Source organism: Anabaena sp. WFMT (assembly GCF_051781005.1).
Lineage (GTDB): Bacteria > Cyanobacteriota > Cyanobacteriia > Cyanobacteriales > Nostocaceae > Anabaena.
In genome coordinates this window covers 550,343-665,685 of the sequence record NZ_JBPWOA010000002.1, presented here as the reverse complement: position 1 = coordinate 665,685, position 115,343 = coordinate 550,343, and the positions used below count along the sequence as shown (strand labels likewise).

Sequence of the window (115,343 nt, the reverse complement as noted above, 5' to 3'; positions counted from 1 at the left end):
TTCACTACAAAAATACTAAAAAGCAAGACTATTATAGATAAATTTTGATAAAAATACTCACTGCTACTATGAATACCCTGATAATAACACGGTAAGTATAAGCATTTTATTCTCCCATCATAACTCCTGAAATGTCTAATTCATTAGCATTATGCATATTTTCACAGGTTCTTCATATTCAAACACCTAAGTAAACAGTATTTTCCGCATTTCCATATTTACTGGATAATACTGTTGTCTACCTTGAAACCCACATCAATAAACGAAATAATTCATGTTTTGTGGTCGCAATTGACTTAAAAAAAATATACCAGCATATTTTCGGGTTACAAATTCTCAGTTTTCCGAGATAGTTGGAGTTAATTGCCAATAAAAAGCAAAAAAACGCCAACTTATATAAATCTGGGAAAATTTGATGAAAATTAAAAGTGCATTTATCTCTATAAGTTTGCTTTTCGGTGCTGTGTTATCCGGTGCTAACTCCGCTGAAGCTGCAACTTTTACCAGCAATGTTACCAAGACAAATGCTAAAAATGATGTGATCTTAAACTCCATTACTCAAAATGGAAAAACATTTAATAACTTCTCTTACGTCAACAAGGCTGTTATTAAATACAATACACCCAAAAACACTACAAACTCTAACAGTGGTGCAGCTAGTACCGATAAAGGTGATAATGCAACCTCACCATTAGCAACAGCCGAAGACCCTACAGGTAATTCTATTGCAGCTTTTTTGGGTAATAACAACTTAAATAACATCATTGATACAGAAGATGACGGTTCTTTCACTATTGATGTTTTCTTTGACAGCAAAATTTTCAAAGATAATTCAGGGTTGGATAACCTGTTCTTTTGGGAACGTGGTCAGAATAGTACATTAGGTATTCAAGCATTGGATATTTCTGGAAATTTAATCGGTAGTTTCAAACAACTTACAGAAACAAAAAAATCCACTAACTATGCTGGCTTCCAAATTGACACCAAAGAAATTGGGGGCGCTCAAAATGTAGGTTCTTGGGGTATTAGTCTCCAAGATTTAGGAGTGACTGAATTAAGTGGTTTGAGATTAACATCTAAAGCAAGCTATAGTGGCCCTGATTTTAAGGTAATAGCTAGAACCTCTGTACCTGAACCAACAACTATACTTGGGTTAGGTGCAGTTGCTGGACTCGCTTTATTACGCCGTCGTCAGTTGAAACAGAATTCTATTTAATTACTGTTAAAGTAAATTTTCGCCACGTTGGTATATCTCCCGTGCATAATCAGTCCAAGCACCTTGTCCCCAATATCGAAAACAACTTGTTTGCAGTAACAGGTTATGTAATAAAACTTGGCGATAGTGAAGTTGTCTAGTTACAGGTTCATCTGAGTTATTAGACAACAGTTGATCAAATTTCTGATGAAATGAACTACTTAATTCATACATGGGAGATAAAACATTTTCGTATCCTTGAACCCAACTAATATGATTAGTCCATGATGCCCCATCAATATGAAAATTGGGGTTATTTTTTTTGATTTCTTGAATGGCATTTTCTACAGCATCTGGTTGAGAATTATTTGGTGCAATCTGCTGCCAAATTTGATGCTGTCCTACTGGCTGACATTGGGGAAAATCTTCAGGTTGACAACCAGCATTTTCTAATAGTTCCAAATATTCTGTACCACAGACACCGACTACTCCAGTTTTTCCTCCTCCATTCTGCACCATATCTCCCCAAGCTTGTTTAAAACCGCTAGGAAATTCATTCATCATCACACCACCATTTTCACCATCACCAATTTGGCTAACAATAGGTGGTACTAAAACATTACCTAATTGTTGTTTAGATAAAGTTTTGGCTTCATAATATGGCTGCATTTGAGCAACTAATTTTGTATCTGAACCTTGGGTTTTAATTAAGGCTGTAATACTAATGGTTTCTCCTTGGGAATTGCGAGCAATTAAACGATGTGGTAAATGTTTTTGAGTGATGGATTCACCGCTAATTGTTTCTATGGTGTGTTCTTGTACTAGTAACCAACGATATCCACATTCTTTGAGGGCTTTGATGAATGCAAAGAGGGTATCGGGGTGATTTGGGAGGTGCATTTCTGGTGGTGAAAATCCCTTGACTCGCGCTAGTGCTTCCCAACCAAAAATTGCGGCAAAATGTTGTTGCCAAGCGATGATGTGCAGTTTAATATCTGATATGGGTGTGGAAGGAATGACGGCGTGACTCCACATTGTTCCCAACCATTCTACATAAGGCTGATAGGTGCGATCGCACGTGATACGTTTAAGATTGTCGAGGATATCGCTTCTTCCCATTTGTCTGAGTCCCCACAAGAGATTACCGGAGTAATCCAACATGACACGGGGGTTGCAACCTTGATTGACTAATTCAGGGATAAAGTCACCTATACGGCTGTAACAATACGCAAAGGGGGCTGCGTTGTGGTTGTCTCCCTCCTGCTGATGTTCAAACATATATTGCAGATTGCTGATGAGTGAACCATTCTGTCCAGCTGGTATAGTGGGCTGGTGCATATGGAGTGCGATCGCAAATACTGCATTTACATCTGCTAATTTAATATTAGTTGTTGGTAAAAATACAGGCTGATTATGGTTGACTACAGAAAGAACTTCTGTTTCCCAACCAGATATATTTGGTAAATCATCAATGATTTCGGGCAAATTGGGCAGATTAGTAGGTAATTGAAACATTTCTGGTTGCTCCGAAACAATGTATAACTATAAATCTTGCACCGATATCTGGCTATGAATACCCCCAGTCACGCAATTCTCAATCTAGTGATTTTTAATCAACAATTACGAACTCAGGCTAGTCCAGCGATTATTATCGGTGCAGTCCTTCCAGATATTCCCATCTTTGTGTTCTACTTCTTGATGAAGTTTGTTTACCGTTTACCAGAACGTCAAATTTGGTCTGAGGTTTATTATCAACCTTTTTGGCAATTTATTGTCAGTACGTTTCATTCGATCCCCTTAGCGTTGCTGGGTTTATTAATTGCCCATATCGGGAATTGGCAAGTAATTGAGGTGGTTTTTATAAGTATGGTGTTGCCTTCTTTGTTAGATTTACCAGTTCATAACAATGATGCTCATCGTCACTTTTTCCCTTTCAGTAATTATCGTTTTATTAGTCCTATTTCTTATTGGGATGTGAAGCATTATGGACGCATTGCGGCTTTGCTAGAAATTCTATTGGTTTTAGGGGCAACAATTTATTTATTTTCCAGTATTCAAGCTTATTTGGGTGCAGGTTTGTTAGTTGCAGTTAATGTATTTTCTTGGTTTGGGTATTTTCGGTTTTATGTGAGAAAGAAAATTAATTGATTGCAGACTAAAATATTTATTATTTCAACGAGTTATTAAAGTTTTTGGAGGTACAGTTTAATGTTAACCTTGGACGTGCAATCAATTTTAAGCTCAATTACCAATGAAGTGGCTTGGGAAAATATCATACAATTTGAAAAATTGGATGAACGGGTAGATACAGCTAATATGTTATGTTCTAATCTGATTGGGGTAAATGAAGGTTATATTGAATTGTGTCCTAATTCTGAACCACCTAGTCGTTTAGAAATTTTAATTTGGTGGTGGGTTATTCGTCCAGATTTGGGTGCAGCTATAGCTATTGAAGCACCTGATGAATTGAAAAAAGTTATTAGTAAATATATTTTAGAAAATGAGTGATTTCGAGACATTCCGCAAGCAATATTTTTCAGTTAGGCTCAAAATAATGAAATTACGTAGGTTGGGTTGAACAAAGTGAAACCCAACATTTACAAGGATCTGTTGGGTTTCGTTCCTCAACCCAACCTACAAAAATTATAATTAATTGCAAATTCAAGATTGAAACAGATATTTTTTATGGGTTATTAAAGATAATGATCATGGTTAGTTGCACCATCTTTTACATCACATTCCACAGGGTTTGAACCTAAATTCCAAATAGACGATGTTTGTTGGATGCTAGTAATAACAGGTGTCGGAACAGAATTTTGTGATCTTCGTGCAGTCATTAATTGAGGTGTACCTACTCTAGTAGATGTAGGATCAAAATATTGATCAACAATTTCTTCTCCTGCTGCAATTTTTTGTTCTAATTCATCCGTAGAAATATTGTTCATAAATTTATCATTCCATTCAATATCAAATACATCTATAAGCCAAATTGACTTTCGACATACGCCTGTAAAGTCCCTGAATCGCCAATTCTTAATAAAAATTTCTTAAGCTTTTGCCTAGCTGTTAATCGCCCTGAATTTGATGCACTTTTATCAGCTAATTCATACACTGCGGAAGTCAATTCAGCCGATTTATTATTCCCATGCTTCTGTATTAACTCTAAGAGCTTGCTGATGTTTTCATTAAAGGATATGTCACCAGTGATTTCTTGAGCAACAATACCTTCAACCTTATTGAAGATTTGAGGATTAATATTAACTGTTAAAGGTGAAGTTATCTGTGGAAACGACTGGTAAATTCCCAATACAGAACTAATTCCATCCAACCGTGGAATTACAGAATCTACCAACATATTAACTACCTGCCAATCAAAATTAGGAGGCACAATATCAGCAAGCTCTGATTCTAGCCTATGCTGAACGCCAAGAAGCTTTCTTTCTCTTTCCTGCTTTATATCTACAATAAGGCGTTTTGCTTCTTTGGAGTATCGCTCAACTATCTCATATATCGCTCTAGGACTTAAATCCTTATTTTGTAGCAAAACTTCTGCACTGTTAGGGTTAGATATACAGATATCTAAAAACTTTGAAAAATCATCAAACTCTTTCGATATATTTGCACTATAAATGTTTTCATCACCATGAAACTCAAAAATAGTTCCTTGATTTGTACGATATTGATCTAATGATATATTTAGGTTACTAACCTTCGATAAATAGTCCCTAAAAAGTTGAAGTAGCTTGTCAGTTTCTAAAGACCATATTCTGTTAGAAGGAACATAGATGCGGAATAACAAATTTTGTTCAATTTGTTCTATAAAAGTCAGTGCTAAAATGGTCAATTCTGCATTCTTTTTATATACAATAATATTTAGGTTATTACTTTCAAGTATTTCATTTACAAATAACCTAGTTATGGGTTCAGGAGATTTTGAGTCTATATAGAATTGGGACTTATTATTTTGGCTTTCAAAACTAGATTCTTTAATGCCAGAAAAAAGAAATTCATACACAAAAACAATATTTGGAAATTCAGAAATTTTATCAAATAACTTTTCAGCTACACCTCTATAAGACTCTGAGTTTATTAATTCATAAGTATAAGGAGTTAATTTAATAAGGATTTGACTAATAGAAAATTCATCAAACAACTTCAGTATTGATTTCCAATTATCAACACTTGAATTCAATAACTTTTTCTTGTACTGTCCTCCTGTAGATGTAATCTTACTTGTAACCCCTTCATGATCAATATCTCCGAGAAGTAATATTAATGGCTTATGAGAATCTAACATTTTACCTCAATTATATGAATTTCAACTTATTCTATTTATGAATCATCTTGAGATTGAATTGCTCGAAGTCGATTATAATACTCAGTAATTGAACTTTTTATAGATTTATCCAATTTTCCATGATCCCTAATGGATTCAAGCATCTTATAAGCGATTCTAATATTTTTGTTAAAATCATCAATCTCATTTTGCTGCATATGAGGGTTGTCTAACATAAATAAATTTTCTAAACCAATAAATGTTCCAACAATATGCACAATAATTTCACGTTCAATATAAAAGCTTAATTTGTCAGCTAATTCAGCTATTTTAAAACCAACTTTAAAGGCAATTTCTTGTTTATCTTCAACCGTTAATTCTTCTGTATTGAACAGTTTGCTAATCACACCAGACACTTTCTGAACTTCAGAAAAAAGGATATGACAAGCCTCTAGCCGCTTATGAAATAAATCGTTTGAAGTATTAAAGGTAAGTGGTAATTTAGTATGACTATGACCACTCTCAATTTCATTAATTGCTAATTCTTCTGCCGTTTTTTTCCATTCATATAAGAAATTAACAGAATATCTAATAACATCAGTGTCTATAAGCTTGGAACATTTTTGGCATAACCATATTCCATTGTGTGCTGAACTCCTCTCCGCAGGAGATAAAGAAGCATCATAACGAGGACCTCCAAGTGATGCTGCCGTAATATGTGCAGCAACACCAACATTAACTGTCTTTGTAACGTCCTTATGAGGTCCACTTGTTAGTTGAAGACAGGAAGGATTTGAACAACGATAGCCTACTCGCTTTGCGAGTAATTCTTTTGTCGCAGAGGGGAAATCATCACGCATAGCTAAACTATATTAGCAAGAAGTAATAGACCAAATGCTGCTCTGTTGGAAAGATAGCGAATACACTACAAAACAGGCAACCTATGGAATTGCTTTTTTAATTCTTTAATTATACAAGAACTTACAGAATATACAGTTATCGAACGCTCTCACAAAGAAGCCAAGACTATTGACAAAAATTTATCATCTTAAAACCTTGCCTACTAAGGCTTGTATCTTAGCAGACAAGGAATTTAGGAGTTGTGTATATCCGTAGAGAGAGGGATTTTACAACTTCGTCGAACTCGCGTTAAACAAAGTCTCTACATTCTTCATTTCCTACTTACGGGCTGAACCGAAAGCCAGCCTATTTCTAGAGAACAACGAATTGCTAAAATGCTGGATTTTTGTTACCAAACTCTTGATTAAATTGGTTTGGGGTTGTTTTCTTGGTGCTGCTAGTCTTAAAACTATTTCTAGCAACCAAGGGGCAAGATTCTGACACAAAACTGCTAAATGAGATTGCCATCCGACTAAGATTTCTGATGAATCTTTTTCCAGTCCTCTGGTGAGTGCTTGGGCTACTTGTTGGGGTGTCATGGGGGTGACTCCACGAAATAGTTTTAAGTCGCGCACCATGTCTGTGTCGGTGAGGGTGGGAAGTAAAGCCACAACGCGGATGTTGTGTTCTGCTAGTTCCCGACGGAGGGCTTGGGTAAATCCGAGAATTGCAAACTTGGTGGCTGAATAGGTGGCCATTGTCGGGGCTGCAACTTTCCCCATGAGGCTGGAAACATTGACGATTGTTCCCTCTTTTTGACTGGCCATACGTCGGGCTATCAGACTCGTGAGGTTGTACATTCCTAACAAGTTGATGGAGATTTCTTCTTGGACTTGGGGGAGTTTTGATTGCAGAAATGAGTTCTGATATGCGACTCCTGCACAGTTAACTAAAAGGTGTATAGGGCCATCTGTGCGCCATAGTTGAGCGATCGCTATATTAACTTTGACTGATTCAGTTAAATCTAAGTCCATGATTATGATTTCGGTGCCGAAAGCTTCGATTTCTTGCGCTACTTCGGCTAATTTCTGGCGATCGCGTGCTACCAATATCAGCCGCTTTACGCCTTGTTGGGCTAATTCTAGTGCGATCGCTTTGCCAATTCCACGGGAAGCACCCGTAATGAGAGCAACTTTGCCTTGAATCTTCATCGGTTTTCACCTCCAAATTTTTCGCCTTACCTCTTGCTTCTTTGCAATCCAAAGGTCAGACGATTGATGATTGGTAATAGATTGATGATTGGTAATACTAGTCGAACGAGAATCTCTAGCTAATCTGCAATACCCCTCTATTGCTTATACGAAGCATAAATTTCTCGTTGGTAGGATAGTCAAAACTGAAGTCTATTGGCGTGGATACAGCGCATCGGTTTTACCTCTCTTTAATCCGAGCATTCACTAGTATGTTGCCACTACACACGTTAGCAACTAAATCAAGAGATTGCAATCTTTTTTAATAAGAATTGCTTAACATTTGTTTACGAAGCATATATATAAAATTATTTTCTTTGATAAGTTTTTATGAATACTGGGTGATCCCCGTATTGATACCTTGACAATTGAGGGAACAGGAGGCCAAAAAGTTGGAGATATGAGAACAGACAGTCATCTCAAACCCATACATAAAAGGACTATTAAATATGTTCCCTGTTTCCGGCAATCAAACGGACTCTATTCTCATGATTAATGTTCATTTTTCAATTTCCGACTAGAAACCCTAAAATGAGAGCAGCAAAAGACTATTCCGAACACAAGCACACTCCATGCGTATTTCTCTAAATTGGCTGCGGGAACTAGTAGAAATAAAACTTAGCCCAGAAGAATTGGCGGAAACCCTGACAATAGCTGGGTTTGAAGTAGAAGACATTGAAGATCGCCGGACTTGGGCAAATGGCGTAGTTGTGGGGAAAGTGCTTGAGCGTCAACCCCATCCCAACGCTGATAAACTGAGTGTATGTACAGTAGATATTGGGGCAGATGAAACTTTAAATATTGTTTGTGGTGCGGCTAATGTCCGTGCGGATATTTATGTCCCAGTTGCCACTACAGGTACTTATTTACCAAATATCGACTTAAAAATTAAACCTGCAAAACTACGCGGTGTGCCATCCAATGGGATGATTTGTTCTTTAAAAGAACTAGGTCTACCTACAGATATAGATGGAATTCATATTTTCACCCAAGAAAATTTAGCCTTGGGTAGCGACGTGCGTCCCTTGTTGGGTTTAGAGGATGTAATTTTAGATGTTGCTACTACTGCTAACCGTGCTGATGCTTTGAGTATGGTGGGTATAGCTAGGGAAGTGGCAGCTTTAACTGGTGGAAAATTATCTATTCCCGCACCTGGTGAAGTGACAATTACCAAAGGTACAAGTAACTTAGGTTTAAAAATTTCTGAACCCGAAGCTTGCCCTGCTTATATTGGTACAGTAATTGAACAGATAAAAATTGCGTCCTCTCCAGAATGGTTAAAACAGCGTTTACTTGCTGCTGGGGTACGACCAATTAATAATGTGGTAGACATCACCAACTTTGTATTGTTGGAACGGGGACAACCTCTACACGCTTTTGATAGCGATCGCTTAAAATCTGTAGCTGGGGGCGAAAATTTAACCGTTGGTGTCCGCTTTGCTGATGCTGGAGAAACCCTCAAAACCTTAGATGGCCAAACCCGCACCCTCTCAACTCAAAATTTATTAATTACTGCTAACAACAAAGCTGTAGCTTTAGCAGGAGTAATGGGTGGCGAAGAAACTGAAGTTCATGAAGGTACACAAAGCCTCGTTTTAGAAGCGGCTTTATTTGATTCTGTTGCTATTCGTCGTTCTTCTCGCAGTGCAGGGTTAAGAAGTGAAGCTTCCGGTAGATATGAAAGAGGAGTTAACCGCGCTGAATTAGAAACAGCTTGTAACCGGGCTTTATCATTAATTAGCGAATTAGCAGCGGGTGTAATTGTTCAGCAAGAAATTTCTGATCATCGTCCTAACCCTTCCACCTGGTCACATTCCATAGCACTGCGTTTAGATAGAGTTAATGAAGTCCTAGGACCAATTGAATTGGGAGAAGAAACGGGAGTACTAGAAGCAGAAGATGTAGAAAAAATCTTAACTGCATTAGGGTGTGAATTAGTTGGTAGTGGAGAACGCACATGGACAGTTACCGTCCCTCCCTATCGTTACCGCGACTTAGAACGGGAAATTGATTTAATTGAAGAAATAGCCCGTCTTTACGGTTATGACAAATTCTGCGACACCTTACCAGAAAAGTCGGAAGCTGGCTATCTACCCTTAGATCAAGAATTAATTCGCAAATTACGCGCTTATTTACGGGCTGAAGGTTTAACAGAATTAATTCATTATTCTTTAGTTAAGCCAGGGGAAAATCAGCAAGTAGTCTTAACAAATCCTTTATTTGCAGAATATTCGGCATTGCGGACTGATTTGATTGCTGGGTTAATTGATGCCTGTCAATATAATATTGAGCAGGGAAATGGGGTACTGAATGGTTTTGAAATTGGGCGCATTTTCTGGCGAGAAGAAGAAGGTTTAGAAGAAGCTGAAATGTTGGCGGGGATCATCGGTGGTGATTCAACTCTGGGTAAATGGTCACGAGGTGGTCGTGAACAACCGATTACTTGGTTTGAAGCTAAAGGCATTTTAGAAAGTGTATTTAAGCAATTTAGCTTATTAGTAGAATTTCAGCCTGAAAATCGAGATTCTCGTTTACATCCAGGACGCACTGCTTCTTTGTGGGTACGGGGTAATAGGTTAGGGACTTTTGGACAAGTTCACCCCCAATTACGAAAAGAAAAAGGTTTGCCAGAAGCCGTTTATGTGTTCCAATTAAGTTTGGATGTGCTGTTAAATGCGTTGGATGATGATGAGTTGTTGGTTCCCAAATTCCAATCTTATTCTACCTATCCAGCCAGTGACAGAGATATTGCCTTTTTTGCACCTGTCAAAGTCACGGTTTCAGAAATTGAAAAGGTGATTACCAAAGCGGGTAAAGGTTTGCTCGATTCTGTGGAATTGTTTGATGAGTATCGTGGTGAACACGTTCCAGAAGGACAGCGGAGTTTAGCGTTTCGTCTAGTCTATCGTTCAAGCGATCGCACTCTCACCGAAAATGAAGTTGAACCAGTTCATAATAAAGTCCGCACCGCTTTAGTAGAAAAATTTGGTGTTAGTTTGAGAAGTTAGGATTTGGTAATTGGTAATTGGTAAGAGTTTTTTCCAATTCCCAATTATTATTACCATGAACGCCTAAAATCTCAAATAGATTTCTTTGATCCCACGCTTCTTAGAGAATGTTTGATAGCTTGCGTGGCGTAGCCATAAACTTTGTCGTGTGGGATCTAACACTTGTAGATCCCCCTAAATCCCCCTTGGAAAGGGGGACTTTGAAGAATTTAGCCCCCCTTTTTAAGGGGTTGGGGGGATCTCAATCAATTCTGATACTTTTCAAACATCATCTTAATCAAACATAAAATTTATGATCTAATCAAGCATTAAAAAAATTATGATTGCTTTTTATTATCTGTATTTTCTCTAATTTTAATGGTTATATATAGCTATTTCCTAGAGGATAATTAATATCCTTAATTACAGAAAATACCTATTATAAAACTATGCTTACTTTTAAATCTTTATATTTCTCATTTAAACTTTACTACTTCTTGATGAAAATTTTGTAAGTTTCTTTATAAGATAGTGGAAGCACACTACTCGTGTCACTATAAAGGCACTTTAGTGAATCAGTAAATTCTCTGTGTACATAATAATGACAACAGCAGCAGACTCAACAAACTGGCTGCAAGGAAGCCGTTATAGTAATCGGGGAAGCGTTTATTTGTTTGCTCCGATGGTTAACTTCAATGTAATGGCTGAAGTTGGAGATACTCCCCCTTAATTTAACGTACTTGTACTTGCTTAGAAAATTTATGAGGAATTCAACAATTACATCTTGATAGCAGTGAGAAAATTACATTCTCACCTTGGAAGAGCATAAACAGATGTAATTTGAATTAGAATCACTATTTTGATATTTGATAACAGAATATCTGAATTATACTAGCTTGGCAAATTGCTAAATATTACACATCAAGAGTTAGATGTTGAGTGTTGTGTTTAAGCATTAAGCTTCAGTATTAATCAGTTTGGAATATCAAAAAATATTTTCTCTAATTTCTAACTAATACAAGTACTAAATATTATAGCAGAACTCAGACACTTGCAAACTACTGTAATTACAGAATTTGCTTGTAAACATATACAGCATTTTTTGCATAGCTATGTCTAACAATTAAATAACATCTGTATTCAATAGCTTCTACCTTTACCAAATTGCTTTGGGTTTTTCAAATACTTGAAAAACCTGATATTAGTCATCTTCTTTTTTAGAAATCTGCAATTTCAAAATGCAAGTCTAAAAATATAGATGATACATAAAAAGACTTAAATACAGGATGTCTTTAGTTAGGAATTTCACAATTCGACAAATCTCCAATTTCAAAATTTAGCCGGAAATAATAGAGCCATGAATGAATTAAACAAATTTTCAAAATGGAAGCGATTTCAACAACTTTTATTAACCACTCTTATAGGCGATATTCCGACAATTTTTGGGGGTGTAAAGTTACGTAATTTACTATATCGCACTATTTTTGCTCAGATAGGTAGCTCAGTTTATATTCAAGATGGTGTTGAATTTATCAGTACTGATGCTATTGAAATTGGCGATAGAGTGTATATTTTTAAAGGTGTTCGTATAGATGGAGAAGGACATGAAAACAATATAATTCATCTAGAAAATGGAGTTATCCTAGAGCGTAACGTTCTGATAGGAGCATTAAACAAAACTTATATCGAAATTGGTGAAGATACTTTTATTGGACCCAGCGTTTGTATTGCTGGCCCTGGAAATATCAAAATTGGTAAACAGTGTTTAATTGCAGCCCACACGGGAATATATGCCAATAATCACAATTTTACAGATCCAATAAAGCCAATCAAATACCAAGGTATTACTCGCAAGGGAATTGTGATTGAAGATGATTGTTGGCTAGGACATGGAGTGAAAGTATTAGACGGTGTGACCATTGGTAAAGGCAGTGTTATTGGTGCTGGCGCTGTTGTGACTAAAGATATTCCCCCATTTTCGGTAGCTGTGGGTATACCTGCACGAGTAATTAAAAGTCGTAATGGGAAAGAAATTGTTAAGTTGAAATCTACAGAACTCTCCCACTCATAACACACTTTAATTAAACAGAAATTCTGCTGTTAATCAGAGGATAAAGTAGGGACTATTTCACCTTTACAATTATAGCTGGAGATTCTTTGACGCTTCACTCAGAATGACAGCGGTGTTTTTACGAAAATGAGATGCTCCCGATACAGTATCTATTATTCAAAACATAATAGGAGATTAATTGAATGACAATAATTACAGAAAAATCTACTGAAAAGAGAGTTCATCTCCCTTATTTAGATGGATTAAGGGGATTGGCATCTTTGTATGTTGTACTTGTTCACGTTGAACCAGGAATCGGAGATCAATTGCCTCTACACTGGTTCTTTTTTGCCAGGGTTATGAAATATGGTGCATTTAGTGTGATCAGTTTTATTGTGCTTTCTGGTTATGTTTTGATGTTGCCAGTAGCTCGTTCTGAAAATGGTCATTTACCGGGAAGTTTGATTAATTATATCAAGAGACGTTCGCGGAGAATTTTACCTCCATATTACATAGCTTTATTCATTTGTTTATTAATAGGAGCAGTTGTTTTCATATTAGAGCAATATACAAGTTTTAGATGGAATGAAGTAGCTGGTTTCGGCTCATTTTCACCTAAATTTTCTTTGATGGATGTTGTAACTCACCTGCTATTAGTCCACAATTTGAGTGAGCATACGTACATAAGTATTAACTCACCTATGTGGAGTATCCCAACGGAATGGCAAATGTATTTTTTGTTTCCACTATTATTACTGCCTATATGGCGGCGTGTTGGATTAACATCAGTTGTTATCATCGCTTTTGTAATTGGTATCACACCGCTTTACTTATTAAATGGGTTTCTTGAACAAGCAAATCCTTGGCTTTTGGGTATATTTTCTTTAGGAATGGCGGCGGCTGATATTGGATTTTCTCGAAAACCCAAGCTAGTAGCGATCAGAAATTCTCTACCTTGGGGTCGGTTGGCTATTATCTTTACTGGTATTGCTTTTATAACTGAATGGCGACCACTAGGATTGCATATATGGATTAATCAGAGTTTTGCTGGTCTTGCATTTGCCTGTTTATTTATTTCCTTAACTAAGTCAATTACTGAAGGGAAAAAACCACCATTAGCACTACGGATCTTACAACATCCTTGGGCGATCGCACTGGGGACATTTTCATATAGCCTATATCTTATTCATGGGCCAGTTTTGGTGTTTGTGCGTTACTTCCTGTTTTACCTGCCCATCTCACCAAATATGTTTGCAGCAGCATCCTATTTGCTAGGCACGGCAATGTCACTCATCATTGCTTATTGGTTTTACTTATTCTTTGAGCGGCCATTCATGTCCAGTTTCTTAAAAAAGCGGAAAATAAAAGATGTAGTAATTTAGAAAAACCTATGCAGAATTAATAATGAGACATCTCCGGTAAAGATTGTAAAGCCGAGAATCCCTACCCATGGAACGTCTCTCCAGGGGTTTCAGGTCACGCATATTTAAGTAGGTGGGCAGAATAAAACCCTTTTTCTCCCTGCCCCCTGCCTGATCCCAACGGCAATTTTTAACCAATTTTGGGGGTTTAATTCCTCTGCCTCTACAGGTAGCAAGTTTTGTGTCGAGGTCTAAATCCCCTTTGCAAAACTTAATTACGAATTACGAATTACGAATTACGAATTATTTTAACGCCAACCTACTTAGCTACGCCATCGAAGTATCTTTTCTCTAATTGGGTTAACAAAAGAATAGCCCTGTATTTGAGATCGAGCAAATTCTGCCTTCAATCTATAATACCAACGTGCTTGAGCATCGGCATCTCCAACTAAAGTTAAGGGTGGATTATGTTTCAAGCCAATTTGTTGTTTAAGCAAAATTTTTCGATCTTGATTGAGAAAACTACGGGTAAACCATAGTAACAATGGTTGGAGAATGGGGAACCACGGTAAAGTTGTGTAAAACAGGGTTGTTTCCTCTGTTTCAGTTTCGGAAATAGGAGTAATTGCTGTTAAATTATAGACCATATTTTTATCAGTAGATACCCCCTCAATCCGAATCCCAGGTAAACGGAATGAGATTTCTATCTGTGGATTACGTCCAATCAAGCGATAGAAAAAGGTTTGTTGCTCTAGTGGATGCTTTCGCATGGTAAAGCCGTACAGAGATGGGTCAAAGGTTTTGACTACCTCATTTAATGTTTCTGGGGAACGCCACCACCATGCCTGGTGAACGAAAGCAATATGAGCAGGATCGATTAGTCCTACTACGGCATGATCAACATCACAGGGAAGGCGGATAGATTCAAAAGCTTGGTGGGATTGGTCGCCAAAATCAGGGATTCTAGGGATGTCTTCTAGTATTAAAGAAGTCTCATCATTGGACATATAAATCCAAATATTTCCTTGTGCCTCTTGTATTGGATAACTTTTCGTTTCACTAAGCTTGGCAAAAACTTTGCCTGAGCTATCCCGACTAAAAACAATTAGCTCGTTCAGGAGAGTTTTTGAAAGTGTTTGTCCAGGTTTTAGCTGCTTACTTGGTAATGCATAGTACCAAATATTTCTTAAAAACAAAGGTATTTTAGCCATTTTAGAATTTAGGTTTAAAGGAATTGTTTGATCACAATTTATGCGTTTATTTGCAATTAATTCAGGATATACAGCAGTTCTCGGTCGAATGTAATACAATCGAGGGCGGGGAAACCCCACCCCTACAGGCTTGGCGATGAAAAACTGTACCTCATAACATCAGGAAGTGCTGTATGTTACCTAACTGCATACATGGAGCGATTTTTTTCACACTTTATCAAGGGAAGCGATCGCTCACATTGCCAAAATCAAGGATGTATCTAGACAAGAGAGATGAGTTTCCACTTGAAGATGATTAATTCTGAAAACCATTTATAACACTCAGGATGCAGACCTCTGCTGCCTACACTGAAGCACTCAGGGGGGAGTGGTTTGATTTATTGGAATTGGGAATACCCACAACAGCCATTTAGAGGCGGTGGAAAGTACCCCGCAAGGCATTTTTGCCATCATTTTTGGGGTGTCTCACAAAGGTTATCATCCTTATGATAAGCGATCGCGGTAATTATGCCTTGATTCCAGAGGATTGGTATTTGTGGTGAATAAGGAGATCGCTTGCGGGGAGGGGGTTGGGGGTGAGGTTCTTGTATCTCACTCAACCGAGAACCGCTATAGATAAGTAGCTCTACCAAGAAAACCCCATAAAAAATAGGTAATCAGTTTTCACAAATTACCTATTACCAATCAATAACCTTAATTGCTAACAGCTTTAAGTACCCGATTTAAAATTACCTTACCATTAGGTCTAATCACCTCAACACGAATAAAATTCGGATCACTTGGTCGCCAGGTAACTTGATATTTCAATCCATTATTATTCCATGTATAAACTTGACGTTGTTTATTTCCAGAAGCAACAGCACCAGATAAATTGATATTAGAATTATTATTACGGTTCTCTCCATAATAGTAATAAACATTATTGCTAAAAGATAAATTTACTATCCAATCCTTATCTCTAAATTCACCTGCTGGATAATCAAATCTTTTCACAGCCACAGCCTGATTAGGAATAGCCATATCAATAATTGCAGGTGTAGAAATTCCTAAAATTGTAGCTAATGTAATGGCTTTGTAGTTCATAAAACTCTCTTTGGTGACAGTAAATTGTATGGTTGTGTATTTAATCGTGGACAAACTTATAGCGGTTCTCGGTTGAGTGAGATACAGGAACCCCACCCCCAACCCCCTCCCCGCAAGCGATGAGGGGGCTATGGTGTATTTCATTCAAATGCATACCGCTATATTGCTGTTATGCTGTAGTTTTTTCTTCCTGAATATTTCTGGAAATCAATAGTTTAGGAAACAGCAAACCAGAACGTTCTTTGTATTCCTCAAAATCAGGATATCGAGACAGAGATTTATCTTTTTTGTTCATGTTGGGAACAAATATCATAGCTATAAATAACCCAAGTATTAAGAAAGGTAGCCAATGCTGAGTTAACATAGCAAATGCCAGATAAATCAATACTTCTCCCAGGTAATTAGTATTACGACATTTAGCAAAAAAACCTTCTGTAATTAATCCAGTTTTATACTTGAGTGTATAGTATTTCTGGGCATCACTGGTAAAATGTAAAAACACACCTACAATATTCAAAACAATAGCAGCAGCTACTAATGGTAAAGGTGGAACAGTACCACTACTAATGAGAATAAATGGTGCTATCCAGTATAATCCAAGTATAAAAAAGGTAATAATTCCTTGGACAGTGGGAATTTCTTGCTCCCATTGTTTATCTGGAAATATAGTATCTTTTATTAACCAAAGAAAACCATAAGTACTATGAAGAGCAAGATAAACCCAAGCTCCAATAGTAAAATTATCATATAAAACCATTAGTCCCAACACAATGAGGAAAGTTAGACCTTTGTGAAAATTAATGGGATAATTTATTTTCATATTCTGGCTTTTGGTGAGATTTTTTAAGTTAGTAAAAAATAGAGAGATAGGCAAATCTAACCTACCTCTCCACAATAATTATTTCTTCGCAATAATCCAAACTGCGTGGATAATACCAGGAAAATAGCCGAGTAACGTCAAGACAACATTAATCCAAAAGTCTGCACCGAAACCTACTTGCAAAAATACTCCTAAAGGTGGCAGAAAAATCGCGCATAAAATCCGTACTAAATCCATTTCAGCCTCCTATTAATATTCGACATCTCTACAGTTAACATCATTTTCTGTAAATACGATTCCTGAAATGATACGGTAAACCGTACTCATTAACCACCGCTGATTTTAGCTTTGTAACCAAGCTTAATTAAAATCTCCAAAATCTTCTGCTTATGATCGCCCTGAATCTCAATTTCGTTTTCTTTGACAGTACCACCTGTACCACATTGGGCTTTTAACTGTTTCAGCAAAGCTGCTAAGGTTTCTGGTTTGGTTTGAAAACCAGTAATTACTGTCACAGTTTTACCTTTTCTTCCAGCGCGAGTGGCTTGTATTCTCACATTTTGCTGGTTTGGGGGTAAATCTTGGATTCCGCGTTCTACAGCGCGTTCTAGTGCAGGTGAGCTACCGTTACCAAATTCTTGGTAGACAAAGCGTTTGTCAGATTTGGGATTGGAAGAAGACATAAAATTTAATTCAGGGAAAATAAACGTTTGGTGAAGTAGTCAGCGTTACAGGATGGTACTGAGTTATAGCATTTCAATAGACTCTGTTCTGTCATTTTAGCCAATCAATCGCCCACCTTATGCAGATGTAACCAGCATTCTGATAAATCTATGTGAATACATTAATTTTTTTGACGATGAGAGGTTTAGAGTAATATAAATTACCGAAAAGACTAATTTGAGATATAATTATGTTCAAAATTGCATTATCAACATCCCCTAATTCCGAGAAATCACCCATCTCTAGACAGTATCGTCTTCTGGGTGGTATCGCTGCTTTAATCTTAATTAGTCTACTGAGTTCATCCGGTGGAGCGCCAGTTCAGCATACCATTTCCAACTGTTGGGAAGGGTTTATTTGGGGGATAGCAGATCCAGTCATTGGCTTAGATCGTCTAGCTGGTATAGTAGCTATCGGTTTACTCTCTGCCAGATTTGCAAGTGGTACTTGGATAATTGTATCTTTTGTACTAGCTGCCTTCTGTGGACAATTGATTCATCTGTCTCAACTAAATTTACCAGGTGCAGAAATAGTACTGGCTATTTGCACTATTATCTTTGGTGTAATCTTAGTCCTACGTAATCAAGTCAGTTGGTTAGTTTGTGCCATACTTGCTGCGATAGCTGGTTTATCTCAGGGTTACGTTGATAGTCAAGCGATCCTAAGTGCAGAAACGGTAACTCTAGTACTTTATGTTATTGGTGTTACTTTAACCCAAGCCGTGATTGTCATGAGTGCTAGAAAAATAGGCGTAATTATCAGCAAGGCCGCAATTAACCAGATGTTCCCGAAAATAATTCGCTGGATTGGGTTAACTTTTTGTGCAATTGGTATCATATTTTTGGGTAACGCAGTAATCTAAAGATCAAGAAAATACTTCTAACGTAGTTTTTGCGACTTCGATAATCACTAGGTTGGTAATTGTCTGTAAAAAAAATGTTTAAACAATTACCCACTTAGGATTATTTTTCAACATCCCAACTACTTGTGAAAAAACGTCAGTATTTTTACCCGACAACCACAAATTACAGGATTTAGTAATCCTTAATCATTCGTAGGTTTATAAATCAAATAGCATGGCTATAAATACTATCTCTGTTTGATTTTCAAATCTCGATTAACACAATTTAGTACTGATTATGAAATTATTTGATGAATATTAACCATATTACTATGATGATTTCTCAAAATTGGGGTGGACAGGAAATGATTTCAACAGCAGTCGAAGCTAAAATAAGTAGATTAGAATCTATTGTTGAGCAAATCGGTGAAGCAGTACTCTCTACTACTGAAACAATTGAACGTCTTGCTCAAAGAGTAGATGCTCTGGGTTTGCAAGTGGAAGCTCAAGGAAAACAGGTGCAGCAGCAAGGTTATCAAATTTTTGCTTTGTGTGATGCTGTACAAAGTCTGGCTGAATCTCAGAAAGATTCAATACAAGAAATTAGTCAATTGACACAAACTGTAAACAAAATTGTGTCTTTGCTACAAAGTGTAGATGAAGAAACATGAACTTTTAAATCAAACTCTTAACTGAGTAATCGCAATATTTCCAGAAAAACATACATCCACATCACTACCTAAAGTGCGACTTCGTTTACCATATTCCCCAACATAATAAAAATTATCACCTTCTATCCGGTAGTTAACAGGTAAAGGTTTGGTACAAGGTTGACAAAATACCACTTCCGGATCTGGACTTTCTGGTAAAAGATGGGGTAAATTTACATTCCAGAAACTACCAGGTTCTAAAGGACGTGGGAGTAAATCTGCCAAAATTGCTGATGTCCATTTAGCAGCTAAATCCCAATCATAATTAAGCTTGGCTTTGCGATATTGAGAAATAGCGATTCCGGGAATACCGTGCATTGCTGCTTCTCTGACAGCAGCGACAGTACCAGAAATGTAAGCATCAACTCCCAAATTTCCTCCAGCATTAATACCTGAGAGGACATATTTGACATTTTTATCTATTTGTGTTATGGCAATTCTCACGCAATCAGCGGGAGTTCCTGCGATCGCATATTCAACTTCAGAACGACGTTGTAGGTTAATAGGACTAGTAGTTGTAACTTGATGCCCACAACCTGACTGATGTTCTTGCGGTGCAGCAATAATTACGTTTTTACCGTTGACAGCTTTGAGTAAGGCTTGGATACCAGGTGCGTCGATGCCGTCGTCGTTAGTTAAGATTATGGTCATTATTGTATTTTTTAACGCAGATAAACGCGGAGATACGCAGATATTTTTGTCTGTGGACTCAAGCAGCCTAGAATTAATTATCCACAGATAAGATGCTTTTGGTATAGGTTCTGTAGTATTTTGATTGCAATACTGTCTTAGGATTCATCCAATGAAACAGCTATTCAAGCAATTATTTAGTATGCAAAAATACTTTATCCGCCTCATTTTACCCTTAATGGTGATGATGGTGAGTTCTCTTTTTGCTGTACCAGCTTTCGCTACAGGTGTGTATCAAATACCCAACCTGGCATCAGATACCTGGATTGTCGATCAAGGTGAAGTTATTAGCCGTTTCAATGAAGGTCAAATCAGTGGTGCTTTCAAAGAATTGGCACAAGACACTGGTAATGAAGTCAGAATAGTCACTGTTCACCGTCTTGACTATGGGGAAACACCAGAAAGTTTTGCTAAAGGACTATTTGAAAAATGGTTTCCCACTCCTGAAGCGCAAGCAAATCAATCTTTGTTGGTGATTGATACTGTTACGAATAATGCGGCTATTATTAGCGGGGATCAAGTTAAGTCTACTCTGACTGACTCTATAGCTTATAGTGTGGCTGAGGAAACCTTGGGTGTTCCATTACGAAATGGTAATAAATATAACCAAGCCTTTGTTGACGTGAGTGATCGCTTGGTTGCTGTCATCTCTGGTCAACCAGATCCTGGCCCTCCAAAAGTAGTAGAAACTATACAGGTAGAAGGTACATTTACAAAAGCTGAAGATACTGATCAAGGTAATGCTACTGCTTGGGTAGTTGGATTATTAATTGCTGCCACTGTCATCCCAATGGCAACTTACTACATCTACCAAATCAATCAGCCATCAAATGAGGCATAGGTGATTGGGGATTGGGGATTGGGGATTGGGTTCAAACTATAACCAATTGTCCCTAAACCTCAATCTCCAGTTCCTAATCCTGTACGTATTCCTTACCCGTCACTAAAGCAAATTCAGCGCGGACAAATTCCCGTCCCAGATAAGCTGCATGGTTTAACATAGTTACCGGACAGGGTTGAGTTTCTTCAAAAATCTTCACACACAATTCTTTTGCTGTCCGCGCACAATATACCGTGGTGTGAATTCTCTCCACTTTTCCCCGTGCTGGAATTACCTGACCTGTTTCAGGATCTACTGCTAAACCACGTTCATCAATCACATTTGTAAAATGCTTGGCATAAATTAACCTCGCATTTTCATCCACATAAATAATGAAATATCCAGCGGGATCAAGGTCAATATGACGCTGAGAAAGTTTATTATCAATTGCCGCTAAATCATCAACTATTAAATCCATACCAATTCTAAAAAGAGAAATTATTTCAACAGTTTTTTACATTACATTTCCAGTGTAATTCTTAAGCTACCTTTTCCTTAAAAATTACAAGCTGGAACTATATTTTTATTCTGGACTCTTGGCAGCAAAAGGTAACTCTGCATTCATTGCCTTCATTTCCTCCTCTTCCATTTGATTCACCTCCAAGATATAGGGGCGCAGTATTTGCCCTAAACGATTGTTGTAAAAGCGGTGGAGACTATAATTGGGTTTAGCCGGAAAACCGCGCCGTTTCTTGTGTCTACCCCCTGCACCAGGGTCAAAAGATTGGATACCATGAGCGATCGCCCATTCAATCGGTGCATAATAACAAGCATCAAAATGTAAGCAATCTATGTCTTGAAAACTCCCCCAATATCGCCCATATAGTTTATCATCCTTAAATAAACAAAAGGACATCCCCACAGGTTGGCGATCATCTTGTTCACTGTAGGCGGCAAAAAACGCCACCCGATGGCGATAATTAGTATATAACTGCTCAAAAAACCTCTTTGTGAGATACTTGCTACCCCACCAACCGAACTTATCGCAGGTATCAGCATAAAAATCATACATCAACGGAAACAGCGACTTCGGAATTTCTTCACCAGTCAACGCTTGCAGACGTAAACCTGCTTTATCTACAGCTTTGCGTTCCCGCTTAATATTCCGCCTTTGATTAGCATTGAACACTCCCAAATAATCATCAAAAGTTTTAAATTCAGAATTTTCCCAAATATAGCTATGGTGCAACCAAGCCGTAAAACCTTGACGTTCTAACACAGGTCGCCATTGGGGATCAACATAGAGAAAATGACAGCCAGAAATGCCATTTCTCAGGCAAAAAGAGTCAATTTCATGCAACATCATTGCTGTTATTTCCTCTTCATCCTCCCCAGGTGCAATTAAAAAGCGATAGCCTTCCGCAGGGGTAAAGGGTGCCATTCCCAAAAGTTTCGGATAATATTCTACCCCAATGCGAGAAGCTAACTCAGCCCACTGATGATCAAAGACAAATTCGCCCTGACTATGCCCTTTCAGGTAAAGTGGAGCAGCAGCAACTAAGCTTCTATCTCGCCACAATGTCAGGTGATTTGGCAACCAACCTGCATTTGCTGTAGCACTGTGGGAGGTTTCCATATTATTCAGCCACTCCCACTCTAAAAAAGGGGTTTGCAGTGGCATAGCCAAATCATCCCAGGCTGCTTGGGGAACCTCGGCCATTTTGTTAGTCCAAACGACAGAATAGTTAGGTTTGAGTTGTTTTACCATCGTGTGGGTTTAAATATCTACTTTGAACTAAGGAGTTAGCAAAAGCTTTTTTTAGCGTAATCCATCACACTGATTGTTGCAGCCGATCATGCCAAAATACTTATTGATGAACTCTAAACTTCTCGCAGTTTGTAACTAACCAGCATTTAACAAACTGGTTGTGGAAAGAATTTAACCGGATTGCGGTTTCCAGAACCCGAAAACACTATATGAACTGGCTGAGGAGATTTATTTTTTTTCTCTGTTGCAGCAGTATTGGACGTAATACTGCAAGTGTTGTACCGTAGGCATGAAGCGTAACAACACCAAATAGAACGGCATCAGAGACAGCAATTTGTTTTTCCAGGTGTGTTTTGTCAGTCCCTGAGCTAAACCAAGCAGGTGATTTCGCCTCAAATCAACTATCTTGCCATCTTTACTCATGGCCACAACTACTCTGGTATGAGGAAAATATTGCACCATTGAGTTGGTTTGATAGTTTTGATATTTCTCTTGTCAGTGTGTTGATTTTAGAAAAATCCATGCACACAAGAAAATATTGCTTAATTTCATACCTAAATGGATATACCACACAAATCATTATTAAATCAAATTTACTTAATCATAGTTTTGGTATATCAAGTTTCTTTTTAGCAAATCACAGTTTGATATTTTCTAAAAGTTACAATAAAGTTTTCATAAATTAATACAATGTCTCATTTAGCCGATCTAATTACATATCTTTGTTGTTGTGGTTTACAGATGCGAAGTGAGACACTCGATGGCTAAGTTTCAATCGTCCTTCCGGCGAATTTTAGTAACCAAAATATTGCTGCTATTTGTCCCGGTTTTATTAATTGGGGAGATGGCTGCATTAAATAAAGCACGTTCTAGCCTCTTGAATACTGCTCGGCAAAATTTAACAGAGAGTGCTATCCATAAAGGGGAAAAAATTACTGATGCGATCGCAGCACTAAAAACTAATTTACTGAGTGCTAGTCAAACAAGAGTGATTCAGTCTGGTTCATCAACTCAAGCCCAAAAATTTCTCACTCAGTTAGCGCAACAACTACCAACCCAAATTGATTGTATTCAACTCAAAAATATCCAAAGAGCCAAAATTATCGCTAGTAGTTGTGGCGATAAAACAATTGACAAATTGCCATTATCTTTTACTAATGATCAAGTCAAAATCACAGCCATTTTACCACCCAAACCAGGAACAACTGGTAAGCGAAACAACCAAAATCAACTGCAATTAGTTTTATCAGCCCCAGTCTATAATCAACGAGGAAATTTAGCTTACGCCTTAATTCTTCAGACCACATTACACCAACAAATTGAAAATAAGACAGGCTCACTAATAGGTTCTTTAGTAGTCATTACTGAAGATGGTACTATTTTAGCACACCCATCTTCAGAAAGAGTGGGAACTAATATTAAAAATTACTCAGATGCTGAAGAACTACAAAACTTGGTCAAAAATGCCATTAAGGGAAATAATGATTCAATCAAGTTGAATTTACCAAAAGATAAAGAATCAATTGCTGGCTATACAGCGATTCCTAATCCCCTGACGCAACAGCAGCAACAAAAATGGATTATTTTAGCTGTCGCTAGTGTCCAAGATGCATTGTATGGATTAGAAGAAATCAAACTTATCCTCATTGTCTTAACAGTTGGTTTAATTGGCACTACTTTATTGGCATCTTTTTATTTAGCTCCTTATTTAGCGGGGCCTGTAGAAGAACTCAGAGACTATGCTTTAAATATTCACAGTCACCACGCAGCACAACCAATTCCCCGTAACTTTAAAATCCGGGAGTTTAATCAACTAGCTCAAGCTTTAGATCAAATGGTTGAACGACTCAAAGCTTGGGCTGAAGAATTAGAAATAGCCTGGAAAGAAGCCAAATCAGCCAATCAAGTTAAAAGTCAATTTTTAGCGACAACTTCCCATGAATTGAGAAACCCGCTGCATATTATTATTAACTGTGTTCGCTTAGTTAGAGATGATTTGTGTGATAGTCGCGAAGAAGAATTAGAATTTCTCAAACGAGCTGATGACACGGCAATTCATTTATTAGGTATTATTAACGATTTACTGGATATTTCTAAAATTGAAGCAGGTAAGCTTTCAGTTGTGACAGCACCTCTGGAATTGCGGCAATTATTACTAGAGGTGATTAATTTACAATCGCTTAATGTGCAGCAAAAGGGATTACAATTAAAATGCGAGCTAGGTGATGAACTGTTACCAGTTAAGGCAGATAAAGGAAAACTCAAACAAGTTCTCATTAATATTATTGGTAATGCTACTAAATTCACAGACCAAGGTAGCATCATAATTAGTACTGACATTCGGCAGATTAATGGCAGCTTTCATGTCATAGTTTCCGTGAAAGATACAGGTATAGGTATTGATCCTGAACAGCAACATAAACTATTCCGTCCCTTTGTGATGGTAGGTGGCACAAGCGCACGCAAGTTTGAAGGTACTGGATTAGGATTGGCGATTTCTCGGAATTTAATCGAATTGATGGGAGGAAAAATTACTCTGGAAAGTTTGGGTTCTCTCCAAGGTACAACTGTACAAATTATATTACCTTTAATTGATATATCTCTATTACCGACTTCCGATAAAAAGGGAGATTTGGGTAATAATGAAGTGAAAGTCAGAAGTTATTCTAACTTGCAGCAAGATCAACCTTCAGATATTTATGCTTCTTCAAAGGAAGAAATGAATGCAACACCAGATATACAGCGTGTTGCTGGTAAATGAGGCAGAAAATAAGGGTGAAAAAGTCATGATATCGGTTGTTGGGGTTTATAGCGGTTCTCGATTGAGTGAAATACAAGAACCCCACCCCCAACCCCCTCATCGCTTGCGGGGAGGGGGCTATGATGTATTTCATTCAAGTGCATACCGCTATAATTAGGAATTAGGAATTATTTTGATAATTTTGCCGCCTTGATTCAGAGATTTTGTCAAAGCGGTGAGAATTTCTACTAACTCTCTACCGACCCAACCAGAGGAAACCAGTGAAGGTGTATTGTGGAAAATAGAGGTAATAAAGCGATCGCACACTCGTCCCAACGGTTCACCCTTTTCTAGTTCCAGCACTTCCTGGTATTGATTCACTGGCATAAATTGATTCCCCTGTTGCTCAAACTCCCCATGTATCAAGGTTAAAGGTGATGAAGGAGACATTTCATCAAAAATCAAGCTTCCCTTGCTACCGACAATTCCTAACCGTCTCTGTTTATCAGGATTTAGCCAGCAGAGGTGAATATATGCCTGAAAATTATGTGCATAAGTCAGCGTTACCCACACCAAATCAGCTAAACCTTGAGTTTCAGATGATGTAGTGTTTCCTGCTATTTCCCTACTCCCCTGTAGCCACACAGTCCCCGTTGCTTGCACTTTCACAGGTAATTCGCCTAACCAAGTGTTAAAGATGGCAATATCATGAATAGCTAAATCCCACAGTGCATCAACATCTTGCCGAACTGGCCCCAAATGAGTGCGGGTAGCATAGCCATAGCGTAAAGTCCCTAATTGACCTCCCTGAACTACAGATTGACCTCGTTCAACTGCTGGGTGAAATAAATAAGTATGGTCAACCATGAGTATCAATTGCTGATGTTCAGCTAATTGACAAAGTTCCCGGCATTCTTCTGGGTCAAGAGTGAGGGGTTTTTCGGCTAAAACATGATATCCCTGTTGGAGAGAGTCTTTAATTAAGGCATAGTGAGTATTAGCTGGAGTTGCGATCGCAACTGCTGTTAGTCCAGATACCTCCTTCACTTGCTGCCAGTTGGTTGTTAATAATATATTTTCATCTAAATTAAACTGTTCTTTTATAACCATCAATCGTTCTAAATGCGGGTCTACAACCGCTACGACACTCACTTGGGGATGTGCCAGAAAATTTCTGAGCAAATGCACTCCCCAACGTCCAACACCGATAACTGCAAGTTTAATTTTAGTCATTAGTTATTAGTTATTAGTTATTAGTTATTAGTTATTAGTCATTATTCATTAGTCACCTCTTGCGTAACTGCTAAATAAGCTATTTTAGCAGCAGCCTGTTCAGCGGCTTTAATTGAGCGTCCCTTGCCTTGTCCTAACATTTTTTCATGTAACCAAACCTCAGCGACAAAACGCTCATGAGTGCGGTGGGGTTGATTAACTTCCACAACTCTATATTCTGGCAAAACTTTAAATTGAGCTTGAGTCCATTCTTGTAGAGCCGCTTTATAATTAAGTCGAGCTGGGTCAAGGCGAATTTCTGTCGTTAGTTCTTGGAAGTGGGGATCTAACCAAGGACGAATGAGGTCAAGATTGTGAGTGCTGAGATAAAGCGCCCCCAGAACTGCTTCAAAAGCATCTGCGAGACGTGATTCTTGACCCACATGGTCAGCGGTAGCACTACCAGCAACAAGCAAGTATAATTCTAAACCATATCCTCTTGCTAATTGGGCGAGAATGCGATCGCTCACCAACACCGAACGAATAGCCGCAAAATCACCCACAGAGCAATCAGGGTAATGTTCCCATAACACCACAGCAGCTACCAGCCGCACTACAGCATCACCCACAAACTCCAACTGTTCATAATTTTCTGAATCAGACACAGTGGCATGAGTTAACGCCAAATCCAGCAATGGCCACTTTATCGGACTATCTTTCGACAAACCTAACTTTTGGACTAAACTTTCAAGTTGCCGTTGACGGCGAGGATAAACGCGGGACATTCAGTAAGTGTAGAAAAAAGAGCTAATAAATCCTAACTTAGCATTAAAATAAAGTATAAATACAAGTCAGTTAAATTTTTTGTAGGGGTTTAGCAATGCTAAACCCCTAGCTAGTTATATTGGCAATTAATTGGTTTTTTTGCTCTTTTCTTTTTCTTTGGTTTGAGTAAAGGAGCATTCAAAGCTTCATATAGACCAAACAAAAACTTAATTCGATTCAATTCATTTACAAATGGTTGCGGACGGTAACACAGTCTACAGCTTTATCTAAAGTTTGATGGGCTTTTACTAAGTCGGGCGGCATAGTTTGCGGATCATATAAATCGGCTAAACTACTATCGGGATATTTTGACCTTGTGTCTAAAACTGCTGGCGCGGCTGTTTCTATTTTCTGTGTTTCTACTTTCTGTTTTTGCTTATCATTTAGGTTTTCAGGAAACGGATAATTGTTGTAAACTATGTCTTTAGAATAGCTGTAATCACTTTTTAATCTTCCACAGACATACTTCATTTTCTTTGATTTTTAATGCCCGTAATGCCATTCTAAATGTTTTAGCTGGTTGTTAAAAGTCAAAATAGATATAAGGTAAGCTACCTTCAGGGGCTAGTAACCAAACAGCGTAAAAGCATAAAGGGACAAAAACAAGTTTGATAGGCCAGCTAAATTCTAATTTCATTCCTCGCTTAAAGGCATAGGTTATACTCATCAGAATAGCTATAACTATCAATAAATAAGAGAGTTGGTACTGGCTGAGATTAAGGGCTTCCACATAGACTTTTTCAGCAAATTGTTCATCAGCAGGATGACCCCAAAGGTGTTGGATGACAAAAGCAGAGTCTTGAACGTTGGGAAGACGGAACCAAATCCAGGATGTGAAAACCATCAGCTGTGTTAAAAACCAAGCAAAAACTATACCTATAGGGTTTTCCCAAAATAGGTTTAAAATTTTAAAGCGATCGCTCATCGCATCTGTGAGACGATGAACTGCTAAGGCTAGACCATGCAATGCTCCCCAAATTATAAAACCCCAGGCGGAACCGTGCCAAATACCAGCTATTATCATCACTATTAATAAGTTTCCGCAGGTGCGAAGTAACCCCCGACGAGAACCACCCAAAGGAAAATATAGGTAATTACGCAACCAATCACCTAAAGTTATATGCCAGCGTCGCCAGAAGTCTGCAATACTATTACTGAAGTAAGGAAAATCAAAGTTTTCAGGCAAAACTAACCCAAAAAGTAAAGCACTCCCACGAGCAATATCTACATAACCATTGAAATCTAAATATAACTGTAAACCATAGGCAAAGGTAGCTAACCATAAATCAGCGCTACCGGCTCTTTGCAAGTTACCAAAACATAAATCAACAAAAATCCCCAGATTATCTGCCAGAATACCTTTTTTAACTGCACCTCTAGCAATTAACCACAGTCCCTCGGCTAATCTATCAGCAGTGGGAAATCTTACTGTATCGAATTGAATTGCTAAGTTATGGTAACGAGTAATAGGCCCAGAAATTAATTTAGCAAAAAATAATTTGTAGGTAGCAAAGTTCAGAAATTGGTCAGTAGCTGGCGCACCACGATAGACATCTATTAAATAAGCAATGCACTCAAATGTAAAAAAAGAAATTCCCAAAGGTGTAGTTAATTTAAAAGCTGCCTCTGGTGAGTTTATAGATAAATCAAATAACCACTTTAATAAAATAGGCAAATATTTAAAACTTAGTAAAAGCCCTATATTTAAAATCACACCAAACCACAAAATTTTCAGTCTGGTAAGATTCCAGTCAGCTTGAGCAATTTGCCAATCTTCGTTAGAAATTTTCCAGTTTTGAGAATGTTGTCCTGGTGAGGTATTTTTGCCAATTTCTAACCCTAGTCGAAAGTTAATAAAAGTCAAGACTAGTAGTAATGGCAAATATTGAATATGCCAAGATGAATAAAATACAATACTAGCTATGAGCAGAGTCCACAAGCGTAATTTTTGATTGGCTACAGTCCAGTAAATTCCCAGAATACTCAGCAGAAAAAGTCCGTAAAAAACTGATATAAACTTCATTTTTTAGTCATTGGTCATTGGTCATTAGTCATTAAGTTATTGGGAAGAGGCTATAGATAATTCTTACCCTGCGCCTACCTCCCCACCTTCTTATTTAAAAATCCAGGGAATCATGGGGTCAACAGCCAGCTTTTTGGAGACCTCATAAGCACCGTAGCGGTTCAGGTGGCTGGGGTCAGAAAAATATTCATTTGCTTTGAGCCAGATTTGGCTTAAATCTCTGTAAATAAAGTTTGTATTAGTAGTAGAAACATTTAACATATATTGTTGAAACTCTTGTTCATATTTTGTTCTGACTGGGTCTAAATAGTCGGCTGTGAGGGGAGTATTTACAAAAACTAAGGAGATTTTTTGAGATTTTGTAAACTCTAATAATGATTGTAAAGCTGCGTCTTGATTACCTTTTAATTGAAAGGACTTATAGTCGTTATCGTAACTTCCCGATACTCTGGCATATTTTTGATAATATGTGGCAGGATTAAAACGAATAGATAAAGGTAAGAAACCATCAAAATCAACTGCTTGCAAAGAATTATCTTCTTCTAAATCGTTTGTTAACTGAACTGTGACTTGCTGATTGTTATTGCTAAAAGGTAAATGGCTGAGTTGTTTTTGTAATAGTGTTTTAATTTGGTCACGATGTTGATAACTAGCAGATATACCAATTACAGCTTGATTTAACCAATCATTAGCAACTTGATAGCTATTCAAATCTAATGTTTCATTTTTGATTTTTGCCTTTTGAGCAGAATTTATCTGTTGTTGAGGTGGTTGATCACTAATGACAGGTTTCGTGGCTCTTTGTAAAACTTGTTGATAACCTTTTGATGCAGCAATGGCGTTAAAAGTTATATCTTCTCTGCCACTATTAAAAGCCCTAGAACCATCTGCCCAAATAATCAGTTTTGGTAGTTCTGAGGGTTCTAAAACTTGACGAATGATCAAGTCTACAACTTGGGCTGTGGCACCATTAACACCAAAGTTAAATATATCAACTTGGCGATAACCTTGAGTTGTCAAAGCTTTAGAAAGGGCAACGGGATCAACGCCTCTCAAGGCACGAGAAGATCCAATAATCAGGATATCTGGTGGTTTTCCATTTGTGGCTAAACGCTGTTTATAAAGTGCAAATTGCTCATCTAATTGCCTAGCATTAAAACTGGGCATTTGAGATCGTGCTGCTAAAAGAATAGCAGTAGCGCTGGCTTTTGCTTTCAATGGTGCAGCTGGTAACTTTTCTGATGAAGCGACATCATTTTGGGTAAAACCAGAGGCATTAAATCCCGAATTACGCCCCTGAGTAGATTTTATGTTGTTGTTGCTAGTAAAAAATGCTGTTGTTCTCTGATTTGGATCTTCACCTGATGTCAAAGATGCCTGTGAGGATAAAGCACTATTACGTTTGAGTGAATTTGAGACAGTACGAGTCAGGACATAACCTAACATCCAATCACTTTGAATTGTGAGTATTAATCCCAATGCTACCCAAACTAGACTAGCCAAAAATCCTTGTTCATCAGGGTTCTGATCGATGGAGTGGTTGGGTTCTGCAAATAATTGAGTTCCCACAAGTAATTTTTTAACTTTTTTGTGGGCAGTTTCTATCCAATCTTGTGCTACTTCGGTGACGAAACTTTGAACTTCCTGGGTTGTTAAATCAGGACGTAGAATTGGCTCGTCAGTTTCATTTGTGACTAGTTCACTGAAATATTCAGCGGTTGCGGCAAATTCTGGTGTGGCTTCTGGTACTAATCTGTGACGTTGTGCAAAATCAAAGCCGTGATGCCACACAGGTTGATTATCACCGGCACGACGACCGTAAACTCTGACACCAAAAAGATCAGGGATATTTAGTTGACGAACAAATTGAGTGACTTTGCTGGCGACTTGTTGGCGTGTGGGACAATTAGGCGCATCACACATCACGTGTAGTAAGTCACCTTTGCGAAGCAGGAGGACGCGAATACCACCAGTTTTTAAGCGCCAATCCATGTCAGGATTGAGTAGGCGTTCTAGTAAAAAAACAATGGCTGGTTCATCACCTGTAGAACCTAAGGCTAGTGTAGATGTTGCTAAAGCGGGATGTTTGGCGGATGGTAAAGACAACCAATCTACCCAAGCGGGTTGTTGTTCGCCTGTTTTTTGTCCATAGATAGCTGCTGCCAGAATACCTTGAGGGGCGATCGCTTCTAACTGAGAGAGAATAATTTGTAAACACAGTTCCTTCTCTGGTGCAGGAGCGGTTTTTGCAGGATCAACTGCTGGGGTACAAAAGATATGTAGGGTAAATTCTTTGAGAGAAGCTTGAACAGCGATTTTTAAATCTGATAACACCTCAGTTAACAATCGAGCGATCGCTTGCACATCTCCCCACCGCGCCCATTCTTTCAGCATCGTTTCCGGTGGAGTCAAATCCACCCGCAGCCGCCAATCAGGGTCTATTTCTCCCCTCACTTGAGAGACAATGATTGCGTCTTCATAACCAGCCAGTTTCAAATGCCTTAATTTTTGGGCTACTGGTTCGGCTAACAAAGTGGCATCTGGGCTATAACTCGATTGACAGAATATCCAGAGACGATTAACTATTTTTTGAGATTTGGACTTGGCATTATGGGGTAGACTTTTGACTTGTACTGCCACACCCAAACTGCTCAGATTTTCACTCAAATAGCGAGCGATCGCATCTGGATTTCCTTGGCGTGCCAAACTTTCATTAGAGACAATCAGCGCCCCACCAGGTAGTTGTGTTTTTTCCGCTTCTACTAACATGGCTTGCTGTACCTGCTCTAGATGCCGATCTAATTGATTTAAATAAACCCGGTGACACCATTGAGGATGGTGTGAGCCTTTTTTTCGACCGTAGACCAATACTTGGTATATTGGGGATTGTTCCTCACTGGTTAAGCTATCCAAATCTGTTTGCTGTAGTGCTTGCAACAAATCAGACAGAGTGTGCCAACGTTGCGGGCAGTCTGTACCTTCACAAAGTATGTGCAGGTCATTTCCCAGCAACCGGACTTTCACCCCGAAAGTGCTGATTCCTGTGGCTTGGCTTACCCATTGCACTAAGGTTTGTTGGCGATCAAGTGATACTGTTTTCATGGGAAGTTAACTTTAACAGGAAGCGAGTATTAGGGGATTTTGCCTGTACTTGTAAACTAGAAACATACATTTAGCACATTTTGCAGTTTTTTTTTAACAATTTTGTTACCTTTAGAGCTAGAAAAATGGGCAAAGATAGTCTTATAAGGTTACAAGTCTTATCAAGATTGAGTTTTGCATTTATTTTACTCATCTGCCAAAAAACAAGAATTAGCAATGTCACCTGTAACCCAAAACCCCTCACCGACCAGCGGATTTAATCCGACTTTCTTGAACATTCCCCAATCTTGTCTCCTCCAAATAGGCATAGCGTCTATACTACTGCTGCTAATAGCAGATAAAGCCACTGGTAAAGCACTAGAAGCCTTAGGGGAAGCCAGTGAAGAAGTATTTCGGGGCGATCGCTTGCCCATTCTTAATTTCCCAAATGAACAGGAATTAAACCAAAGCTAACAATATATATATAAGCATTTATTGGCTACGGTTATTCCTAATCCAGTACAAACAAAAAAACTAGAATTATGAAGAATGCTGAGTTAAAAGTGCTATTAGCGGTAGCGGGGCGTTTAGCCCGTACTGAATTAAAAGACCACTTACAAAGGGTCGAGCATTTACTGTTTGCGAAAGTAGCAAGTATTCTTCTTACTCAGCACTCAGTACTCAGCACTCAGCACTGTAAATAGTAATTGGCTTTACCAGAACGGAGAATATGGGTTCCCTTTTATACTCTTCATCGCCAGCAGCGAATACATACCCCATGTCGGAATTATTCTTGCGTCATCGTCTACAGGTAGTAGAGGAATTGTGGGAGTCGGTTCTTCGGCAAGAATGCGGACAAAAAATGGTAGATCTATTGCGTCAATTACGCAATTTGTGTTCACCAGAAGGACAAGCTACCCATAACCAAGCCGCCTCCGCAGTCGAATTGATTGAACAACTAAATATCAACGAAGCCATTCGTGCTGCTCGTGCCTTTGCTCTGTATTTTCAGTTGATTAACATCATTGAGCAGGAATACGAACAAAAGCAGCAACTGACTCGCTATTCTGATACAAACAGCGCAGATCAGGTAAATCTCGCCAATATTATTTATTCGACCAACCAAAGAGAAGATGACCTACCAGTTACCAAGTCATTAGGATCAGACTCATCTCAAAGTTGGACAGACACCACGCCAAGTCAACAAAAGGGTACATTTGCCGCTTTATTTCCCCTGTTATTCAAACTGAATGTCCCACCCCAGCAAATTCAACGCCTCATTTCTCAACTAGATATCCGCTTAGTCTTCACTGCACACCCCACGGAAATTGTCCGTCATACTATTCGCGATAAACAGCGACAGGTAGTAGACCTTTTACAACACCTAGATAGCTTAGAAAATCGCTCTGGTGGCTATCCTTGGGAGGCGGCAGAGGTGAAAGAGCGATTGATGGAAGAAATTCGCCTGTGGTGGCGGACAGATGAGCTACATCAATTTAAGCCCACGGTTTTAGATGAAGTCGATTATGCTCTGCACTACTTCCAAGAAGTGTTATTTGATGGCATTCCTCAGTTGTATAAACGCCTCAAATATTCTCTAGCACAAACATTTCCTTGGCTGGAACCACCAAGTACAAATTTCTGCTCCTTTGGTTCTTGGGTAGGTTCAGACCGAGATGGAAATCCGTCGGTGACACCGGAAGTTACTTGGAAAACCGCTTGTTATCAGCGGAAGATGGTCTTAGAGCGATATATTCAGTCGGTGACGCAACTGATTGAGTTATTGAGTGTTTCCATGCACTGGAGTGATGTATTGCCAGATTTGCTGGAATCTCTAGAGTTAGATCAATCGACGATGAGTGATGTCTATGATGCTCTAGCTCTACGTTATCGCCAAGAACCTTATCGGTTGAAACTGGCTTATGTGTTGAGACGGCTAGAAAATACACGCGATCGCAATTTGGCTTTATATAAACGGGAAACGCCAACTAATGAAGATGCGCCAATGTACCGTTCCGGGGCAGAGTTTTTAGCTGAATTGCGATTAGTTCACCACAATTTGACTGAAACGGGTTTAGGCTGTCGAGCTTTAGAAACCCTGATTTGTCAAGTGGAAATTTTTGACTTTAACCTCACCCAGCTAGATATTCGTCAAGAATCATCCCGTCATGCTGATGCGCTGAATGAGATTCTTGAATACTTGCAAGTTTTACCCCAACCCTATAACGAACTTTCAGAAGAGCAGAAAGTGGCTTGGTTAACCGGGGAATTACGAACAAGACGGCCGTTGATTCCTAGTGAATTGCCATTTTCAGAAAAAACCAACGATGTCATTGAAACTTTCCGGGTTTTGCGATCGCTACAACAAGAATTTGGCATCAACATCTGTCAGACTTACATCATCAGTATGTGCCGGGAAGTCAGCGATGTTTTAGAAGTTTTGCTCTTAGCCAAAGAAGCGAGATTATTTGATCCTGCGATCGCAGTAGGATCAATTAGAGTAGTACCGCTATTTGAGACTGTAGAAGACTTACAACGCTCCAGAAGCGTCATGCGGCAACTGTTTGAACTCCCACTCTATCGCGCCTTCTTAGCGGGTGGCTATGAAGCAATTAAACCCGAAAATGCTTCTCCATCTCCCACCCTCAACCCCAATTTGCAAGAAGTCATGCTGGGGTATTCTGACAGCAACAAAGACTCCGGTTTCTTAAGCAGCAACTGGGAAATTCACAAAGCGCAAAAATCACTCCAGAAAATCGCTGAAGAATACGGCTTACATCTGCGGATTTTTCACGGACGGGGTGGTTCTGTGGGACGGGGTGGTGGCCCAGCTTATGAGGCAATTTTGGCTCAACCAGGTCACAGTATTAATGGACGTATCAAGATTACCGAACAAGGCGAAGTTTTAGCTTCTAAATACTCCTTGCTGGATTTGGCTTTGTACCACGTAGAAACCATCACCAGTGCAGTCATTCAAGCCAGTTTACTGCGGACTGGGTTTGATGATATTGAACCGTGGAATGAGATCATGGAAGAGTTGTCAATGCGATCGCGTCAGCATTATCGCGCTCTCATTTACGAACAACCTGATTTCATCGACTTCTTCCACCAAGTCACCCCCATTGAAGAAATTAGCCAACTGCAAATTAGCTCCCGTCCAGCGCGAAGACCATCTGGTAAAAAAGACTTAAGTAGCTTACGAGCTATTCCTTGGGTATTTAGCTGGACACAAACTAGGTTTTTGTTACCTTCTTGGTACGGCATCGGCACAGCCTTACAAGAATTTTTAAACGCCGAACCAGAAGAACACCTCAAATTACTACGCTACTTTTATGTCAAGTGGCCTTTCTTCAAAATGGTAATTTCCAAAGCCGAAATGACCTTAGCCAAAGTAGACATTGAAATGGCACGTCATTACGTCGATGAATTATCCAACCCAGAAGACAAACCCCGGTTTGACAAAGTATTTGAGCAAATTGCCAGCGAATTCTATCTCACCAGGAATTTAGTCTTAAACATCACTGGACACCAGCGACTTTTGGACGGTGATCCAACTTTGCAGCGTTCAGTACAGTTAAGAAATGGGACAATTGTACCTTTAGGATTTATCCAAGTTTCTCTACTCAAGCGTCTACGGCAGTACAAAAACACCAGCACTTCTGGAATAATTCACTCCCGTTACAGCAAAGGTGAGTTACTCAGAGGAGCATTGTTAACTATTAACGGTATTGCTGCGGGAATGAGAAATACTGGTTGATGGGTAATTCGTAATTCGTAATTCGTAATTCGTAATTACGGATTCCCACCTAGTGTGCGATTCGTTGGGTATAAACTAACCCCAAAAAGGGTGGAGAATTACCCGCAAAGTTACTTAATAACTTTGACAATTTGATAGTCATATGGGTGAGGTTTTAAACCAAGTCCCATCCTCCAGGTGCAGGAGTGAAAGCACACAGAGCGCAGTCTCGAACTGTGTCCCCCAAGGTAGCGACTAGCCATCAATCCTTGAAGCGGGGGTGAAAGGTGTTAAATACTGGAAGCCTAATTCGGTATACATCAAGCAAGAGTTCATGAGTAGGAATACGAAGGTACGTTTGAACCATCGTCAGGAATAACCAGCGAAATCAGGCTTTATGTGCTGGGAGTCCCAAAAAGGGCAAGGATAATGGGGAGTTGGCAAGTTCCCGGTTGACCAACAAGCACTTCCTCTAAACCCGGTGGATAGTACCGCTCTAAAAACTCGACCAATGATTATCAGAAACGAAGTAACCGCTCGTATGTTCTCAGTCTTCAACAATTGAGTAGGTGCTAACCAATACCACGAGTAGGCAAGATTGATTCAAAAGCAAACGCCTCATTGTAATGATGAGGATAGGCAGACAGAATCACGGTGATTTGGAAGATGAAGTTTCCAGTAGCAGTAAATATGTCTAATACGAGTTTAAAGACTACGGCGGAATGGCGTTCTATTAACTGGCGAAAGCTAGAACGTAGAGTGTATAAGCTGCAACAGAGAATTTATCGAGCCTCTCAGCGTGGCGATGTCAAAACATATCGCAGACTCCAAAAAACGTTGATGAATTCTTGGTCAGCAAGAGTGTTAGCGGTTCGTAGAGTTACCCAGGATAATTGCGGCAAAAAGACGGCAGGTGTAGACGGCGTTAAATCGCTGACTCCTAATCTTCGTCTTGCCTTGATAAATCAAATAAAGCTGGGTGCTAAGGTCAGCCCAACCAGGCGTGTATGGATTCCCAAGCCTGGATGTGATGAAAAGCGACCTTTAGGAATACCTACAATGAAAGACCGAGCCTTGCAAGCACTTGTCAAACTGGCGTTAGAACCAGAATGGGAAGCGCGATTTGAACCTAACTCATATGGGTTCAGAGCCGGAAGGTCATGTCATGATGCAATCGAGGCAATCTTTAATTCCATCAGGTATAAACAAAAATTTGTACTTGATGCCGACATATCGAAGTGTTTCGACCGTATCAACCATGAGGCACTGCTTTTAAAATTAAATACATCTCCCACCATTCACCGTCAAATTCGTGCATGGTTAAAAGCGGGGGTGATGGATGGTAAGCAGTTGTTTCCTACATCTGAGGGAACGCCACAAGGTGGGTGTCTTTCGCCACTTTTGGCAAATATAGCCCTCCACGGGATGGAAAACCGGATAAAAAGTGCCTTTCCTAGTCGCACAATTGTCAAGAAAGGTCAATACGCTGGCTACCAGCCAGGAGCTACTTTAATCAGGTACGCCGATGACTTCGTAATTCTCCATGAAGACATAACCGTTGTTCAAAGATGCCAGGAAATAATCTCCGAATGGTTAATCGGCATAGGCTTGGAATTAAAACCCAGTAAAACAAGACTGACGCATACCCTTTCAACTTTTGTTGGGGAAAAGCCAGGATTCAACTTCCTTGGATTTAATATCCGTCAGTTCCCCAAAGGGAAACACCATACAGGTAAAAATACCAAAGGGGAATTACTCGGTTTTAAAACCATCATTACCCCAAGTCAAGAAAAAGTGAAGGCACATTATGACCGTCTGGCTGATGTAATTGACTCCCATAAGTCAGCACCGCAAGCGGCGCTCATTAAGCGACTAAATCCCATCATTAGGGGTTGGGCTAACTACTACGCGACTGTCATAAGTAAGGAAATCTACGCTCAGTTAGATGACCTTGTGTATCAAAAACTTGTCTCTTGGGCAAAGTTCCGCCACCCAAAGAAATCATTGGGATGGGTGTCAAAGAAATATTGGCATTCCATAGGCGAGGATAACTGGGTATTTGCAACCTCTGAAGGTGGGGAAAATCCATTTCGTTTACTTGACCATACTCGCATTAAAATAGTGCGTCATATAAAAGTTAAAGGCGAACTGTCCCCATTTGACGGGAACCTGGTTTATTGGAGTACAAGAATGGGCAACAACCCAGAAATGCCGACAAGAGTCTCATCACTCTTGAAATGGCAAAAAGGGAAATGCACCCACTGTGGATTGTTTTTCCGTGAAAACGATGTGATGGAAATTGACCATATTATCCCCAAATCGCAAGGTGGAAAGGATGATTATAAAAATTGGCAACTTCTACACAGACATTGCCACGACACAAAGACTATCAGTGATGGTAGTCCTGGCAGAAAATCTGGCTGTAACAGTGCCGAGCCTAAGCCACCCTCCGAATTGAACTGGTTTTGGGAGGAGGATATGTTGGTAATGAGGAATGCGTGATAAGCACCAAGTCACTGAGGAGCCGTGTGAATTTAAAGGTTCAAGCACGGTTTTGAAGAGCAGTGGCTCTCGTAAGGGAGTCGCTGACTTTACTAGTCTGTCAAATACATTTTGACAAATAAAGAAGAAACGTTCGCATAGCGTGCCGAAGGCATACCGCGAAGACGCGAAGAACGCGAAGGAAGAAGGAAGAATTGTTTACCCGTCAATTAGTTGTTATAGCGGTATGCATTGAATGAAATACATCTTAGCCCCCTCATCGCAAGCGATGAGGGGGTTGGGGGTGGGGTTCTTGTATCTCACTCAACTAGTACCTTTGTAGGGTGCGTCAGACTCGATAATTCATCAACAATCAACAGACATTTGACATCTGACGCACCTGACGACTAAACCCGTCATTTTTCAGTTTCGCGTTGCTCCCGGTCATTCATTACCTCATTCACCGCCTTTATCGCCTTCCGTAGTTTCCACTGAGTCGGCGCAATGAAATACAATTCATCATCCATTTGTTTACCAATGATGTGGCAAAATAAGAAGTGGGATAGATTTAGTCATTACTAACAAGCAAGTAGAGTACAGCAATGACTCAAGCAAGTGAACTATATTCTCTGTATGAAGTTGATAATGAGAAATGGTTAGTACAAACCTTGAAACTATTAAAAGAAAAACAACTAGAAAATCTCGACTTAGAGCATTTGATTGAAGAATTAGAAGCGGTGAGTCGTCGAGACAAATTAACAGTTGAAAGTTTTCTAGAACAAATTATCAGACATTTATTACTCCTTCAATATTGGCAAGAGCAACATGAATATAACGCCAATCATTGGCAAGCTGAAATTATGAGTTTTAGAAACCAACTCAACGAGTATTTAACTCAAAATCTACGAAATCATTTACAAGAAAACCAATTAAAAGTTTATCAAAAAGCATTAAAATATGTCAAGCAGAAAACAGGTATGATAATTCATTTTCCTGAAGATTGTCCATATACTCTCGAACAATTATTAAATCAAGATTGGCTGCCTTGAAACGCTGATATTGTAGGGGTGCAGAAGATGGACTAAATTAATCGCTGTCAGTACAAATGGAAATGATCAAAACACTATTTCCTATTCCCTAATTCCTCAACAATATACACTTGATATCGAACCAGAAAGACGTTTAACTTTACCTAAAGAAATCCAAAAAATGCTGAATTTAGAATCAGGAGATAGATTAATTTTAACTCTTGAAAATAATGGTAAGTTGCAATTAGTCAGCCTCAAACAACAAGTTAAGAAATTAAAAGGTTTATTAAAAGATAAATCACCTGATAGAAACTTGGTAGATGAACTTATTCAGGAACGCAGACAGGAGTATTTAAGTGATTAAATCACAGCTTACCAATCAGTTGGTCATACTCTGCGTGTGTTCCAATCCAAAACCAAGAAATGCCGTTTTCAACTTCAACACCCAAAGCACGATAATTTAAACCTGCTCGAACTGACCAATATTTGTTACCTAGCTTTTTAAAATGTAACGATGGATGAGACGGATCAGCCTTGAGCAATTCATAGCATTGATCCGCTGTTTGCTGCACACTTTTAGGGAGAGCATTATAATATTGCCAGAATCGTTGTGTTGTGTAGTGCATCAGATTTCGCGGCAATTTCCTGCTTTAAATTCTGCGATTGCTTCTTCCGCTAATGCTTCCAATTTACCATCTGCAATATCACGTTCTATCTGTTCATCCCAACGTTCATAATCTAGGTTTAAAAACCATTGTCTCAGCTTTTCAAAATCATGAGACGGAAGTGAGAGAATTGCAGTTTCAATTTGTTCAATGTTTGACATAAATAGTTTTTACCTCTTTATCCTTGAGAAAATTATAGCTTTATTTTGTCATACTTTTTTCTGGTGACAACGAGATATTGACAATAGTTATTTACAGATACTTTTTTAAATACCATAAGGTAATTTAGCGACTCCATCAAAAACTACAAAGTCTACTATTATCTGTGAAAAACAAACTGATACCAAGTATAATGGGTGATTATACAGCCCTTTTTAAGGAATTTTAATTAATATTTATGAATCCTGATATTCATCTTATTGCGTCAATTGCGTATAAAGCAGATAACAAGTGCAGAATTGATCTAACCAAACGTATTTTAGTTAGCGAGAGAGACTATGTATCTAACTTAACTCAAGGCATTAGAGATTTTTGGCATTATCATGGGCTACCATGTTTTGCACATTCACAAACATTACAAACACATCATGAAAGGAGATTTGGCTGTGATGCAATAATTGTAGTAAAGCAAAATAACACTGCTAGGATATGCCTTTTTGAAGCAAAATGGATACGTTTTGATAACCGTTGGGATTCTTTTCAGGGAAAGTCAGATATCTCTCACTTTAGCCATCAGTTACAACGACAGTCGAGATGGATAAAACAAGCAGCTATCTGGGAGCTTTTCATAGTGGCGCACGAACCGAAGAAAGAGCCACCTCATTTTGATTCTTGGGCATCTACCTGTATCTGGCATAAGGATACTTATCAATTCGATAAAACATATCGGAGTTCCAAATCACTATGGACAGATTCAGAGCTTGAAGAGCTTGTAAGCTCGAAGTCTGGAAAACAAAATAACTTGAAGTCAATGCTTCAAGTTGCCTGTCAACAAAAGAAAGGAAATTACATACCAATCTCTAATGGACAAGTAATGCTTACAGATATGAATGTAACAGATGAAAGGGTATCTATCCCTGCCACGCTTGAGAGACTTGATAATGTCGGTAGATTTTGTGATGAGAATGGCATTGCAAACTTCTTATTCCTCCAAGTTGATTAAGAATAAGGCTAACAAACGCTGCAAGGATCTAAATATACTTCACTCAAAGTCGCAAATCATAAAAATTGAAAAGTTTTAATTTACTAATTTCATATTCCAATTCAGCCGCACTTTAGTTGAGGATATTACAATTTACATTGTGGTAGTTGGTTGAATTTAGTAACCCTTTAGCGTTCATAGTAAAAAAATGAGTCAGATTCAAGAGTTACATAAACAGGCTATGAATTTAGCCGAAATGGCACAAGTTGCTAAACTTAAAAATAACTCTGATTTAGTTTCCCAATTATCCAGACAAGCATTTGAAAAAGAACGATTAGCAGCAGAATTAATAGCAGATGATTTTGCAGCAGAACCAACCCGTTCAATATTGTATCGTAGTGCCGCAACCTTAGCGATTGATTGTGGAGAAATTCACAGTGCAGAACATTTAATTGCAATTGCTTTATCAGGAAATCCGCCAACTGAAATTGCCGAAGAACTCAAAGATTTATTTGTACAAATCAATATTCATAAATATTTTGCCCGGCGAGGTCTTGTATTTGATGAAGCTAAACTTCAGATTCTTGGTTAGGGGTGAACTGGATATAATTAGATTATTAGTGACTCATTACTTACTTTTACTACTGTATCAATTCAATTCTATATTCTGATTTCGACTGTGGTTTTATATTAATTATTCCTCCCCATTCCTCAATTACTATGACTAAAAAACGCATCCTAATTTGTACTTGTTTCGCTCTATCTTCTGGTTTTTTTGGTGGTTTGATTGGTGTCCAAATCACGTCCATGCTTCATAGTCAAAAATGCCAAAACCAAGCTTGGGGTTTTCAACAGATGTGTAATGCTTGGGTAACACCGGGGGCAATGTGGCAAGGCAGTACAGCCGGCATTTGGACAGGTACAATATTAGGTGCGTTTGTTGGTGGCTCAATTACACGATCTAATTCGTAATTCGTAATTCGTAATTCGTAATTGGGGAATAGGTGGAAAGTTATTCTCCCTCATCTCCCCAATTACCAATTACCCATTACCCAGTCTCTATTCCCTTGGAGTCGTGGATGATTGTAACTTACTTAAAGATTGCCAACTGTTTGTACTAGTATCGAAACAGCGCCAATAGCCTTTACGTTCATCTTTATAGCAAAATAAAGTGCGATCGCGATCATCGAAGTTATCAGTTAAAAAATACACCATTCCTCGAAACGGATAAGTTTTCCGACTCAAACGTTTAGCTACAGCGTGATTCGGACATTCAACAATAAAAACTGATTCTCCATTAATTTCAGCTAAAGAGAAAATACACATCCGCAAAATTGCTCTCAGCCAACTTTCAGAATTCTCGAAATAATCGTCGATAATTTTGTTAGTTAGTGCTTGTTCGAGACTGCGGTCTTTGTGGCGAGGAGAGTTGGCATCAGACATAGCATCACCTAAAAATTGCTATACTGCTGGTTCGAGATTAAACGAAAATTTCCAAAAGTGACAAGTCTGGACTCGCAAAGCTCATCAGTCAAGCAATACAGCCAGAGGTGGCAGTAAGACTGGTAAAGTATACTTAATATTCTTGAGAGCAAATTGCCATGACGACCGAAATTAACCTAGGAGAGCAGACTACCACAGGTGCAGATGCTATTGATGTAGCGATCGCACAAGGAGTTGATTTTGATGGTTCTCCCATTCCATCAGCTAAATTAGAACTATACACCCAAGTCATGGGTCTAGAAGCAGGTAGACAACGTAGTGGCGTATCTAATACCATGCGTTCCCGAATCGTCCGCATTGGTGCAAAACACATTCCCCAACCAGAACTAGACCAAAAACTAGTAGATGCTGGTTTTGCACCTCTGAAAGAAAAAGAAATTGCCTTTTTCTACGGCGGTAAATAAGATAGGGAAAACTCCCACCGTCTTTACCTCATTTTTCTAAAGTTCTCACCGTCAAAACCTGGGGTGGAGTGGAATCGGGTGGATAAATCAAATCTAGCTGCACCATGCGCCTCATTCCAGGTTGTAACACAACTTTTGTCAAAGGTTCCAGAACTTGACCAGTACGATGCCATAAATGCACATAGCGCGTCTTTTGTTCCCCCTGATCATCAGCATAACGCAACCTCACTGTCCCCCGAAAGAAAGGAAAATCTAAGGATGGTTTTCGGAAGCGGACACCACCTTGAGCTAATTTATCTTCTTTCAGAGGAGTTTCTAAAGTCACAGAAACAGTTTGAGATTTCGCAGTATTATTACTTAAAGGCAAACTGAGATTATATTCCACACCATAATTCCCATGTGCCTCATAAGCTGTGTCGGCATAACGCACCAACATCTTCGCCGTTTGACTTTGTTCAGTACCCAATCTACCAGCCCGCAAAGTAGCTATAGGATAGGAAATCGCCTTACCAGGTTGGGGAATTGTCAAAGTTTGCGTTTCCGGTTTATCCACCAGTTTCGCTTTCCACCGAGAACCTTGAGAAACACCTGCTACACGCCCATAAATCAATTGACCGCCTTTAGCATCTGGTGCTGTAGGAACTTTATCTCTTGGCCCAGCAAAATTACTGTTATTTAATAAATCTTGCCATTCTGCCAAAGTGGGCGCACGGTCAGAACCATCAGCATTTTTCTTCGCATACATCGCTAAACTAGCTGTATAAACTTTGCCGCCGCTACGCAAACGAAAAAAGCTAGACCGACCATTTACAGGTTTTTCTAAATTTCGCACCGGAATAGGATGATTTAACAACATTTGACTTTTTCCCGCAGGAATTACCAATTTAGCCGGAAAATCAGCTTGACGAACTCCCCGCAACACATCAGCCACAGCCCTATTTCCCGGCCCTGAAAAAGCCTTTCCATCATTATTTTCAATGTATGGCGCTAAAGTCACAAAAGGTGCATCTTGCATTAAATAACTCGCACCTTGTAAAACATCGACTGTTACAGATTTTTTACCAGGATTATGCAAAACTATACCCAAATAAAGCGTTTGTAAATCTTTAGGAGTATGGCTATAGTGATGAGCAAATAAATCAAAGCGTCCTTGGAAGGGAAAATTAAGATGTGCTGCGGGAACTTTTTTCCCATTGGTGGGAAAAGTAGAAAGTAAAACTCCTTCAGTTTTTACCCATTCCGGGCTATTACTGTTAAAAACAGGTATGGTATCCAATTTCCCAGGTAAAGCCCGCACTTCTCCCGCTTGAATAATTTCTTGGGGTGCGGGTTTGGGTGGAGTTTGGGCATCTGCTACATTTTTGTTATTATCGGAGTATAATTTGGTACAACCAATGCTTTGAGTGATAGCAACTCCTGATAGAAGTATGAATAGAGTTACAGGTAGTTTATTTTTTAGCTGTTGAACTGGCATAATGTTTGATTATTCAAAAAGATTTGTTCTTATACTCAAAACGGTTAGGAACTGTACTTTTTATTGATGAAAAAACCGAGTTCTAAGCCTCTCCCCGTTCACGGGGAGAGGTACTCTTCGAGAAGCCGCTTCGCGTCTATGGAGAGGGGTTCCATATTTGGTTAAACTATGAACTGTTTGCAGTATAAGCATGAATAGTTTTGATTACAAATTCTGAACAATGGATTTCTGACATGAATCAGGTTTTTATAAAAAATCTGGCACATTGACACTTGCCACCATACAATTATCTGTAAGTTTAGGGTAAATTTAAAGTAACCTTGAAATTTCGACTCAGGAGTTAAATTGATGGATATACTCATTGAATCGACAAAGGATTTTGAGAAAGATTTAGAAAGATTTAATGATACGGAGAAGTTTAAAATTATTAAAGAAATGAATCGCCATTTTGAACTTTTATCATCTGAGAACAATTCTTTTTATCAACACAGTGAACAACTCAGAAATATAAAACTTAATCACTCCTATGATTCAACTATATATTCTTTAAAAATAAATGACCAACAAAGAGTAATTTTAACTATTGATGATGATCCAATTTTTGGCTGTATACTTGTTACTTTATTTAGAATTGTCAACACTGAAGATGCACAACAAGCATATAATGCCATTGCAGAATTTATTTATCAAGATTTTACGGTAGATGAAAATCAAGAGGTTAAGGTTACTGCTTTATAATGCCACAAATTAAGCCTCTTCTAGATGAATATGGTGTTATTTATGAAGCCATGCAAATTTTGCCAGAGGAGTTAAAAATTGATTTTCTCAAAGCTTTAGCAGAACTAGAAGATAATGAATGTCACAGAACTAGAACTTTTCCCAAAACAAGATTACACAAAGTGACTGGTATTAAACAAGCTATCTACCGTGCTGATATTGATAAAATATCTGGGTGGAGGATACATTTACAGTATATTGAAGGAAAAATACATTTAAAAGATATTATCGGTGGTCAACACCATGATAATGTCATTGAAGTGATTAAATTAAAAAAAGATAGATACGATTAATTAAATCGTCTATCCTAGTACATCATTAACCATCAACGTAAATTCAGGAAATGCTTGTATATCTAGAATATCACCATGTCGGAAAGTTTTGATTTCACTATAACCATTTGCGTTAGGGTAGCGATAAACTGTAATTAGTTGTTCATAAATATCTATTAACCAAACTTCACAAATACCGCTACTTGCATAAAGAGGAATTTTTATTTCTCTGTCATATTCAATGCTACTATCTGCAACTTCAACTAATAGCAATATATCCTCTGGTTGTGGGTGTCCAGCTTCATAAAAATCTGCACGAGGTTTGAGTAATGCTATATCGGGTTGTGGTTCTGATAGATTATTTAAGATAATGGGATTTTGGACTCGGATAATTACTCTTGTTCCTAAAAGAATACTGAGTAAATAATTAAGACGGTCAACACAAGCTGCGTGTCTTCTACCAATGGGGGACATTTCAATAATTTCTCCGTTAATAAGTTCTACTCTGTCATCTTCTGTGAGAATACCAGCTTGATTCATTAGGTTGTATTGTGCAACGGTGAAACGTCTTGTCATTAATTGAATAGACATAATTCACTCTCTTGGTTGATGTTCTAAGTTAATTATAGCAATCATCCTGGATGTAATTTTTATGTAAGAATTCAGGAGTCAGAATGCTTATGAAATGAAGAATAGAGAGAAGAGAGATTTTATCAAAATCATCAAAGTTGACTAAAAAAGCTTTATTCTCCTGACTTTTGTATTCTCTATCCTGAATACTTACATTTTTATTTCACGCAGAGAGAATTGCTATCTTGAGTGTAAGAATTTAGGATACAGAATTTTTGATATAGCAGGTAACAGAAGAGAAAAATATCCTTCATCCTTCCTTTTCCTGACTCCTTGCCCTGAGCGTTCACGTAGTGTGTCGAAGACAAGCTGATAGCCTAGCGTGGCGTAAGCCATAGGGCTGACTCCTGACTCTTGAATTTACAAATAATCAAAAAATATCTCAGGTACTAACCTTAATTCTCCTGATTTAAATCGAGCAATATCTATCCATAAAGCGCGATGTTTACGTTCTGGAGATTCTGAAAAAGTTAAACTTTCGATTTTGTAAAATTTAGGATCTGCAAAATCGCATTGATAAAGTTGAATAATTTCATGTCCTTGTTTACCATCGAAGCTAAACAGGTTTTCTATACAACTCAAATAGCAAATATTTGTTAAATCAGCTTGAATTTCTTCTTGAAATTCTCTTTCTAAAGCTACAGAACTAGGTTCGCCAAATTCCACACCACCGCCTAAAGCACGATAGAATGTTGATTGTTTGGTAGGATCATAACCTTCAGAAACAAATATTCTCTCACCATCTCGAATTAGAGCTAAAACTATGACGCGAATTTGACCTGATTTATTCATTGTTGTAGTTAATTATCGTTTGTTGATAGCGTAGCGTGGCGTTAACCATATAAATCTAAAACTTTTGTGAAACAATGGTTTCAGAACTATTCAATGTTGATAATAGGCAAAAAATAAGTGTTGATACCATTGATTTATCAAGCACTTTTTCCGGTTCTAGATGATTCTTCCTTCTTTCTAATTCCTGACTCCTGATTTCTGAATCCTGATTCCTGATTTCTACTCTCTATGAAAAAACTTTTTTAGCAAACCCTAATTATCGTAAATTGCATCAGCACGAGTTTCGCTATCTTCGACAGGCCAATCTGGATTTTCTCCGCCGATGTATAGTTCTTGAATATCAACATATTCCTCACTTAATTGAGTCAGGGCGTTGATTAAGATATCGAGAGAAATAGCATCACTAGTTCCCATATCAAACCAGCAACGTCCCCATTCTCCTTCATACTCAAACTCGCTCATGTTGTGCATCAAAGCGAGAAAGCTTTTGTTATAACCTTGTGGATCGTAATCCAGATAGCTGAGTTCCAAACCAGTTTCCTGTACCTGGAGATTTTCAGCATTAAATGCTCCTAGTTTACCCAGATAAAACCAGGAATTAAATACTTCTTCTACATATTTTTTTTCCCGTTCAGATGGAATCATGTTGAATTTCAACCAAATCCAGACATCAAAAGGATTAAACTCACGGAATTGAATGTGCATTTTGGTAATGGGTAGATGGGTAATTAGTAAAAGGGTTTCACAATTAATTATGAATTATTTACTATATAGCGGTTTTGTGTGGGATGCAATATGAGCAAGGGCGAGGAAACTCAGGGCGGGGAAACCCCGCCCCTACAGGCTTTACAATTGAAAACTTCTCACTGAGATGAATACCACTATGACAGATTAGTCAATCGGCTGGCTGCGCTTCTGCGTTCGTGTTCAATTTGTTTGACTAGACTAGCGGGAAGTTGGGATTTTTTGGTTAAAGCTTTATCAAAATGAACTACTGCATCTTTAATCAAATTCTGGCTTTTTTCTTTTTTACCCTTTTCGTGCAATATCTGGGCTTTGAGATAATAGATTTCTGGGTTGTCAGTAGTCGATTTTAAGGCTCGATTGACATAATCTAAGGCTTGAGGATATTGTTTCAAATCCCGGTAGGCTAAAGCAATACCCCGATCTACCAAATACCCAGGTGCAGCATTTTTTTCTAACTTTTCAATTGCTTGATCTGGGCTGATAAAAGGCAAATTAACGGCTAACATTAAATTCATATAACCCCGGAGTAAGTTTACTTCTGGATCATTAGGTGCGATCGCTTCCGCTTTATCTAAATACTCATAAACTTTTGTCAAGCGACTCAGGGCTTTTGATACACCATTAACACTCTTGTCACGGGTGATCATTACTGCACCCTCTAAAAAATTGCCGACACCAGTGTATAAATTACCGCGTAAAGGATCACTAGCAATCAGCTTTTGTCCTGCTTCTAAAGTCCTTTTACTGTACCTATCTAAGCCAGCTAAATCCTTATCTCCATAAGCTAAAGAAGCCTTCATAGCGTAAGCCAGGGGTTCATTTGGTTCCTCAGAGATTGCTTTTTGCAGATGATCTGCGGCTGCTGGGTAATTTCCTTGTTGAAAAATGGCTTTAAAAGCTGCTTCAGTGCGATCGCCAATTTTATGCTGTTCACCACTCCGAAACGGATCACCAGCCCAAGAAGGATTCACCAATAAATTTAGCGCAAAAGTAGTAGCAAAGGTGACTTGAACAAGGTTAGGAAATCGGAAAAACATCATTAATTGAGGAATGAAAAATTGTTTGGACATAAAACGCCTCAGAAGAATTGCGGTTGAAATTGTCTTATCTGTTACTTAAAATGTAAAAAATTGGTAAATTTCCAGAAGCATCTATCACCGTCAAAATTTTCTACACAGGTAGACTCTGGTCAATTACTTCTGTTCCCTGACTGGTTGTAGCGATTTTCTCAGCTAAGTCTGCCACAATAGAAAAAAATGCCTGATTATTGCTGCTAAATCAAGTTTTTCTAAATCGACTCCATCAGTTATTCGCTGACTTTTTGCTAATTTTAACAAATGCTCTATCTCAGAAATCTAACTTATCACCCCACAGCTTGCCCAACCGCAATTCTTAAATCTATCAACTTGGAATTACCACCCCAGCAACTGGGTTTGATTATTGGCCCCAGCGGTTCCGGTAAAAGTACCTTACTAGAAATTCTATCTGGACTGGCTGAACCTACCTCCGGTGCAGCTTTCTGGAGAGAACAACAACTGATAGCCGAACAGCTACAACAACTAGCCGGAATCGTATTTCAGTTTCCAGAAAGGCACTTTTGCGGTGGTACAATCTTAGAAGAATTACGTTTAGGGCATCCTGAATTAGGTTCAGAGCGAGTTCAACAGGCATTAAGCGAAGTGGGATTAGAGCATTTATCCTTATCTACACCACCCCATGCTTTAAGCGGTGGACAACAAAGACGTTTAGCCTTATCCGTGCAATTGATTCGCCAACCAAATTTATTATTATTAGATGAACCCACCGCCGGTTTAGATTGGTCAATGCGTCGTCAACTAGTAAACTTATTAGCGAAACTCAAAAAAGATTGGACTTTATTAGTTGTAACACACGATGCTGGCGATCTGTTACCAATAGCTGACCGTTGTTGGACACTAAATCATGGTGTATTAACAGCAGTTGACCCCGCAACATTAGAAAATAAAGTGAAAGAAGTAGTAATTCGTAATTCGTAATCTTTTCCAGTTCCTGGGTAATCTCCAATATTAAAATCTGAAAATGAATTTAGAATCTTTACCTGTATCTAGTTTACCAGAAATGGCAGAAATCTGGCAGCAAACACTTAATTGGCAACCAATAACTCAACAGCAAAGTCAATTTCAGCAGTTGTATGAATTAATTTTAGAAGGAAATCGCCAACTTAATTTAACTCGTATTACCGAACCTGAAGAATTTTGGGAAAAACATCTTTGGGACTCTTTAAGAGGGATTGCACCAAAACAGCATTTTATTGATTCCCTTCATCACGGTGCATCTGTTATTGATATTGGCACAGGTGCAGGTTTTCCCGGTCTACCAATTTCTATTATTTTTCCAAGTTCTCAAGTCACCTTGTTAGATTCAACTCGCAAAAAAATTAATTTTATTGATACTATATTAAGTAATCTCTCTTTAATTAATGCCAAAACTATTGTTAGCAGAGCAGAAGAAATTGGTCAAGAACCTAAGCATCGTCAAAGCTATGATTTAGCTCTAATTCGAGCCGTGGGAACAGCTTCCGCCTGTGCTGAGTATAGTTTACCTTTAGTAAAAAAAGGCGGTTTAGCTGTCATTTATCGAGGTAGTTGGACTAAAGAAGAAACCGCAAGTCTACAAAATGCTGCTAATCAACTAGGTGGAGTAATTGAATTAATTGAAGAATTTACAACTCCTTTAACTAACAGCATTCGTCATTGTATCTATTTGCGAAAAGTAGTGCATACCCCAGTTCATTTTCCTCGTCCTGTTGGTATACCCAAGCAAAAACCTTTGTAAATAAAACTTGCACCTCTTCCCTCCCTAGAAAGGGCAGAAAAGAGGTTCTCAAGACCAGACAGCAACAGTTGAAACTCCTACCGCATCACCGCTATTTGTATTACCAATACTGTATAAGTGATAAAGAGAATAGGAACCAATCACATATTCGCGTAAATTTGTGAGATTTAACTGCAACAGTTGATCTAATGGATGGATATAACGGAAAAATTCACGATCTTCATATTCTGCTACTGAACCAAAGGGAGCAAAATTGCAAGTAATGACAAAATCAATTGCATCAAGTAACTGATAAATTGTTTGTTCTTGAGAGTTAGCAGATGTTAAATAAAATTCTCTATTAGTGGTGTTTGGAGTAGTAGCAAACTCCAAGCCATTTACTATGGTTTGCAAGGTATTAATTAATGTTTGAGTGCTGGATAAAGGAGTAAAGTCTGTGGAAATTGGCAATCTCTCAGTGTCAGTTCTAATATCTTCAATAGAACCAATTTGTGGTGCAATTCCCACCCAATTTTCATCATGAGTTTCACCTACAATAATATGAAATTCATCAATTTTTTCTCCAGGTAATAACGGATCGAAGTGCATTATTTTATAAACAGCAATGTTTTTACAATGCATTCGCAATGTAGTTTCTAACATTTGACATTTATGAGCAATTTCTTCAGGATTCAGATTTGGTTCTAAAGCCAAATTGCTGGTGAGATTACTGCTATTAGTAATGACATCTGCCAAAAAAGTATCCCATGCAATCGACTGCATAAATCCCTCTGCTAAAAGCAGCTTATCTATAGTAAATTCTCCCTGATCTTCTACTTTCCAAACAAATGTTTTAAAAGGATAACCGCTAGATTCACTCTCATAAATTTCTAAACCGGGTAGCACTCCTGCTAAACGATTTACTAATTCATCTGTTGCTAAATTCTGTTCATTCAAATCGAAATCAAATGTTAACGGCTCAAATTCCTCTTCCCCTTCCTTTTCTTCTTCTTCTACCTCAGTAGATAATGAATCTGTTGTCCGCTGATAACTAGGGTTTTCCCTGCGAATAGTTGTTTCGTAAAATTCCAGCGCTTCGGTTTCGGTAGCCAATTCATGGGTTTCAAAAGTGTGTGCATTGAAACCAACACCGTCAGTTATGATGCTGACTGTACAATCGGCAAGAGTAATCGTCATGATATAGTCGTATTTTCCGTCATCAAACTTGAGCGTATAACTAGGCATAACTTTTAAATAAATCAATACTTTTGATACTTTAGCAATAGTATTTTCTCATAGATAAACAACTATAGCAATCCTATTTGAGTTGTGAATAAACTCCAGTTACAGACTTTATATAGCGGTGTGCATAATGAAATACATCATAGCCCCCTCATCGCTTGCGGGGAGGGGGTTGGGGGTGGGGTTCTTGTATCTCACTCAACCGAGAACCGCCATAGCATAGGCTTCTAATTTCCATCTGTATCCATGAATCATTTAGGATTGCTATATAGGTAAAAAAATTGATAAATGTAAATGTTATGTTTGGAACCCATTTTAATAAATTGTCAATTAAAATTGATGAGATTTTGATCTATTAAATCTATAAATATAAAGTAGTTAAAAAGATAGCAATTGCTGCCATCAAAGGACTAATTATACATATCAAAAACATTCCAATACCCAACCATGCGACTCCACCCATTGAACCTGATTCACTTGGTGGGGAATTTCGGTTACTCTGCCATTCAAGTATTAGAGTCAAAAGTATTGCCAAAATTCCGCCAATTATTAACCCTATCAAACCAGCAAAAACTGATAAAATTAACTTCCATATAAAACCCAACTGCACTATACCTAAATAGCTTATTTGGGGTAAAGAGGGTAGTTGAATAGCCGGTTTTGGAGAGGTAAATGTTTCTGCTGTAGCGTTACTATCTAGAATAAAAGCACCTGCATTAGCACCCAATAAAACCAAGAAATGACGACGATTTAAACTCATAAGCTTTTTTGAGCTAAATTTTTATAAATTTAATCACAGTTTTCACTGTTTTAGATCATAACGGCAAAAATGGATCATTAGTATAAGGTGAGTTAGCAAACCTGTAACCCACCCTAAAGTTATCATTTGACTAGAGAATTTTTCGCAGGTTGATTTATCTGATTTGGAGATAGTTTCAAAGCCACAATAGGTATTGCAGTTGCTACAATCAAAACAGCAATAGCTAAGATAATAGAGACGGGTTTACCTCCAGACTTCAATAAATCTTTAAAAATGGTTTCTGTGGTTTTAGTTCCGACTTTAACTATTTCCACTATTTCTGATTTTGTGATGTTACTCATGATTTTTTCCGCAGTGTCTAAAAGTTTCGTTGTGTTGTTAGACTGAGTAGGAAGATTTTCTTTTTCTGTTGGTTGTTGAGACATGGGTTTACATTCCTCAAGTGTGTGTCTTTTTTTCATGTCTCTATCATCACCCGTCATTTATACTGAATAGGTTGGGTGTTGTAGGTAATTACGGACAAAAATTTACGTAGGCAAATGTAGTCAGATGTAGGTTTGTAGGATAGAATTTAATACTGAATAGCCTAGTGTTAAATTTCATCAACCAACTCAAATATGCCTAATGGACTCTAAAGAAGCTTTAAATTTCATAAATCGTGTATTGTCAGAAAAGGGAAAACCAGTTTTAAATTCTGTGGAAGAGAGTCTTTTTTTGGGTATTTGGGAAGATAAAAAATATGAAGATATTGCAGCTACAATTTACAGAGATAACCAATATACAAGAGAGTTAGGAGGTAAATTATTTAACAAATTGAAACAAGATTTAGGTATTTTAGTTAGTAAAAGAAATTTTCAAAATCCCATAAAACACTTTCATCAAGAATATTTATCTAATTCTTCTCCTATAATACCCACTAGAGAAACAACTCAAATTAAAATCAGTCTACTGCAAAATAATCAAAATCCCTTTGTTCCTATCAATACAAAAGTAGATAATCCAGAAAAATTCTTTGGTAGAGATCAAGAAATACAACAAATATTTGAACTACTCAATAATTCTAGTAGTGTTGCTATTATTGGTGAACAAGCAATTGGTAAATCATCTTTATTATATGCAGTTTATCAACAATCAATAAATCTTTTAAAATCTCCTCGTCAAAATGTTTTTCTAGATATGAATAATATTCATAATCAAGAAGATTTTTACTTTGCTATATGTGAAAAACTTGATATTGCAGATAGTACAGGTTATAGATTTACTAGAAATTTACAAGATAAAAGAGTATTATTAATTTTAGATAATGTTGGTAAATTGAATGGGGAAGGATTTACAAGAGATGTGAGAGATCATTTACGGGGTTTAGCTGAAGGTGAAAATGCTTGCTTGAAATTAGTTTTAGCCGCAAATGAATCTCTAAAAACATTATTTAATGATAGTTATGAAACATCTCCATTAGCAGATATTTGTCAACAAGTAGATATTCTCCCTTGGAATGAAAAAACTATCTGTGATTTTATTACCAAGCGATTACAACCAACCACGATTGATTTTACAGAAGCAGATATCCAAGCACTGATTCAAGAAAGTGGTGGACACCCGCAAAAATTAACCCAGCTTTGTTATAACTTGTATAAAACAAAAACTTTATAGAGACGTTCCATGGAACGTCTCTACACTACAAAATTACATATAAATTAGCAATAAAACAAACATATTATGAATACAAAATCTCCCGTACCTCGTTTAGATTTAGCCCCTAAATTACGTCGTCCTCTCTCTTTATGGAATCCTTTAGATTATCTACGGTTACTGTATTGGGTGTTTTACTTTCCCCAGGCTCTACGGTGGTATGTTGATACTTTTGGCGGGGGTTATATTCCTGAAAAAGAAATAGATTGGAATAATTCTATTCAGCGTCAATTGTTATTTCAAGGTGTGGTTTTAACAATAATTACACCAATATTAATTTGTTTATTTCTCCAAGAATTAGGGTTGCGTGTTGCTTGGTTCGGTGTGGCGGTAGGTGTGGTGCTTGGTGTGGTGCTTGGTGTGGTGCTTGGTGTGGCGGTAGGTGTGGCGCTTGGTGTGGCGGTAGGTGTGGCGCTTGGTGTGGTGTTTGGTCTGATGGTGGGAGGTGTGGCGTTTGGCGTGGCTTTCGGCGTGGCTTTCGGTGTGGCTTTCGGTGTGGCTTTCGGTGTGGAGGGAGGTGTGGCGTTTGGTGTGGTGTTTGGTGTGGAGGGAGGTGTGGCGTTTGGTGTGGCGTTTGGTGTGGCGTTTGGTCTGATGGCGGGAGGTATGATAATGGGAGGTACGATGTTGGGAGTTGTGGAGTTTGGTATGGCGTTCAATATGGCGTTCGGTATGGCGTTCGGTGTGGCGCTTTTACGTCCAGAAAATTGGTTAATTGGCTTACTTTTAAACTTACGTTACCTCAGAAATGGTAGTTTTTTACTTCCTCGCATTACTTCACTTCCTTTACCTTATTTTGATTTACATTTACAAAATTGGTTACTACAGGACTGGGAAACTGGTACACATAATGTTAATCAGTTATTGTTATATACTACCCAATTTATTCCCGCAGTTCAAGCAGTGAATCAGGTATTGAATGCAAAACCACGAGAACAAATAATTTGGTCAATTTCTCATTTGGCAGAAACTACCTATGATTGGGAATTAATACATTTTACGTCTGCTGCTCTCAATGACAAACTTATATCAGAAGCAATAGATAATTTTTTCTTACCTTTTCCTGGGAAACAAAGATTAAGAGCGAATTTGAATACAGATACCCGCCTAGATACCCCTTCCCGTGCGGTTGCTGCTGGCTTTTGGTATCTTCATAAAAAACAACCGGGTAAAGCGACAGAAGCTTTTCAAGTAGTTCGTTCTCTTCTCTATGGGGAAGAAATGTATATTCTTGCTTTAATTCTAGCAGTTTTGTACTACAGTGAAGATTTAGATTCTATTGCTAACTTACAAATACCTACTGTTCCCAAATCAGGTTTATTACGTCCTGCAACCTGGCAAATATTAGATAGATTTGTCAAAGTAATTGAAGATATAAAAATCATTAACCTTAGTGTTTCTCGTGCGTCTCGTTCTTCAGCTTTAAATCGGGCATTAGGTGAACTGACAACTATTTTAAATACAGCCGATACCTTACCCAAAGCAGAACAAGGATTAATTATAGACATTGCCAAAAATTGGCAACAGCAACTATTACAAATTGCTGGAGAAGTTGGGGAAATTGTAATTACTAAACCTGTAAATAATCCTTATGTTATCGGCGACCCTGTAATGGGTAATTTATTTATTGGAAGAGAAGATATTATCAGACAATTAGAAGAACTTTGGCTGAGAGGTATTCAACTCCAATCGGTAGTAATTTATGGTCATAGACGCATGGGTAAAACTTCGATTTTACTCAATGCTGCTAACTCTTTAGGTGCAAATGTCAAAGTTGTTTATGTGAATTTACTAAAATTAGGAGATGTCACTCAAGGAGTAGGTGAAGTATTAATGGCCATTAGTGATGAAATTTCCCAAGTTGTGAATATTGAACCTCCTAATGATGATGATTTATTAAAACTTCCTGAACGGACTTTTAACCGCTATTTTGAAAAAGTAATTAAAAATTCATCTGGTGGGTTAATTATTGCTATAGATGAATTTGAGAAAATTGAAGATTTAATTAAAGCTGGAAAAATTAGCCCAGATTTTATGGGTTTCTTGCGTAGTTTAGTACAAGCACATTCTCAAGTCGCTTTTGCTTTTGCTGGTTTGCATACCTTAGATGAAATGACAGCAGATTATTTCCAACCTTTTTTTGCTAGTGTTCTTCCTATTCGTGTCGGTTTTTTAAGTCGTGGTGGAACTGGTCAAATTCTTGCTAACCCAGCTATTGAAGATTTTTTATTAGACTACACACCAGAAGCACTAGATAAAATTTATGATTTAACCTACGGTCAACCTTATTTAGTGCAGTTAATAGGTTTTCATTTAGTCCGACTATATAATGATTTTGTTTTTGAACAAGGAAAACCCCGCGAATCTGTTTTTACACTGGAAGATGTAGAAACAATTGTCAAGAAACCAGAGTTTTTCCAAAGAGGTAGTAATTACTTTAATGGTGTTTGGGGTCAAGCTGGAGAAAATGGTAATACTCAACAATTAATTTTAAAATACCTTGCACAAAATACCGATGGATTAAGTTTAAATGAATTAGTTGAATTTACAGGAATAAATGAAACCGATTTACAGACAGCTTTAGATACTTTAAAACGTCATGATGTCATTGTAGAAAATCAGGGACGCTGGAGAATAATAGTAGAACTATTTCGGCTTTGGGTTGTTAAGATGGCGGTTCTTGGTTGAGTGAAATACAAGAACCCCAACCCCCTCCTCCTTCGGATTCACCAGTCGCCTACGGTGGGAAACCCGCCTACAGCGCTGGTTCACCTTAAGCGAGGAGTGGGCTTATTATGTATCTCATTCAAGTGCATACCGCTATATAATAAATATAACAATTTAATTTCCAAGTCGCAAATCAATGCCGATCATTCTATGAAAATGGAGCTTAAGGAAAATGACACAGGAATTAATCGACCTCAGAAATAGTATTTTAGAAGGAAATTACGCAGATGCTTTAGCAATTGTGGATGAATTAGAGGGAATGAGTAAACAAGCTAATCTCAGACAAATTCAATCATTCTTAAAAATCCTCCTAATTCATTTCATTAAAAATCAAGTAGAACAGCGATTAACAAATTCTTGGGCTGCTTCTATTCGTAACTCAATTAGAGAAATTCAAAAAATCAATATTAAAGAAAATAAAAAATCCTATTATGTCAATCAAGATGAATGGGAAGATTTAATAGAAGAGGAAGTAATTGAAGATGCGATCGCTGATGCGAGTTTAGAAGTAATGAATGGTAAATATACTCGTTCTCAACTGTCAGCGATATTAGATAGAAACCAAATTTTAACTACAGCAATTAGATTCCTATCTTTAACTTATACTTCTTCACCAAAGGAATTGCCAGCGATTATGGATGATTATCTCTGTCAGTTAGCTGGTGGTGAGAATTGGGGATGAAAAGGTTCGATACCCGACTTCTGAGAGGATGCCTGAAAACTGTTTCGCGTGGTATTCAATATTTGTAGATCCCCCTAAATCCCCCTTATTAAGGGGGACTTTGAGAAATTTATCCCCCCTTGTTAAGGGGTATCGAAATACCTGAAATTAACCGAAATGCTTGATGATTGCGTCGGCGAATTCAGAACACTTTAGTGGTTCTACAGGTGGTTCCATTAACCGCGCTAGGTCGTAGGTGACTTGAGAATTTGCGATCGCATCCCCCAATCCTTTTTTAACCAAATCTGCGGCTTCTTGCCAACCCATAAATTCCAGCATCATCACACCGGAAAGAATCACAGAACCGGGGTTAATTCTGTCTAACCCAGCGTGTTTGGGTGCTGTACCGTGGGTAGCTTCAAAAATGGCGCAGGAATCGCCAATATTCGCCCCTGGCCCCATGCCTAAACCGCCCACAATAGCCGCAGCCGCATCAGACAAATAATCACCGTTGAGGTTCATTGTCGCCAGAATAGAATACTCATCTGGACGAGTTTGGATTTGTTGGAAAATACTATCAGCAATCCGGTCATTGACCATGATTTTCTCTTTCCATTTGCCGTTTCCGTGGCTTTCCCAAATGGTGTTAAGAGTTGTTTCCACTTCCTTGACAATTTGCGCTTTCTTCTCTGGAGTCAGAGAATCAAAACCAGGATCTATTTGACGGGCATTTTCTTCTAAGGAGAGATTGGCGTTTTTCTCCTTGTTACCCAAAATCCAAGATTCCCGTTCTGTCACCGTTTCGTTACGGAATTCGCTGGTGGCTAATTCATAACCCCAATCACGGAAAGCGCCTTCGGTGTATTTCATAATATTGCCTTTATGCACCAAGGTCACTTGTTGCTTATTTTTAGGCAATAACAAAGCGTGTTTGATAGCCCGACGGACAAGACGCTGAGAACCGGTTTTGCTGATGGGTTTGATGCCAATTCCCGCATCGAGGGGAATTTGCTTTTTACCATGTTCTGGGGTAGCGGGTATCAATTCCTCATTTAGGAACTTGATCAAGCGATCGCCTATTTCACTTCCCTGTTTCCATTCTATCCCCAAATAAATATCTTCCGTATTTTCCCGATAGATAATTACATCCAGTTTTTCCGGGGTTTTGTGTGGAGATGGAGTACCAGCGTAATATCGGCAAGGACGCACGCAAGTATAAAGGTCAAAAATTTGTCGTAGTGCCACATTTAAAGAACGAATCCCCCCACCTACCGGAGTAGTCAAAGGGCCTTTAATAGCAACGCCATATTCTTCAATAGCTGTTAATGTATCCTGGGGTAAATACTGGTAAGTTCCGTATAAATCACAAGCTTCATCACCAGCATAAACCCTAAACCAGCTAATTTTTCGTTTGCCTTTGTATGCCTTAGCTACCGCAGCATCAAGTACTTTTTCGGTTGCTGGCCAAATATCTATACCCGTCCCATCACCTTGAATAAAAGGGATAATAGGATTTTCAGGGACAACTGGTTCACCATTTTTGAAGGTAATTTTTGCTCCAGTTGTTGGGGGGGTAATCTTATCGTACATAGTTAACACACTCCAAATAGAAGAATTTCCAGGAGTTGCAGGAGTTCAGAAGTTCAGAAGTTTAAGGAATACATTGATCTTCAAAACTCCTCCATTGTGATAGGGAGCATCTTGGCAGTATGACCGGGAATTTTAGATTTTAGATTTTAGATTAAAAAAATTTGATACAAGCCCCGTCCTTGAGGACGGAAAAATCGTCAATCCAAAATCCAAAATCGTCAATCCAAAATCGAGTGACTCCTAATTTGTCACGCAAACTATAGCCATACTCCTGTAACTCCTGCAACTCCTATATTCTGAACTCCTGCAACTCACTCTTTATGCCTGAGGCGCAGATTATCCCCGGCTTTAACTGATACAGTATTGGTAGCTCAGGTGTAGGTTTCAGTTAAGCGATCGCTATTTTGTACGGTCAAAAATAGTAAACTACATTTCGCTATCTGTGCTTCATTTTGTAGAATGCCCAATAGCTGAATCGTTTATTCACGCTCACCGCTAACACGAGTAATGGCATGACAGACCCAATGATTTTATCAGGCACTGCTAATAACATCGACTCCCTGCGCCAAAATTTAATCGCTGGGTCCCAAAAAGTCCAACAACAAATCATCCCACAGTTAGCTAACTTGGGTAATGAGGGATTGGAGGTGTTGCAGGAATTTTTACTGAAACGTCGTGACACTCCAGCAACTTGGATTGATGGTAACGCCTACCAAGTAGTCTACAACTCTGATGCACCTACAGCCAAAGAATTTCTAGAAACTAACTTTCCTGAAGGAATTGTACCTCTAAAATCAGACTGTGGGATCAGTTACAATTCTTTGCAACAGCTACTAACTCGTCAAGAGTTCCAAGCTGCTGACCTTCTGACTATCCAAAAAATGTGTGAACTGGCAGGCCCCACAACAGTACAGAGAAAATGGTTGTATTTCACTGATGTAGATAATTTCCCTACTCAGGACTTACGAACTATTAATCATTTGTGGGTAGTCCACTCGGAAGGGAAGTTTGGTTTTTCTGTACAGCGAGAAATTTGGCTGGGGTTGGGTAAAAACTGGATCAACCTCTGGACGAAAATTGGCTGGAAAAGCGGTAATAACTGGACACGCTACCCACATGAGTTCACATGGGATTTAAGCGCCCCTAGAGGTCATCTACCCCTCTCTAATCAACTGCGGGGTGTGCGGGTGATGTCTTCGCTTCTCAATCATCCCGCTTGGAATACCTAGGCAGTTAGCCGGGATGCTCCCGACGCAAAACTATTTTTAGCCTTTTTGCGTCTCTGATCGAAATCAACTTTCTTTCATTTCTATTTGCAAAGGCAAAATTACAGTAAAACTAGAACCAACTCCTACTTGAGAAACTAGCTTAATTTCACCTTGTAATAGTTTTACTAAGTGCGAAACTATTGTTAAACCTAAACCACTGCTATCAGGTAGGTGAGACTTTTGAGTAGTGCAACGAAAATAGGGTTCAAAAATCTGCTTTTGGTTTTCTGGTGTAATGCCAATACCTGTATCATCAACGATAAATTCCCATCTTTGATTATCTGATATATGAAAAGTAATATTAATAGTTCCTGACTCTGTATAACGAATTGCATTACTAACAAGATTTATGATAATTTGTTGTAATTGAAATGCATCTGTGATTATTTTTTGGTTTTTTTGTTCACAATTAACTATGAGGTCTAATTTTTTTTCAGCAGCTAAAGGCTCAAGCATTTCACATACATTAGTAATAATTTCACAGACATCCGGTGATGTCAGTTCAAGTTTGATTTTGCCAGACTCATATCGCGATACTTCTAGTAAATCATTAATTAAACGCAGTAATTGTCTGCCATTACGTAATACTCGTTCAATATGTTCAATATTGTGAGAAGTTTCTTTTTCATCAGTTTTTTGATATTGACGTAAAAATAAATCAGAGTAGCCAATAATCGAAGCTAGAGGCTGTTTTAAATCATGAGTTAGTAAAGAGAGATTTTCTCGATTAGCATTAACTAATCTAGTGAGTTCCTGATTGTGCAACATTAAAGTCTTATAAAGATGATCTAATTCTCTTAATCGTTCATCAACATAACTATTAAAACAGCGAGCGATGGCTTCATCAAGTACAGTGTTAATCAACCGAAAAGCCCGAATGATATCTCTAGGAGTTCCCTCCAACAAGTCTTCTTGTATTACATCACATATCACTGTTCTTAAATGATGATATTCCCTAGCAATTTCTTCTGAGTTAAAGCCTTGTGCGGCTCTAATCACTCCATGTTCCCAACTAGCAGTGACGATTGACTTAAAATCATTGCTCTCATATGTTGAAAGGACTGTTACTATTGCTTTCAATATATATGGAATGTGATTTTTAATTGCACTGAAGGATAGATTGTCAGCACTTTCTATCTGTTTATCTTGGCGAACAGCTATCACCCATTTATCTAAAATAATATCATTTTTATCAGCCAGCACTTGACTAAAATCCATTTGTTTAAATTCCGTGAATCTAATGTACACCAATGAGTTTAATTATTCTAGAAGATTATCTTCACAATTATTGATATAAATCATGAGATGAATTACATAGGATCGAAAATAGATAGCAAGCAACCTGTCAACTACAGCTTTAAAAATGCCATTCACCTCCTAAAATATCAGAAGAGTACAATGAGAGCATCTAAAAGCAGCGCGGAGTTTATAGTTACTATTCCCTTATAATTGTATAAAACTGCCAAATACAACGAATTAATTTCATAATGGCAAAAGTTGTTCTAGAAAATATTAAGCGTAAATTTAACAATATCACTGCTATCGAGGATATTAGCTTTGAAATTCCTGATGGTGAGTTTTGGGTGTTTGTTGGCCCGTCAGGATGTGGTAAATCTACGATTTTGCGAACTATTGCCGGATTAGAAACTGCTACATCTGGTAATCTGTTTATAGGCGATCGCTTGGTTAATGATATCCCAGCCAGAGCGCGTGATGTGGCCATGGTATTTCAAAATTATGCCCTGTATCCCCACATGACAGTAGCGCAAAATATCGCCTTTGGGATGGAGATGCGGAAAGTTGATCCGAAGACGATTCAAGAACGAGTAACTACTGTAGCGCGATCGCTCTCTCTAGAACATCTGTTAAATCGTAAACCCCAGCAGCTATCGGGGGGACAGCAACAACGGGTAGCATTAGGGAGAGCGATCGCACGTCAACCACAACTGTTTTTACTTGATGAACCTTTATCTAATTTAGATGCTCAATTACGAGATGATACCAGAGCCGAATTAAAACAGCTACATCAACAATTAGGAATTACGACAATTTACGTCACCCATGATCAAGTCGAAGCGATGACTTTGGCTGATAAAATCGTAGTCTTAAATCGCGGTAGAATTCAACAAATTGGTGAGCCTCAAAGTATTTATGCTCTTCCTGCTAATGAGATGGTAGCAAGTTTTTTGGGTAATCCACCCATGAATATTTTACCGGTTATTTATAAAGGTGATAATTTCGATATTAGTGGGCAATTATTAGCCATTCCTCAAAATATCAGATCAGGTTTAAATTTGCACCCAGAACAAATTTGTAATTTGGGTATTCGTCCTGAACATATTTATATTCAAGAGATTAACGTAGACGCGCAAGCGGCTTCCCGCAGGGTACTGCAGAGGCGCAGAGAACGCGGAGAACGCGGAGAGGAAGAGTGGGGAGGTTTGGTTGCAGAGGTTAAGGTGGTGGAACCTTTGGGAAGAGAAACTTTGATTCGTGCAAGTTTACCGGGTTCTTCTGGATTTATAAATGTGCAGTTGGGTGGAGATGTGCGTTTATATCCAGGTGAACATCTAAATTTACAATTAGATTTAAATCAGTTATTTGTGTTTGATACAAGCACTGGGGAGAGGATTTTTCCGATGGTATGAAATCGTAAGAATTCAGGAGACGCTACGCAGACCTGCGGTTCAGAATGCTTATGAAATGAAGAATAGAGAGAAGTAAGATTTTATCAAAATCATCAAATTTAACTAAAAAAGCCTTTATTCTCCTGACTTGGAGTATTCTCTATCTTGAATACTTACCTAAAATCTAAAATATATGAGAACCAGAATCGAAAATAATATTTTATTTATTCATAAAGAAGATGTACCTGAATTTAAAAAAGGTGGGTCTGTGGTGAGAAATTCTTACTTTTGGGCGCTACGTTCCATAGCTGGTCGTGCTAGACGTTATAGTGATTGGGAATATGAATCAGAAGTGTGGTTAGCACTAGCACGAATGCTAATGTCTTTTACTGAGTCTGGATATTTGGGGTATAGGGAAACCTTTTTAGAGTTTCCCTTATCACAGGGAGAAATTCCTCATGTGTTGCGGGATGTAGCTACTTGGGAATGAAGTCATCAAACATTAGGGTTTCGGTGTACCGAAATCAACGAAAGGTTCTTTCTCTAACTTCTCTAAACCAACTGATTTTAACAGTTGTGACCATACATCTGGATTTTCAGTACGCAAGTTAGCAACGTTACTAATAGTATCATGCCAAATTCTATTCTTGGCGTAAATCTCCGCTTTTTTGAGAGGTGCTGCTTGCTGAAGATAACTATTTAATAATGAACCTAGGGTAGTCCGTTCTAGTGAACCTGATACATATTCATCCTGACTTCTATCTTCAGAATTACAAATAATTGTAAAGAACCATTGATATTTTTCGCCTGTTTTCAAAGCAGCATTAGATGGGATGGTCAATTTGACTATTCCTGGTTGATCAGGTGGAATGAAATTAGTTTGGTAAACTTCATTTCCCTCCTCGTCTATTAATACAAATTCTCCAGATTTTGTATTAATTTGGGGAACATACACATACAATGCTGGATTATTAGAAACTGTTTGCCCATTATTATCCCATGTAGGCATTAAAGCAGTTAAAGATGGTTGGTCATTCTGGCTACTAATACAAGAATTTCCACGTCTTCCTCCTGCACCGGTTCTTTGCGGTTTACCTCGGTCAGGTGAGGATGGAAATTGCAACTGTGCTAATAATTTGCTGTTAGGTGTTGTTGGTAATTGAAGGCTTGGAGAAAGTTGTGCTGATGAGGGTAAAGAAAAGGTAGATAAAATTATCAGCGCTGGAGAAATTCCGACAGCAATTTTTCCTAAAGTCAAAGAATTAATATACTTTTGTAAATTCATGATAGTGAGATTTTGTTTGCTACTTTATTAAAATTCACATTCAGAAAGCTAAATTCCGTAGATCAACGAGGATATTGTGAAGATTTTGAGGTGTATCTCAGTAGGTGGTTGTGAATATTGAGCGTGGGGATAAGGTCAGAGGCATGAGGCTCCAAGGTATGAGGGAAAAGGATTTCGGCGAAAACTTAAATTAAGAAATCGGTTCAAAAACCATTTGGGGAATCAACACATTGTCTTGTAATTGTGCAATACCTAAAAAGCGGGTTTCTTGTTCATAGACTCGCACTATTCCCAAAATATCCAGATTTACAGCAACTTGTTGACCTTGACACCATTTTTTGGCAAATGTTCCTGGTAAATTTACAGATGGTAACTTTTGTAAGGCTGCATCTGGGAGAATAGGTTGAAATGTCCCTGCTTGAATCTGGGTTTCTAAGTCGGTGAGGGTGAGACTATCTTTGAGGTGAAAACTGCTGCTTTGTGTTCGTGTTAAAGCGGCCAGAGTTCCACCTGTGTTTAAGACTATACCTAAATCACGAGCGATCGCTCTAATATACGTTCCTGCACCACAAGCGATCGCTATTTCCAACTCCGGAAAATCACCATCACGCCAGTCTATAACTTCTATATCAAAAACTTCTACTGTCCTCACTGGTGCTTGGACAATTTCCCCTTTACGTGCCAAATCATACAGACGTTTCCCATCCACTTGAATGGCGCTGTAACTAGGGGGAATTTGCTCAATTGTGCCGATAAATTGCCTAAGTGCTGTTTTTATTGCTGCCAAATTTAACCCAGGACAAGATTGAGAAGTAATAACTTCCCCTTCCAAATCATCAGTAGTTGTACGTATACCAAGGCGGATAGTGGCTTGATAAGCTTTTTCACCAGGTAAATATTGTAATAATCTGGTAGCTTTACCTAGAGCGATCGGCAACACACCAGTAGCTTTAGGATCTAATGTTCCAGCGTGTCCTACCCGTTTCAGACGCAAAAGTCTTCTGACTCGCGCTACGCAGTCGTGAGAAGTCCAGTCTAATGGTTTATTGAGGTTGAGAAATCCTTGCACAGAATAATTTGTAATGCTTAATTCGTAAATAATTATAATCGCTTTTATGTCTGAACAAGTTTCTATGTATTAGAAGATACGGTTTTTACTTCTAGCGTAAAAATGCTACCTTTTCCCACCTGACTTTCAACTTTCAGAATCGCTTGATGTTTTTGGGCGATTGCCACAGCAATCGCTAGTCCCAAACCTGTGCCTCCGGTTTTACGAGAGCGGTCGCCATCAACACGGTAAAAGCGATCAAAAATTCGCTCCTGATCAGCAAGCTCAATCCCAATCCCCGTATCTTTCACCGCAATCACAGCAGTGTAATCACCCTTGACTAAGCTAACAGTTACATATCCCCCTCTGGGTGTGTACTGGATAGCATTGGCAATCAAATTTGAAACTAAACGGTAAAGTTGGGATTCGTTACCTAGAGTGTAAACCTCGCTAGTGGGAATTTGGCAGGTTAAGTTAATATCAGCAGCCGTGGCCAGCTCTAAAAATTCTTCGGTCAAATCGCTCACCAAATCATTTAAGCAACAGTCCTGAAAAGGTTTTGAGGATGAATTCTGCTCCAAACTGGTTAACAAGAGTAAGTCTGCAATCAAATGGCTCAACCTCCGCCCCTGTCGCTCAACAGTATGAAGCATGATTTGCATATCTTGTTGATTTGATTGCGGTATGCGGAGGATAGCTTCCACAGTCGCCAACAAACTAGCGAGGGGCGATCGCAATTCGTGGGCAGCATTTGCAGTAAACTGTTGCTGTTGCTGATAGGACTGGTAAATCGGCTGCATTGCTAATCCTGAAAGCCACCAACTGGAAGTAGCAACCAAACTCAAAGCAATAGGCAAACCAATCGCCATAATCCATTGAATCCGCCTGATTTCCGCATCAAAATGTTCTAAAGTGCGGCCAATTTGCAAATAGCCCCAGGATGAATCAGCATTGGCTTCATTAGCTAGATGATGGGTATTGGCACTATGCAAAATCGTGGTGAATTGGTGATAGCGAATGCCCTTAGCCGTGCGAAAAGTTTGCCATGAACTGCGGTTGAGAGTTGGCGGCAGAGATAACGGTTGATTGGGTGAAAAAGCTAGAAGTTTCCCTTGATGATTAAACAGCCGAATATAGTATGTGGTGCGATCGCTAATGCCGATGGTGTGCCGTTGAATCAGCGTTGGGGTAGCCTTGCAGGGTTGTCCACTCAAACAAAGATCGGGAAAAATTTGTTGCAACACAGCAGTCGGTTCTTCGGAAGGCGGTAACAGTGGTTCAACGCTATCGTGTAAAGTTCCAGCAATTGATTCAATTTCGCGCTCCATTGCTGCCCAATTTGTTTGTACCATTGCGCGATACATCCCCAAGCCAGAAACACTCAAAATCACGCCCATAACTCCGGCATACCAGAGGGCTAACCGTAGACGACTGCGCCGAAAAAGAGAGTAGCTATTCATAACGGAGAATCAACTTGAGACTTATAGCAGTTCTCATGTATTTAGACCACACTCTAATAGGACTTACGCAAAATATCTCTGAAACCCTCTTTTCTATCCCTAACGGGACGCTGCACGAACGTGGTTCGTTCTTTCGTGACTTGTGCGTAAGTCCTATCTAAATTAATTTCTTTCTTCCTTTGCGCCTTTGCGCCTTTGCGTGAGATATAAAAATGTAGTTCATTTACCTGAAAATAGCTGTAAAGCGATAGCCAGCACCGGGAACAGTTTCAATCGGGCAAGGACAGCCATGATTTGCTAACTTGCGACGTAGTAGACGCATTTGCGCCGCAACTACATTACTAATCGGCTCTTCATCCATATCCCAAAGTTGATGACGCAATTTACTACCGGGAATGATGCGATTGGGGTTCTGCATCAAATACATGAGCAACTGAAATTCTTTGGTAGTTAGGGGAATTATTAGAGGCGTAGATTCATCGGAATTTACTCTTAGCACATTGTTTGCTGTATCCAGAGTAAAACCTGCAACAGTCAGGGTGGACGGTTGTAGTTGAGGCGATCGCCTTTGAAGCGCCCGCAACCGCGCCAGTAATTCTTCCATCACAAAGGGTTTGACTAAATAATCATCCGCGCCCGCATCCAGCCCTGCCACCCGATTTTCCGGCTGACCCAAAGCTGTGAGCATCAGCACTGGTAAGGGATTTTGGTGTAGTCTGAGCTTTTGACATAACTCCAATCCCGACATTTCGGGCAGCAGCCAATCAACAATAGCAACTGTGTAGTCTGTCCACTGGCTTTCCAGACACAGCCATGCTTCAGTACCATCTGTTACCCAATCCACCACATATCTTTCGCTAATCAGGACTTGCTTAATTGCCAGTCCCAAATCTGCTTCATCTTCCACCAGTAAAATTCGCATCACTTCAGGGAAATCAACCACGAGCTTGATCTTACAAAAACATCTGCCATTTCACCTGGATTTCATCTGCCCTTTGGCAAACTATGGAGAACTTTTGTTTAAATCAGTATCCATTGTGAGGAGTGATTATGAAACCTTTTATGCTAGTGAGTTCCATTCTGGCAGCCAGTTTAATTATCAGTGCGCCCACAGTTGTATTTGCTCACGTTGGGCATGGTGATGAATTTCAAGCAACGGGCGGCATTCATCGCGTCAAAGTCAATGCTCAAACCGATCAACTATACTGATAGCTGAAACATAATTGCTAATTGGAAGTTCTCGTCTTTTGAATCATCTCTTGGATTGTTTCAGTTTCGCCAATTTCATAAAGACTGATCAAACCATCCTCAATGGTAAAGATTTGCTGAACTGTTGTATCCGCAAGTAAATTGCCTTGCAAATCTCTGACGATTTGATGAACAGTAACGACATTTCGATTGTTTTCATCCGTCTCAAACTTTAAGGTTTCAAGCTGCACTTGAATCACCTTATATTGATTAGTCCAGTATTCGCGCACCGCGTCGCGTCCATAAACGAAACCGCCTTCTACCCCGTTCGCCCATTTCACGTCTGGGTGCATCACCGAGATAATTGTTTCAAGCTCGCGATTGTTGAAGGCTTCGTATAAATTTTGCAGAAACTGTTGATTTGAATTCATGATTGTTCACCATAAACTCCGAATATCGTTAAAGCAAGAAAGCGACACAATGTTGCCCGTCTCCCGCCGCAAATCACCTATAATGTTATAGTCTATAACATGAGGAGTGTAAAGTCAATTGTGAGTAGTGAAAAGTATCATCATGGGCATTTGCATGAAGCGCTACTTGATGAAGCCTGCCAACAGGTTGCAAAGGGAGGGGGACTGGCTCTCAACTTGAGTGAGCTAGCACGCAGTACTGGAGTCAGCCAGCCAGCCGTTTATCGACACTTTGCGAGTAAACGAGCTTTAACGATTAGTGTGGCGCAGCGAGGATTTGAACAACTGGCTAAAGCCCTACAACAAGCTGCTCAACCCGTGCAAGACGACTCCCTCGAGACAATTAGAGCGATCGCAGAAGCCTACGTAGTGTTTGCACTTGAAAATACTGAACTTGTCCGCCTAATGTTTAGCCTGAAAGAGCGTGTTACTGAACCTGCACTTCAGAACATCTCCAAAGTTGCTGCGGTACCGTTATTTAGGATTGTTGAAACAGCAAAATACCGTGATGGTCTTAGAAATCAAGACGTTGATAGGACAGTACGAATTATCTGGGCGACGATTCATGGACTTGCAGTGCTGCTCATGGATGAGCAACTACCTTTCATTACTGATATGCCAGGTGAAATATCTGCACACATTGAAGCCACCGCAAGAACACTACACATCGGACTTTTTACTCAGTAAAACTTTTGCAACATCACCAATATCTCCCAACAGTCCGCTCCAGCCGGGTTGTTATGCGGCAAGCGCCATTGACTAGCCACAGAACAAAGACAACCTTGAGACTCCAGTCCATACTTAAAGCGCCTTAAAGTATCTAGCCACTGGGAAAAGCTCAAAACCTGCCTTCTCATAAGTGTGACGTGCTGGAGCATGACCAGGATCACCTGCCGTCTCAACCATCGCAATAGACATCCCAGCATCTTTCATCTGAGCTAAAGCAAATTCTATCAAAGCGCTGCCAATGCCGTGACCTTGAAAATCTGGATCGACAGCAACCATGTAGATTTCACCCATACTGTCTTCTGAGTGTAGTTTCATAGCTACAAAGCCCACAGTAGAGCCTTCATCGATCGCAACCCATACATTCGTGTCTTCCGCAGCACAGACATCCTCAACAGATTTTTGCTGACTCACTTGCCATTGATTGGGATAGAACGCCTGATATACATCAGCATTCATAACGCTCTGAAGTGAATCAAAGACCGGAGTCCATGCCCGAAGCGAAAGCCGAACAACAGCCTCAAGATGATGGGGGGTGTATGCTTCAATTTGCATTTTGATGTCGAAACAAAAATCTGTGAACTTCGCCAAGCATAATACAAAATACTACGAAACAATATCGTCTAAATTTTGGATACTCACAGATAGCCTTTAAACTACTACCCCACCCAGAATTGAGCCGCATAACTATATTATTATACGGAAACTTTCCGTATAATCTTTTGTCAATCCTAATATATCAAGCATTACAACGAACTCCTGTCTGAATATACGGAAAACTTCTTTTTTACATCCCTATCTGGGTATTATGCCGAATTTTTTAGTGATTATTTATATCCATGCTCATGTTCTGAATCGGGGCGGTAAGGCTGTGCGTAGCCCCCTTGATTAGAACTACTGGCATATATTTTGCATGAATTTTGAACACCTAAAATGGTACAAAGTTAACACCCTAGCTCATAGCCATAACACCACACAGCAGGCAAGTGGATTGCCGATGGGTATTCTGCTTCATCTTCCACCAGTAAAATTCGCATCACTTCAGGGAAATCAACCACGAGCTTGATCTTACAAAAACATTTGCCATTTCACCTGGATTTCATCTGACCTTTGGCAAACTATGGAGAACTTTTGTTTAACCCCCTATCCATTGTGAAGAGTGATTATGAAACCTTTTATGTTAATGAGTTCCATTCTGGCAGCCAGTTTAATTATCAGTGCGCCCACAGTTGTATTTGCTCACGTTGGACATGGTGATGAATTTCAAGCAACAGGCGGCATTAATCGCGTGAAAGTCAATTCCCAAACCGATCAACTATTAGGTATTGTTGTCACGCCGATCGCCTCCTCTGCCAAATCTGGATCTGCGGTGATGATTCCGGTAACGGCATTGGTTGATGCCGATGGCAAACAGATAGTCTTTGTGCAGTATAAGGATTTTTATGAGCCAGTGGAAGTTACCACCGGTGCGACCAAAGGCGAATTAATCACTGTTACCAAAGGATTGTCAGTTGGGGAAAAGCTCATTACCCAAGGTAGTTTGTCGCTCTATGCCGAATCGCGCAAAACCCAAACCGCCGATACAGCAACCAGTCCAGTTGCGAGTCCCACTCCCAACACTGAAACCGCCGATACAGCACCCAGTCCATCTGCAAGTGCCACTCCTAAAACTGATACAGCCCATGCTCAGGCAGATGCTAAAGGAATACCTCATAGCCATGATGCCAGCGGTAATCTCGTCTCACAGGCTGGTGAAACAACTCAGCAATCGGGCGGATTCCCGATGGGTATCTTAGCAGGAGTCGGCGGTGGAGTCGTAGTTGTGGGTGGAGCGATCGCTGTTATCGTAGGCAATCGCAAGAACAAGGGAGGCGTTTAATTGAGATGTTGAACTCCATTCTCAATCAGATTCTCAAAAACTCCATTGCCCAGCGTTGGTTTATAGTTATCTGTGCGATTTTAGTGACGGTATGGGGAGTCTTCACTGTTACACAGATGCCACTGGACGTGTTTCCCGAATTTGCGCCCCCCCAGGTGGATATTCACACCGAAGCGACTGGACTAGCTCCAGAGGAAGTGGAATCACAGATTACCGTGCCGATTGAAAGCGCGGTGAATGGTTTGCCGGGGGTGACTACGGTGCGTTCTTCCTCTAAAGTCGGACTGTCGATGGTGCAGGTGGTATTTGACCAGGAAGCCGACATTTATAAAGCCCGGCAATCGGTGACAGAACGACTCCAGCAGGTGACAAATCAGTTACCTGAAGGGGTGCATCCACCGGAAATTTCACCGTTAGCATCGCCGTTGGGTACGATTTTACAGTATGCCTTTACTGTGAATGGGCAGGGGAAAACCTCGCTGATGGATTTGCGCCGTCTGGTGGATAGCACCCTGAGCAATCAAATTTTATCTGTGCCGGGAGTTACCCAAGTTACTGTTTACGGTGGGGATGAACGACAGGAACAAGTATTAGTTGATCCAGAAAAATTGCGATCGCTCAATGTTTCCCTGACCGAAGTTACCAATGCTGCTAAAAGTGCAAATTCTAACGCCCCTGGTGGATTCTTGATTGGTGGTGGTCAAGAACTGTTGGTACGCGGTATTGGGCAGGTAAAATCAATTGCAGACTTGCAGCAATCTGTGGTGAAGGTGCAAGATGGGAAACCGATTTTGCTCAAAGATGTAGCGGAAGTAAAAACGGGTGCAGCACTAAAGCGGGGAGATGCTAGTTTTAATGGGCAACCGGCTGTGGCGATGATGATTAACAAACAGCCTGATGTTGATACTCCCACGGTGACAAAAGCGGTAGAAGCGGTGCTGCAATCTTTGCAATCCACCTTTCCCCCTGATGTGCAGATGGCGCGGACATTCCGACAATCTAACTTTATTGATACTGCTATTGGTAATGTCAGCAGTTCTCTGATCCAAGGCATCATTATCGTGTCGGTGATTATGCTGTTATTTCTGATGAATTGGCGCACCGCCGTAATTACTCTGAGTGCAATTCCTCTGTCACTGTTGATTGGCTTAATGTTCATGAAAGCTTTTGGCTTGGGCATTAACACCATGACCTTGGGCGGTTTAGTCGTAGCCATTGGTTCAGTTGTGGATGACTCAATCGTGGACATGGAGAACTGCTATCGGGGACTGCGAACCAATCAGGCACAGGGCAACCCGAAGCATCCCTTCGAGGTGGTGTATGACACATCAGTGGAAGTGCGGTTAGCCGTGATTTTTTCCACGGTGATTATCGTAGTCGTGTTTGCACCAATTTTTAGTTTGACAGGTGTTGAGGGCAACATTTTTGCACCGATGGGTTTTGCGTATTTGCTTTCCATCTGTGCGTCTACTTTGGTGGCTATGACCCTTTCACCTGCCTTGTGTGCCATTCTGCTGGCAAACCAAACCCTACCGCAAGAAGGTACATTCATTTCCCGTTGGGCAGAACGGTTGTATCGTCCATTGTTAAATCTGTCGCTGCGATCGCCCCAAATCATTCTGGGTGTAGCACTTGCAGCTTTGGTTGCTGCTTTTGCGATCGTTCCCTCCCTCGGACGGGTGTTTCTCCCCGAATTTCAGGAGAAATCATTGGTCAATTCAATGGTTTTATTTCCGGGTGTTTCCCTAGATATGACCAATCGGGCTGGGGTGGCACTGTCCAGTGCGCTTAAAGATAATCCTTTATATGAGTGGGTGCAGGTACGGGCAGGACGCACTCCAGGAGATGCAGACGGGGCGGGAGTGAGTATGGCTCATGTGGACGTAGAATTGAGCGATCGCGCCCTCCAAGACCGGGAAGCCAGTATTAAACAATTGCGGCAAGAGTTCAATAAACTGCCTGGTGTAGCATCTAACATTGGTGGATTTATTTCTCACCGCATGGATGAAGTGCTGTCGGGGGTGAGAAGTGCGATCGCTGTCAAAATCTTTGGCCCGGATTTAATTGAACTGCGGAAGATTGGCGAACAAGTGCGAGATGTAATTCAGCCCATCGCTGGCGTTGTTGACTTGCAGCTTGAACCCCAACTGCCCATTCGTCAAGTACAAATCCATTATGATCGCGCGGCTGCCGCTACCTATGGATTGAGTATGGAGCAGTTATCAAACGTTGTGGAAACTGCTTTAAATGGTAGTGTGGTATCGCAAGTGGCAGAAAATCAGCAGCTTATTGATATTTCTATCTCTTTGACGGAGAAAGCCCGCAATAGTTTAGATGCCATTCGTGCTATTCCCATCACTACCCCAACTGGGCAAACTATCCAATTGGGTGCTGTAGCCAAAATAGACTACGGTATGGGAGCGAATGTTGTGAATCGGGAAGATGTATCACGGCTGATAGTTGTTTCGGCAAACGTTGCCGATCGCGATTTGGGCAGTGTTGTTAGTGATATTCAATCCCAAATTCAACAGAAAATCAAACTCCCCAATGGCTACTTCATCCAATACGGTGGACAGTTTGAATCGGAACAACGTGCTACTAATAATCTACTGGTGTTTAGCATCCTGGCAGCGATTGTGATGGCGGTGTTGATGTTCTTCTCCGTTAAATCGCTCTCCGCCACGATCACCATCATGCTCAATCTGCCTTTGGCTTTGGTCGGTGGTATTATCTCCATTGCTTTGAGTGGCGGTGTGATTTCGATCGCTTCTTTGATTGGATTTATTACCCTATTTGGCGTTGCTGTCCGCAATGGTTTGTTGTTGGTAGACAACTATAACAATAAGTTTGCTCAGGGAATGCCCCTCAAAGATGTGATTGTCAACGGTTCTCTAGAACGAGTTAATGCGATTCTGATGACTGCACTCACTTCCGCACTAGGGATGCTGCCTTTGGCGATCGCTAGTGGGGCTGGAAATGAAATTCTACAACCCTTGGCAATTGTAGTTTTGGGCGGTTTGTTTACTTCTACGGCTTTGACTTTATTGGTTATTCCGGCTCTTTACGCTAAGTTTGGCAAACAGTTGATGCCTCAACAGAAACCTGCCGAGCATACCCTCACTAAACAGATTGGTTAACCCAGTGTTGCTGATTAAGAGTATGAATATTGCTCACGCAGAGGCGCAGAGTCTCAGAGAGTAAGAGTTTAAAATCTTTGATTTTTCAATTTCATGCTTTAATTCAGCAACGCTGTTAACTACCTATTTCTTTCTTTGAAGAAATTTACAAGAATCTCAAGACATGAAGCAAGGATACACCAACATTCAACATCCAAAATCCAACCCCGATTATGGTGTGGGAGAGTTTTTTTTTGCGGGGAAAGCTTTCTGAAAATTATTACCTAGTACTGATGCTAATTCTTGATTACTCAAGGATTGAACCAGACTTAAACCCAAAGATTGATGAGAAATAGTTCGAGCGTAATTGGCATTAAGGTAGGGTATATATTGTGGCATTTTGGCTACATAAGTTTGCAAAAACGGCAAACTCAAAGCATTGATATAAGCACGCGCTTGGGAAGCATCACCAACCATTTCTGCTGGTAATGATACTTGCTTGCTGTCTGGGTTACTATTACCAATGCTAGAAAAATGAGTACCACCAACAAACATGACTAGATATTTATGAGGATTAGTCAACCAAGAAAAAGGGAGAATTTGTTCGTATAAAGCTGGCGCGACAGTATCTTCACTGCTACCAACCAGCATGACAGGAGTTTGAATTTGATTTAAACCAGCTTGTCCGAAAATAGAGCTAGTGATGGGGTTAACTGCGATCGCAGCTTTAACTCTCTCATCTCGCAAATTATATTCTAGTTTCGACTCTCTTTGCAATTCCAAAACCCGACATTGCAGGAATAAAGACATATTCCAGGTATCCCGCAGCGTATCTGGTTGACAATCTCTTTTTAGCTGCTCAAAGTTAATTTTTGCACCTGCTAAAGCTAAAGCAGTATAACCACCAAACGATTGGCCAAATACTCCCACTTGTTGCAGATTCAACCGACCTTGAAATTTACCATCAGAGTTGTTGACTTTTTCTAGTTGATTTAATATAAATTTGATATCTAAAGGTCTATCTATAAATTCACCTGACTCTATCAATCTAGTTGTATTACTCTTACCAAGAGATTGCTGAGGATGCAATTTTGGAGCATTCGTAACCGGATGATTAGGAACCACAACAGCTAATCCGTGGGAAGCTAAATGAGCAGCTAAATAACGAAAGTTGCTGCTATCTAAACCTAAACCGTGAGAGATGACAATTACTGAAGTGGGATGCTGAACATTAGGAACATAAACATCAGTCAGTAAACGCCGATTACGGTTGACATCAAAGAACTCTAGCTGATATTTCTTTGATTTTACACTGCCTTCATTTTTTAAGTTTGGCAGCTGATAGAAACTTGCCTTTTGGATGATACCAGCTTCTAGACTGGCTTTTTGCTGAATTGCTGCGATCGCTATCTTTGTTTCATTAATTAATTTCTCCAGTTCGCCAATTATCTCTAGACTATCAGCTAAATTAATATGAATATTATTTGTAGGATACTTCCGTAGCAAATTTAATAATGTTAAACCGTCTGCTTCCCCCGATGCTAAAATTATTGCTGTGCGTAAAGCATGAAATCCTGATTCAGGTTGACGAGATTTAGTTTTAATTAATTCTGCCAACCGTCGCAGCAGAAATTCTCCTTGTTGTGTATGGAGAAATTGTGAAGCTACTGCGGGACTAATTTTGATAGTTCTGAGTAAAATTTGTCGTAGTTCTTGCAGTTTTTGAAGTGAAATATACTGCTGATACATTGACAATTCATTATCAATTAATCCAGTTTTGGCGTAGGTTTCTAAACTAATTACGGGAATGGAAATTTCTAGTAACGAATAAGAAGCGGATATTTTCTCTGCTGCCATTACAGAATTATTAATTCCAAATGTTGGCAGCAATATTGAAATTACCAGCAAGAGGAAAATTTTTTTCAGGCTGCTGGCCCAATTACCAAACAAACTATTCATCGCTCAAATATTTCAGTGATGTTTTTTCGCGAGGCGTTAAATTTGGTAGTTATTCAGACACCCTGTGAATAAATTTATATACTCTTATTTGCCTCAGTCTTCTGGATATTTTTGAGCTTTTTTTCGTGAAGACAAAATTTAGAGGTTCATTGATATAGAGTCAATTAGGATAAAACAAATATCTCTTCGACCAGATTTTGACTCTATTTGATTAGATGCTCTTAAAATCATAACAACCGAAATAATAGTCCGCTTCAGTATTTATGGTGTAGCTTTAAATATAAAACCAATCTTTTGAGTTAAAAAACCTAATCGAATCATGCCAATAATTTCTTTTATTCAGATTTACCTAAAGAGATAGCTACCGAACCACTAACAACTAATAATGCCCCTATAATTCCTATTATAGTGATGTGTTCTGGGGGAATTAGAGTCGGGAAAATACCTGAAACTATCCAAACTGATATTAAAGTGACAATTGGAGCTAATGCTAAGACTGCGCTTACTCTTGAGGCTTCCCAATGTGCTAATGATTCAGCAAAAGCACCATAGGCAATTAAAGTATTTAATCCACAAAATAGCAACATTCCTAAATGTAAAGGATTGAGGCTAAAAACTGTATTAATTTTAGCAAAAGGAGTGAATAATAAAGCACATCCTCCGTAAATTATCAGCATAATATTAGAGGATGATAAAGATTGCAATAGCTGCTTTTGTGCCAAAGCATAAATAGCCCAGGCAACTGCTCCCAATACAACCAATCCACTGCCTAAAAGATATTGCCCTTGTGCTGTAATTAAATTTGTTAATTGAGCATTAAAAAACAGTGCAAAACCTAAAGTTAAGACACTAACTCCAATCCATTGCCGTAATGTATAATGTTCTTTAAAAATTACCAACCCACCAAAACCTAACAACACAGTAGCTAACTGAATTATCACTTCAGCGTTAGCGGGTGCTGTTAATGCTAAACCTTGCATGAAAAAGAAGTAATTTGTGGCTAAAAATATTGTGACTATTGCTAATAACTTTCCAGAACTAGAACGTAATTCTTCTATAGTTGGTAATTTTCCCTGTACAGACAAATAAATTGCCAATAATACAAAGGACATGGAAAAGCGAAACCAAATGATAGTATAAACATCTAGGGCTTGTAGTATTACCTTTAAAGCGATTGGTAGAATACCCCATAGAAAAACAGTCACTAACGATAAACCGAGTCCTAAACGCCAGCGACCGGAACTTTGATGCATGATTAATAATGAGTTGATGGGTATAAAATCATGTTTCTCCAAGAGTCAAGTGTCAAGAATACTTAATTACTTCGTACTATTGACTATTAGCTCCGGGTAAGTCTTCAAAAAAAATCAGCCATCCAAGGGGAAACACTGGTAAATATTTGCGTAGCGGCTAAAAGGGCTGCTTCTGTAGCCTTGAGCTTTCCTAATTGCTGCAATTGATCAGGAGAAAACAAGCCTGTGTACAGTGGTGCTAATCCTCTGATATCTAACTGTAACTCACCTTTTCCACCTTTGGTCACTTTACCGTATCCATTAATAACAGATAGGATAAATTTACCGTTGTTTGCAGGTAGTAAATCATCTTTAACTTCTAGGTGCAGTTCTGTGTTAATTCCCTGGGGATAGCCCCGCATTTCTAGTGCTGTAACTAAATTTATCACCCTGAGCATCCAGAGCTTTTGATGTGATATCTTGGCAGTTAGCTCTGGTAACAGCAATGTTAGGGAATCAATTACAGAACTCTTCCATTGCACCTTTTTGATTTGGGAGCGATGCTTACCCAAAAAAGACCAGAAAGTTTGTACAGCAGCATCTGTGGGAAGTACCCAATCTATTACTTTCAATATTGCACCATCTTGTGTTCGTTCTTGGGTAAAGATGATGTAGCCTTGGGGTTGATCTTGAGAACCGATAAAATAAGCGTAGACTTTTTGTTTCTCTTGTGTAGAGATTAATAGTTGCCAAATACCTGGATGTCTGTCTAAATATCCTTGAGTAAATTGTGCTTGTTGCTGATATAGGTCATAAAAGACTTGATGATTATTCAGAACTAAAGATTGCAGAAGTAGAGGTTGTTCTTGCACCTGGATACTTTCAGCTGCAATTTCCCAAATGCAATAGTTACCCCCTAGCTCATACCCCACTTTGCGGTATAGGGTTTGTGTAGCTGGATAGAGGACGGAGATAGGGACTTCTTGAGTGTATAGTTCTTTGAGGGTGTTTTGCATCAAAGCTAGAGCTACCCCATTTCCACGATATTCAGGAGCAATACCCACTGCGGCAATTCCTGTCATTGGTACACGCTGTCCACCCCACCATTGTCCCATGTGCAAAGTTGCTAGTCCACCTACCATTTGCTGATTTTGATGGATAGCACGGAAGTTTTCTAAGCCAATGCAGTTGATGTAGATTTCCTCGTCACCAGGTGAACCGATAAAACATTGGTCGAGGATATTTCCTAGTTGTTGAATTTCTTTTGAATGGGAGAGAGTACTGTATTGAAATTGAGGTGTCATTGCTTTTAATGCCAATAGCATAAAAAGATAATTATGCTACAACTGGCCTTACCTTGAACACCTCATCCGCTAGGGAGAATATTTTGTTGATTGATGATTTTTTTCAAAATAAACACAATTAACCCCCAATGCTTTCTTTTTCAAGAATATCTTGGGGGTATTTATTCGGTTGCTTTTTATATTGTCAAACAGTTATTAAATCAGCAATCCAGGGGGAATAAGCACTGTGTCAATAATGTGAATATAGCCGTTTTTAGCTTTCATATCTGATTTTTTGAATTTGGCTTTACCGATTTCAAATTTGCCTTTCTTATATTTAATTTCAACTACTTTACCTTGATAGGTTTTGAATTTACCTGGCTTAATTTTTTTGTAATCAACTGTGCCAGAAAGAATGTGGTAAGCCAAAACCTGCTGTAATATTGCTCTATTTTGTGGTAAGAACAACTTGCGGCGAGTAGCAACTGGTAAAGCCGCGAAAGCAGTATCTGAGGGGATAAATAGGGTATATGATGATCTTGTATTAGAAAAAGTGTTTTCCCAGCCAGCAGACCTGATCGCATTGGCAAAGGTACTACAACCGCAGGAACTGGTGTTGGCAACTTGTACAAGTGTCTGAGTAGTTGTGACTGTAGTAGTAGTAGTGGTAGTTACGCTTTGTGTATGCCCTGAATTATGGTGTTTTTCTTTTTTAGCCCAAGAAGGAGAACTAACTAGTACACTGGCTAGAGCGATCGCAATACCGACTGTTTTCACCAGCAAGCGTGAAGATGTTTTCATGGGTGTAAGATGCCTTTGTAAAAATAATACAAAATCCTTTCCACGTAAAGTGACGGTATGGCAACCTACTAGGTTTCCCAATTTATTGAAAAACCTAAAAACTTTTATACCCTTGATTAAGTAAATCCTTCATCATCTAATAATTTAGATATCTCTGTCAACCTAAATTTTTAACTCTCCAACATTTCTAGTAGCTGTGCTTCACTTAACTGAGTAATTCCTAGAGTTTGCGCCTTTTCCAACTTAGATCCTGCATCTTCACCCACAACTAAAAAGTCTGTTTTTTTACTGACTGAATCTGTAACTTTACCACCAGCTTTTTGAATCATTGCTTTTGCTTCATCGCGCTTTAAGGTTGGTAAAGTACCCGTAACGACAAAGGTTCTACCAGCAAATTTTTCATTAATCTCACCCACTGCTTTCGGTTCTTCAGTGGATATGAATTGCAAACCGATTGCTTGGAGACGAGAAATCAAAGTTTGATTGGCATCAATTTGAAACCATTGATAAACGGATTGAGCTATTTCTGCACCGATACCATAAACACCCTCAATATCTGATTGTCGTGCTGCTGCTAACTGTTCAACGCTGGTAAATTTTTCCGTTAATAATTGGGCGTTGACACTACCAACGTGACGAATACCTAAACCATATAATACCCTTGACCAAGGTTTATTTTTTGATTTAGCGATCGCACTCACCAATTTTTCCGCTGACTTCTGCCCCATCCGTTCCAATGCACATAATTTTTCCGGTGTCAAGTCATATAAATCGCCAACAGAATGCACCAACTCTTTATCTACCAATTGATGAACTAACTTTTCCCCTACACCTTTAATATCCAAAGCATCACGACTTACCCAATGTTCAATTTCACCTTTGAGAATTGCGGGACACGAAGCATTTACACATCTTGTCACCGCTTCCCCCGATTCTCGCACCACTGGTTGACTACAGACGGGACACTCGCTAGGCATAATAAAAGGTTGAGTATCAGCGGGACGCAATTCTTTAATTACCCGCACCACTTCCGGGATAATTTCCCCAGCTTTGCGAACAATGACAGTATCACCAATGCGGATATCTAATAGGGCAATGCGATCGCTATTATGTAAAGTAGCTCTAGAAACAGTAGTCCCCGCTAATTGTACAGGCAACATTTCCGCTAAAGGAGTTAACGCTCCCGTTCTCCCCACATTCACTGTAATCCGTTCCACACGGGTTGGAGCTTCTTCTGCTGCATACTTGAGAGCGATCGCCCACCGAGGGCATTTCTGCGTAAAACCTAACTGTTCTTGCAATTTAAAAGAATTTAGCTTTACCACCACCCCATCAGTCATATAAGCCGAATTCAGCCGTTCCGTATCCCAATATTGATAATATCCAGCAACTTCCTCTAATGTATGGCACAGCTTATGATTGGCATCAACCCGAAAACCCATTTTTTGCAACAACTCCAAAGCTTCCCATTGGGTATTAGCAATACTAGAGTCATCCAACCCTGTAATATGTAGCGTATAAGCAAAGAAATCTAACTGTCGCTGTGCTACAATCCGGGGATCTAACTGTCTAAGTGTACCAGCAGCCGCATTGCGGGGATTAGCAAACACCTGTTCACCTGCTTTTTGCCTTTTCTCATTGATTTGTTGAAATATATCTAAAGGTAAAAAAACCTCACCACGCACTTCCACCTTTTCGATATTTGCTAACCCGTCAAAATTCAAACGTAGGGGAATTGAGCGAATAGTCCGCACATTTTGGGTAATATCTTCACCCATAACCCCATCACCCCGACTCACACCTCTAGTTAAAACACCATTTTCATAAGTTAACGCCAAAGCAGCACCATCAATTTTCAATTCTGCCACATATTCTATATCCCCCGGAGAATACTGAGATGGTAAGTGTCTTCGCCAACGTTGTTCCCAGCTTTGTAACTCCTCAACATTAAAAGCATTTTCCAAACTATAGAGGGGGATGTTATGCCGGACTGAAGTAAAATGAGTTGCAGGTCGCTCACCCACCCGTTGAGTAGGACTATCAGGAGTGATTAATTCTGGATACTGAGTTTCTAATTCTTGCAATTCCCGATAAAACCGATCATAGACAGTATCCTCCATGATTGGTGCATCTAGGACATAGTAAGCATAACTGGCTTGTTGTAATAACCGCCGTATTTCTTCTATACGCTTTACTTCGGCTTGAGTTGGCATCATAATTTTAATTCGTAATTCGTAATTCGTAATTTGTAATTTGTAATTGGGGAATAGAGAATAGATAGAAAATTATTCTCCTCTGCTACCCTACCTTCTGCCTTATTGCACTAGAAAACCTGCCAGAAGCAGGCTTTTATAAGAATGTATGCTGAAAACCCACGAAAGATTTTAGCAAAATATTGATTAATGATCCCAGTCCTCGACTTCATATAAAAATCTAGTTTTGCCAATTAACTTACGATTAGCAGAAGTACTTTGAACAAACACAACATACTTTTCTAGATTACTAGGTTTAATCCTAATTGTCGCATCCATCGGTAGACCTAACATTTCTCGTGCAGCACTGCCTTCAAATAAATCACCCGTTGTCCTATCCATCAAAATAATTTCTTTAGTCGCTTGGATAGTTTCTGTTTTCGTAAATTCATAAAAACCACGCCCTACTTTAAATGTTAACCCATTTTCTAGCACAAACGCTTTAATAGAAATATCTAAATCCACCTCTAACACCTGGAATCTTCCTGGAACAACCGCTCTTAAATCAGTTGATTCATAATAAGCTGTTCCTTCTCGTTTCATCATGGTGTCAAATATTTTATTTAACCCACGACTCATCCTTCCTTGGTTAATTACTTCTTGTTCATAAGCTTGTAATTGTTCATCGGATGATTGCTGATAGCAAACTGCTAAAAACAAGTCAGTAATATAAGAAAATTGGTCTAAATTAATATGAAACCCACCAGATTTTTCAGCTAATTCTTGATAAAAAGGTGTAGCATGATGGCGATTAAGTGCTTGTACTCCATAAACTGAAATTCCCAATTCGGCTAACTTATCTACCTCTTTACGCCAATTTAACTTTTGGGGATTGTGTGCTGGTGCGTGGGGAATATCATCACCAATTAAAACTAGAGATTTAGATGCTGATTTTGACCAAGATAAAGATTGGGATTCATGTAATACTAACTCATAACATTCTGGTGCATCTCCCCCACCAGTTGGTTCTACATTTTGGACAAAATCACAAATTTTATCGACATCACCAGAAAGGTTAAAGGTTTTAGTCACATAGGTTGAACCTGCGTCACAATAATCCCCGTGAGCGATAATCCCAATCCTAATTAGAGGTAATTCATCCATCAGTCTGGTGACAGTATTTTTAATTTTTCGCCGTACCTGAGTCAGACAAGGATACATACTACCAGTCGTATCAAAGCTAAAAACAACTTCTATATTGTTGTTTGCCATAGCTATAACCTAAATCTCACTTATCTAGAATGTATCTTTATTTTAAATAATTATTTAATGTGAAAAACATTACTTTAAAATATTGTAATATTTAGGGTTGTTGAAAATAAATAAATATGTAAAAATACGGTAAATCTCTATCAACTCGTACCCATAAATATCATAAATATATTTTTGGCTGTTGCGGTACTATCTTTATAACGTAAATCTCATGACATAAACTTATTATGGAGCCAGACTTGTTACCAACTGAGGTGATTTTGACAAACCCACATCAGTCTCTCGGTATATTAAAACTTGATTGGACACCCCAACCGGGTAATTATCTTGATCTTGAAGGTAAAACCTATGCGGTTTTAGAGCGTCGTCATAGATATCAATTAAAATCAGGACGCTACCGCTTGCATAATGTGGCTATTTATGTGCAGTCTGCTAAACGACCAGATGAAAAAACCTTTGTTGGGGGACGTTGGGTAATTGGGGATGCTACCTGCAACTACAATGCTCATTCAGAAATAATTCGCTGTGCAGTCAACCCAGAAGGCCCTTGTAAATCCTGCCGTTTCTATGAAAATCAGGTGATAGGTGATAGGTGACTGGGTAATGCATACTGGGGACTGGATACTGGGAAGATGAAGAGAAACAATTACGAATGACCTAACACTTCTCCCAAAGTCAAACGAGTACCATTCACAAAATCCCATCCTGATTGGGGACGTTTACCAGTTAGCTGAACTTCTCTCAACAGCAACAAACCTTCCCCAGTTTGTACTATTGCTCCTAAGCCTTTGATGATACTGACTACTTCTCCGGGTTGCCCTGAAATAGTTGACAAATCAGGTATTTTGTGAATTTTTTCTGTTACTTGCTCTGGTAACTCGTGAATATAAGCAGAATTGAGAGGAACAGCAGCAGTTATTTTCAGTGGTTGATTGCGAAAAGTCGTCAGACAGTTGGGGTAAAAACCTCTAATTTGGTTGTGTAATTGAATAGCTGTCTTTGACCAGTCTAAATTATAGTCTTGTTTTTGAATCAAAGAGGCATAAGTGGCAACAGAATTATCTTGGGGAATTGGTTCAATTTCCTGACGTTCCAGCTTGAACAATGTTTCTATCAATAAATCTGCACCCATGACAGCTAACTTATCAGCTAAATTTTGGGCATTATCTAGTAATTGAATGGGTGTGGTGGCTTTTAGCAGCATATTACCCGTATCCATACCCGCATCCATTAACATAGTTGTAATCCCAGTTTCTTGCTCACCGTTATATAGACACCATTGAATGGGAGCCGCGCCACGATATTGGGGTAAAATCGAACCATGCACATTAATGCAACCCAATTTTGGCATATTTAAGATTTTCTTAGACAAAATTTGCCCATAAGCAATCACGACAAACACATCTGCGTCTAATTGTTTAAGTTGGTTTAAAGTTTCAATATCTTTTTTAATTCTCTCTGGTTGCCATAGGGGAAGGTTGTGGGCAATAGCAAGTGTTTTTACTGGTGAGGGTGTTAATTTATTCCCTCGTTCCCGACGTTTATCAGGTTGGGTGACAACTGCTAAAATTTGCACATCTGGGTGAGCCAGTAGCTTCTCTAGCGTGGGGACGGCAAATTGGGGAGTACCGAAAAATACGATTTTCATTATTTATTCGTTATTAGTTATTAGTCAATATTAGGTGCTTGACATACTCACCGACCTAAAGGCACGGTGACTCTAGACGCTTCACCGACTGACGCTAACCGTTGCTAGTCTTACTCTGTCTCTGCGCCCGTTTAGAGTCGTGGCAATGCCCTATCCCGACACTTCGGCTTGGCTCAGTGCAAGCTTTATTTATATTTTTTGCGGCGTTCTCATCTCGGTCGTGTTCAGTCCCACAATTCAAGCATCGAACCGACCGAATTTTTAAATCAAGTTTACCCCATCTGTAGCCACATTCGGAACAAACTTGGCTTGTTGGTTCCCATCTACTAATAATGTGAAATGTCCTACCAAACTTCTGCGATTTAGCTTCACATAACGTCCGAAACTCTCTCCATCCCTGAAGACTAATCGCTCTAGCAAGTTGGCGATTTTTGACCATGCCTGACACATTCAAATCTTCCAAAACAATAACTTCATTCTCGCTAACTATTTTGGTGGATAGTTTGTGCAGGAAATCTTTTCGGGTATCGGCTATTTCGTTATGTAGTTTTGCAATTTGAATTCGAGTTTTATTTCTTCGTCGTGAGTCCTTAGGTTGCCGTGCTAGTTTCTTCTGAAATTGGCGAATTTTCCTGTCTAATTTTGAGTAATCGGGGCTTTGGGCTTTTTCTCCATCGCTCATGACAGCAAAAGTTTTTATTCCCAAATCAATACCGATACTTTGGTTTTTAGCATCAATATTAACGGGTTCAACTTCTACTACAAAACTGAGAAAATAGCGATTAGCGCAATCCTTTACGACAGTACAGGAGCTAGGAGAGCAGGGTAATTCTCTAGACCAAATCGGGCTAACGTTACCAATTTTGGCTAGATAAACCTCATCCCCTTTGATTGAAAATCCACCAATTCTAAATCGTGCTGACTGCTGATTAGTCTTCTTTTTGAACTTAGGGTGACCTAATTTTTTACCTTTGCGCTTCCCTTTTAGAGAATCAAAAAAGTTTTTATAGGCAGATCCCAAATCTGCAACCGATTGTTGCAAAGGAATATTAGAAACCTCAGATAACCATTGCCGCTCAACAGTTTTTTTCGCTTGAGTAATAACCAACTTTTGCAAGTCGTTGTTACTTGGTAATTTTTCTGCTTGTTTGCAAATAGCCAGTGCATCGTTCCAAACTACACGAACACAACCAAACAACTGAGCTAAAAGCTTTTGCTGTTGGTCTGTCGGGTAGAAACGGAATTGATATCTAGCTTTCATCGTTAATGCTATAATTGGGCTGCAAATTAATTATATATTGGTCTGCACAAAATGGCAAGTCCCCTCAGAAGAGAAAGACAAAGCATTACGGACTTAAAAATTCACTTGGTCTGTATTACAAAGGATCGTCAGTCTGTGTTCGCTGGTGAAAGTATTGATTTAATTGAAAAAACATTTCGTGAGGTGGCTGAAAAAATGAATTTTAAAGTGCTTGAGTTTAACGGTGAAGGGAATCACGTCCATGCACTGATTGAATATCCTCCTAAATTATCCGTTTCTCAAATAGTAAATGCTCTAAAAGGCGTATCCAGCCGCAGATATGGACAAGCCGGATATAAAAAACCCCATGAAGAATCTCTATGGAGTCCCAGCTATTTTGCTATTTCAGTCGCGGGTACGCCACTAGAAATATTAAAGGAGTATATTAAGAATCAAGAAAAGCCGTCCTAGAAGGCTTGTCCTGAGCTTACCGAAGGGATGGGGCTTGTGTCCCATGTTTTCGGTCATGAATCACTGACAACAGACTGCCCACAACTCACTAAATTACGATAACGATGGAAAAAACGCAAAGCGATTTTGCTAGGAGGGCATTCAATTTGAGTGATTTAGTGGTAAAGTGTTGATTATTGGTGCAACAAAAACTTCCTTAATGAATTAGAAGGTCTTGGCAGGCAGGACAGTGATGATCAATAATTGTATTTGCTGTTATGTAGGCATAAATATTTGATTATGTCTTATAGCTAGACATTGAAGCATCTACTAAACCCACTTATTTGGTAGGGTAGTAATCTGGTAATTTACTAAAATCAGCTTCTTTAGATTTGTGTGATAGCACTCACACGCACGGCGATCGCAATAGATATATTATTGATTTGCGAACAGATTTATAGATTTGGATAGATTAAAGATGAGGATTTTGGTAATTCTTCCCTGCAAATGCAAGATTTTTTGATTAATAGATCGCTTTTATACGCATTAGCTTTATTTGAACTGGATTAGTACTGTTACAAAAGTTTCTAATTAGGTGGTCTTTTGGACAGGATGGGCTATATCTTGCTACAACTGTTCGTAAAAACGCACCTTAATTTTAGTCACTAGTACAGCACAGTGTAAATAACTATCCAGTGAAAAAAGTTTAAAAGCTGATCAAGCGTCCTTTTTAATCCACTAGGTTTATCTATGGGGTTACTCAGCACTACTGAACTATATAGTAGTCTTCCTTAAGTAAAGGTATGACTTGGGTATATAGTTTACACAAAACTTATTGTATCTATCAACACAGTAATTCACTGTTACTGATCTGACTGCCCGGAAATATTACAGAATTTAAAGATTGTAAAGATGTGGACAATGATACTAAAACTTTTGTAAAGTGATGCAAAATTTGGCGAGATTATCTCGTTAGAGCTTCTACTTTGTTGTTATACATAATAATCATAGCTTTTGCCCTTCCTGTATAGACATTGCTCCTCGAAATAGCCACCCCCCCTTAGAGAGTCCACTCATGTTGAAATCCCTTTTGCTGTCAGGATGGTTCCGCGTACAACCATTTATCAAGTACGTTGTTGTTGTTATAGTAATTGCTCCCGTCTTAGGTGTATCTATTCACTCTACCTTGGCAAAACAATCACAATTAAAGGTAGCTAAAATTGGTGTAGAAGTTGACAAATCAGGTTCAAAATCGCCAAAAAGCGCTATTTCTGGGGAATCTAATTTAAAAATAGGCCAGTTCAACTCATTGAATGGACAATTTGGGACTGTTGTGCCATTAAATACGCCTATTAGTGGAGAAAGGCAAGTATTACTGGCAGATAAAATGGATTCGGGGGCAAAAAAGGAGAATTATCAGTCTAGGGGTGATGTAAGTGTTCCTGTGACAGTAAGTAAACAGATACCTGTAGAAAAGATACCGGTTAGTCAAACTGATTTAGTACAAAAATTAAAAGAAGCTAAAATAGCGGCTTTGGCAGGTGAAGTTAATCCTCAGATCAGCAAGAGATCGGCAACAGAACAATTAGCAACAGTTAACAGTTCACCAGGTGTTAGAGAATCATCAATGAGGGAAATACCCATAGATGGTCCACCAAATCAGTCTGATGGATTACCAGATGATCCAATGGGCAGTCCTCATCCTATTCCCTGGAAATGGATTATGATGACTCAGGAAGCTATTGGTGGCAAAGGGAATTCTGGAGTACGGCACTATCGCAGCATACCGGTGGTTTCTCCAGATGGTAGATATGCTGTTTATAGCCGGGTACAGCTAGAAGTGAAACCTGAAATGTACAATAGCCGAGTCACTAGCTTGTTGTTTATAGAAGATAGACAAACTAAGAAATTAAAGGTGATAGCTAAAACATCTGGGATTAACGATCCGCTATTACAACAGACAGTTGCTACAGAAGCAACTGATACAGAAGGGAAAATTGGGGTGTTAGTTCCGGTTAGCTGGTCACAAAAAGGCGATCGCTTTTTAGCCCGCAAGTTTATAGGCATATTCAATACAGCAGATGTTACGGATCATGCAGTAATTTGGGATCAGCAACAAAATCATACCAAAACAGTTGCTCCTCCCCAAGAGGCGAATGAGCATGAAAAAATAGCAATCTTGTTAGGTTGGAGTAAACAACAACCGGATCATGCGCTGTTCCGTGCAGGTGAAATAGGAGAAGAAAATTGGCCTTTGGTGCAAGTTGCTAGTGATGGTAAAAGTATAAATGTCTCCACAGATGGGGATCAGCCTGTTACTTTTGGTGTAAGTGATACACCAGTTTGGGCAGAACCCCAAGTAGCCTCAAGATAATTTGCAGCCAGATATATCAATTGAACAAAACGCCCGTTGTCGCCTATAACAACAACGGGGTTTTTTCGTGAATTAAAATCAGAGATGCTGTCAACTTCTGAACTAAAAAAATACTGCTTATTGAGTCGCTACTATTACATATAGTATAAAGTACAAATGAAGAGTTGTGCTATCAGTTAAAAATTACATGAAAACTTAGATAGACTCTGTATTATTTGTAGCAGATTATTTTATAGTGACTGCATAACATTTAACAATGTCGATTACTCAGGGTCACAATCAATGCAACTGATCAATTCTAATTCTATTCAGAAGGTCAGACAAGTTTCTACTAATACTTGCAATTCTCATCAAGATAAACCTCATGTCTATACATTAGAACATCTGATTCAAACCTTAGAAGAAGTAGCTAAACACCTGACAAGCAGATAAGGTTTTCACATTCTTAGCGACTGCACAAAGAGCGATTCCTACTAAGGGTTTCTGCTGTGGTAGACACTCCGCGAATGCGATCGCTCTCTATAACCTTAGGATTATTCTGCAAATATTCTTGTATTAATCCACAGCCACGTTTTAATAAAACATCTAACTTCACATCTGATAAGTTGCGTAAAATTACAGTTCCATTACCACTACCCGCAGCCAGAGTCTTACCATCAGGACTAAAACTCAGACTAGTTAACTCTTGCTTCTCACCCTTTAAAGCTATCAGCAGAGTTCCGTTTCGGCTCCAAAGCCTGATCTTATCATCACTGCCAACAGCCAACGTTTTACCGTCAGGACTAAAACTGACACTGATCAAACTATCACCATTACCTGGCAATACCCTGAGTAAACTACCGTCCCGATTCCAAAGTCTTACCGTACTATCAATACTTACTGAGGCGATAGTCTGACCATCCGGCGACCAAGCCACACCATTTACCCGCCGGGTGTGACCAGTTAAATCGTAGAGAAATTTACCATCATTTCTCCAAATTTTGACTAAATTATCATCACTCGCTGACGCTAACAACTTACCATCAGGGCTGAAACTGACCCAATTGACCGCACTTCCATGACCCAACAAGGTTGTGATCAATTTACCATCCCGACTCCAAAGCTTAACTGTAGCATCCTTACTAGCAGAGGCAATATTTTGACCATTCGGCGACCAAGCTACAGCTAAAACTGTATCTTCATGACCCCGCAAAGTATTAATTAATGACCCTTCCCGACTCCAAAGCTTAACTGTCGTATCCTTACTAGCAGAAGCAATATTTTGACCATCCGGCGACCAAGCTACACCCCAAACAGAACCTTGATGTCCTGTTAATGTTCTGATTAATTGACGATTCTGACTCCAAAGTTTAACTGTTTGATCTCGACTAGCTGCCGCCAAAATGCGGACATCAGGACTAAAACTGATACTAGTCACCCAATCAATGTCAGTCTTGCCATTTCGCAACAGCACATCATCCCAACGCCATAGCTTAATCGTTTTATCCCTCCCCGCAGAAATTAAAGTACCACCATCAGGGCTAAAATTAACGCTATTCACCCAATTATTATGTCCTCTGAGAGTTCCCAGCAATACTCCATCCAAACTCCAGAGTTTAACTGTTTCGTCGGTACTGGCGGATGCGATCGTTTGACCATCAGGGCTAAAACTAACACTGGTAACGCCAGAAGTATGACCTGAGAGAGTTTTCAGTAAATTTCCTTCCCGACTCCACAATTTAATAGTTTTGTCTAAATCTAAACTACCAGAGGCGAGAGTTTGACTATCAGATGACCAAGCTAGACTTTTAACCGCATCTTCATGACCTATCAAAGTTTTGAGAAATTTACCTTCCCGACTCCACAATTTGATAGTTTTATCAGCACTTGCTGAAGCAATGATTTGACCATCCGGTGACCAAGCTACAGCCAAAACTGCACCATTATGACCTGTCAAAGTCTGGAGAAATTTACCCTCCGCACTCCATAATTTAACGGTTTTATCTGTACTTGCCGAAGCTATAAATTTACCATCAGGGCTAAAATTAGAGCTATTCACTACAGATTTATGACCGATTAAAGTGTTCAATAGCTTACCTTTTTGGTTCCACAATTTTACTGTTTTGTCCTGACTTGCAGAAATAATAGTTTGACTATCAGGACTAAAATTAACACTATTGACCACATCTTCATGTCCCGATAAAGTTCTGACAAAACTACCATTAGGAAGCCAGAGGTTAATTGTGTAATCTGCACTAGCTGAAGCAATTAAAGAGTTATCCGGGCTAAATGTGGCATTATTAACTCCAGATAAATGACCTTCTAAGCGGTTACGTTCTTTGACACCATAAACCGCTTGGTATAAAGCTGTTAGTACTTGTTCTCTAGTAGAAGCACTTACCCAGATTGTCTGTTGCAATTTTTTCCCCGCTTTTAAACTGTCGTTGAGTGCATCAAGACCTTTTTGAGAAGCAAACAAAGCTTCACTAGAAGTACTGAGAGTTTTAATTTCACTATCTATGGCAGTAATTACAGAAATAGTTAAACCAAATATAGCAACGACGGAAGCTGTCAGGGCAATTTTTAATGTCCGATTTAATCGTGCTTCACTTAGTCGTTGTTTTTCTTGACTTTCTGCTAGTTGTGCGATTAATGCTTTTTCTTTGAGTTCTCCACGCAGATGTTCAATTTCTAATTGACTTAATTCTTCTCGCTTGCGTAGTTCTCGGAGTTCTGTTAATAAATCTACTCCTTGTTGACGTTGGGTATCGACTAATGTAGCTTGCTGTTTTTTTTGTCTCAGTTCACTTTTAAGACGTTCAATTTCTTGTTGACTATTTTCGACTTTATAACGTAATTGATTGAGTTGTGCTTGTAAGCTTGATTCTTGTTGTTGCAGGTAGCGAATTAAATCTACTAAATAATCATGAATAAGTTGATAGCGTTCGGGAATGTCGGGAAATAATACGACTAACCCAGAACTGACTAAAATAGATAAAATTAATTCTAATTGGCTAGAATCTTCTAGTTCTGATAATTCTGCTGATAATTCTGCCTGGGTTTTAAACGGTCTTTGATTACTTTCATCTGTTAATAAATATAAAACTATTAAAGCAGCCCGTTCATTTTCTGTGCCACATTCTTTAATTAATTCTTTGATATATCTTTCAATGAGTTTATTTGGTCTATAAGGCTGATATTGGGAAAGACTAGTGATGCGTTCATCTTGAAGTTGTGCGCCAACCACTTGCAATTCAATGGGGCGGACTTCTCCCAATTCTGCTGATAAATCTTGGACTACAGCATCAATTAAAGCTGGTTCTAAATGTAGTTGGGAACGTTCTGTTAATTTATGAATAATTACTTTGGCGTATGCAGGAGAAAAGTTATTTAATTGATAGCGAATATTTTTGTCGAGAATATTATGATTAATTGCTTCTAGGGAAACTAGATGTTTAAAATCTAGTAATCGGTGTAAATAATCTTCTCGCAAAGATAAAATCACTTTTACGAAAGATATATTTAAACAGTCACTGATAAATCTATCAAATTCTTGTTTTTGATAGCGGTCAGTATGACCAAAGAAAAATTCTTCAAATTGGTCGAAAATTAAAACTGTAATGAGATGATGATCGGCATTTTCTCTCAGTTGTTGTAATATGCCATCAATGCTGTTGAGGGGGACTAAATCAGGGGTGATTCCTAGTGCAATGTTTGTTTCTTGATGTTGCAGCATTGCTGCTGTTAAAGATTTGCCTAATTCTCGCACCCAATCGGTATAAATTTGGAGGACAACTGGAATGGCATTTTGATCACCTATGGCACGATTTTGCAGTGCGGGAATTAAACCAGCGGTGACGGTAGAACTCTTACCCACACCAGACGGGCCATGAATTACTATCAGCTTGTAGTCAGCACGGCTAAGTCTGCCAATTAAGTTATTAATATCACCTTCCCGACCGGAAGCGGCTATTTCTAAAGCCACGCTGCTATTTCCCGACGCAGACATCAAAGCGGGGTTGGTAACTTTCCTTTGGGGTTGTAAACGTCCAGCACCGATAAAGGCGCGAAAACCATACTGTTGTTCAACGGAACGGCGTTTTTGTCTAATTAGATAGGCTTGGAGATAGCAACCAGCTTCAAAATAGAGCGATCGCAATGTCCGCAATAAGCGAATATAACGATGGGCATCATATTGGTGTTCACTGTTTTCTAAAGATGCTGGTAGTTCTGTTGTTGCCTTGTCTAAGTATTCCTGGGCTACTTTTTGCTCACCTAGTTGTTGCTGTGCTTTGGCTAAAGTTAAATAATAAATTTGTGCTAACAGCAAAGGAAATAAACAAGGTTGGAGGTGACGGTGCTTTTGAGCTTCCCCTAATTTCAATAATGCTATGTGTGCTAAAATGCTTGCTTGCATCCAGCGTGACTGTTGTACAGCTACCTGGGACAAAATACCATAGTCACTAGCTAGTTGAATTTGACTGCCATAATTTTGGTGTAATTCTAGAGATTTTTCGGCAACAATTTGTAATTCAGACCATGCTTGTAAACTTTGCAAAACATCCGCAAGCTGTCCAATAAATTCAGCAACTAAATCTGTACGTCCAGCTACTTCAAAAGTGTGTAAGCACTGTTGAAAATAATTTTCTGCTGCTTGTAAGTGGCGGTTACTTGCTGTTTGATTTTGTTCAGTGAGACGGCAATGACATAGACCGATGTAAAGTAATAAAACGCCTTGTTTGAGAAGATGAGGAGATGAAGAATTAGAAAGTTGGGGTGAAGGAGAAAGATTATCCCATTCGATAATTCTACCTTTTTCCCATTCTTTGGTAATTTGTTCTTTTTCCTCTGTGTCCTGATTTTGATACCAAAATAGTAAGCTTTGTCGAAAATGGTTTAAAGCTGAATTTATCCGGTCACTGACATAATCATCTAAACCAAAAACAAATTGTAAACTAGCGTTTAATTGGGCTTCCAACCCAATACCACGATTTTCTAAGTCTCTAATTGCAATTTGCAGTTCATAGCTCCGCATCCATACTTGTTCTATGGTAGTATCATATTTTTGTATTTGCTGGTTTTGGGTATTATCTCTATGTAAAGCTTTAGCAAATAAAGAGTTTGTTTCTTGTTTCAGAAATTCTAGCAGCGCCATAGAAGTCATTTCAAATCTAATTGGTGTTGCTGCCCAACTAGCAAAATCTGGAGCTAATTTTACTACTTTTTGTAATACTTCATCATTAACCCATATTACCATTGGGAACGGGTGGCGTTTACGAAATTCATCACGAATTTGATTAATAGAAATTAGCAGTTCATCAAGTCCTTCTACTGACTCTAAACCCAAAACTATTAATGCTGTAGGTTGATTAATTTGTTGCTGTAAATGAATAGTAGAATATAGGCTGAGGGAATTTTGGGTTAAAACTACTTTTTGGATTTTATTAAAACTGCTATCTATTTCTGACAGTCTTTGCAGTATTAAATCCCGCAAAATTCCATAGTTACAACACACCAATACAACAGAAAATTGACCTTGAGAAAGTGAAATTGCCCTGGCTAAACTGCGTAAGGAACGATCATTAGCACTGTTGATATCTATTGGTGTGTTTCGTTCAACCATGATTTAAATTTTTGAGTTTCTGCTAAGACTGGGTTAACACCAAACCAAGCTCCCTGGCGATCGCGATATTCAAAAACGAACAAACTGCGTAATAATGCATGATATTCTGTATCACCTTTGACTCTTTGCTCGCGCATCACTTGAAAGATTAGTTCCCACTCATGGGGGTCAATAGCGTTAGCTCGATAATCTCTTTGTCTTTGGATGACTAATTCCAAACATTCCCGGTCAAATGGTGGGTCTTGTTCTCGCAGACAGTCAAACAGTAGCCCTAATAAGTCACGCACATGACCACCACTAATTAGACACAAACGGTCTAAAGTTTCCTGGCTATCAAACACCTCTGTAATTAAGTTTAAGCGATCGCTCGACAAAATGTCAGGAAAGGCTCTAGCTAATACCATTTGCTGCATTAATTCTAATCCTTCTCTGTAAATTTCCCCTGAACGCAGTAACACAGGTATCATTGGTAAGACTTTTGGTGCAACTCCACCACCTAAACGATGTTGTAGTTCAGCGCTATCGTTGGAGAAAGTTAAAGACAAAGGAATAGTGTAAACAAGATGACAATTAAGTTTACGTAACTGCTCACCTCGTTCAATAAACAAGTATTCTGGAAGAGATTTCCCTGATGGTATGGGTCGGAATGATGATACTCGATCTAAATTATCAACAATTACTACCAAACCTTTTTTACCCTTGGCTTTGAGTTCAGTATTGGCACGTTCTAGCAATTCTTGATTAATTGAGAGTAAAATATTTTCTGTGCGTGGTTCTAGGTAGTCTCTTAACCGTCGTCGTAACTGTGGACTTTCTTTGGTTTTAGCAGTAATTTTGGCAATTCCCACCGATAATTCAGCTTCTACTCCCAAATCTATCGGTGTTTGCAAAAAATCCACCACTTCAGTAAACAATTTAGCAAAGTAGCGAGGTTTGAGGCTGATTTTCATCGCTTCTAGACTTTCACTCACTTGACCAGCAACAGCCAAGAGAATATCAGTCACATCCACATCTGCCATTTCTAGCACACGAGTGGATTCAAAATATACTACATGAAATTGCTGCTCCTCTAACTCTGCTTTTAACCGTAACAACTCCGTAGATTTCCCACAACCCAAGTGTCCGGTAAATAGTTGACAGGTGGGAGTATTCGGAGAAATTTTACTAATAGTTCGTAGCAAAGCTTCAATAATCTTACCTCCCCGTACCGAGGCAAAATCAATATAGTACAGGCGATCCGCAGCATTTTCAATCATTAATGGTCTGCTCGGATTACAAGCCTGATAAAATCTTTCTAAATCTAGGAGCATAATTTAATCTACTTCACTCAAGAACGGGGAGAATAAAAATAAACTATATCTTTTTCGTCTAATCTCATTATTTTATAGGACGACAAATAATTTTATGTAACACAACAACACAATTAAATTTTAAAAAAGTAATTGTGTAGGTCATGGGTAATCGCCATCTAGGCTAGTAGTCTTAAACAAACATTAATCCTTACAGATACCTGATCTTAAACAATCTTCTGTTTGATCATCTCTGGCGTGGATATTTTTTTTAAATTCCGGCTGAAAATTAGCATCAGCAACTATTGTATTTTGAGCAATTGTCATCGGCAACATATACTGGAAGAGTGACAAATTACTACTGGCAATACCTGAAGTAGAATTGGACAGACATACTGGCAATATCATCAATCGCATATAAATTTTCCTTTTCATCCCAAACCTCTTTTCTTAGTGATGATTGGGTTATCGGAAACATTATTTTGACCAACTAGAGTTAATACCACAGCACAGCGGTAGTAGTTACTCCAGACGTAATTGACAAATTAACGGTTCCGTACTTGTGTGTAGTAGACATTCCCCACAAATGTCTTCTTACTTACTTATGCAGATGCAACGCTAAACAACCGGAAAAATTCCCCAAACCCTAAAATCCTCCATTGCTGGTCGCTCTGGCAGATAAAATAGTGAAGGAATGTTTGCTATTAATGGACTTATGACACCTTTATCAGATGTGGATACTCTCAATTCTCCTGACATGGACATGGAAGGATACGAAAACTCTGACGATAATCCCCTTGATGAGTTACCAGATGAGGTCGAAATGTCCTTTTTTGACCATCTTGAGGAATTGCGGCAACGGATTTTCTATTCTTTAATTGTTGTTGTAGTGGCTGTTATCGGTTGTTTTGTCGCCGTTAAACCCCTGGTTCAGTTGCTAGAAGTTCCCGCTCATGGAATTAAATTTCTCCAACTAGCACCGGGAGAATATTTCTTTGTGTCTATCAAAGTTGCGGGTTACAGTGGTGTGGTGCTTGCTAGTCCCTTTATTCTTTACCAAATTATGCAGTTTGTGCTTCCCGGACTGACACGCCGTGAACGCCGTTTGTTGGGGCCTGTGGTTTTAGGGTCTAGTGTGTTGTTTGTGGGTGGGTTAGTATTTGCTTATTTATTACTTATCCCCGCAGCGTTGCAATTTTTTATTAGCTACGGTGCAGATGTTGTAGAACAATTGTGGTCGATTGAAAAATATTTTGAGTTTGTACTGTTGCTTTTGTTCAGTACTGGGTTAGCATTTCAAATTCCCATTATTCAATTGTTGTTAGGTAATTTAGGGATTGTTTCTTCTGAAAAAATGGTGGCTGGTTGGCGTTTTGTAATTATGGGAGCAGTGGTTTTAGGCGCAGTTCTCACACCTTCTACTGATCCTCTCACTCAAAGTCTTTTAGCAGGGGCTGTTTTAGGTCTTTATTTTGGTGGTGTTGGTTTAGTTAAACTTACAGGAAAATAATAGTCATTTTACCAATTACCAATTACCCATTACCAATTACCAGCCCCAACAGATATGTTCAATATTCAAATGAGCATAATTGATTTTTATTCAAAGTCATAAAATCCATTCAGAAGCGCGATCGCCTAAATCGAGGGGAATACTCACTGCTTTACCCAGTCGGGGACGCTCTTTTGTCTGTGTAATAAAAGTTTGCACTTGTATTGTTCCCCCCAAGGCATTGAGATAATTAGCAATATCATTGATATGTTCTTGGTACTCGGCCTCGCTTAAGGGGAATGAAGCTTGCTCAACATATTTCCACATCACTTGCAGAAATACCTTCCCCTGTGTCCTGCGGAACTGGACATCATATGAGTATCCCCATTTATCAATCAGCAGTTGTCGTAGTTCCTGTCCTGTCATATCTATAATTTGGATTTGGGATTGAGAATAGTCAGGCTGAGGGTGTTTCCTCGATTTGAAACATCGCAGCCTATCCTTGATGGGATCAAAAGTTTTCTCCATTAGATTTTACATTTAGTTATGATGTTAAGTTCCGTAACTCCAGTATGATAAGGATATAAAGAAATGTAATGCTAACAGAAAAGATGCTAGATATGTCTTGCAACAAAGAAGTATGGTGTCGCTGAAGGCGTTAGCATTTCGACTCAGACAGGGGTTGCTCAAGTGCTGGTACTCTTGTCAAAATGCTTAATAAATTACACAAAGAGCGCGTAGATTATGGCTCAATTTTCTGAATCAGCAGACGTGCCTGATATGGGTCGTCGTCAATTCATGAACCTGCTCACTTTTGGGACTGTGACCGGAGTGGCGCTAGGTGCATTGTATCCTGTTGTCAACTACTTTATCCCCCCTGCCAGCGGTGGTGGTGGTGGTGGTACAGTTGCCAAAAACGAACTAGGTAACGATGTTAGTGTTGGTCAATTTCTAGAAAGCCATAATGTGGGCGATCGCACTTTGGTTCAAGGACTCAAAGGTGATCCTACATATATTGTGGTCGAAAGCAAAGAAGCGATCGCTGACTATGGGATTAACGCCATCTGTACCCACTTAGGTTGTGTTGTCCCTTGGAACGTAGCTGAAAACAAATTTAAATGTCCTTGTCACGGTTCCCAGTACGATGCTACTGGTAAAGTCGTTCGGGGGCCTGCACCCAAGTCTTTGGCTCTGGCTCATGCCGCAGTTAATGACGACAAAATCGTTTTGACACCTTGGACAGAAACCGACTTCCGTACCGGTGAAGCAGCTTGGTGGGCTTAGAGAGTATTGAGTACCGAGTATTGAGTACCGAGTACTGAGTATTGAGTACCGAGTATTGAGTATTGAGCTATTAGTCTAAAGTCAAAAGTCCAGAGTTTTGAATCAATTCTTGACTAATGACCAACGACCAATGACCAATGACCGATGACTAATGACCACTGACTAATGTAATGACTTTATAGAGATGAGAAACGCCTGTACACCTGCGAGGTTAACTCGTACTGCTAAAGTAATGTTAAATGCATTGCTTATAGCGATCGCCACCGTGACCTTTTTCTTCACCAGCGATATAGCCCAACCCCAAACCGCTGCGGCTTATCCATTCTGGGCGCAAGCAGCCTATCCTGAAACTCCCCGCGAACCAACAGGACGGATTGTTTGCGCTAACTGTCACCTAGCAGCTAAACCTACAGAAGTAGAAGTACCCCAATCGGTACTACCTGACACCGTATTTAAAGCGATCGTCAAAATTCCCTATGATACCAGCGCACAGCAAGTAGGCGCTGATGGTTCTAAAGTCGGCTTAAACGTCGGTGCTGTATTAATGTTGCCCGACGGCTTCAAAATTGCGCCAGAAGACCGCATTCCTGAAGAAATGAAGGAAGAAGTAGGCGATGTTTACTTCCAACCTTACGGTGAAGACAAAGACAATATTGTCATTGTTGGCCCCTTACCCGGCGAACAATATCAAGAAATCGTCTTCCCTATTCTGTCACCTAACCCCGCTACCGACAAAAATATCCACTTTGGCAAATATTCCGTTCATGTAGGCGGAAACCGGGGACGCGGACAAGTATATCCCACAGGTGAAAAGAGCAATAACAACATTTACAACGCTTCTGCTGCTGGCACAATTAGCAAGATTGCCAAAGAAGAAGACGAAGACGGTAATGTTAAGTATGTAATCAGCATCACAACTGAAGCTGGTGAAGTTGTTAATGACACTGTTCCCGCAGGCCCAGATCTAATTGTTTCTGAAGGACAAACAGTTGCATCTGGTGATGCTTTGACCAACAACCCCAACGTTGGTGGTTTCGGTCAACTAGATGCAGAAATTGTCTTACAAGATAGTTCCAGAGTCGCATGGATGGTTGCTTTCGTCTGTTTAGTGATGTTGGCACAAGTTATGCTGGTACTAAAGAAAAAGCAGATTGAAAAAGTTCAAGCTGCTGAGATGAATTTCTAAATTCTCTGCTAAATAATTCATTTTTAGACAGGCAAGATGCCTGTCTTTTTTTATATCTCAACATCCATCAAAAGCAGGTGGATAAATAACTTTACCCTTGTATTTTTTATCATAGCTTTGCAATGTTTTGACCATAAAGACATCATCCGGAACTGGGAACGGAGATTCTATCTGATAATCAACTGATGGAACAAACCCAAAGCGTGTATAGAAAGAAGGATAACCCAGTACAATAACTATAGCTTCTTTTCTGGTATTTGCTATTTCTAAACTTGCATTTATTAATGCGCTACCAATTCCTTGATTGTGAAACTGTGGATGAACTGCTATGGGTGCTAAACCAAGAACCTGGAATGTATCTTCATCGACCAAATCAATATAGCTATAAAGAATATGACCAATTACTCTACCATCAATTTCTGCTACTAATGATAACTCTGGAATGTAGCGGTCAGAAATACGAATTTTCTCAATCAGTCGCGCTTCATTTTCACCTTTAAAACCGAGAGTATTGACTTCAGCTATTGTAGGATAATCTAGCAAAGTTTCACCACGAATTTTCATCTTACAGTTCCAATTTTCAAAATATTTAGATTCAAACAATCATGAAAACTTACGACTGGATTATTATTGGTGCGGGCATCACAGGTGCTGCACTTGCTTATGAATTAGCAAAAACTGGATTTTCTGTACTGTTGCTAGAACAATATACCACACCACAAAATGCTACTCGCTATAGTTATGGTGGAATTTCCTATTGGGCAGGGACAACACCAATTACACAACAATTAAGTCAAGAAAGTATGGCTCGTTACCGTATTCTATCCCAAGAATTAGATGCTGATATCCAATTTCGTGAATTAGATTTATTGCTAACTATCCCCACTAATAGCGACCCAAAGATAACATCTGCATCCTACTCTCATCTTGCCATTCCACCGAGTTTATTAAGTATTCAAGAAGCTTGTGAATTAGAACCACTGCTAAATAGAAATGCAATATCCGGTGCTTTGACTATTAAACATGGTCATATCCACCCAAATAAAACAGCACAAGCATATATTCAAGCCATGCTGCGACTAGGGGGAGAATTGCAGTTTACCCAAGTATTAGAACTTAATCAAGGCTTAAAAGGCGTAAAAACAACCACAGCAACTTTCCACAGTGCCAATATAGCAATTTGTGCGGGTGGACTCAGCCGACAATTACTAAAATTAGCAGGTATTCATATAAAAATGTATTTTTCTCATGCAGAAATAATTGAAACCCCACCTGTAGATTTGCGTTTACACACCCTGGTTACACCAGCTAACCTACAACGCTTGCAATTAGAAATTGAAGCAACTCAAGTTGATAAATTATGGGATGAATCTGAACACAAACCAGTAGCACCAATTTTAGATGCAGGTGCTGTGCAGTTTCTTGATGGTAGTTTGCGTTTAGGTCAAATTAGCCGTATTCTTACAAATCCCTATGCTTCAATTAACTCAGAATCTAGTGAAAAATGGTTACGAACAAGTATCAATAATATATTACCAACTTTAGGAAAGTTACCAGGAACTTGGCATCATTGTTTAGTGGCATTTACCAAAGATAAATTCCCATTAATTGGGAAGATTCCCGAATTTGAAAACATTCATATTTTCTCTGGTTTTAGTAGTCCTTTTGTTTTCGTTCCACCATTAGCAGCACGCTTTGCTAAATTTGTATCTGGTCAGAAAGATGAAATTATTAGCCAGATGTCTCCAGCTAGAACTAATTTGAACTAATCTATAATATTATCTTCGGAAAAATTGATTTAGATAACATTCCATGTACACCTTTGTGAGGACTATTCACTACTTGGGTGATATGGAAATTAACAGCTAAACTACATAAAATATAAGCATCTTCTGGTGATAAGTTGGTGAAGCGTTCCAGAAAATATATCATATTTTTTAAAGCCAATTCTAAAGCATCATCTAAGGTTGGTGCGAAACCCATTGTGATAAAATCTGTAGGAGTTTCGGCAATTGGTATTGTCAGTTGCAAATCTTTACGCAATTTGAGTTTAATTCTGCCATTCATAGAAGTTTCGATAGCAGTCACATTCACTTCACCATCTCCCTGTGCAGAATGTCCATCACCAATAGAAAATAATGCACCTGGAAGATATATGGGTAAAAATAGCCGCGAACCTGCTTGTAATTGACGGTTGTCAATGTTCCCTCCATAAGCACCTGGTGGTATAGAATTACGGGAGTTTTCTGGGGTAGCAACTCCCAAAATTCCAAAAAATGGTGTGAGGGGAATTTTGATATTTGATCCTAGAGGAAATTCTGCAAAATTATTTTCTAAATCAAGGGGAATAAATTTTAATGTTGGGTGAGGAAATTGTTGTGGTAATGCTCCCCAACCTGTACGAATAGCATTAAAGCCAACGGGTAAACGGGGTGAAATAGCTTCTAATTGTATTTCTAAAACATCTCCTGGTTCAGCATCTCGGATGTAAATTGGCCCTGTGAGTAAATGCGGCCCACCTGCTATTTTGCGTTCGGGAGGTAAATTTTTGCAGATATCAATAAATTCCGGTGTCAAAAATTCTTGTGGGGCTTTGTCATAAACATAATAACCAGTATAAGTTTCTACGTCTATGGTGTCATGAGAATTAACTACTAATGCTGGTTTTAATAAATGGGAAAAGCCACCTAGATGTACAGTTTCTTTGGTAGCTTTTAAAATGTGGTGAGTCATGTTTTGGTGGGTGAATTGAGTAGATTCAGGGCTATTGATTGCAGCGTCTTTTAATTCCCTGAACGGCTTAATATTTCTTTGAAGTTACTAATATAATTGCTGATAGCATGATCTTGAAATCGTGCGGAAATAAAGTTTAAACTGAATCTTGAACCTATCCGCAATTCTTGATCTATATGGCGATATCCCTGCCACCATCTTGGTAATTCTGGTACTATATCCATACCATTTACAAATTGATAGCTGTTGGGAACTCTTTGATTATATGATTCTTGAAATCCCTTATTACCAACTTTTGGCGCTCCAAAAGTAAAGGATTCTATGGATGCTAATTGATTAGCAAAGTTGTATTGAACATCTACAACACATAATGTTGCTAATGCTCCACCTAAACTGTGTCCAGATACGGTGACATAAGAAATATTATTATTTTTGATATATTCATGAATCTGGTTTCTGACGGAAAAGTAAGCCTTGATAAAGCCACTGTGCATCAAAGATCCCGAACTATTTTCTGTTGGATAAGGATAAATTTTATCATTTTGATCAACAATTTCCGACTGAATTATTTGCTTGTCAAACTTTGTCCGTTCCTGACTAGTTTCAAGGTTTGTTCTCCAATCAAAAGATGAATTACTCCCAGGAAACACAATAGTAATTCCTGATGTATCTGTGAGGATAGCGAGTTGGGTATCAGTATCTTTTTGGTCAATTAAAAATGGTTTTTCATTCCAGCCACTAAATTTAATATTAGAAAAGTTTTGATAACTTTCCTTGCAGCAAATTGCTAATTTCAATGCTTTAGAATAATCAACCTTCATAACTGTGTCCTCTAGTTATAGAACTGGATATTGGGAAATAAAAATTTAGCAAATTTGCGTGGTCACAAATTGAATTATCTCTGCTAAACCGGCTTTGGTTTTTAAGTTGGAGAAAATGAAGGGTTTTTCGCCGCGCATTGTTTTTGCATCTCTTTGCATGACGTTTAAATCAGCGCCAACATAGGGTGCAAGGTCAGTTTTATTAATGACTAATAAGTCGGATTTAGTTATACCGGGTCCACCTTTGCGGGGAATTTTATCACCTGCGGCAACATCAATTACATATATGGTTAAGTCTACTAATTCAGGGCTAAAGGTAGCAGCTAAGTTATCACCACCACTTTCTAAAAAGACTAAATCTAAGTCTGTAAATTTTTCTTCTAGTTGTTCAATTGCAGCTAAATTCATGGAAGCGTCTTCACGGATAGCGGTGTGGGGACAACCTCCTGTTTCTACTCCCAAAATGCGATCGCTCTCCAACGCCTGAGAACGGACTAAAAACTGAGCGTCTTCTTGAGTATATATATCATTTGTGACAACTGCCAAGTTATACTGCTGTCGTAGTGCTTTACACAAAGCATCGACTAAAGCCGTTTTTCCCGAACCCACAGGCCCTGCTACCCCAACTCGAAACGTACTCATAGTTAGTCATTCATCATTGGTGATTGGTCATCAGTCGCTCAACTCCTAAACAATCTTGTATACTGGGTTTCATGCTGCATACTAGCCAGAGATAAACCCCAACTACAACAAGCTAGGTCATCATCCTCCAAAGCGAGAATTTCCACCATTGTAGTACTTAATACGTCTTGTAACCCCAATAACAATTTTTGCCCAGCAGTTTGACCGAGGGGAATAAGTTTGATTCCCGCAGTAATTAAATTATTTGCCCAACTATGCAGATATGTCAATAATGCAGTTTGGGGGCTAATTTGCCAGTGAGCCGAAGCGATACCAAAAGCGATCGCATAATTGCAAGGATAACCCACAGTAGTAGCCAACGGTAAAACCTCTGGTTCCAGCTTACCTAATAACTGCAAGAGCGATCGCCCCATTTGCCAGCTAGAAGCACGTAATTCTTCCGCATCCCTCAATGCTGATAACCACAAATTCCAGCGGCATAAAGCTTCTAAATCATCAACTCTCGCAGCTTCTAAAGCTCTTACCATCACCGCTCCATCAAGGCGAATTGATCCATAAATCAACTCAGCTTCCAACCAATGTTTTAGATGTTCTACATTAGTAATAGTCGAATTTTCTACCAACACTTCTAAACCTTCCGAATAACTATACGCTCCCACTGGTAAAGCTGGACTAGCCAATTGCAAAATAGATAAAAAACTCCTATGAGTGAGAATGTCCATAAGCTCCTAATTCTGGCTGAAAAGGTACAACTTCCTCCTTAATTTCTAACCCCAATTGTGCCAACATCGCGTATAAAATTGGGTCTGGAGACAAGCGCAAATAACTCGGAGTAATTTCCAAAGATACATGACGATTTCCCAAATGATAAGCCGCCCTTAATAATAGCAAAGGCGTTTTTGCAAACACTGTCAAAACAGGCTCAGATTTAGCAATAATTCTGATTAAATTATCTTGCCTTTCATCAGCCAAAAGATCGCCATTATGTAAAACCGTCCCCCTTGGTAAATGTAAAAATACCACCTTCCCATCATCCAATGTAAACCGATGACGGCTGCGGGTGCGTTCTTCTGCGGTGAGTGCCAGAGTGAGCGTAACTACAGCGTTAGAGTCAGGTGGCTTACGTTGCGTCAACGTCAGCATAATTCAGTAAATCATCAATACATATGTTGGATTTTAAGGCTTTCTTGTCCAAAAAAACTATTTTTATATAAATAAGGGGCTTCTAAATAAAAAAATATTCAATTAATTCTTGTGGGGTAGGCATCTTGCCTGCCCTTAAAGCGGACGGGCTAGAAACCTATCCCACAATATTGGATAATTTATTTTCTGGTGTTTCCTAACCTATAAATAACCCCATTACCTATAAGGAAATGGGGTTAAAAATTTGGTATTTAAAAAGTTTAATTTTCATCTCTGGAGTGAACTTGAGCCGGAGGACTAGTTGCTTCCACCGCTGTAAATGGTTGCAGAATTCTATAAGAATGAATTGCTCCCTTTGGTACAACCCAAGAACTTCCTCTTTCTAGCAAAATGGTTTGTCCTGCAATATCCAATTCTGCTTGACCATTAATTACATAACCAACTGTCTCATATTCTCGCTGAGTTGGCTGTTTTTCCTCACCTGGTTCCTCATTTTCCCATAGCCGCATAGAAACAGTTTTACCAGATGCAAGATACTTTTGACCAAGTTGACCTTTTGGGGAATAGGCAGAATCTACTTTTTTAACACTGGTGTCACTCATAATAATCTAGGCTACAAAAAGCGTTGGCATGAATATAAAGCACAAAACAGATTTATTAGTTACATCTTGTCTCTTAATATTCTTTCTGGTGGTATATTCTCTTGGTAATATCCATGTCGAGTTCCAGTAATTGGCTCTACAGATTTTTCAACATTTGTTTGTACATCGTTTAAAAACTCTCTTGTAGATTCAGGAATTGGTTCATCAAGATTGAGTCTTTCTTTAATATTATCACCAGTATCTTTGAGTCTTTTTTGATCATTCCTTATTTCTGATGCATCTGGAGTACCTTTGTAATAAACACCTTCCGGCGTTTTCACAGTATCCGCTTGTGCTACTAACATAGTATGACTATGTCCAAAAGATTGGAGTCCAAAAAAGGTTAATATTACAAAAAATATTACCAAAATTGGACGTAAATTAACACGTTTTAGATTCTTAAAAAACTTGTTCATAAACATCCTTCCAGAAATTATAGTTTGAGAAATAACTTTGAAGTATTTCGTTGAAAAAACGAAAATTCTACATCGTCACAGCAGCCCCAGTAGTTGGTTTAGGAGGCTTGATAGCAGTCACTAACCTCGCTTGATAACGCTCTATTAATCGTTGTTCATATTTTCCTAAATCATTTTGTATTTCTTTGAAAATTGCCGTTGCTACAGGGTCAGTATACATTGCAGACAAATTGCTCATATCACCAATGCCTGTTTGGATATCACCCAATGCACAACGAAGTTGATAGATATCATCACTCCCTGTCAAAGCTGCTTTTACTTTGGCATATTGATTGGCAACATTTGCCGCCAAAGATGGTTTTTCATGCAAGCGTTGAAGATAAATTTCTAGTTTTTCAATGTGATGCTGTTTATTAGTTATCATTTCTTGAAACAGCACTTTGATTTCTTGATTAGATTCTTTTTCTACATAGTTTTCTAAAGCTTCTAATGAATAACGTTCACCAGCTAAAGCAGTATTTAAACCTTTTATAATTTCATTCTTAGTTGAACCACCCCAAGCATCAGCTAATTTCCACCATTCAGCGCTTGTGTCGTTTACATCAGGCAATTCTACATCTTTACCACCATAACCTAAACGGTTTAAAAGGGCTGTTGTGAAAATTGCTAAGTCTCCAGGTTCACGAGATGTAATTAAATTTCCATCCACGACTACCGGTTCATCTAGATAAGTTGCTCCAGCATTGCTGATATCTTTGCGAATAGCAGTGAATCCCGTTGCTTGTTTACCTTTGAGCAAATCACCTTCAATTAAAACTTGTGGACCGTGACAAATTGCAGCCACCAATTTACCTTGATTCATCGCATCTCTGACAAAGCAAACTGTATTACAATTGCGCCGCATTTTATCAGGAGCCATACCACCAGGAATTACCACCGCAGCAAACTCTTCAGCCAAAGCTTCTGCTGTCGTTGCTTCAGCCTGTACGCTTAATTTACCTCGTTTACCCTTATATTTTTCATTCATCCGTGAACCAATAACTACCACCTCCATTCCGGCTTGTTTTAACCCATTACAAGGAACGATAAATTCTACATCCTCTACTCCTTGTTCAATGAGGATAGCTATTTTATTTTTGCCAGAATAATGATTATTTTGATGAATTTGTGTCATATTTTTCTCCTAAATTCAACTGACTAAATCAAACTATTGATGAATCAATTTAACTTGTTGATGATGCAGCAAATAATTCTTCGTAATCATGTGAAAAATAAGTGTGAAATTTTCTAAATTTATCTGGTGTAATGGCATTTTGCAAAACTGCAAAAACAGCCCTAACATGAATTGCGGCTGTAGTAGGTTCTATATTTTCCTTTTGACTTGCACGCTCAATAAACTCTTGTAGATGAAAAGATTGAGTAGGTTCAGTTTCTCTTCCAGACAAAGATTTACCTAATTCTTCTGGTAGTTGTGCCGCTATTTCTTGAGCTTCATAATTAGGAATAAGTTCCTTAATAGTTCCTAATGTGGCATGAGTAGCTCGTTCAGCTTCCTCACGGGAATTTGATTGAGCTAGACTTTGAACATGGGTAATAAACTCTGTGTATTCCATTAGATATTCCCCCTGTTAAAAAGAATTACAAAATTATTATTTTTAGGTTTATGAATTTATTAAAATGTAATGAAAAACTATATATTGTATATAGAACACTTCAAATTCACACTTATCAGTTTAAGCTTTAATAACTTGATTCACTTCGTTCTCAGGGGATAGATTTTTTTATGACTAAAGTTATATATCTGGATATAGATATATTTATATGAGATTACTAGTTTTTTACTTGAAAAGCTCTATCTATCTAAAGCTGCGTGTCACACTTAATGTAAGATTGTAGAGTGCATCAGATGTCGAAAATCTGTTGATACTAACCCAATACTGTTCGTTTAAGGCTAACAAACGAAAATACGTAGGTTGGGTTGAGGCACGAAACCCAACATTTTCAATTTTTTGTTGGTTTTATACAATAGGTTCTTTGCGTGGTAATTTTTGTTAACCGAACAGTATTTGGATACTAACCAATTTATAGGTCTGACGCACCCTACTAAAATCAAAGGTAGTAGAGACATCGAATTTAAATATGTGTCTTCCATAACTCTTGTAGAGACATTGTAGACAACATCTCTACATTCTTTCAGGACTCACGCACTGAAACGGAAAACTGTCATTCTGAGCGCAGCGAAGAATCTCTCCAGAAGTTGAAACGCCTATTCTACCGTTCTCAACTTGGCTGAGTGCGTAAGTCCTATCTTTGTGTTCAGGTGTCAGTTAGTAGTTATTTGCACAAGTAAGCATTTCCCTATCAGTTAGATAAAGATTAGCTACAGCATATTTAACAACCACTGATTCTTGTGTAGCATGACAAGAACTTTTTACTGCTTGAGTTTTGACTGGATCTTTCACAAGTTTAGCCTGGTATGTGTAGAGAGAACCAGACGGTTTTTCAAAAGTTAGCTCTGCCAACATTGTATTATTATCTAAACTTTTCTCTAATATCTTACCTGCTACTTTATAGTTAAACCAATCCCATCCTTGATGAAGAATTATTTCTCTTTCCAAAATCTGTAATGCAGACGGCAAAATTCCCCAGCCACGATAAACCTTATTCAAAAATTTAATATCACCGGTACGAGTTAGAATGGATTTGAAAGAATCATGATCAAGCACACCATAATATCTTCCTTCTGCCAATTCTATAGCTGTGGGAGCAAAGCGATGTCCCCCAAAATGGCTTGATTTCCAAATCCGCACATTATCAAAATGCAAATCAGAAATTGTATTTTTAGCATAATAGTAAAAAGGATTTCCATATCTAGCACAACACTGATCATGACTGCCATGTGTACATACTAAAATATCTCGATTTATACCATTTTCTACTTGATAATCTAGATTTTCATCTAACAACCATTTATTTATAACTCCAGCTACTTGTTCAATATTTGGTAACTTAAACTCTTGCTTACAGTATCCATGGATTAAACCTTCTTGTTTTTTATAAATTAATAAAGTTGTTTCTTCTACTTTATGTGATTGATCATTAGCAATTAAAAGAAACTGAATTGATAGCTTACTGCGTTTTACTTCTTCTACCAAAACCCGCAAATTATCTGGAACCCATTTGGATTTAAATGCTTCTGATATCCACGGTTGAGGACATTCCACTAAAATGTAAGTTTGGTAGTTAGTGGCGCTACCAATAATATCTTCTCCTATTTGCCGCGAATAGTCAGAGCAAAACATCGTATTCATATAAATGTACTCAAGAATTGATTTTATAGACAAAGGTAATGAAAAAGTAAAATTGTGTTTTTAGCTACCAGTCCTGATGTTTTCTTAGATTTATCAACTAAAAACAGGTAGCCACTTTATAAATTTCTGATTTTTTGAAGTCCTTCCGGTTAATAAATCCTCCATTTCTAGAAATAAGCCTCCCTATGCAAAATATTTCCGTAACAGTCAAGTTAATTGTGTATCTAAGTTCGTTTAGCAGTTCATGAAATTTCACCTATCAAAACATGGGCTTACAGAAAGTTAGATTTTACGTCTTTAGTGGATAAATAAAACCCTACTGGAGTGGGAGTGAAAAAAATTAGTGTTAGGGTACATTTGAGAAGTTTAACTTTACACTTTACCCAATGATTAAGATACTTTTATTAATTAGGGGTAAAACTTATGTACTCAAACTAGGCGATTTTAAACTAGTATCAAGTAGTAGCAGCAAGGGCGATAAAGCACCTTTTGCAGTGCTAATTTACCGTAGGGTTAAACATTTCGGTAGTTTGTCTAGTCGTATCTTCAGTATAACTATAAGAGTAAGCCACAAAATAAATGATCCTGTCTTGTCATGCTGAGTGTAGCGTTCGCGAAGCGCGGCTTTAGCCATACTTCGTGAACAGAATGACATTGGGTATTTCTTTTTGTGGAGTTATCTAAGACTAATATTTGATATTTGAAAAATACGTAGAGTGTATATAGACCTGTTTCCATGACTGCGCTAAATTGTAGTAAAATACACTACCCAAACTTCTTACCCAAACTTCTATGTATGTTACAGTCTTCCATCCTAACGTACCCTACAAATACTACTTAGATATTTTTAAACTTCTAAGAAACGCACATTTAATTTTCACACTCTTGTCTAATACGTAAGTCCTATTATCATCAAGGCCATTGTCTCACTTTTTTATGTACCTGTGCTAAATACCACATATAATCATCAATTTTATATGTATCAGCCGCTTTAACTATATATTCTTGTGCTAATTCAAAATTATTTTCGGTTTCGTAATATAACCCTAGATAAAGATGACTATAAAAATTTCCTTTAATTCCTTGCAATTTACCTACATTTAAAACATCATCTGGTGTGCAGTTTCCCGCAAAGAAATCATACACACTCTGCATAATCTTTCTGGGGTCATTTTTTACAGTTAACAGAGAATTACGCGCTTCAGATACACCTAAATAACGCGCTATACAAAGATATCGCCAAACTGTTTCTTCCACATCTTGAGCATTGACAGTTAAATCTATTTCAAACTGTTTTGCACCATCAGCAAATCTTTCTACGTAATAATAAGATAAACCACGTTGCCACAGATAGGGTGTAATTTTAGAATCTAATTTTTCTGCGGTATCAAAGTCTTGAATAGATTCTTCAATTTTCCCAAGTTTAAAGTAAAACATTCCTCGCTGAATGTAAGCATTAGGGTTGTTTGGCTGACCATGAATTATTTCATTCCAGCGTTGGAGTTGATGCTCTAGGGAATTGTTAAAAAACATGATTTTGCTTACTGAGAGTAATCCTTGGGTAGATTAGCTAGATTATTTTAGCTGTGGTTGTAAGAACAAAAAAGCAATGATAAAAGCAGAAATTAAAACAATAAAAATGATCATGAATATTAAGTTGTTGTTTTTTTGAATTTTCTGTTTATTTTCTGGCTGCGTTTCCAAAGAATTGGGGCTTTTTTTATACTCTTCCCATACCTCCAATCGTAAACTACTTGATAAACCCCGCCAAACTCCAGCCCGAATTAGTGTTTCTTGATTTTGAATCCCTGTCACAATTACTAAAGGTATGTTATTGAAACCAATTCCTTTGGGTAAAGTTTTTTCTTCAAATTCAAAAGCTAGTTCATCTCTTAATTTTTTGCAATTTTTACCTATTTTATGATTGGTATTGGCAGAAAAATCACGAATATTGATAACTTCCTCTACAGATAATTTGCTAATATCTGCTTCAATTTTAAATCCATGATCATGATCAAAAATCACAGCTTGGTCTATTTCTGTTCTTAAGGTTTCTCTTAGTTCATCTCGTAAAGCAGCAGCAGCAATAGCTCTAATTTTTTGTTCATTTTCTTCTGAATCTTCACCTATCCAAGCTACAGAGTTACGGATTTTGCGGTCACGAAAATCTACTCTTTCACTTGCATCAAGTCCAGTAATTAGTAGTAATAAATGGCTACCATATCGCCCAATAAAAAGAGAAAAAACTTCACTTTGAATCAATTCATAAACCTGATTTTTTCTGATAATTTCAGGTAGTTCCGGTATCCAAGCGTAGCCTTCTTCTTGAGAAAATCCTCGACTGCGTATGTAAATCTCCATATCAAATTCCTAATCAATATTTAGCAGATTGTCACCTTGTAAAACCACGAAGCCATTATTAGCTTTGCATCCCTTAGCAAATTCACGCACAGCATCTTTGAGATGATTATCTAAACCAACCCACTCGCGGATAAAATTGAATAAGCTCCAATGTTTTTTATCAATATGGAGTTTGAGCAAAAACCGCAAAAGATATCTCAGAGGTTGTTCACTATCTTTAGGATTATATTTAGCATCATGAGAAGTTTTACGAAATATAAATAATGGATTATTACCATTCATTTCTATGCGAGAAAAATGTACGCTACCTACTGTTTGTACAGGTGTGACAATTACAGCTACTTTAGAAAGTAGTGCTTCGGTTTTAAAATCTTCAAGTAATTTTGTATATCCAATTTTTACTTGATTCATTAGTTCAGAAATACTTTGCTCATTCTGTAAATATTTTTCACATCTCACAGGAGCCAATATGACTAATCTTGGTGAATCAAGTTCTCTATAGGCTCTTTGAAATATATTTGTGATCATCTGTGGTTTGTTAATTGAATCATGCCATTGACCATTTTTTTCCATCAAAGCTGGGGTATCAATAGCAATAATTACAGCCGCAGATTCATTGACAAAATTTTCAATGCGTTCCTTTTCTTCACGGGGACTTTTTGAACCGTGGTATTCACCAGGATAGTCTTGAAAGTTGAGTGTTAAGGAAGGTTTAGCACCTTTTTTACCAAGTTCAAAAAAGAAGGACTTGTAATCTTCAGTATTCTGCATCCATCCTTTAGTTTCAAAATTGTCAGGAAGATTTTTCAGTTCTGCTAGACGTTCTTGCAAAAGTGCTGAACTATCTAAATCAGGTGTGAGTTGGAGATTAGTTTTACCGATATTGCTTTCAAACTGCTCATACATGGCAGTTAAAAGACTTGTTTTACCAACGCCACTGGGTCCAAGCATGGTGATTTTTAGTTCGTGCATTTAAAATTTTTACCTTAGTTTGTTAATTCAAAAATTGAATGGAGTCTAATTGATTAGCTGTGGCTGCTTGCTCTACTGATTTTAACCATTCTCGACGTAATTTTGTTCGTTCTCCTAATTGCTCAAATTCTTCTTGCCAAATTTCTGCACGCATTTCTTCTAAAAAGATGCGCCATTCGGTTTTTGCACCTTCAGCACGAAGTACGCGATCAACAAATTCCTCAACTATAGCAAAAGCCGCTTGGCTAGGTTCACAAAGTAAGTCTTCTAAAGCCGTTTCGCAACCATAAACAGCTTCTGCTTGTAGTGCTTTTAAGTTGGCTAAAAGTTCTTTGGCTGAGGGGAATGTGGATAGTTGGAGTGAGGTATCATCTGGTGTTAATCCATCTAAATGTTTGCGGATACGGTGCTGAATTAAGCCGCGATAGGAGATATCAAAATCTGAGAGGATATGAAATCCTAGTTTGAGTTTGCTGAGGTTTTCGGGGATGAGATTGGCTATTTCTGTGAAGAATTTCTCTTTTTTCTCTGCGGTGAGTTTTCCTAAAAGTCCTTGTTCTATAAGTACTTGGGCTACATTAGCTTTAACTTGGGAGAGCGATCGCTTTAAAGCCTCATCCAGCAATAGGAAATTTTGCGATAAGTGCGCCCGAACCTCGTTCAGATACTCGTAGTAGGCGTTTGGATAGCCACCGATGCGATCGCGCCTTTTCTCGATTTGCTCTAGGCTAGGAATACCAGTATCATGGCGACAAGCTTGAATCGCATTCTCCACCTGCTGCTTAAAATCAATATCGTCAGCGTTTCTTTGTTTTCTAAGTTGTCTGAGCAATTTTTCCAATCCACTAGTTAAATCGTTCCAAAGTTGATCAAATAACTGCTCAAATAAAGGAAACCAATTATCTTGTTGAGTCGTTTCTCCCAAAACATGACGCGCTTTTTCTAACTCAGCATCAACTGAATTTTTCAAGCGCATTAATCGCTCTTGACAAGATGCTCCATATTGCTGATCTAAAGACTCAATATTAATAACTAAATAATTGAGAACCGTATCTAAAACTTGATTTGCTGCTTCATGATCGGCACAATTAGCAATTAAACAATCAACTACTTTGATGTGTTTATCTGTAAAACTTTCTGCTAAATCTTGACAATTATTAGAGTTATCGCCATTTTTAGAATTAGCACTAGTTTGGTTAAGCACTATAAAAGACCATAAATTAATCGGTAAATCAATCAATGCTGCGCGAGAAGTGTCATAAAGTCGCACATCCACATCTGCCCAATAATCACCAGATGATTTGGGCATTCTCACAAATAAAACCGCATCTACATCTTGTCCCAAAGTCTTCATTAATCTTTCTTCATCGCCAACACCTGTATCACCCAAACCAGGCATATCTACTAAAGCAATTTGTCCCACATCAGCATTAGGAAAATTACAAATAATTTTCACTTCTCGCACTGCTAAATAATTAAAAAATACCCTTTGTCCATCAGCAGTATCTTGAGCAACATATTCCCGAATTTCATTTCTAGAAATCCGCCGAGGTAAAGTTTCTCTCAACAGGTGACGATATTTTTCTAAATGTGTGTGATATCTAGTTAAATGTTCATACATTGCACCTGGTTCAGCATATCCCGGCAGGTTTTGCGCTAAAGCTGGAATGGAATTGGCAGCAAATTCTTCAATTGTGATTGGTGTATTACCCAAACGTAGTTTTTGATAATAAGGATTGATCACTTCATCTAAAAAAGATCGTTCAGAATGAAACCAAACCTCACCATAAGTATCAACATTCAAGTTATGGTGAATAGTACTTCTCACCCCAGTACAATGTTGTCTGTCACCATCAGGAATTTCAGCAGTACTCAGACCTGTTAAACTTTGTAATAAGCGGCTTTTTCCTTGTCGTGCGCGTCCAACTACCCCAATGTTAAGGGTGTCACGACAAAAGCGCATTTTCAGTTTACGTAATTTATTGAGTTCATCTGTAAGAGTGTTTTGAATTGATATCACATCAATTTCTTGTAAACGTCGATAAACATTTTTGTCATCAACTGCTGTTAGCAAGTAATGACGGTAGCTTTCCAGATCATCTAATTTAGAATAAAGAGAATGTAGATTTGCCTCAACAACTTGAATTTTATCAATTAGTGGGCGGCGTTTTTCAATAATACTGGTAATTTTTCCAATTCTATTAGTGGTTATGTACATAAAATAACTTCTTAAAACAGTGAGCCTCTGTAAATTATCGCTTATAATTGCCTCAATTAACTCCATGCACCCCCTAAGCAGAAATAATGATTCCCT

The 115,343-nt window shown here is 38.8% G+C and carries 110 protein-coding genes; 45 read left to right on the top strand and 65 right to left on the bottom strand.

Annotated features, from left to right (window positions below):
* Positions 1-415 precede the first annotated feature (415 nt).
* Complete coding sequence (locus ACSQ6I_RS03255; protein ID WP_438888863.1) at positions 416-1,216, top strand: exosortase-dependent surface protein XDP2; 801 nt, start codon at positions 416-418, stop codon at positions 1,214-1,216.
* A gap of 6 nt (positions 1,217-1,222) precedes the next feature.
* Here ACSQ6I_RS03255 and ACSQ6I_RS03250 read toward each other — a convergent pair whose 3' ends face one another.
* A complete protein-coding gene (locus ACSQ6I_RS03250) occupies positions 1,223-2,710 on the bottom strand; it encodes a glycosyl hydrolase family 57 (RefSeq protein WP_438888862.1) in 1,488 nt (495 codons plus the stop codon).
* Between the two features lie 54 nt (positions 2,711-2,764).
* Between ACSQ6I_RS03250 and ACSQ6I_RS03245 the strand changes: the two genes are divergently transcribed.
* Both ACSQ6I_RS03245 and ACSQ6I_RS03240 read left to right on the top strand, forming a co-directional pair.
* Positions 2,765-3,343, top strand: coding sequence for a hypothetical protein (locus ACSQ6I_RS03245; RefSeq protein WP_438888860.1), 579 nt, complete (start codon positions 2,765-2,767; stop codon positions 3,341-3,343).
* Between the two features lie 60 nt (positions 3,344-3,403).
* A complete protein-coding gene (locus tag ACSQ6I_RS03240) occupies positions 3,404-3,703 on the top strand; it encodes a hypothetical protein (protein ID WP_438888858.1) in 300 nt (99 codons plus the stop codon).
* Positions 3,704-3,888: 185 nt separating this feature from the next.
* On the opposite strand, the gene ACSQ6I_RS03235 is transcribed toward ACSQ6I_RS03240, so the two are convergent.
* From ACSQ6I_RS03235 to ACSQ6I_RS03220, 4 genes are all read right to left on the bottom strand, one after another.
* Positions 3,889-4,140 carry a hypothetical protein gene (locus ACSQ6I_RS03235; protein ID WP_438888856.1) on the bottom strand — a complete coding sequence of 84 codons (252 nt, stop codon included), beginning with the start codon at positions 4,138-4,140 and terminating at the stop codon, positions 3,889-3,891.
* A gap of 32 nt (positions 4,141-4,172) precedes the next feature.
* On the bottom strand, positions 4,173-5,492 hold the full coding sequence (locus tag ACSQ6I_RS03230) for a hypothetical protein (RefSeq protein ID WP_438888855.1): 1,320 nt from the start codon (positions 5,490-5,492) through the stop codon (positions 4,173-4,175).
* A gap of 35 nt (positions 5,493-5,527) precedes the next feature.
* Positions 5,528-6,331 (bottom strand): hypothetical protein, encoded by an 804-nt coding sequence (locus ACSQ6I_RS03225; protein WP_438888853.1) that lies wholly within the window; start codon positions 6,329-6,331, stop codon positions 5,528-5,530.
* Positions 6,332-6,649: 318 nt separating this feature from the next.
* Entirely contained in the window at positions 6,650-7,522 is an 873-nt protein-coding gene (locus ACSQ6I_RS03220) for an SDR family NAD(P)-dependent oxidoreductase (protein WP_438888851.1), read from the bottom strand.
* A 611-nt stretch (positions 7,523-8,133) separates the two neighbouring features.
* On the opposite strand from ACSQ6I_RS03220, the gene pheT reads away from it, so the two are divergent.
* From pheT to ACSQ6I_RS03200, 4 genes are all read left to right on the top strand, one after another.
* A complete protein-coding gene (gene pheT / locus ACSQ6I_RS03215) occupies positions 8,134-10,569 on the top strand; it encodes a phenylalanine--tRNA ligase subunit beta (protein WP_438888849.1) in 2,436 nt (811 codons plus the stop codon).
* A 580-nt stretch (positions 10,570-11,149) separates the two neighbouring features.
* On the top strand, positions 11,150-11,278 hold the full coding sequence (locus tag ACSQ6I_RS03210) for a hypothetical protein (RefSeq protein ID WP_277882422.1): 129 nt from the start codon (positions 11,150-11,152) through the stop codon (positions 11,276-11,278).
* Positions 11,279-11,905: 627 nt separating this feature from the next.
* Entirely contained in the window at positions 11,906-12,619 is a 714-nt protein-coding gene (locus ACSQ6I_RS03205) for a DapH/DapD/GlmU-related protein (RefSeq protein WP_438888847.1), read from the top strand.
* A 182-nt stretch (positions 12,620-12,801) separates the two neighbouring features.
* The gene (locus tag ACSQ6I_RS03200; RefSeq protein WP_438888846.1) at positions 12,802-13,980 is read left to right on the top strand and encodes an acyltransferase family protein; all 1,179 of its coding nucleotides are present in this window, start codon (positions 12,802-12,804) and stop codon (positions 13,978-13,980) included.
* A gap of 302 nt (positions 13,981-14,282) precedes the next feature.
* Here ACSQ6I_RS03200 and ACSQ6I_RS03195 read toward each other — a convergent pair whose 3' ends face one another.
* Entirely contained in the window at positions 14,283-15,170 is an 888-nt protein-coding gene (locus ACSQ6I_RS03195) for an aromatic ring-hydroxylating dioxygenase subunit alpha (RefSeq protein ID WP_438888844.1), read from the bottom strand.
* A gap of 173 nt (positions 15,171-15,343) precedes the next feature.
* Here ACSQ6I_RS03195 and ACSQ6I_RS03190 point away from each other — a divergent pair, with 173 nt between their 5' ends.
* Positions 15,344-15,469, top strand: a complete 126-nt coding sequence (locus tag ACSQ6I_RS03190; RefSeq protein WP_438888843.1) for a hypothetical protein — start codon at positions 15,344-15,346, stop codon at positions 15,467-15,469.
* 150 nt (positions 15,470-15,619) lie between these two features.
* Here the strand turns inward: ACSQ6I_RS03190 and ACSQ6I_RS03185 are convergent, their stop codons facing one another.
* The 5 genes from ACSQ6I_RS03185 to ACSQ6I_RS03165 all read right to left on the bottom strand — a co-directional run bounded on the left by ACSQ6I_RS03185 (position 15,620) and on the right by ACSQ6I_RS03165 (position 17,756).
* Entirely contained in the window at positions 15,620-15,802 is a 183-nt protein-coding gene (locus tag ACSQ6I_RS03185; RefSeq protein WP_438888842.1) for a hypothetical protein, read from the bottom strand.
* 61 nt (positions 15,803-15,863) lie between these two features.
* Positions 15,864-16,253 carry a hypothetical protein gene (locus ACSQ6I_RS03180; protein ID WP_438888841.1) on the bottom strand — a complete coding sequence of 130 codons (390 nt, stop codon included), beginning with the start codon at positions 16,251-16,253 and terminating at the stop codon, positions 15,864-15,866.
* 169 nt (positions 16,254-16,422) lie between these two features.
* Positions 16,423-17,073 carry a methyltransferase family protein gene (locus ACSQ6I_RS03175; protein ID WP_438888840.1) on the bottom strand — a complete coding sequence of 217 codons (651 nt, stop codon included), beginning with the start codon at positions 17,071-17,073 and terminating at the stop codon, positions 16,423-16,425.
* Between the two features lie 78 nt (positions 17,074-17,151).
* Positions 17,152-17,310: a YqaE/Pmp3 family membrane protein gene (locus ACSQ6I_RS03170; protein WP_438888839.1), complete on the bottom strand. Its 159-nt coding sequence runs from the start codon at positions 17,308-17,310 to the stop codon at positions 17,152-17,154.
* 89 nt (positions 17,311-17,399) lie between these two features.
* Positions 17,400-17,756 carry a translation initiation factor gene (locus tag ACSQ6I_RS03165; protein ID WP_323314717.1) on the bottom strand — a complete coding sequence of 119 codons (357 nt, stop codon included), beginning with the start codon at positions 17,754-17,756 and terminating at the stop codon, positions 17,400-17,402.
* Between the two features lie 230 nt (positions 17,757-17,986).
* Between ACSQ6I_RS03165 and ACSQ6I_RS03160 the strand changes: the two genes are divergently transcribed.
* Complete coding sequence (locus ACSQ6I_RS03160) at positions 17,987-18,658, top strand: HupE/UreJ family protein (RefSeq protein WP_438888838.1); 672 nt, start codon at positions 17,987-17,989, stop codon at positions 18,656-18,658.
* Between the two features lie 290 nt (positions 18,659-18,948).
* Positions 18,949-19,308, top strand: a complete 360-nt coding sequence (locus ACSQ6I_RS03155; protein ID WP_438888837.1) for a hypothetical protein — start codon at positions 18,949-18,951, stop codon at positions 19,306-19,308.
* A gap of 9 nt (positions 19,309-19,317) precedes the next feature.
* On the opposite strand, the gene surE is transcribed toward ACSQ6I_RS03155, so the two are convergent.
* Positions 19,318-19,998: a 5'/3'-nucleotidase SurE gene (gene surE, locus ACSQ6I_RS03150; RefSeq protein ID WP_438888836.1), complete on the bottom strand. Its 681-nt coding sequence runs from the start codon at positions 19,996-19,998 to the stop codon at positions 19,318-19,320.
* A gap of 151 nt (positions 19,999-20,149) precedes the next feature.
* On the opposite strand from surE, the gene psb32 reads away from it, so the two are divergent.
* Positions 20,150-20,878 carry a photosystem II repair protein Psb32 gene (gene psb32, locus ACSQ6I_RS03145; RefSeq protein ID WP_438888835.1) on the top strand — a complete coding sequence of 243 codons (729 nt, stop codon included), beginning with the start codon at positions 20,150-20,152 and terminating at the stop codon, positions 20,876-20,878.
* Between the two features lie 73 nt (positions 20,879-20,951).
* Here psb32 and ACSQ6I_RS03140 read toward each other — a convergent pair whose 3' ends face one another.
* Entirely contained in the window at positions 20,952-21,335 is a 384-nt protein-coding gene (locus ACSQ6I_RS03140; protein WP_438888834.1) for a DUF4346 domain-containing protein, read from the bottom strand.
* A 105-nt stretch (positions 21,336-21,440) separates the two neighbouring features.
* Positions 21,441-22,625 (bottom strand): GNAT family N-acetyltransferase, encoded by a 1,185-nt coding sequence (locus ACSQ6I_RS03135; RefSeq protein WP_438888833.1) that lies wholly within the window; start codon positions 22,623-22,625, stop codon positions 21,441-21,443.
* 760 nt (positions 22,626-23,385) lie between these two features.
* Between ACSQ6I_RS03135 and ACSQ6I_RS03130 the strand changes: the two genes are divergently transcribed.
* Positions 23,386-25,386 carry an ATP-binding protein gene (locus tag ACSQ6I_RS03130; RefSeq protein WP_438888832.1) on the top strand — a complete coding sequence of 667 codons (2,001 nt, stop codon included), beginning with the start codon at positions 23,386-23,388 and terminating at the stop codon, positions 25,384-25,386.
* Positions 25,349-25,543: a hypothetical protein gene (locus ACSQ6I_RS03125; protein WP_438889004.1), complete on the top strand. Its 195-nt coding sequence runs from the start codon at positions 25,349-25,351 to the stop codon at positions 25,541-25,543. The genes ACSQ6I_RS03130 and ACSQ6I_RS03125 overlap by 38 nt, the downstream gene beginning before the upstream one ends.
* Here ACSQ6I_RS03125 and ACSQ6I_RS03120 read toward each other — a convergent pair.
* The 5 genes from ACSQ6I_RS03120 to ACSQ6I_RS03100 all read right to left on the bottom strand — a co-directional run bounded on the left by ACSQ6I_RS03120 (position 25,540) and on the right by ACSQ6I_RS03100 (position 32,527).
* Positions 25,540-26,598, bottom strand: a complete 1,059-nt coding sequence (locus ACSQ6I_RS03120; protein WP_438888831.1) for a Gfo/Idh/MocA family protein — start codon at positions 26,596-26,598, stop codon at positions 25,540-25,542. The genes ACSQ6I_RS03125 and ACSQ6I_RS03120 overlap by 4 nt on opposite strands.
* Positions 26,599-26,639: 41 nt before the next feature.
* Positions 26,640-27,362, bottom strand: a complete 723-nt coding sequence (gene rnc / locus ACSQ6I_RS03115; protein ID WP_438888830.1) for a ribonuclease III — start codon at positions 27,360-27,362, stop codon at positions 26,640-26,642.
* Between the two features lie 226 nt (positions 27,363-27,588).
* Positions 27,589-27,873 (bottom strand): type IIL restriction-modification enzyme MmeI, encoded by a 285-nt coding sequence (locus tag ACSQ6I_RS03110; protein ID WP_438888829.1) that lies wholly within the window; start codon positions 27,871-27,873, stop codon positions 27,589-27,591.
* A gap of 52 nt (positions 27,874-27,925) precedes the next feature.
* Positions 27,926-29,425 carry an MBOAT family O-acyltransferase gene (locus ACSQ6I_RS03105; protein WP_438888828.1) on the bottom strand — a complete coding sequence of 500 codons (1,500 nt, stop codon included), beginning with the start codon at positions 29,423-29,425 and terminating at the stop codon, positions 27,926-27,928.
* 90 nt (positions 29,426-29,515) lie between these two features.
* Positions 29,516-32,527 carry a DUF1574 domain-containing protein gene (locus ACSQ6I_RS03100; RefSeq protein ID WP_438888826.1) on the bottom strand — a complete coding sequence of 1,004 codons (3,012 nt, stop codon included), beginning with the start codon at positions 32,525-32,527 and terminating at the stop codon, positions 29,516-29,518.
* A gap of 216 nt (positions 32,528-32,743) precedes the next feature.
* On the opposite strand from ACSQ6I_RS03100, the gene ACSQ6I_RS03095 reads away from it, so the two are divergent.
* From ACSQ6I_RS03095 to ACSQ6I_RS03075, 5 genes are all read left to right on the top strand, one after another.
* A complete protein-coding gene (locus ACSQ6I_RS03095; protein WP_438888825.1) occupies positions 32,744-32,980 on the top strand; it encodes a hypothetical protein in 237 nt (78 codons plus the stop codon).
* A gap of 256 nt (positions 32,981-33,236) precedes the next feature.
* Positions 33,237-36,263, top strand: a complete 3,027-nt coding sequence (ppc, locus tag ACSQ6I_RS03090) for a phosphoenolpyruvate carboxylase (RefSeq protein ID WP_438888824.1) — start codon at positions 33,237-33,239, stop codon at positions 36,261-36,263.
* Between the two features lie 645 nt (positions 36,264-36,908).
* Positions 36,909-38,744 (top strand): group II intron reverse transcriptase/maturase, encoded by a 1,836-nt coding sequence (gene ltrA, locus ACSQ6I_RS03085; RefSeq protein ID WP_438888823.1) that lies wholly within the window; start codon positions 36,909-36,911, stop codon positions 38,742-38,744.
* Positions 38,745-39,325: 581 nt separating this feature from the next.
* Positions 39,326-39,772: a DUF29 domain-containing protein gene (locus ACSQ6I_RS03080; protein WP_438888822.1), complete on the top strand. Its 447-nt coding sequence runs from the start codon at positions 39,326-39,328 to the stop codon at positions 39,770-39,772.
* A gap of 40 nt (positions 39,773-39,812) precedes the next feature.
* Positions 39,813-40,115 (top strand): AbrB/MazE/SpoVT family DNA-binding domain-containing protein, encoded by a 303-nt coding sequence (locus ACSQ6I_RS03075; RefSeq protein WP_438888998.1) that lies wholly within the window; start codon positions 39,813-39,815, stop codon positions 40,113-40,115.
* A gap of 1 nt (position 40,116) precedes the next feature.
* On the opposite strand, the gene ACSQ6I_RS03070 is transcribed toward ACSQ6I_RS03075, so the two are convergent.
* The gene (locus tag ACSQ6I_RS03070) at positions 40,117-40,377 is read right to left on the bottom strand and encodes a ParE family toxin-like protein (protein WP_438888821.1); all 261 of its coding nucleotides are present in this window, start codon (positions 40,375-40,377) and stop codon (positions 40,117-40,119) included.
* Positions 40,377-40,577 (bottom strand): hypothetical protein, encoded by a 201-nt coding sequence (locus ACSQ6I_RS03065; protein ID WP_438888820.1) that lies wholly within the window; start codon positions 40,575-40,577, stop codon positions 40,377-40,379. Before ACSQ6I_RS03065 ends, ACSQ6I_RS03070 begins: the two co-directional genes overlap by 1 nt.
* Positions 40,578-40,813: 236 nt before the next feature.
* Between ACSQ6I_RS03065 and ACSQ6I_RS03060 the strand changes: the two genes are divergently transcribed.
* From ACSQ6I_RS03060 to ACSQ6I_RS03050, 3 genes are all read left to right on the top strand, one after another.
* The gene (locus tag ACSQ6I_RS03060) at positions 40,814-41,578 is read left to right on the top strand and encodes a hypothetical protein (protein WP_438888819.1); all 765 of its coding nucleotides are present in this window, start codon (positions 40,814-40,816) and stop codon (positions 41,576-41,578) included.
* A gap of 187 nt (positions 41,579-41,765) precedes the next feature.
* Positions 41,766-42,149 (top strand): hypothetical protein, encoded by a 384-nt coding sequence (locus ACSQ6I_RS03055; protein ID WP_438888818.1) that lies wholly within the window; start codon positions 41,766-41,768, stop codon positions 42,147-42,149.
* Positions 42,150-42,277: 128 nt separating this feature from the next.
* The gene (locus ACSQ6I_RS03050; protein WP_438888817.1) at positions 42,278-42,529 is read left to right on the top strand and encodes a hypothetical protein; all 252 of its coding nucleotides are present in this window, start codon (positions 42,278-42,280) and stop codon (positions 42,527-42,529) included.
* An 87-nt stretch (positions 42,530-42,616) separates the two neighbouring features.
* Here the strand turns inward: ACSQ6I_RS03050 and ACSQ6I_RS03045 are convergent, their stop codons facing one another.
* Positions 42,617-43,000 carry a hypothetical protein gene (locus tag ACSQ6I_RS03045; protein ID WP_323310397.1) on the bottom strand — a complete coding sequence of 128 codons (384 nt, stop codon included), beginning with the start codon at positions 42,998-43,000 and terminating at the stop codon, positions 42,617-42,619.
* 158 nt (positions 43,001-43,158) lie between these two features.
* Here ACSQ6I_RS03045 and ACSQ6I_RS03040 point away from each other — a divergent pair, with 158 nt between their 5' ends.
* Entirely contained in the window at positions 43,159-43,464 is a 306-nt protein-coding gene (locus ACSQ6I_RS03040) for a small RNA NsiR4-regulated ssr1528 family protein (RefSeq protein WP_438888816.1), read from the top strand.
* Between the two features lie 28 nt (positions 43,465-43,492).
* On the opposite strand, the gene ACSQ6I_RS03035 is transcribed toward ACSQ6I_RS03040, so the two are convergent.
* Positions 43,493-44,938: a DUF3370 domain-containing protein gene (locus ACSQ6I_RS03035; RefSeq protein ID WP_438888815.1), complete on the bottom strand. Its 1,446-nt coding sequence runs from the start codon at positions 44,936-44,938 to the stop codon at positions 43,493-43,495.
* A gap of 348 nt (positions 44,939-45,286) precedes the next feature.
* Here ACSQ6I_RS03035 and ACSQ6I_RS03030 point away from each other — a divergent pair, with 348 nt between their 5' ends.
* Positions 45,287-45,676: a hypothetical protein gene (locus ACSQ6I_RS03030; RefSeq protein WP_438888814.1), complete on the top strand. Its 390-nt coding sequence runs from the start codon at positions 45,287-45,289 to the stop codon at positions 45,674-45,676.
* Positions 45,676-46,008 carry a hypothetical protein gene (locus ACSQ6I_RS03025; RefSeq protein ID WP_438888813.1) on the top strand — a complete coding sequence of 111 codons (333 nt, stop codon included), beginning with the start codon at positions 45,676-45,678 and terminating at the stop codon, positions 46,006-46,008. Before ACSQ6I_RS03030 ends, ACSQ6I_RS03025 begins: the two co-directional genes overlap by 1 nt.
* 9 nt (positions 46,009-46,017) lie before the next feature.
* Here the strand turns inward: ACSQ6I_RS03025 and ACSQ6I_RS03020 are convergent, their stop codons facing one another.
* The 4 genes from ACSQ6I_RS03020 to ACSQ6I_RS03005 all read right to left on the bottom strand — a co-directional run bounded on the left by ACSQ6I_RS03020 (position 46,018) and on the right by ACSQ6I_RS03005 (position 49,226).
* On the bottom strand, positions 46,018-46,578 hold the full coding sequence (locus tag ACSQ6I_RS03020; RefSeq protein WP_438888812.1) for a Uma2 family endonuclease: 561 nt from the start codon (positions 46,576-46,578) through the stop codon (positions 46,018-46,020).
* A gap of 399 nt (positions 46,579-46,977) precedes the next feature.
* Positions 46,978-47,409 carry an NUDIX hydrolase gene (locus tag ACSQ6I_RS03015; RefSeq protein WP_438888810.1) on the bottom strand — a complete coding sequence of 144 codons (432 nt, stop codon included), beginning with the start codon at positions 47,407-47,409 and terminating at the stop codon, positions 46,978-46,980.
* Positions 47,410-47,661: 252 nt separating this feature from the next.
* Positions 47,662-48,114 (bottom strand): DUF3531 family protein, encoded by a 453-nt coding sequence (locus ACSQ6I_RS03010; protein WP_438888809.1) that lies wholly within the window; start codon positions 48,112-48,114, stop codon positions 47,662-47,664.
* A 176-nt stretch (positions 48,115-48,290) separates the two neighbouring features.
* Positions 48,291-49,226, bottom strand: a complete 936-nt coding sequence (locus ACSQ6I_RS03005; RefSeq protein WP_438888807.1) for a Sll0314/Alr1548 family TPR repeat-containing protein — start codon at positions 49,224-49,226, stop codon at positions 48,291-48,293.
* A gap of 267 nt (positions 49,227-49,493) precedes the next feature.
* Here ACSQ6I_RS03005 and ACSQ6I_RS03000 point away from each other — a divergent pair, with 267 nt between their 5' ends.
* The gene (locus ACSQ6I_RS03000; RefSeq protein ID WP_015213200.1) at positions 49,494-50,171 is read left to right on the top strand and encodes an ABC transporter ATP-binding protein; all 678 of its coding nucleotides are present in this window, start codon (positions 49,494-49,496) and stop codon (positions 50,169-50,171) included.
* Positions 50,172-50,214: 43 nt separating this feature from the next.
* Positions 50,215-50,970 (top strand): 16S rRNA (guanine(527)-N(7))-methyltransferase RsmG, encoded by a 756-nt coding sequence (gene rsmG / locus ACSQ6I_RS02995; RefSeq protein ID WP_438888806.1) that lies wholly within the window; start codon positions 50,215-50,217, stop codon positions 50,968-50,970.
* A gap of 48 nt (positions 50,971-51,018) precedes the next feature.
* On the opposite strand, the gene ACSQ6I_RS02990 is transcribed toward rsmG, so the two are convergent.
* The 3 genes from ACSQ6I_RS02990 to ACSQ6I_RS02980 form a co-directional block, all read right to left on the bottom strand.
* On the bottom strand, positions 51,019-52,194 hold the full coding sequence (locus tag ACSQ6I_RS02990) for a nuclease A inhibitor family protein (protein ID WP_438888805.1): 1,176 nt from the start codon (positions 52,192-52,194) through the stop codon (positions 51,019-51,021).
* A 358-nt stretch (positions 52,195-52,552) separates the two neighbouring features.
* Positions 52,553-52,951, bottom strand: a complete 399-nt coding sequence (locus tag ACSQ6I_RS02985; protein ID WP_438888804.1) for a hypothetical protein — start codon at positions 52,949-52,951, stop codon at positions 52,553-52,555.
* Positions 52,952-53,073: 122 nt separating this feature from the next.
* On the bottom strand, positions 53,074-53,376 hold the full coding sequence (locus tag ACSQ6I_RS02980; RefSeq protein ID WP_438888803.1) for a hypothetical protein: 303 nt from the start codon (positions 53,374-53,376) through the stop codon (positions 53,074-53,076).
* Positions 53,377-53,575: 199 nt separating this feature from the next.
* Here ACSQ6I_RS02980 and ACSQ6I_RS02975 point away from each other — a divergent pair, with 199 nt between their 5' ends.
* The 3 genes from ACSQ6I_RS02975 to ACSQ6I_RS02965 all read left to right on the top strand — a co-directional run bounded on the left by ACSQ6I_RS02975 (position 53,576) and on the right by ACSQ6I_RS02965 (position 58,052).
* Positions 53,576-54,604 carry an nSTAND1 domain-containing NTPase gene (locus ACSQ6I_RS02975; protein WP_438888802.1) on the top strand — a complete coding sequence of 343 codons (1,029 nt, stop codon included), beginning with the start codon at positions 53,576-53,578 and terminating at the stop codon, positions 54,602-54,604.
* Positions 54,605-54,670: 66 nt separating this feature from the next.
* Positions 54,671-57,331 (top strand): AAA family ATPase, encoded by a 2,661-nt coding sequence (locus ACSQ6I_RS02970; RefSeq protein WP_438888801.1) that lies wholly within the window; start codon positions 54,671-54,673, stop codon positions 57,329-57,331.
* Positions 57,332-57,542: 211 nt separating this feature from the next.
* The gene (locus ACSQ6I_RS02965) at positions 57,543-58,052 is read left to right on the top strand and encodes a DUF29 family protein (RefSeq protein WP_438888800.1); all 510 of its coding nucleotides are present in this window, start codon (positions 57,543-57,545) and stop codon (positions 58,050-58,052) included.
* 147 nt (positions 58,053-58,199) lie between these two features.
* Here ACSQ6I_RS02965 and ACSQ6I_RS02960 read toward each other — a convergent pair whose 3' ends face one another.
* Positions 58,200-59,621: an NADP-dependent isocitrate dehydrogenase gene (locus ACSQ6I_RS02960; protein WP_438888799.1), complete on the bottom strand. Its 1,422-nt coding sequence runs from the start codon at positions 59,619-59,621 to the stop codon at positions 58,200-58,202.
* Between the two features lie 512 nt (positions 59,622-60,133).
* On the opposite strand from ACSQ6I_RS02960, the gene ACSQ6I_RS02955 reads away from it, so the two are divergent.
* The gene (locus ACSQ6I_RS02955; RefSeq protein ID WP_438888798.1) at positions 60,134-60,850 is read left to right on the top strand and encodes a GUN4 N-terminal ARM-like repeat domain-containing protein; all 717 of its coding nucleotides are present in this window, start codon (positions 60,134-60,136) and stop codon (positions 60,848-60,850) included.
* Positions 60,851-60,913: 63 nt separating this feature from the next.
* Here the strand turns inward: ACSQ6I_RS02955 and ACSQ6I_RS02950 are convergent, their stop codons facing one another.
* The gene (locus tag ACSQ6I_RS02950) at positions 60,914-62,107 is read right to left on the bottom strand and encodes a sensor histidine kinase (RefSeq protein ID WP_438888797.1); all 1,194 of its coding nucleotides are present in this window, start codon (positions 62,105-62,107) and stop codon (positions 60,914-60,916) included.
* A gap of 269 nt (positions 62,108-62,376) precedes the next feature.
* On the opposite strand from ACSQ6I_RS02950, the gene ACSQ6I_RS02945 reads away from it, so the two are divergent.
* Together ACSQ6I_RS02945 and ACSQ6I_RS02940 are read left to right on the top strand one after the other, a co-directional pair.
* Positions 62,377-63,537 carry an ABC transporter ATP-binding protein gene (locus tag ACSQ6I_RS02945; RefSeq protein ID WP_438888796.1) on the top strand — a complete coding sequence of 387 codons (1,161 nt, stop codon included), beginning with the start codon at positions 62,377-62,379 and terminating at the stop codon, positions 63,535-63,537.
* A 172-nt stretch (positions 63,538-63,709) separates the two neighbouring features.
* Positions 63,710-64,006, top strand: coding sequence for a hypothetical protein (locus ACSQ6I_RS02940; RefSeq protein WP_438888795.1), 297 nt, complete (start codon positions 63,710-63,712; stop codon positions 64,004-64,006).
* Positions 64,007-64,018: 12 nt separating this feature from the next.
* Here ACSQ6I_RS02940 and ACSQ6I_RS02935 read toward each other — a convergent pair whose 3' ends face one another.
* The 4 genes from ACSQ6I_RS02935 to rppA all read right to left on the bottom strand — a co-directional run bounded on the left by ACSQ6I_RS02935 (position 64,019) and on the right by rppA (position 68,231).
* Entirely contained in the window at positions 64,019-64,801 is a 783-nt protein-coding gene (locus ACSQ6I_RS02935) for a DUF928 domain-containing protein (protein WP_438888794.1), read from the bottom strand.
* A 190-nt stretch (positions 64,802-64,991) separates the two neighbouring features.
* Entirely contained in the window at positions 64,992-65,870 is an 879-nt protein-coding gene (gene truB / locus ACSQ6I_RS02930; protein WP_438888793.1) for a tRNA pseudouridine(55) synthase TruB, read from the bottom strand.
* Between the two features lie 62 nt (positions 65,871-65,932).
* Complete coding sequence (gene rppB / locus ACSQ6I_RS02925; protein ID WP_438888792.1) at positions 65,933-67,309, bottom strand: two-component system sensor histidine kinase RppB; 1,377 nt, start codon at positions 67,307-67,309, stop codon at positions 65,933-65,935.
* Positions 67,310-67,532: 223 nt separating this feature from the next.
* On the bottom strand, positions 67,533-68,231 hold the full coding sequence (gene rppA, locus ACSQ6I_RS02920; RefSeq protein ID WP_438888997.1) for a two-component system response regulator RppA: 699 nt from the start codon (positions 68,229-68,231) through the stop codon (positions 67,533-67,535).
* Between the two features lie 128 nt (positions 68,232-68,359).
* Here rppA and ACSQ6I_RS02915 point away from each other — a divergent pair, with 128 nt between their 5' ends.
* Positions 68,360-68,518 carry a hypothetical protein gene (locus ACSQ6I_RS02915; protein WP_438888791.1) on the top strand — a complete coding sequence of 53 codons (159 nt, stop codon included), beginning with the start codon at positions 68,360-68,362 and terminating at the stop codon, positions 68,516-68,518.
* Between the two features lie 17 nt (positions 68,519-68,535).
* On the opposite strand, the gene ACSQ6I_RS02910 is transcribed toward ACSQ6I_RS02915, so the two are convergent.
* On the bottom strand, positions 68,536-68,928 hold the full coding sequence (locus ACSQ6I_RS02910) for a nuclear transport factor 2 family protein (protein WP_438888790.1): 393 nt from the start codon (positions 68,926-68,928) through the stop codon (positions 68,536-68,538).
* Positions 68,929-69,027: 99 nt separating this feature from the next.
* Here ACSQ6I_RS02910 and ACSQ6I_RS02905 point away from each other — a divergent pair, with 99 nt between their 5' ends.
* A complete protein-coding gene (locus ACSQ6I_RS02905) occupies positions 69,028-69,654 on the top strand; it encodes a TetR/AcrR family transcriptional regulator (RefSeq protein WP_438888788.1) in 627 nt (208 codons plus the stop codon).
* Positions 69,655-69,768: 114 nt separating this feature from the next.
* On the opposite strand, the gene ACSQ6I_RS02900 is transcribed toward ACSQ6I_RS02905, so the two are convergent.
* Positions 69,769-70,248 carry a GNAT family N-acetyltransferase gene (locus tag ACSQ6I_RS02900; protein ID WP_438888787.1) on the bottom strand — a complete coding sequence of 160 codons (480 nt, stop codon included), beginning with the start codon at positions 70,246-70,248 and terminating at the stop codon, positions 69,769-69,771.
* A gap of 358 nt (positions 70,249-70,606) precedes the next feature.
* Between ACSQ6I_RS02900 and ACSQ6I_RS02895 the strand changes: the two genes are divergently transcribed.
* The 3 genes from ACSQ6I_RS02895 to ACSQ6I_RS02885 all read left to right on the top strand — a co-directional run bounded on the left by ACSQ6I_RS02895 (position 70,607) and on the right by ACSQ6I_RS02885 (position 74,709).
* Complete coding sequence (locus ACSQ6I_RS02895) at positions 70,607-70,759, top strand: hypothetical protein (protein ID WP_438888786.1); 153 nt, start codon at positions 70,607-70,609, stop codon at positions 70,757-70,759.
* 99 nt (positions 70,760-70,858) lie between these two features.
* Positions 70,859-71,572: a cobalt transporter gene (locus ACSQ6I_RS02890; protein WP_438888785.1), complete on the top strand. Its 714-nt coding sequence runs from the start codon at positions 70,859-70,861 to the stop codon at positions 71,570-71,572.
* A gap of 5 nt (positions 71,573-71,577) precedes the next feature.
* Positions 71,578-74,709, top strand: coding sequence for an efflux RND transporter permease subunit (locus ACSQ6I_RS02885; RefSeq protein ID WP_438888784.1), 3,132 nt, complete (start codon positions 71,578-71,580; stop codon positions 74,707-74,709).
* 210 nt (positions 74,710-74,919) lie between these two features.
* Here ACSQ6I_RS02885 and ACSQ6I_RS02880 read toward each other — a convergent pair whose 3' ends face one another.
* The 6 genes from ACSQ6I_RS02880 to ACSQ6I_RS02855 form a co-directional block, all read right to left on the bottom strand.
* Positions 74,920-76,578 carry an alpha/beta hydrolase gene (locus ACSQ6I_RS02880; protein ID WP_438888783.1) on the bottom strand — a complete coding sequence of 553 codons (1,659 nt, stop codon included), beginning with the start codon at positions 76,576-76,578 and terminating at the stop codon, positions 74,920-74,922.
* A 404-nt stretch (positions 76,579-76,982) separates the two neighbouring features.
* Positions 76,983-77,900, bottom strand: coding sequence for a DMT family transporter (locus ACSQ6I_RS02875; RefSeq protein WP_438888782.1), 918 nt, complete (start codon positions 77,898-77,900; stop codon positions 76,983-76,985).
* A gap of 104 nt (positions 77,901-78,004) precedes the next feature.
* Positions 78,005-79,183, bottom strand: coding sequence for a GNAT family N-acetyltransferase (locus tag ACSQ6I_RS02870; RefSeq protein WP_438888781.1), 1,179 nt, complete (start codon positions 79,181-79,183; stop codon positions 78,005-78,007).
* Positions 79,184-79,378: 195 nt separating this feature from the next.
* Entirely contained in the window at positions 79,379-79,963 is a 585-nt protein-coding gene (locus tag ACSQ6I_RS02865; protein WP_438888780.1) for a fasciclin domain-containing protein, read from the bottom strand.
* A gap of 170 nt (positions 79,964-80,133) precedes the next feature.
* Entirely contained in the window at positions 80,134-82,179 is a 2,046-nt protein-coding gene (gene ligA, locus ACSQ6I_RS02860; RefSeq protein ID WP_438888779.1) for an NAD-dependent DNA ligase LigA, read from the bottom strand.
* Positions 82,180-82,362: 183 nt separating this feature from the next.
* Positions 82,363-83,427, bottom strand: a complete 1,065-nt coding sequence (locus tag ACSQ6I_RS02855) for a vWA domain-containing protein (protein ID WP_438888778.1) — start codon at positions 83,425-83,427, stop codon at positions 82,363-82,365.
* A gap of 227 nt (positions 83,428-83,654) precedes the next feature.
* Here ACSQ6I_RS02855 and ACSQ6I_RS02850 point away from each other — a divergent pair, with 227 nt between their 5' ends.
* On the top strand, positions 83,655-84,023 hold the full coding sequence (locus ACSQ6I_RS02850) for a DUF6464 family protein (protein ID WP_438888777.1): 369 nt from the start codon (positions 83,655-83,657) through the stop codon (positions 84,021-84,023).
* Between the two features lie 50 nt (positions 84,024-84,073).
* On the opposite strand, the gene fmt is transcribed toward ACSQ6I_RS02850, so the two are convergent.
* Both fmt and ACSQ6I_RS02840 read right to left on the bottom strand, forming a co-directional pair.
* Positions 84,074-85,075 carry a methionyl-tRNA formyltransferase gene (fmt, locus tag ACSQ6I_RS02845; RefSeq protein WP_438888776.1) on the bottom strand — a complete coding sequence of 334 codons (1,002 nt, stop codon included), beginning with the start codon at positions 85,073-85,075 and terminating at the stop codon, positions 84,074-84,076.
* Positions 85,076-85,169: 94 nt separating this feature from the next.
* Positions 85,170-86,336 carry an RNA-guided endonuclease InsQ/TnpB family protein gene (locus ACSQ6I_RS02840; protein WP_438888775.1) on the bottom strand — a complete coding sequence of 389 codons (1,167 nt, stop codon included), beginning with the start codon at positions 86,334-86,336 and terminating at the stop codon, positions 85,170-85,172.
* A 51-nt stretch (positions 86,337-86,387) separates the two neighbouring features.
* Between ACSQ6I_RS02840 and tnpA the strand changes: the two genes are divergently transcribed.
* The 3 genes from tnpA to ACSQ6I_RS02825 all read left to right on the top strand — a co-directional run bounded on the left by tnpA (position 86,388) and on the right by ACSQ6I_RS02825 (position 89,571).
* A complete protein-coding gene (tnpA, locus tag ACSQ6I_RS02835) occupies positions 86,388-86,786 on the top strand; it encodes an IS200/IS605 family transposase (RefSeq protein ID WP_438888774.1) in 399 nt (132 codons plus the stop codon).
* A gap of 1,054 nt (positions 86,787-87,840) precedes the next feature.
* A complete protein-coding gene (locus ACSQ6I_RS02830) occupies positions 87,841-89,139 on the top strand; it encodes a hypothetical protein (protein ID WP_438888773.1) in 1,299 nt (432 codons plus the stop codon).
* A 282-nt stretch (positions 89,140-89,421) separates the two neighbouring features.
* The gene (locus ACSQ6I_RS02825) at positions 89,422-89,571 is read left to right on the top strand and encodes a serine dehydratase (RefSeq protein WP_438888772.1); all 150 of its coding nucleotides are present in this window, start codon (positions 89,422-89,424) and stop codon (positions 89,569-89,571) included.
* 13 nt (positions 89,572-89,584) lie between these two features.
* Here ACSQ6I_RS02825 and ACSQ6I_RS02820 read toward each other — a convergent pair whose 3' ends face one another.
* The 3 genes from ACSQ6I_RS02820 to ACSQ6I_RS02810 form a co-directional block, all read right to left on the bottom strand.
* Positions 89,585-94,741: an nSTAND1 domain-containing NTPase gene (locus ACSQ6I_RS02820; protein WP_438888770.1), complete on the bottom strand. Its 5,157-nt coding sequence runs from the start codon at positions 94,739-94,741 to the stop codon at positions 89,585-89,587.
* On the bottom strand, positions 94,717-96,051 hold the full coding sequence (locus tag ACSQ6I_RS02815; protein ID WP_438888769.1) for a P-loop NTPase fold protein: 1,335 nt from the start codon (positions 96,049-96,051) through the stop codon (positions 94,717-94,719). The genes ACSQ6I_RS02820 and ACSQ6I_RS02815 overlap by 25 nt, the downstream gene beginning before the upstream one ends.
* 183 nt (positions 96,052-96,234) lie before the next feature.
* Complete coding sequence (locus ACSQ6I_RS02810) at positions 96,235-96,447, bottom strand: hypothetical protein (RefSeq protein WP_438888767.1); 213 nt, start codon at positions 96,445-96,447, stop codon at positions 96,235-96,237.
* Between the two features lie 298 nt (positions 96,448-96,745).
* On the opposite strand from ACSQ6I_RS02810, the gene tatC reads away from it, so the two are divergent.
* The gene (tatC, locus tag ACSQ6I_RS02805; protein ID WP_438888996.1) at positions 96,746-97,540 is read left to right on the top strand and encodes a twin-arginine translocase subunit TatC; all 795 of its coding nucleotides are present in this window, start codon (positions 96,746-96,748) and stop codon (positions 97,538-97,540) included.
* 96 nt (positions 97,541-97,636) lie between these two features.
* Here the strand turns inward: tatC and ACSQ6I_RS02800 are convergent, their stop codons facing one another.
* A complete protein-coding gene (locus ACSQ6I_RS02800; RefSeq protein WP_042465660.1) occupies positions 97,637-97,945 on the bottom strand; it encodes a DUF3067 family protein in 309 nt (102 codons plus the stop codon).
* 318 nt (positions 97,946-98,263) lie between these two features.
* Between ACSQ6I_RS02800 and petC the strand changes: the two genes are divergently transcribed.
* Both petC and petA read left to right on the top strand, forming a co-directional pair.
* Positions 98,264-98,803: a cytochrome b6-f complex iron-sulfur subunit gene (petC, locus tag ACSQ6I_RS02795; RefSeq protein ID WP_015213004.1), complete on the top strand. Its 540-nt coding sequence runs from the start codon at positions 98,264-98,266 to the stop codon at positions 98,801-98,803.
* Between the two features lie 184 nt (positions 98,804-98,987).
* Positions 98,988-99,989, top strand: coding sequence for a cytochrome f (gene petA / locus ACSQ6I_RS02790; protein ID WP_015213003.1), 1,002 nt, complete (start codon positions 98,988-98,990; stop codon positions 99,987-99,989).
* A gap of 57 nt (positions 99,990-100,046) precedes the next feature.
* On the opposite strand, the gene ACSQ6I_RS02785 is transcribed toward petA, so the two are convergent.
* Positions 100,047-100,553: a GNAT family N-acetyltransferase gene (locus ACSQ6I_RS02785; RefSeq protein ID WP_438888765.1), complete on the bottom strand. Its 507-nt coding sequence runs from the start codon at positions 100,551-100,553 to the stop codon at positions 100,047-100,049.
* A 41-nt stretch (positions 100,554-100,594) separates the two neighbouring features.
* Between ACSQ6I_RS02785 and ACSQ6I_RS02780 the strand changes: the two genes are divergently transcribed.
* Entirely contained in the window at positions 100,595-101,758 is a 1,164-nt protein-coding gene (locus tag ACSQ6I_RS02780; RefSeq protein ID WP_438888764.1) for an NAD(P)/FAD-dependent oxidoreductase, read from the top strand.
* A gap of 1 nt (position 101,759) precedes the next feature.
* Here ACSQ6I_RS02780 and ACSQ6I_RS02775 read toward each other — a convergent pair whose 3' ends face one another.
* The 14 genes from ACSQ6I_RS02775 to ACSQ6I_RS02710 all read right to left on the bottom strand — a co-directional run bounded on the left by ACSQ6I_RS02775 (position 101,760) and on the right by ACSQ6I_RS02710 (position 115,247).
* Positions 101,760-102,722 (bottom strand): acetamidase/formamidase family protein, encoded by a 963-nt coding sequence (locus ACSQ6I_RS02775; RefSeq protein WP_438888762.1) that lies wholly within the window; start codon positions 102,720-102,722, stop codon positions 101,760-101,762.
* Positions 102,723-102,772: 50 nt separating this feature from the next.
* Complete coding sequence (locus ACSQ6I_RS02770) at positions 102,773-103,543, bottom strand: lipase family protein (protein ID WP_438888761.1); 771 nt, start codon at positions 103,541-103,543, stop codon at positions 102,773-102,775.
* Between the two features lie 45 nt (positions 103,544-103,588).
* Positions 103,589-104,185: an urease accessory protein UreG gene (gene ureG, locus ACSQ6I_RS02765; protein WP_438888760.1), complete on the bottom strand. Its 597-nt coding sequence runs from the start codon at positions 104,183-104,185 to the stop codon at positions 103,589-103,591.
* Between the two features lie 38 nt (positions 104,186-104,223).
* The gene (locus ACSQ6I_RS02760) at positions 104,224-104,907 is read right to left on the bottom strand and encodes an urease accessory protein UreF (protein WP_438888759.1); all 684 of its coding nucleotides are present in this window, start codon (positions 104,905-104,907) and stop codon (positions 104,224-104,226) included.
* Positions 104,888-105,328 (bottom strand): urease accessory protein UreE, encoded by a 441-nt coding sequence (ureE, locus tag ACSQ6I_RS02755; protein WP_438888758.1) that lies wholly within the window; start codon positions 105,326-105,328, stop codon positions 104,888-104,890. Before ureE ends, ACSQ6I_RS02760 begins: the two co-directional genes overlap by 20 nt.
* Before the next feature lie 260 nt (positions 105,329-105,588).
* A complete protein-coding gene (locus ACSQ6I_RS02750) occupies positions 105,589-105,930 on the bottom strand; it encodes a cupin domain-containing protein (RefSeq protein WP_438888757.1) in 342 nt (113 codons plus the stop codon).
* A gap of 59 nt (positions 105,931-105,989) precedes the next feature.
* Entirely contained in the window at positions 105,990-106,385 is a 396-nt protein-coding gene (locus ACSQ6I_RS02745; protein ID WP_438888756.1) for a hypothetical protein, read from the bottom strand.
* Between the two features lie 67 nt (positions 106,386-106,452).
* A complete protein-coding gene (locus ACSQ6I_RS02740; protein WP_438888755.1) occupies positions 106,453-107,559 on the bottom strand; it encodes a DJ-1/PfpI/YhbO family deglycase/protease in 1,107 nt (368 codons plus the stop codon).
* 49 nt (positions 107,560-107,608) lie between these two features.
* Positions 107,609-107,998: a DUF2267 domain-containing protein gene (locus ACSQ6I_RS02735; RefSeq protein WP_438888754.1), complete on the bottom strand. Its 390-nt coding sequence runs from the start codon at positions 107,996-107,998 to the stop codon at positions 107,609-107,611.
* 714 nt (positions 107,999-108,712) lie between these two features.
* The gene (locus ACSQ6I_RS02730; RefSeq protein WP_438888752.1) at positions 108,713-109,696 is read right to left on the bottom strand and encodes a sucrase ferredoxin; all 984 of its coding nucleotides are present in this window, start codon (positions 109,694-109,696) and stop codon (positions 108,713-108,715) included.
* A 912-nt stretch (positions 109,697-110,608) separates the two neighbouring features.
* The gene (locus ACSQ6I_RS02725; RefSeq protein WP_438888751.1) at positions 110,609-111,229 is read right to left on the bottom strand and encodes a tetratricopeptide repeat protein; all 621 of its coding nucleotides are present in this window, start codon (positions 111,227-111,229) and stop codon (positions 110,609-110,611) included.
* 42 nt (positions 111,230-111,271) lie between these two features.
* Positions 111,272-112,057, bottom strand: a complete 786-nt coding sequence (locus tag ACSQ6I_RS02720; protein ID WP_438888750.1) for a hypothetical protein — start codon at positions 112,055-112,057, stop codon at positions 111,272-111,274.
* Between the two features lie 9 nt (positions 112,058-112,066).
* Positions 112,067-113,029 (bottom strand): TRAFAC clade GTPase domain-containing protein, encoded by a 963-nt coding sequence (locus ACSQ6I_RS02715; protein WP_438888748.1) that lies wholly within the window; start codon positions 113,027-113,029, stop codon positions 112,067-112,069.
* Positions 113,030-113,051: 22 nt separating this feature from the next.
* Positions 113,052-115,247, bottom strand: coding sequence for a hypothetical protein (locus ACSQ6I_RS02710; RefSeq protein ID WP_438888747.1), 2,196 nt, complete (start codon positions 115,245-115,247; stop codon positions 113,052-113,054).
* Positions 115,248-115,343 lie beyond the last annotated feature (96 nt).

Bases quoted from the DNA above. Each gene is read 5' to 3' on its own strand.
- ACSQ6I_RS03010 (WP_438888809.1), bottom strand. From the start codon at position 48,114: ATGCACATTCAATTCCGTGAGTTTAATCCTTTTGATGTCTGGATTTGG.
- ACSQ6I_RS03245 (WP_438888860.1), top strand. From the start codon at position 2,765: ATGAATACCCCCAGTCACGCAATTCTCAATCTAGTGATTTTTAATCAA.
- ACSQ6I_RS02960 (WP_438888799.1), bottom strand. From the start codon at position 59,621: ATGTACGATAAGATTACCCCCCCAACAACTGGAGCAAAAATTACCTTC.
- ACSQ6I_RS03210 (WP_277882422.1), top strand. From the start codon at position 11,150: ATGACAACAGCAGCAGACTCAACAAACTGGCTGCAAGGAAGCCGTTAT.
- ACSQ6I_RS02775 (WP_438888762.1), bottom strand. From the start codon at position 102,722: ATGACTCACCACATTTTAAAAGCTACCAAAGAAACTGTACATCTAGGT.
- ACSQ6I_RS02745 (WP_438888756.1), bottom strand. From the start codon at position 106,385: ATGAACAAGTTTTTTAAGAATCTAAAACGTGTTAATTTACGTCCAATT.
- ACSQ6I_RS03230 (WP_438888855.1), bottom strand. From the start codon at position 5,492: ATGTTAGATTCTCATAAGCCATTAATATTACTTCTCGGAGATATTGAT.
- ACSQ6I_RS02970 (WP_438888801.1), top strand. From the start codon at position 54,671: ATGAATACAAAATCTCCCGTACCTCGTTTAGATTTAGCCCCTAAATTA.
- ACSQ6I_RS02720 (WP_438888750.1), bottom strand. From the start codon at position 112,057: ATGGAGATTTACATACGCAGTCGAGGATTTTCTCAAGAAGAAGGCTAC.
- ACSQ6I_RS02725 (WP_438888751.1), bottom strand. From the start codon at position 111,229: ATGTTTTTTAACAATTCCCTAGAGCATCAACTCCAACGCTGGAATGAA.
- ACSQ6I_RS03240 (WP_438888858.1), top strand. From the start codon at position 3,404: ATGTTAACCTTGGACGTGCAATCAATTTTAAGCTCAATTACCAATGAA.
- ACSQ6I_RS03060 (WP_438888819.1), top strand. From the start codon at position 40,814: ATGAATCCTGATATTCATCTTATTGCGTCAATTGCGTATAAAGCAGAT.
- ACSQ6I_RS02800 (WP_042465660.1), bottom strand. From the start codon at position 97,945: ATGACAGGACAGGAACTACGACAACTGCTGATTGATAAATGGGGATAC.
- ACSQ6I_RS03045 (WP_323310397.1), bottom strand. From the start codon at position 43,000: ATGTCTGATGCCAACTCTCCTCGCCACAAAGACCGCAGTCTCGAACAA.
- ACSQ6I_RS03250 (WP_438888862.1), bottom strand. From the start codon at position 2,710: ATGTTTCAATTACCTACTAATCTGCCCAATTTGCCCGAAATCATTGAT.
- ACSQ6I_RS02735 (WP_438888754.1), bottom strand. From the start codon at position 107,998: ATGGAATACACAGAGTTTATTACCCATGTTCAAAGTCTAGCTCAATCA.
- ACSQ6I_RS03165 (WP_323314717.1), bottom strand. From the start codon at position 17,756: ATGTCTTCTTCCAATCCCAAATCTGACAAACGCTTTGTCTACCAAGAA.
- ACSQ6I_RS03095 (WP_438888825.1), top strand. From the start codon at position 32,744: ATGTCACCTGTAACCCAAAACCCCTCACCGACCAGCGGATTTAATCCG.
- petA (WP_015213003.1), top strand. From the start codon at position 98,988: ATGAGAAACGCCTGTACACCTGCGAGGTTAACTCGTACTGCTAAAGTA.
- ltrA (WP_438888823.1), top strand. From the start codon at position 36,909: ATGAAGTTTCCAGTAGCAGTAAATATGTCTAATACGAGTTTAAAGACT.
- ACSQ6I_RS02980 (WP_438888803.1), bottom strand. From the start codon at position 53,376: ATGTCTCAACAACCAACAGAAAAAGAAAATCTTCCTACTCAGTCTAAC.
- ACSQ6I_RS02955 (WP_438888798.1), top strand. From the start codon at position 60,134: ATGACAGACCCAATGATTTTATCAGGCACTGCTAATAACATCGACTCC.
- ACSQ6I_RS02900 (WP_438888787.1), bottom strand. From the start codon at position 70,248: ATGCAAATTGAAGCATACACCCCCCATCATCTTGAGGCTGTTGTTCGG.
- ACSQ6I_RS03055 (WP_438888818.1), top strand. From the start codon at position 41,766: ATGAGTCAGATTCAAGAGTTACATAAACAGGCTATGAATTTAGCCGAA.
- ACSQ6I_RS02850 (WP_438888777.1), top strand. From the start codon at position 83,655: ATGGAGCCAGACTTGTTACCAACTGAGGTGATTTTGACAAACCCACAT.
- ACSQ6I_RS03100 (WP_438888826.1), bottom strand. From the start codon at position 32,527: ATGAAAACAGTATCACTTGATCGCCAACAAACCTTAGTGCAATGGGTA.
- ACSQ6I_RS02875 (WP_438888782.1), bottom strand. From the start codon at position 77,900: ATGCATCAAAGTTCCGGTCGCTGGCGTTTAGGACTCGGTTTATCGTTA.
- ligA (WP_438888779.1), bottom strand. From the start codon at position 82,179: ATGATGCCAACTCAAGCCGAAGTAAAGCGTATAGAAGAAATACGGCGG.
- ACSQ6I_RS02770 (WP_438888761.1), bottom strand. From the start codon at position 103,543: ATGAAGGTTGATTATTCTAAAGCATTGAAATTAGCAATTTGCTGCAAG.
- ACSQ6I_RS02780 (WP_438888764.1), top strand. From the start codon at position 100,595: ATGAAAACTTACGACTGGATTATTATTGGTGCGGGCATCACAGGTGCT.
- ACSQ6I_RS02750 (WP_438888757.1), bottom strand. From the start codon at position 105,930: ATGAGTGACACCAGTGTTAAAAAAGTAGATTCTGCCTATTCCCCAAAA.
- ACSQ6I_RS02940 (WP_438888795.1), top strand. From the start codon at position 63,710: ATGAGAACCAGAATCGAAAATAATATTTTATTTATTCATAAAGAAGAT.
- ACSQ6I_RS03070 (WP_438888821.1), bottom strand. From the start codon at position 40,377: ATGCACTACACAACACAACGATTCTGGCAATATTATAATGCTCTCCCT.
- ACSQ6I_RS03035 (WP_438888815.1), bottom strand. From the start codon at position 44,938: ATGCCAGTTCAACAGCTAAAAAATAAACTACCTGTAACTCTATTCATA.
- ACSQ6I_RS03190 (WP_438888843.1), top strand. From the start codon at position 15,344: ATGTTACCTAACTGCATACATGGAGCGATTTTTTTCACACTTTATCAA.
- ACSQ6I_RS03000 (WP_015213200.1), top strand. From the start codon at position 49,494: ATGCTCTATCTCAGAAATCTAACTTATCACCCCACAGCTTGCCCAACC.
- ACSQ6I_RS03200 (WP_438888846.1), top strand. From the start codon at position 12,802: ATGACAATAATTACAGAAAAATCTACTGAAAAGAGAGTTCATCTCCCT.
- ACSQ6I_RS03065 (WP_438888820.1), bottom strand. From the start codon at position 40,577: ATGTCAAACATTGAACAAATTGAAACTGCAATTCTCTCACTTCCGTCT.
- ACSQ6I_RS03255 (WP_438888863.1), top strand. From the start codon at position 416: ATGAAAATTAAAAGTGCATTTATCTCTATAAGTTTGCTTTTCGGTGCT.
- ACSQ6I_RS03155 (WP_438888837.1), top strand. From the start codon at position 18,949: ATGAATATTAACCATATTACTATGATGATTTCTCAAAATTGGGGTGGA.
- ACSQ6I_RS02895 (WP_438888786.1), top strand. From the start codon at position 70,607: ATGAATTTTGAACACCTAAAATGGTACAAAGTTAACACCCTAGCTCAT.
- ACSQ6I_RS02905 (WP_438888788.1), top strand. From the start codon at position 69,028: ATGAGGAGTGTAAAGTCAATTGTGAGTAGTGAAAAGTATCATCATGGG.
- tatC (WP_438888996.1), top strand. From the start codon at position 96,746: ATGACACCTTTATCAGATGTGGATACTCTCAATTCTCCTGACATGGAC.
- ACSQ6I_RS02865 (WP_438888780.1), bottom strand. From the start codon at position 79,963: ATGAAAACATCTTCACGCTTGCTGGTGAAAACAGTCGGTATTGCGATC.
- ACSQ6I_RS02730 (WP_438888752.1), bottom strand. From the start codon at position 109,696: ATGAATACGATGTTTTGCTCTGACTATTCGCGGCAAATAGGAGAAGAT.
- surE (WP_438888836.1), bottom strand. From the start codon at position 19,998: ATGACCATAATCTTAACTAACGACGACGGCATCGACGCACCTGGTATC.
- ACSQ6I_RS02985 (WP_438888804.1), bottom strand. From the start codon at position 52,951: ATGAGTTTAAATCGTCGTCATTTCTTGGTTTTATTGGGTGCTAATGCA.
- ACSQ6I_RS03025 (WP_438888813.1), top strand. From the start codon at position 45,676: ATGCCACAAATTAAGCCTCTTCTAGATGAATATGGTGTTATTTATGAA.
- ACSQ6I_RS02910 (WP_438888790.1), bottom strand. From the start codon at position 68,928: ATGAATTCAAATCAACAGTTTCTGCAAAATTTATACGAAGCCTTCAAC.
- ureE (WP_438888758.1), bottom strand. From the start codon at position 105,328: ATGCTGACGTTGACGCAACGTAAGCCACCTGACTCTAACGCTGTAGTT.
- ACSQ6I_RS03005 (WP_438888807.1), bottom strand. From the start codon at position 49,226: ATGTCCAAACAATTTTTCATTCCTCAATTAATGATGTTTTTCCGATTT.
- pheT (WP_438888849.1), top strand. From the start codon at position 8,134: ATGCGTATTTCTCTAAATTGGCTGCGGGAACTAGTAGAAATAAAACTT.
- ACSQ6I_RS02840 (WP_438888775.1), bottom strand. From the start codon at position 86,336: ATGAAAGCTAGATATCAATTCCGTTTCTACCCGACAGACCAACAGCAA.
- ACSQ6I_RS02965 (WP_438888800.1), top strand. From the start codon at position 57,543: ATGACACAGGAATTAATCGACCTCAGAAATAGTATTTTAGAAGGAAAT.
- ACSQ6I_RS03110 (WP_438888829.1), bottom strand. From the start codon at position 27,873: ATGAAGTATGTCTGTGGAAGATTAAAAAGTGATTACAGCTATTCTAAA.
- ACSQ6I_RS02815 (WP_438888769.1), bottom strand. From the start codon at position 96,051: ATGCTCCTAGATTTAGAAAGATTTTATCAGGCTTGTAATCCGAGCAGA.
- ACSQ6I_RS02950 (WP_438888797.1), bottom strand. From the start codon at position 62,107: ATGGATTTTAGTCAAGTGCTGGCTGATAAAAATGATATTATTTTAGAT.
- ACSQ6I_RS02870 (WP_438888781.1), bottom strand. From the start codon at position 79,183: ATGACACCTCAATTTCAATACAGTACTCTCTCCCATTCAAAAGAAATT.
- ACSQ6I_RS03015 (WP_438888810.1), bottom strand. From the start codon at position 47,409: ATGAATAAATCAGGTCAAATTCGCGTCATAGTTTTAGCTCTAATTCGA.
- ACSQ6I_RS02890 (WP_438888785.1), top strand. From the start codon at position 70,859: ATGAAACCTTTTATGTTAATGAGTTCCATTCTGGCAGCCAGTTTAATT.
- ACSQ6I_RS02830 (WP_438888773.1), top strand. From the start codon at position 87,841: ATGTTGAAATCCCTTTTGCTGTCAGGATGGTTCCGCGTACAACCATTT.
- ACSQ6I_RS03125 (WP_438889004.1), top strand. From the start codon at position 25,349: ATGCAACACCAGATATACAGCGTGTTGCTGGTAAATGAGGCAGAAAAT.
- rnc (WP_438888830.1), bottom strand. From the start codon at position 27,362: ATGTCCCGCGTTTATCCTCGCCGTCAACGGCAACTTGAAAGTTTAGTC.
- ACSQ6I_RS03175 (WP_438888840.1), bottom strand. From the start codon at position 17,073: ATGAAAATAAATTATCCCATTAATTTTCACAAAGGTCTAACTTTCCTC.
- ACSQ6I_RS03225 (WP_438888853.1), bottom strand. From the start codon at position 6,331: ATGCGTGATGATTTCCCCTCTGCGACAAAAGAATTACTCGCAAAGCGA.
- ACSQ6I_RS02785 (WP_438888765.1), bottom strand. From the start codon at position 100,553: ATGAAAATTCGTGGTGAAACTTTGCTAGATTATCCTACAATAGCTGAA.
- ACSQ6I_RS03105 (WP_438888828.1), bottom strand. From the start codon at position 29,425: ATGAAGTTTATATCAGTTTTTTACGGACTTTTTCTGCTGAGTATTCTG.
- ACSQ6I_RS02855 (WP_438888778.1), bottom strand. From the start codon at position 83,427: ATGGCAAACAACAATATAGAAGTTGTTTTTAGCTTTGATACGACTGGT.
- ACSQ6I_RS03120 (WP_438888831.1), bottom strand. From the start codon at position 26,598: ATGACTAAAATTAAACTTGCAGTTATCGGTGTTGGACGTTGGGGAGTG.
- ACSQ6I_RS03180 (WP_438888841.1), bottom strand. From the start codon at position 16,253: ATGAACTACAAAGCCATTACATTAGCTACAATTTTAGGAATTTCTACA.
- ACSQ6I_RS02710 (WP_438888747.1), bottom strand. From the start codon at position 115,247: ATGTACATAACCACTAATAGAATTGGAAAAATTACCAGTATTATTGAA.
- ppc (WP_438888824.1), top strand. From the start codon at position 33,237: ATGGGTTCCCTTTTATACTCTTCATCGCCAGCAGCGAATACATACCCC.
- ACSQ6I_RS02990 (WP_438888805.1), bottom strand. From the start codon at position 52,194: ATGCCTAGTTATACGCTCAAGTTTGATGACGGAAAATACGACTATATC.
- ACSQ6I_RS02740 (WP_438888755.1), bottom strand. From the start codon at position 107,559: ATGACACAAATTCATCAAAATAATCATTATTCTGGCAAAAATAAAATA.
- ACSQ6I_RS02975 (WP_438888802.1), top strand. From the start codon at position 53,576: ATGGACTCTAAAGAAGCTTTAAATTTCATAAATCGTGTATTGTCAGAA.
- ACSQ6I_RS02945 (WP_438888796.1), top strand. From the start codon at position 62,377: ATGGCAAAAGTTGTTCTAGAAAATATTAAGCGTAAATTTAACAATATC.
- ureG (WP_438888760.1), bottom strand. From the start codon at position 104,185: ATGAGTACGTTTCGAGTTGGGGTAGCAGGGCCTGTGGGTTCGGGAAAA.
- ACSQ6I_RS03020 (WP_438888812.1), bottom strand. From the start codon at position 46,578: ATGTCTATTCAATTAATGACAAGACGTTTCACCGTTGCACAATACAAC.
- ACSQ6I_RS03080 (WP_438888822.1), top strand. From the start codon at position 39,326: ATGACTCAAGCAAGTGAACTATATTCTCTGTATGAAGTTGATAATGAG.
- ACSQ6I_RS03030 (WP_438888814.1), top strand. From the start codon at position 45,287: ATGGATATACTCATTGAATCGACAAAGGATTTTGAGAAAGATTTAGAA.
- ACSQ6I_RS03040 (WP_438888816.1), top strand. From the start codon at position 43,159: ATGACGACCGAAATTAACCTAGGAGAGCAGACTACCACAGGTGCAGAT.
- rsmG (WP_438888806.1), top strand. From the start codon at position 50,215: ATGAATTTAGAATCTTTACCTGTATCTAGTTTACCAGAAATGGCAGAA.
- ACSQ6I_RS02760 (WP_438888759.1), bottom strand. From the start codon at position 104,907: ATGGACATTCTCACTCATAGGAGTTTTTTATCTATTTTGCAATTGGCT.
- ACSQ6I_RS02935 (WP_438888794.1), bottom strand. From the start codon at position 64,801: ATGAATTTACAAAAGTATATTAATTCTTTGACTTTAGGAAAAATTGCT.
- ACSQ6I_RS02810 (WP_438888767.1), bottom strand. From the start codon at position 96,447: ATGCGATTGATGATATTGCCAGTATGTCTGTCCAATTCTACTTCAGGT.
- ACSQ6I_RS02915 (WP_438888791.1), top strand. From the start codon at position 68,360: ATGAAACCTTTTATGCTAGTGAGTTCCATTCTGGCAGCCAGTTTAATT.
- ACSQ6I_RS03130 (WP_438888832.1), top strand. From the start codon at position 23,386: ATGGCTAAGTTTCAATCGTCCTTCCGGCGAATTTTAGTAACCAAAATA.
- psb32 (WP_438888835.1), top strand. From the start codon at position 20,150: ATGAAACAGCTATTCAAGCAATTATTTAGTATGCAAAAATACTTTATC.
- ACSQ6I_RS02715 (WP_438888748.1), bottom strand. From the start codon at position 113,029: ATGCACGAACTAAAAATCACCATGCTTGGACCCAGTGGCGTTGGTAAA.
- ACSQ6I_RS02820 (WP_438888770.1), bottom strand. From the start codon at position 94,741: ATGGTTGAACGAAACACACCAATAGATATCAACAGTGCTAATGATCGT.
- rppA (WP_438888997.1), bottom strand. From the start codon at position 68,231: ATGCGAATTTTACTGGTGGAAGATGAAGCAGATTTGGGACTGGCAATT.
- ACSQ6I_RS03205 (WP_438888847.1), top strand. From the start codon at position 11,906: ATGAATGAATTAAACAAATTTTCAAAATGGAAGCGATTTCAACAACTT.
- ACSQ6I_RS03135 (WP_438888833.1), bottom strand. From the start codon at position 22,625: ATGGTAAAACAACTCAAACCTAACTATTCTGTCGTTTGGACTAACAAA.
- fmt (WP_438888776.1), bottom strand. From the start codon at position 85,075: ATGAAAATCGTATTTTTCGGTACTCCCCAATTTGCCGTCCCCACGCTA.
- ACSQ6I_RS03160 (WP_438888838.1), top strand. From the start codon at position 17,987: ATGTTCAAAATTGCATTATCAACATCCCCTAATTCCGAGAAATCACCC.
- ACSQ6I_RS03195 (WP_438888844.1), bottom strand. From the start codon at position 15,170: ATGGCTAAAATACCTTTGTTTTTAAGAAATATTTGGTACTATGCATTA.
- tnpA (WP_438888774.1), top strand. From the start codon at position 86,388: ATGGCAAGTCCCCTCAGAAGAGAAAGACAAAGCATTACGGACTTAAAA.
- ACSQ6I_RS03170 (WP_438888839.1), bottom strand. From the start codon at position 17,310: ATGGATTTAGTACGGATTTTATGCGCGATTTTTCTGCCACCTTTAGGA.
- ACSQ6I_RS03140 (WP_438888834.1), bottom strand. From the start codon at position 21,335: ATGGATTTAATAGTTGATGATTTAGCGGCAATTGATAATAAACTTTCT.
- ACSQ6I_RS03220 (WP_438888851.1), bottom strand. From the start codon at position 7,522: ATGAAGATTCAAGGCAAAGTTGCTCTCATTACGGGTGCTTCCCGTGGA.
- petC (WP_015213004.1), top strand. From the start codon at position 98,264: ATGGCTCAATTTTCTGAATCAGCAGACGTGCCTGATATGGGTCGTCGT.
- ACSQ6I_RS02885 (WP_438888784.1), top strand. From the start codon at position 71,578: ATGTTGAACTCCATTCTCAATCAGATTCTCAAAAACTCCATTGCCCAG.
- ACSQ6I_RS03235 (WP_438888856.1), bottom strand. From the start codon at position 4,140: ATGAACAATATTTCTACGGATGAATTAGAACAAAAAATTGCAGCAGGA.
- rppB (WP_438888792.1), bottom strand. From the start codon at position 67,309: ATGAATAGCTACTCTCTTTTTCGGCGCAGTCGTCTACGGTTAGCCCTC.
- ACSQ6I_RS03050 (WP_438888817.1), top strand. From the start codon at position 42,278: ATGACTAAAAAACGCATCCTAATTTGTACTTGTTTCGCTCTATCTTCT.
- ACSQ6I_RS02825 (WP_438888772.1), top strand. From the start codon at position 89,422: ATGCAACTGATCAATTCTAATTCTATTCAGAAGGTCAGACAAGTTTCT.